Annotated in this window: 110 protein-coding genes and 2 pseudogenes (2 of these 112 running past the window's edge); 62 read left to right on the top strand and 50 right to left on the bottom strand. The window is 41.0% G+C overall.

Annotation, left to right across the window (positions count from 1 at the left end; translation table 11 throughout):
• The 4 genes from EGC82_RS19595 to metJ all read right to left on the bottom strand — a co-directional run.
• Nucleotides 1-459: the 5' end (the start) of a DUF3373 domain-containing protein gene (locus tag EGC82_RS19595; RefSeq protein ID WP_124732240.1), read on the bottom strand. The gene continues 1,254 nt to the left of window position 1, outside the view; the window shows 459 of its 1,713 coding nt (coding positions 1-459); the start codon lies at nucleotides 457-459; its stop codon lies off the left edge, out of view.
• Nucleotides 460-606: 147 nt separating this feature from the next.
• On the bottom strand, nucleotides 607-936 hold the full coding sequence (locus EGC82_RS19590; RefSeq protein ID WP_124732239.1) for a c-type cytochrome: 330 nt from the start codon (nucleotides 934-936) through the stop codon (nucleotides 607-609).
• A gap of 329 nt (nucleotides 937-1,265) precedes the next feature.
• On the bottom strand, nucleotides 1,266-2,003 hold the full coding sequence (locus EGC82_RS19585) for a sulfite exporter TauE/SafE family protein (RefSeq protein WP_124732238.1): 738 nt from the start codon (nucleotides 2,001-2,003) through the stop codon (nucleotides 1,266-1,268).
• 76 nt (nucleotides 2,004-2,079) lie between these two features.
• Nucleotides 2,080-2,394 (bottom strand): met regulon transcriptional regulator MetJ, encoded by a 315-nt coding sequence (gene metJ, locus EGC82_RS19580; protein WP_011638970.1) that lies wholly within the window; start codon nucleotides 2,392-2,394, stop codon nucleotides 2,080-2,082.
• A gap of 208 nt (nucleotides 2,395-2,602) precedes the next feature.
• Between metJ and metB the strand changes: the two genes are divergently transcribed.
• The 11 genes from metB to EGC82_RS19525 all read left to right on the top strand — a co-directional run bounded on the left by metB (nucleotide 2,603) and on the right by EGC82_RS19525 (nucleotide 15,066).
• A complete protein-coding gene (gene metB / locus EGC82_RS19575; protein WP_124732237.1) occupies nucleotides 2,603-3,772 on the top strand; it encodes a cystathionine gamma-synthase in 1,170 nt (389 codons plus the stop codon).
• Nucleotides 3,773-3,912: 140 nt separating this feature from the next.
• Nucleotides 3,913-6,306: a bifunctional aspartate kinase/homoserine dehydrogenase II gene (locus tag EGC82_RS19570; protein ID WP_124732236.1), complete on the top strand. Its 2,394-nt coding sequence runs from the start codon at nucleotides 3,913-3,915 to the stop codon at nucleotides 6,304-6,306.
• A 648-nt stretch (nucleotides 6,307-6,954) separates the two neighbouring features.
• On the top strand, nucleotides 6,955-7,542 hold the full coding sequence (locus tag EGC82_RS19565; protein ID WP_124732235.1) for a 3'-5' exonuclease: 588 nt from the start codon (nucleotides 6,955-6,957) through the stop codon (nucleotides 7,540-7,542).
• Nucleotides 7,543-7,829: 287 nt separating this feature from the next.
• Complete coding sequence (locus EGC82_RS19560; protein ID WP_124732234.1) at nucleotides 7,830-8,315, top strand: VOC family protein; 486 nt, start codon at nucleotides 7,830-7,832, stop codon at nucleotides 8,313-8,315.
• 574 nt (nucleotides 8,316-8,889) lie between these two features.
• Complete coding sequence (metF, locus tag EGC82_RS19555) at nucleotides 8,890-9,774, top strand: methylenetetrahydrofolate reductase (RefSeq protein WP_124732233.1); 885 nt, start codon at nucleotides 8,890-8,892, stop codon at nucleotides 9,772-9,774.
• 304 nt (nucleotides 9,775-10,078) lie between these two features.
• Entirely contained in the window at nucleotides 10,079-10,666 is a 588-nt protein-coding gene (locus tag EGC82_RS19550; protein WP_164839250.1) for a c-type cytochrome, read from the top strand.
• A 10-nt stretch (nucleotides 10,667-10,676) separates the two neighbouring features.
• Nucleotides 10,677-11,777 (top strand): c-type cytochrome, encoded by a 1,101-nt coding sequence (locus EGC82_RS19545; protein ID WP_124732232.1) that lies wholly within the window; start codon nucleotides 10,677-10,679, stop codon nucleotides 11,775-11,777.
• Between the two features lie 122 nt (nucleotides 11,778-11,899).
• The gene (locus EGC82_RS19540; protein ID WP_244212496.1) at nucleotides 11,900-12,244 is read left to right on the top strand and encodes a cysteine-rich CWC family protein; all 345 of its coding nucleotides are present in this window, start codon (nucleotides 11,900-11,902) and stop codon (nucleotides 12,242-12,244) included.
• A 168-nt stretch (nucleotides 12,245-12,412) separates the two neighbouring features.
• On the top strand, nucleotides 12,413-12,946 hold the full coding sequence (locus EGC82_RS19535) for an SRPBCC family protein (RefSeq protein WP_124732231.1): 534 nt from the start codon (nucleotides 12,413-12,415) through the stop codon (nucleotides 12,944-12,946).
• 231 nt (nucleotides 12,947-13,177) lie between these two features.
• Nucleotides 13,178-14,551, top strand: coding sequence for an alanine/glycine:cation symporter family protein (locus EGC82_RS19530; protein WP_124732230.1), 1,374 nt, complete (start codon nucleotides 13,178-13,180; stop codon nucleotides 14,549-14,551).
• Nucleotides 14,552-14,667: 116 nt separating this feature from the next.
• Nucleotides 14,668-15,066 (top strand): hypothetical protein, encoded by a 399-nt coding sequence (locus EGC82_RS19525; protein ID WP_244212495.1) that lies wholly within the window; start codon nucleotides 14,668-14,670, stop codon nucleotides 15,064-15,066.
• A gap of 134 nt (nucleotides 15,067-15,200) precedes the next feature.
• Here the strand turns inward: EGC82_RS19525 and EGC82_RS19520 are convergent, their stop codons facing one another.
• Nucleotides 15,201-16,553 carry a flavohemoglobin expression-modulating QEGLA motif protein gene (locus EGC82_RS19520; protein WP_124732229.1) on the bottom strand — a complete coding sequence of 451 codons (1,353 nt, stop codon included), beginning with the start codon at nucleotides 16,551-16,553 and terminating at the stop codon, nucleotides 15,201-15,203.
• Between the two features lie 235 nt (nucleotides 16,554-16,788).
• On the opposite strand from EGC82_RS19520, the gene EGC82_RS19515 reads away from it, so the two are divergent.
• Nucleotides 16,789-17,775 carry a PDC sensor domain-containing protein gene (locus EGC82_RS19515; protein ID WP_124732228.1) on the top strand — a complete coding sequence of 329 codons (987 nt, stop codon included), beginning with the start codon at nucleotides 16,789-16,791 and terminating at the stop codon, nucleotides 17,773-17,775.
• A 65-nt stretch (nucleotides 17,776-17,840) separates the two neighbouring features.
• On the opposite strand, the gene EGC82_RS21300 is transcribed toward EGC82_RS19515, so the two are convergent.
• The 5 genes from EGC82_RS21300 to EGC82_RS19495 all read right to left on the bottom strand — a co-directional run bounded on the left by EGC82_RS21300 (nucleotide 17,841) and on the right by EGC82_RS19495 (nucleotide 21,112).
• On the bottom strand, nucleotides 17,841-18,017 hold the full coding sequence (locus EGC82_RS21300) for a PA3496 family putative envelope integrity protein (RefSeq protein WP_164839171.1): 177 nt from the start codon (nucleotides 18,015-18,017) through the stop codon (nucleotides 17,841-17,843).
• Nucleotides 18,018-18,343: 326 nt separating this feature from the next.
• Nucleotides 18,344-19,030: a TorF family putative porin gene (locus EGC82_RS19510; protein WP_124732227.1), complete on the bottom strand. Its 687-nt coding sequence runs from the start codon at nucleotides 19,028-19,030 to the stop codon at nucleotides 18,344-18,346.
• Nucleotides 19,031-19,368: 338 nt separating this feature from the next.
• Nucleotides 19,369-19,641, bottom strand: coding sequence for an HU family DNA-binding protein (locus EGC82_RS19505; RefSeq protein WP_101033991.1), 273 nt, complete (start codon nucleotides 19,639-19,641; stop codon nucleotides 19,369-19,371).
• Nucleotides 19,642-19,796: 155 nt separating this feature from the next.
• Nucleotides 19,797-20,594 (bottom strand): response regulator, encoded by a 798-nt coding sequence (locus EGC82_RS19500; protein WP_124732226.1) that lies wholly within the window; start codon nucleotides 20,592-20,594, stop codon nucleotides 19,797-19,799.
• 119 nt (nucleotides 20,595-20,713) lie between these two features.
• Nucleotides 20,714-21,112, bottom strand: coding sequence for a hypothetical protein (locus EGC82_RS19495; protein ID WP_244212494.1), 399 nt, complete (start codon nucleotides 21,110-21,112; stop codon nucleotides 20,714-20,716).
• A gap of 66 nt (nucleotides 21,113-21,178) precedes the next feature.
• Here EGC82_RS19495 and EGC82_RS19490 point away from each other — a divergent pair, with 66 nt between their 5' ends.
• Both EGC82_RS19490 and EGC82_RS19485 read left to right on the top strand, forming a co-directional pair.
• The gene (locus EGC82_RS19490; protein ID WP_124732224.1) at nucleotides 21,179-21,688 is read left to right on the top strand and encodes a DUF4240 domain-containing protein; all 510 of its coding nucleotides are present in this window, start codon (nucleotides 21,179-21,181) and stop codon (nucleotides 21,686-21,688) included.
• Between the two features lie 201 nt (nucleotides 21,689-21,889).
• Complete coding sequence (locus EGC82_RS19485) at nucleotides 21,890-22,414, top strand: DUF3016 domain-containing protein (RefSeq protein ID WP_124732223.1); 525 nt, start codon at nucleotides 21,890-21,892, stop codon at nucleotides 22,412-22,414.
• Nucleotides 22,415-22,735: 321 nt separating this feature from the next.
• Here the strand turns inward: EGC82_RS19485 and EGC82_RS19480 are convergent, their stop codons facing one another.
• Entirely contained in the window at nucleotides 22,736-23,044 is a 309-nt protein-coding gene (locus EGC82_RS19480) for a prephenate dehydrogenase (protein ID WP_124732222.1), read from the bottom strand.
• A gap of 52 nt (nucleotides 23,045-23,096) precedes the next feature.
• Here EGC82_RS19480 and EGC82_RS19475 point away from each other — a divergent pair, with 52 nt between their 5' ends.
• Nucleotides 23,097-24,005, top strand: coding sequence for a TraB/GumN family protein (locus EGC82_RS19475; RefSeq protein WP_124732221.1), 909 nt, complete (start codon nucleotides 23,097-23,099; stop codon nucleotides 24,003-24,005).
• A gap of 30 nt (nucleotides 24,006-24,035) precedes the next feature.
• Here the strand turns inward: EGC82_RS19475 and EGC82_RS19470 are convergent, their stop codons facing one another.
• Nucleotides 24,036-24,809 carry a methyltransferase domain-containing protein gene (locus EGC82_RS19470; RefSeq protein WP_124732220.1) on the bottom strand — a complete coding sequence of 258 codons (774 nt, stop codon included), beginning with the start codon at nucleotides 24,807-24,809 and terminating at the stop codon, nucleotides 24,036-24,038.
• Nucleotides 24,810-25,120: 311 nt separating this feature from the next.
• Here EGC82_RS19470 and EGC82_RS19465 point away from each other — a divergent pair, with 311 nt between their 5' ends.
• A complete protein-coding gene (locus tag EGC82_RS19465; protein ID WP_124732714.1) occupies nucleotides 25,121-25,954 on the top strand; it encodes a MaoC family dehydratase in 834 nt (277 codons plus the stop codon).
• 81 nt (nucleotides 25,955-26,035) lie between these two features.
• Here the strand turns inward: EGC82_RS19465 and EGC82_RS19460 are convergent, their stop codons facing one another.
• Complete coding sequence (locus tag EGC82_RS19460; RefSeq protein ID WP_124732219.1) at nucleotides 26,036-27,679, bottom strand: mechanosensitive ion channel family protein; 1,644 nt, start codon at nucleotides 27,677-27,679, stop codon at nucleotides 26,036-26,038.
• A gap of 124 nt (nucleotides 27,680-27,803) precedes the next feature.
• On the opposite strand from EGC82_RS19460, the gene EGC82_RS19455 reads away from it, so the two are divergent.
• A complete protein-coding gene (locus EGC82_RS19455) occupies nucleotides 27,804-28,133 on the top strand; it encodes a hypothetical protein (RefSeq protein ID WP_102035808.1) in 330 nt (109 codons plus the stop codon).
• A gap of 5 nt (nucleotides 28,134-28,138) precedes the next feature.
• On the opposite strand, the gene EGC82_RS21780 is transcribed toward EGC82_RS19455, so the two are convergent.
• Nucleotides 28,139-28,264, bottom strand: a complete 126-nt coding sequence (locus tag EGC82_RS21780; protein WP_257984805.1) for a hypothetical protein — start codon at nucleotides 28,262-28,264, stop codon at nucleotides 28,139-28,141.
• Nucleotides 28,265-28,565: 301 nt separating this feature from the next.
• On the opposite strand from EGC82_RS21780, the gene EGC82_RS19450 reads away from it, so the two are divergent.
• From EGC82_RS19450 to rraB, 6 genes are all read left to right on the top strand, one after another.
• Nucleotides 28,566-28,856: an ABC-type zinc uptake system zinc chaperone gene (locus tag EGC82_RS19450; RefSeq protein WP_124732218.1), complete on the top strand. Its 291-nt coding sequence runs from the start codon at nucleotides 28,566-28,568 to the stop codon at nucleotides 28,854-28,856.
• Nucleotides 28,857-28,943: 87 nt separating this feature from the next.
• Nucleotides 28,944-30,140: a hypothetical protein gene (locus EGC82_RS19445; RefSeq protein WP_124732217.1), complete on the top strand. Its 1,197-nt coding sequence runs from the start codon at nucleotides 28,944-28,946 to the stop codon at nucleotides 30,138-30,140.
• A complete protein-coding gene (locus tag EGC82_RS19440; RefSeq protein ID WP_164839169.1) occupies nucleotides 30,124-31,029 on the top strand; it encodes a metal ABC transporter solute-binding protein, Zn/Mn family in 906 nt (301 codons plus the stop codon). Before EGC82_RS19445 ends, EGC82_RS19440 begins: the two co-directional genes overlap by 17 nt.
• 4 nt (nucleotides 31,030-31,033) lie before the next feature.
• Nucleotides 31,034-31,822, top strand: coding sequence for a metal ABC transporter permease (locus EGC82_RS19435; protein ID WP_124732216.1), 789 nt, complete (start codon nucleotides 31,034-31,036; stop codon nucleotides 31,820-31,822).
• Between the two features lie 148 nt (nucleotides 31,823-31,970).
• Nucleotides 31,971-32,705, top strand: coding sequence for a 1-acylglycerol-3-phosphate O-acyltransferase (locus EGC82_RS19430; RefSeq protein WP_124732215.1), 735 nt, complete (start codon nucleotides 31,971-31,973; stop codon nucleotides 32,703-32,705).
• 101 nt (nucleotides 32,706-32,806) lie between these two features.
• Nucleotides 32,807-33,253, top strand: a complete 447-nt coding sequence (gene rraB, locus EGC82_RS19425) for a ribonuclease E inhibitor RraB (RefSeq protein ID WP_124732214.1) — start codon at nucleotides 32,807-32,809, stop codon at nucleotides 33,251-33,253.
• Nucleotides 33,254-33,376: 123 nt separating this feature from the next.
• Here rraB and EGC82_RS19420 read toward each other — a convergent pair whose 3' ends face one another.
• Both EGC82_RS19420 and EGC82_RS19415 read right to left on the bottom strand, forming a co-directional pair.
• Nucleotides 33,377-34,333, bottom strand: coding sequence for a sensor domain-containing diguanylate cyclase (locus tag EGC82_RS19420; protein ID WP_124732213.1), 957 nt, complete (start codon nucleotides 34,331-34,333; stop codon nucleotides 33,377-33,379).
• A 16-nt stretch (nucleotides 34,334-34,349) separates the two neighbouring features.
• Nucleotides 34,350-35,345, bottom strand: a complete 996-nt coding sequence (locus tag EGC82_RS19415; RefSeq protein ID WP_124732212.1) for a response regulator — start codon at nucleotides 35,343-35,345, stop codon at nucleotides 34,350-34,352.
• A 428-nt stretch (nucleotides 35,346-35,773) separates the two neighbouring features.
• On the opposite strand from EGC82_RS19415, the gene EGC82_RS19410 reads away from it, so the two are divergent.
• Complete coding sequence (locus tag EGC82_RS19410) at nucleotides 35,774-36,580, top strand: crotonase/enoyl-CoA hydratase family protein (protein WP_124732211.1); 807 nt, start codon at nucleotides 35,774-35,776, stop codon at nucleotides 36,578-36,580.
• Between the two features lie 35 nt (nucleotides 36,581-36,615).
• Here EGC82_RS19410 and EGC82_RS19405 read toward each other — a convergent pair whose 3' ends face one another.
• Nucleotides 36,616-37,473, bottom strand: coding sequence for a DUF3530 family protein (locus EGC82_RS19405; RefSeq protein ID WP_124732210.1), 858 nt, complete (start codon nucleotides 37,471-37,473; stop codon nucleotides 36,616-36,618).
• 147 nt (nucleotides 37,474-37,620) lie between these two features.
• A complete protein-coding gene (gene rapA, locus EGC82_RS19400) occupies nucleotides 37,621-40,527 on the bottom strand; it encodes an RNA polymerase-associated protein RapA (protein WP_124732209.1) in 2,907 nt (968 codons plus the stop codon).
• 324 nt (nucleotides 40,528-40,851) lie between these two features.
• On the opposite strand from rapA, the gene EGC82_RS19395 reads away from it, so the two are divergent.
• The 3 genes from EGC82_RS19395 (at nucleotide 40,852) to EGC82_RS19385 (ending at nucleotide 48,668) form a co-directional block, all read left to right on the top strand.
• Nucleotides 40,852-42,246, top strand: a complete 1,395-nt coding sequence (locus tag EGC82_RS19395; protein ID WP_124732208.1) for a PhoH family protein — start codon at nucleotides 40,852-40,854, stop codon at nucleotides 42,244-42,246.
• 275 nt (nucleotides 42,247-42,521) lie between these two features.
• Nucleotides 42,522-46,232 carry a response regulator gene (locus tag EGC82_RS19390; RefSeq protein ID WP_124732207.1) on the top strand — a complete coding sequence of 1,237 codons (3,711 nt, stop codon included), beginning with the start codon at nucleotides 42,522-42,524 and terminating at the stop codon, nucleotides 46,230-46,232.
• Nucleotides 46,233-46,271: 39 nt separating this feature from the next.
• A complete protein-coding gene (locus tag EGC82_RS19385; RefSeq protein WP_124732206.1) occupies nucleotides 46,272-48,668 on the top strand; it encodes a zinc-dependent metalloprotease in 2,397 nt (798 codons plus the stop codon).
• Nucleotides 48,669-48,801: 133 nt separating this feature from the next.
• Here the strand turns inward: EGC82_RS19385 and EGC82_RS19380 are convergent, their stop codons facing one another.
• A complete protein-coding gene (locus EGC82_RS19380) occupies nucleotides 48,802-50,613 on the bottom strand; it encodes a protein kinase domain-containing protein (RefSeq protein WP_124732712.1) in 1,812 nt (603 codons plus the stop codon).
• A 361-nt stretch (nucleotides 50,614-50,974) separates the two neighbouring features.
• On the opposite strand from EGC82_RS19380, the gene EGC82_RS19375 reads away from it, so the two are divergent.
• The 3 genes and pseudogenes from EGC82_RS19375 to EGC82_RS19360 form a co-directional block, all read left to right on the top strand.
• Nucleotides 50,975-51,322 (top strand): hypothetical protein, encoded by a 348-nt coding sequence (locus EGC82_RS19375; protein ID WP_124732205.1) that lies wholly within the window; start codon nucleotides 50,975-50,977, stop codon nucleotides 51,320-51,322.
• A gap of 97 nt (nucleotides 51,323-51,419) precedes the next feature.
• Nucleotides 51,420-52,079: a thiopurine S-methyltransferase gene (locus EGC82_RS19370; protein WP_124732204.1), complete on the top strand. Its 660-nt coding sequence runs from the start codon at nucleotides 51,420-51,422 to the stop codon at nucleotides 52,077-52,079.
• Nucleotides 52,080-52,593: 514 nt separating this feature from the next.
• Nucleotides 52,594-53,166 (top strand): annotated as a pseudogene (locus EGC82_RS19360) (radical SAM protein); the annotation flags it as partial.
• 97 nt (nucleotides 53,167-53,263) lie between these two features.
• On the opposite strand, the gene EGC82_RS19355 reads toward EGC82_RS19360, so the two are convergent.
• Both EGC82_RS19355 and EGC82_RS19350 read right to left on the bottom strand, forming a co-directional pair.
• Nucleotides 53,264-53,458, bottom strand: a complete 195-nt coding sequence (locus EGC82_RS19355; RefSeq protein WP_011638847.1) for a helix-turn-helix transcriptional regulator — start codon at nucleotides 53,456-53,458, stop codon at nucleotides 53,264-53,266.
• Nucleotides 53,455-53,871, bottom strand: a complete 417-nt coding sequence (locus EGC82_RS19350) for a hypothetical protein (protein WP_124732203.1) — start codon at nucleotides 53,869-53,871, stop codon at nucleotides 53,455-53,457. The genes EGC82_RS19355 and EGC82_RS19350 overlap by 4 nt, the downstream gene beginning before the upstream one ends.
• 592 nt (nucleotides 53,872-54,463) lie before the next feature.
• Here EGC82_RS19350 and EGC82_RS19345 point away from each other — a divergent pair.
• Nucleotides 54,464-55,438: a nucleoside hydrolase gene (locus EGC82_RS19345; protein ID WP_124732202.1), complete on the top strand. Its 975-nt coding sequence runs from the start codon at nucleotides 54,464-54,466 to the stop codon at nucleotides 55,436-55,438.
• 271 nt (nucleotides 55,439-55,709) lie between these two features.
• Here EGC82_RS19345 and EGC82_RS19340 read toward each other — a convergent pair whose 3' ends face one another.
• Complete coding sequence (locus tag EGC82_RS19340; protein WP_124732201.1) at nucleotides 55,710-56,543, bottom strand: mechanosensitive ion channel family protein; 834 nt, start codon at nucleotides 56,541-56,543, stop codon at nucleotides 55,710-55,712.
• A 358-nt stretch (nucleotides 56,544-56,901) separates the two neighbouring features.
• Here EGC82_RS19340 and EGC82_RS19335 point away from each other — a divergent pair, with 358 nt between their 5' ends.
• The gene (locus tag EGC82_RS19335) at nucleotides 56,902-58,077 is read left to right on the top strand and encodes a type III PLP-dependent enzyme (RefSeq protein WP_124732200.1); all 1,176 of its coding nucleotides are present in this window, start codon (nucleotides 56,902-56,904) and stop codon (nucleotides 58,075-58,077) included.
• Nucleotides 58,078-58,158: 81 nt separating this feature from the next.
• On the opposite strand, the gene EGC82_RS19330 is transcribed toward EGC82_RS19335, so the two are convergent.
• Nucleotides 58,159-58,380, bottom strand: a complete 222-nt coding sequence (locus EGC82_RS19330) for an HP1242/YdcH family protein (RefSeq protein ID WP_124732199.1) — start codon at nucleotides 58,378-58,380, stop codon at nucleotides 58,159-58,161.
• 463 nt (nucleotides 58,381-58,843) lie between these two features.
• Between EGC82_RS19330 and udp the strand changes: the two genes are divergently transcribed.
• Nucleotides 58,844-59,602 (top strand): uridine phosphorylase, encoded by a 759-nt coding sequence (gene udp, locus EGC82_RS19325; RefSeq protein WP_011638840.1) that lies wholly within the window; start codon nucleotides 58,844-58,846, stop codon nucleotides 59,600-59,602.
• Between the two features lie 130 nt (nucleotides 59,603-59,732).
• Here the strand turns inward: udp and EGC82_RS19320 are convergent, their stop codons facing one another.
• Complete coding sequence (locus tag EGC82_RS19320) at nucleotides 59,733-60,485, bottom strand: outer membrane protein OmpK (protein WP_124732198.1); 753 nt, start codon at nucleotides 60,483-60,485, stop codon at nucleotides 59,733-59,735.
• A 466-nt stretch (nucleotides 60,486-60,951) separates the two neighbouring features.
• On the opposite strand from EGC82_RS19320, the gene EGC82_RS19315 reads away from it, so the two are divergent.
• The 3 genes from EGC82_RS19315 (at nucleotide 60,952) to EGC82_RS19305 (ending at nucleotide 63,449) form a co-directional block, all read left to right on the top strand.
• Nucleotides 60,952-61,413: an NfeD family protein gene (locus EGC82_RS19315; protein ID WP_124732197.1), complete on the top strand. Its 462-nt coding sequence runs from the start codon at nucleotides 60,952-60,954 to the stop codon at nucleotides 61,411-61,413.
• Nucleotides 61,414-61,581: 168 nt separating this feature from the next.
• Nucleotides 61,582-62,511, top strand: a complete 930-nt coding sequence (locus EGC82_RS19310; RefSeq protein WP_124732196.1) for an SPFH domain-containing protein — start codon at nucleotides 61,582-61,584, stop codon at nucleotides 62,509-62,511.
• Entirely contained in the window at nucleotides 62,511-63,449 is a 939-nt protein-coding gene (locus EGC82_RS19305; protein ID WP_124732195.1) for an SPFH domain-containing protein, read from the top strand. The genes EGC82_RS19310 and EGC82_RS19305 overlap by 1 nt, the downstream gene beginning before the upstream one ends.
• A 136-nt stretch (nucleotides 63,450-63,585) precedes the next feature.
• On the opposite strand, the gene EGC82_RS19300 is transcribed toward EGC82_RS19305, so the two are convergent.
• On the bottom strand, nucleotides 63,586-64,464 hold the full coding sequence (locus EGC82_RS19300; protein WP_124732194.1) for a LysR family transcriptional regulator: 879 nt from the start codon (nucleotides 64,462-64,464) through the stop codon (nucleotides 63,586-63,588).
• A 412-nt stretch (nucleotides 64,465-64,876) separates the two neighbouring features.
• Between EGC82_RS19300 and uvrD the strand changes: the two genes are divergently transcribed.
• The 4 genes from uvrD to EGC82_RS19280 all read left to right on the top strand — a co-directional run bounded on the left by uvrD (nucleotide 64,877) and on the right by EGC82_RS19280 (nucleotide 70,102).
• Nucleotides 64,877-67,066 (top strand): DNA helicase II, encoded by a 2,190-nt coding sequence (gene uvrD / locus EGC82_RS19295; protein WP_124732193.1) that lies wholly within the window; start codon nucleotides 64,877-64,879, stop codon nucleotides 67,064-67,066.
• A gap of 37 nt (nucleotides 67,067-67,103) precedes the next feature.
• Nucleotides 67,104-67,964, top strand: a complete 861-nt coding sequence (gene ubiA, locus EGC82_RS19290; protein ID WP_124732192.1) for a 4-hydroxybenzoate octaprenyltransferase — start codon at nucleotides 67,104-67,106, stop codon at nucleotides 67,962-67,964.
• Nucleotides 67,965-67,996: 32 nt separating this feature from the next.
• Nucleotides 67,997-68,914, top strand: coding sequence for an alpha/beta hydrolase (locus tag EGC82_RS19285; RefSeq protein WP_124732191.1), 918 nt, complete (start codon nucleotides 67,997-67,999; stop codon nucleotides 68,912-68,914).
• Nucleotides 68,915-69,082: 168 nt separating this feature from the next.
• On the top strand, nucleotides 69,083-70,102 hold the full coding sequence (locus EGC82_RS19280) for a hypothetical protein (protein ID WP_124732190.1): 1,020 nt from the start codon (nucleotides 69,083-69,085) through the stop codon (nucleotides 70,100-70,102).
• Nucleotides 70,103-70,195: 93 nt separating this feature from the next.
• On the opposite strand, the gene EGC82_RS19275 is transcribed toward EGC82_RS19280, so the two are convergent.
• The 3 genes from EGC82_RS19275 to ubiD all read right to left on the bottom strand — a co-directional run bounded on the left by EGC82_RS19275 (nucleotide 70,196) and on the right by ubiD (nucleotide 73,181).
• The gene (locus tag EGC82_RS19275) at nucleotides 70,196-70,774 is read right to left on the bottom strand and encodes a nucleoside triphosphate pyrophosphohydrolase family protein (RefSeq protein ID WP_124732189.1); all 579 of its coding nucleotides are present in this window, start codon (nucleotides 70,772-70,774) and stop codon (nucleotides 70,196-70,198) included.
• 146 nt (nucleotides 70,775-70,920) lie between these two features.
• A complete protein-coding gene (fre, locus tag EGC82_RS19270; protein ID WP_124732188.1) occupies nucleotides 70,921-71,619 on the bottom strand; it encodes an NAD(P)H-flavin reductase in 699 nt (232 codons plus the stop codon).
• An 80-nt stretch (nucleotides 71,620-71,699) separates the two neighbouring features.
• A complete protein-coding gene (ubiD, locus tag EGC82_RS19265) occupies nucleotides 71,700-73,181 on the bottom strand; it encodes a 4-hydroxy-3-polyprenylbenzoate decarboxylase (protein ID WP_124732187.1) in 1,482 nt (493 codons plus the stop codon).
• A gap of 153 nt (nucleotides 73,182-73,334) precedes the next feature.
• Here ubiD and EGC82_RS19260 point away from each other — a divergent pair, with 153 nt between their 5' ends.
• Nucleotides 73,335-73,934, top strand: a complete 600-nt coding sequence (locus EGC82_RS19260) for a hypothetical protein (RefSeq protein ID WP_124732186.1) — start codon at nucleotides 73,335-73,337, stop codon at nucleotides 73,932-73,934.
• On the opposite strand, the gene EGC82_RS19255 is transcribed toward EGC82_RS19260, so the two are convergent.
• From EGC82_RS19255 to EGC82_RS19245, 3 genes are all read right to left on the bottom strand, one after another.
• Complete coding sequence (locus EGC82_RS19255) at nucleotides 73,904-75,232, bottom strand: diguanylate cyclase domain-containing protein (protein WP_124732185.1); 1,329 nt, start codon at nucleotides 75,230-75,232, stop codon at nucleotides 73,904-73,906. The genes EGC82_RS19260 and EGC82_RS19255 overlap by 31 nt on opposite strands.
• Nucleotides 75,233-75,235: 3 nt before the next feature.
• Entirely contained in the window at nucleotides 75,236-76,231 is a 996-nt protein-coding gene (locus tag EGC82_RS19250; protein WP_164839168.1) for an ABC transporter substrate-binding protein, read from the bottom strand.
• 216 nt (nucleotides 76,232-76,447) lie between these two features.
• Nucleotides 76,448-77,170: a hypothetical protein gene (locus EGC82_RS19245; protein WP_124732183.1), complete on the bottom strand. Its 723-nt coding sequence runs from the start codon at nucleotides 77,168-77,170 to the stop codon at nucleotides 76,448-76,450.
• 374 nt (nucleotides 77,171-77,544) lie between these two features.
• Between EGC82_RS19245 and EGC82_RS19240 the strand changes: the two genes are divergently transcribed.
• A complete protein-coding gene (locus EGC82_RS19240; protein WP_124732182.1) occupies nucleotides 77,545-80,013 on the top strand; it encodes an EAL domain-containing protein in 2,469 nt (822 codons plus the stop codon).
• 715 nt (nucleotides 80,014-80,728) lie between these two features.
• On the opposite strand, the gene EGC82_RS19235 is transcribed toward EGC82_RS19240, so the two are convergent.
• The 14 genes from EGC82_RS19235 to EGC82_RS19175 all read right to left on the bottom strand — a co-directional run bounded on the left by EGC82_RS19235 (nucleotide 80,729) and on the right by EGC82_RS19175 (nucleotide 91,715).
• The gene (locus tag EGC82_RS19235; RefSeq protein WP_124732181.1) at nucleotides 80,729-80,980 is read right to left on the bottom strand and encodes a transposase; all 252 of its coding nucleotides are present in this window, start codon (nucleotides 80,978-80,980) and stop codon (nucleotides 80,729-80,731) included.
• Between the two features lie 18 nt (nucleotides 80,981-80,998).
• The gene (locus EGC82_RS21295; protein ID WP_164839167.1) at nucleotides 80,999-81,151 is read right to left on the bottom strand and encodes a hypothetical protein; all 153 of its coding nucleotides are present in this window, start codon (nucleotides 81,149-81,151) and stop codon (nucleotides 80,999-81,001) included.
• A gap of 763 nt (nucleotides 81,152-81,914) precedes the next feature.
• Entirely contained in the window at nucleotides 81,915-83,279 is a 1,365-nt protein-coding gene (mgtE, locus tag EGC82_RS19230) for a magnesium transporter (RefSeq protein WP_124732180.1), read from the bottom strand.
• 487 nt (nucleotides 83,280-83,766) lie between these two features.
• The gene (locus EGC82_RS19225) at nucleotides 83,767-84,042 is read right to left on the bottom strand and encodes an HPr family phosphocarrier protein (RefSeq protein WP_124732179.1); all 276 of its coding nucleotides are present in this window, start codon (nucleotides 84,040-84,042) and stop codon (nucleotides 83,767-83,769) included.
• Nucleotides 84,043-84,062: 20 nt separating this feature from the next.
• Nucleotides 84,063-84,926: an RNase adapter RapZ gene (gene rapZ / locus EGC82_RS19220; protein ID WP_124732178.1), complete on the bottom strand. Its 864-nt coding sequence runs from the start codon at nucleotides 84,924-84,926 to the stop codon at nucleotides 84,063-84,065.
• Nucleotides 84,923-85,366, bottom strand: coding sequence for a PTS IIA-like nitrogen regulatory protein PtsN (ptsN, locus tag EGC82_RS19215; protein WP_124732177.1), 444 nt, complete (start codon nucleotides 85,364-85,366; stop codon nucleotides 84,923-84,925). Before ptsN ends, rapZ begins: the two co-directional genes overlap by 4 nt.
• Nucleotides 85,367-85,368: 2 nt before the next feature.
• On the bottom strand, nucleotides 85,369-85,656 hold the full coding sequence (gene hpf, locus EGC82_RS19210; protein ID WP_124732176.1) for a ribosome hibernation promoting factor: 288 nt from the start codon (nucleotides 85,654-85,656) through the stop codon (nucleotides 85,369-85,371).
• 24 nt (nucleotides 85,657-85,680) lie between these two features.
• Nucleotides 85,681-87,165 (bottom strand): RNA polymerase factor sigma-54, encoded by a 1,485-nt coding sequence (locus tag EGC82_RS19205; RefSeq protein WP_124732175.1) that lies wholly within the window; start codon nucleotides 87,163-87,165, stop codon nucleotides 85,681-85,683.
• 143 nt (nucleotides 87,166-87,308) lie between these two features.
• Entirely contained in the window at nucleotides 87,309-88,040 is a 732-nt protein-coding gene (gene lptB, locus EGC82_RS19200; RefSeq protein WP_124732174.1) for an LPS export ABC transporter ATP-binding protein, read from the bottom strand.
• On the bottom strand, nucleotides 88,037-88,618 hold the full coding sequence (gene lptA, locus EGC82_RS19195; protein ID WP_124732173.1) for a lipopolysaccharide transport periplasmic protein LptA: 582 nt from the start codon (nucleotides 88,616-88,618) through the stop codon (nucleotides 88,037-88,039). The genes lptB and lptA overlap by 4 nt, the downstream gene beginning before the upstream one ends.
• On the bottom strand, nucleotides 88,605-89,165 hold the full coding sequence (gene lptC / locus EGC82_RS19190; protein ID WP_124732172.1) for an LPS export ABC transporter periplasmic protein LptC: 561 nt from the start codon (nucleotides 89,163-89,165) through the stop codon (nucleotides 88,605-88,607). The genes lptA and lptC overlap by 14 nt, the downstream gene beginning before the upstream one ends.
• A complete protein-coding gene (gene kdsC, locus EGC82_RS19185) occupies nucleotides 89,162-89,728 on the bottom strand; it encodes a 3-deoxy-manno-octulosonate-8-phosphatase KdsC (RefSeq protein ID WP_124732171.1) in 567 nt (188 codons plus the stop codon). Before kdsC ends, lptC begins: the two co-directional genes overlap by 4 nt.
• A gap of 2 nt (nucleotides 89,729-89,730) precedes the next feature.
• Nucleotides 89,731-90,708, bottom strand: coding sequence for a KpsF/GutQ family sugar-phosphate isomerase (locus EGC82_RS19180; protein ID WP_124732170.1), 978 nt, complete (start codon nucleotides 90,706-90,708; stop codon nucleotides 89,731-89,733).
• A 44-nt stretch (nucleotides 90,709-90,752) separates the two neighbouring features.
• Nucleotides 90,753-91,715: a calcium/sodium antiporter gene (locus tag EGC82_RS19175; protein ID WP_124732169.1), complete on the bottom strand. Its 963-nt coding sequence runs from the start codon at nucleotides 91,713-91,715 to the stop codon at nucleotides 90,753-90,755.
• 188 nt (nucleotides 91,716-91,903) lie between these two features.
• Between EGC82_RS19175 and EGC82_RS19170 the strand changes: the two genes are divergently transcribed.
• The 7 genes from EGC82_RS19170 to murA are packed head-to-tail and all read left to right on the top strand — an operon-like array spanning nucleotide 91,904 to nucleotide 96,544.
• Entirely contained in the window at nucleotides 91,904-92,728 is an 825-nt protein-coding gene (locus EGC82_RS19170) for an ATP-binding cassette domain-containing protein (protein ID WP_124732711.1), read from the top strand.
• Nucleotides 92,715-93,500 (top strand): lipid asymmetry maintenance ABC transporter permease subunit MlaE, encoded by a 786-nt coding sequence (gene mlaE / locus EGC82_RS19165; RefSeq protein WP_124732168.1) that lies wholly within the window; start codon nucleotides 92,715-92,717, stop codon nucleotides 93,498-93,500. Before EGC82_RS19170 ends, mlaE begins: the two co-directional genes overlap by 14 nt.
• A gap of 41 nt (nucleotides 93,501-93,541) precedes the next feature.
• Nucleotides 93,542-94,015 carry an outer membrane lipid asymmetry maintenance protein MlaD gene (mlaD, locus tag EGC82_RS19160; RefSeq protein ID WP_101085191.1) on the top strand — a complete coding sequence of 158 codons (474 nt, stop codon included), beginning with the start codon at nucleotides 93,542-93,544 and terminating at the stop codon, nucleotides 94,013-94,015.
• Nucleotides 94,016-94,025: 10 nt separating this feature from the next.
• The gene (locus EGC82_RS19155) at nucleotides 94,026-94,694 is read left to right on the top strand and encodes an MlaC/ttg2D family ABC transporter substrate-binding protein (protein WP_124732167.1); all 669 of its coding nucleotides are present in this window, start codon (nucleotides 94,026-94,028) and stop codon (nucleotides 94,692-94,694) included.
• Complete coding sequence (locus EGC82_RS19150) at nucleotides 94,691-94,984, top strand: STAS domain-containing protein (protein WP_124732166.1); 294 nt, start codon at nucleotides 94,691-94,693, stop codon at nucleotides 94,982-94,984. Before EGC82_RS19155 ends, EGC82_RS19150 begins: the two co-directional genes overlap by 4 nt.
• Before the next feature lie 33 nt (nucleotides 94,985-95,017).
• Nucleotides 95,018-95,269, top strand: a complete 252-nt coding sequence (locus tag EGC82_RS19145) for a BolA family protein (RefSeq protein ID WP_124732165.1) — start codon at nucleotides 95,018-95,020, stop codon at nucleotides 95,267-95,269.
• A 15-nt stretch (nucleotides 95,270-95,284) separates the two neighbouring features.
• Complete coding sequence (gene murA, locus EGC82_RS19140) at nucleotides 95,285-96,544, top strand: UDP-N-acetylglucosamine 1-carboxyvinyltransferase (protein WP_124732164.1); 1,260 nt, start codon at nucleotides 95,285-95,287, stop codon at nucleotides 96,542-96,544.
• Between the two features lie 99 nt (nucleotides 96,545-96,643).
• Here the strand turns inward: murA and degS are convergent, their stop codons facing one another.
• Nucleotides 96,644-97,723, bottom strand: a complete 1,080-nt coding sequence (gene degS / locus EGC82_RS19135) for an outer membrane-stress sensor serine endopeptidase DegS (RefSeq protein WP_124732163.1) — start codon at nucleotides 97,721-97,723, stop codon at nucleotides 96,644-96,646.
• Between the two features lie 181 nt (nucleotides 97,724-97,904).
• Nucleotides 97,905-99,254: a Do family serine endopeptidase DegQ gene (gene degQ / locus EGC82_RS19130; RefSeq protein ID WP_124732162.1), complete on the bottom strand. Its 1,350-nt coding sequence runs from the start codon at nucleotides 99,252-99,254 to the stop codon at nucleotides 97,905-97,907.
• Nucleotides 99,255-99,564: 310 nt separating this feature from the next.
• On the opposite strand from degQ, the gene zapE reads away from it, so the two are divergent.
• From zapE to rlmB, 8 genes are all read left to right on the top strand, one after another.
• Nucleotides 99,565-100,677, top strand: a complete 1,113-nt coding sequence (zapE, locus tag EGC82_RS19125) for a cell division protein ZapE (protein ID WP_124732161.1) — start codon at nucleotides 99,565-99,567, stop codon at nucleotides 100,675-100,677.
• Between the two features lie 263 nt (nucleotides 100,678-100,940).
• Complete coding sequence (rplM, locus tag EGC82_RS19120; RefSeq protein WP_011638797.1) at nucleotides 100,941-101,369, top strand: 50S ribosomal protein L13; 429 nt, start codon at nucleotides 100,941-100,943, stop codon at nucleotides 101,367-101,369.
• A gap of 17 nt (nucleotides 101,370-101,386) precedes the next feature.
• On the top strand, nucleotides 101,387-101,779 hold the full coding sequence (gene rpsI / locus EGC82_RS19115) for a 30S ribosomal protein S9 (RefSeq protein WP_124732160.1): 393 nt from the start codon (nucleotides 101,387-101,389) through the stop codon (nucleotides 101,777-101,779).
• Between the two features lie 432 nt (nucleotides 101,780-102,211).
• Nucleotides 102,212-102,400 (top strand): DUF2065 domain-containing protein, encoded by a 189-nt coding sequence (locus EGC82_RS19110; protein WP_124732159.1) that lies wholly within the window; start codon nucleotides 102,212-102,214, stop codon nucleotides 102,398-102,400.
• Between the two features lie 69 nt (nucleotides 102,401-102,469).
• Nucleotides 102,470-103,765: an adenylosuccinate synthase gene (locus EGC82_RS19105; RefSeq protein ID WP_124732158.1), complete on the top strand. Its 1,296-nt coding sequence runs from the start codon at nucleotides 102,470-102,472 to the stop codon at nucleotides 103,763-103,765.
• Nucleotides 103,766-103,887: 122 nt separating this feature from the next.
• Nucleotides 103,888-104,505 (top strand): tetratricopeptide repeat protein, encoded by a 618-nt coding sequence (locus EGC82_RS19100; protein WP_124732157.1) that lies wholly within the window; start codon nucleotides 103,888-103,890, stop codon nucleotides 104,503-104,505.
• A 37-nt stretch (nucleotides 104,506-104,542) separates the two neighbouring features.
• The gene (rnr, locus tag EGC82_RS19095; RefSeq protein ID WP_124732156.1) at nucleotides 104,543-107,065 is read left to right on the top strand and encodes a ribonuclease R; all 2,523 of its coding nucleotides are present in this window, start codon (nucleotides 104,543-104,545) and stop codon (nucleotides 107,063-107,065) included.
• A 4-nt stretch (nucleotides 107,066-107,069) separates the two neighbouring features.
• Entirely contained in the window at nucleotides 107,070-107,810 is a 741-nt protein-coding gene (gene rlmB, locus EGC82_RS19090) for a 23S rRNA (guanosine(2251)-2'-O)-methyltransferase RlmB (protein WP_124732155.1), read from the top strand.
• Between the two features lie 138 nt (nucleotides 107,811-107,948).
• Here rlmB and EGC82_RS19085 read toward each other — a convergent pair whose 3' ends face one another.
• The gene (locus EGC82_RS19085) at nucleotides 107,949-109,370 is read right to left on the bottom strand and encodes an MFS transporter (RefSeq protein WP_124732154.1); all 1,422 of its coding nucleotides are present in this window, start codon (nucleotides 109,368-109,370) and stop codon (nucleotides 107,949-107,951) included.
• A 95-nt stretch (nucleotides 109,371-109,465) separates the two neighbouring features.
• Complete coding sequence (locus EGC82_RS19080; RefSeq protein WP_164839166.1) at nucleotides 109,466-110,209, bottom strand: DUF481 domain-containing protein; 744 nt, start codon at nucleotides 110,207-110,209, stop codon at nucleotides 109,466-109,468.
• Nucleotides 110,210-110,434: 225 nt separating this feature from the next.
• On the opposite strand from EGC82_RS19080, the gene rpsF reads away from it, so the two are divergent.
• Genes rpsF through rplI form a run of 4 tightly spaced genes read left to right on the top strand, consistent with a single transcriptional unit; the run spans nucleotide 110,435 to nucleotide 111,870 of the window.
• Complete coding sequence (gene rpsF / locus EGC82_RS19075) at nucleotides 110,435-110,827, top strand: 30S ribosomal protein S6 (protein ID WP_124732152.1); 393 nt, start codon at nucleotides 110,435-110,437, stop codon at nucleotides 110,825-110,827.
• Nucleotides 110,828-110,832: 5 nt separating this feature from the next.
• On the top strand, nucleotides 110,833-111,135 hold the full coding sequence (gene priB / locus EGC82_RS19070) for a primosomal replication protein N (RefSeq protein WP_124732151.1): 303 nt from the start codon (nucleotides 110,833-110,835) through the stop codon (nucleotides 111,133-111,135).
• Nucleotides 111,136-111,147: 12 nt separating this feature from the next.
• Complete coding sequence (gene rpsR / locus EGC82_RS19065) at nucleotides 111,148-111,375, top strand: 30S ribosomal protein S18 (RefSeq protein WP_101085203.1); 228 nt, start codon at nucleotides 111,148-111,150, stop codon at nucleotides 111,373-111,375.
• 42 nt (nucleotides 111,376-111,417) lie between these two features.
• Nucleotides 111,418-111,870, top strand: a complete 453-nt coding sequence (gene rplI / locus EGC82_RS19060; protein WP_124732150.1) for a 50S ribosomal protein L9 — start codon at nucleotides 111,418-111,420, stop codon at nucleotides 111,868-111,870.
• 1,066 nt (nucleotides 111,871-112,936) lie between these two features.
• On the opposite strand, the pseudogene EGC82_RS19055 reads toward rplI, so the two are convergent.
• Nucleotides 112,937-115,126: pseudogene (locus EGC82_RS19055) on the bottom strand (S46 family peptidase); the annotation flags it as partial.
• A 130-nt stretch (nucleotides 115,127-115,256) separates the two neighbouring features.
• Here EGC82_RS19055 and dnaB point away from each other — a divergent pair.
• Nucleotides 115,257-115,343 carry the 5' end (the start) of a replicative DNA helicase gene (gene dnaB, locus EGC82_RS19050; RefSeq protein ID WP_124732148.1) on the top strand. 1,320 nt of this gene lie beyond the right edge of the window, so only the first 87 of its 1,407 coding nucleotides appear in the window; it begins with the start codon at nucleotides 115,257-115,259; the stop codon falls past the right edge of the window.

Here is a 115,343-nt window from a genome sequence, read left to right as displayed (position 1 = left end):
GTAAAATATATCGTTATCAATGTCTTGTTGGGTTTTTTGGCCTAACAACATTGGCATAACGCCTTGAAGCATACCGCTTTGAAACGCGCTGGCTAAATCAGGGTTTGCCATCATCATTTGGCCTAACGGTGAGGTAGCACTATTTGGATCGCCAAACACTCCTGACATGGCTTTAGCGCCAAAGTCAGAAAAGTTAACGTTCATGGCTGGGTTCCAAGTGACATTTTGATAATGTAATGAATGCGCTTTGGTTCTAAAATCACCCGTAATTGCCACTCTGTCTAGGGCGGTGTGACGTTCGGTTTTATCAACTCGTGAGTTTAAGTCGTCGAGATCGTCGGTAATGCTGGCAAGTTGCTGTTTAAGATCGGCAATTTTTTGTGCATCTGTGTCTGCTGCTAGGCTTGCGCCGCTCATAAAGAGCGCGTTAGCCACTAATATTGAGATGAGAGTTCTCATGGTCTTTCTCCCCAATTAGCCAAATAAATAAGTCATTTTGGCTAATTTTTGTTGTAAAAATCCCTGAGGCTAAGCCCCACTATTTTTTCAGTTTGATTATTGGCTGGTGCTTTCGCTTAAGACGAAAAGGCACTCAGCATTAATGCGTTAGCCGCAGGTTGCTGGTTGGTCTGAATCGGCGGCGTGGTCATATAAAAACTGTTGAATATCTTTTAAGTCTTTTTCTGACAACGCTTCAAAAACGGCAGGTTTAGCCTTGTGCATGTCGCGTGTAAAAAAACGATCCCACTGGCTCATGGTTTTGGTCATCGGGGTGAGTTCTTGGCCTTCACTGTTGGCACTGTGGCAGGCTTTACATTCTTTTTTGTACAGGTGTTTGCCTTTTTTAGGATTACCACCTTCAGCTGCCATAACTTGGCTACCAAAAGATAATGCAATGGCGATTGCGATACCGACCTTTATGTAAGTGTTCATCATTTTATCCTCTACAGGGCTTATTATTAGAAGTGCATTAGCAAGATGTCATTATGTCTTTGCTGTAAACAATGTTACCTAAAAGGGAGTAGTGTTAATTTGAAGTAGATCATGTTCATGAGATAAATCTAATTGAAAAAAAGTTAATTGAATAAAATCTAATGAATGAGTGTGATGCAGATCTATTGTATAGAGAACAAGATTTTGTTAGGAAGACTATATGGCGAGCGATAGGTGTTTGGCCGCCATAGCAATGTGCAGCCACGCCTAGGATGTGTTACTGGGTAAACTGCTAGTGGTGTGAGTGAGGCTAGTGAAGCTAGTGAAGTTAGTTAGATTAATGCACTGGTGGACTTTATTACCAATATTGTTGCACTAATACTGCACAAAATTAATGTTGCGGTGCGGGTTTTGTCTTTATCGACACGGCCAATTAATCGGCCAGAAACAAGATAACCAGCAACGACGGAAGGCAATAATAACAGTGATAACCATAAATGCTTTACTTCAACTAAGCCGACAATGGCTAATATAGCTAACGCAATTAATGAGCTAAACACGAAGAAGGCTGATAATGCCGCTCTAAATTGACTTGCATCTCGGCCTGCAAGCAAAATGGCCATTGGCGGGCCGCCGATGGCTGCGATATTACCAAATATGCCCGAAAATACCCCTGCGATAAATAAACTGAGGCGATTAATGGGGGCGGTAAAGCGAAAGATACTAAGAATTACAGCAATAAACACAATCGCCGCAATTACTAGCCCTAATATGGCTTGTGGGGCAAACAGCAATAGTCCAGCGCCTAAAAATCCGCCAGGAATACGCCCAAGTAAGGCATATTGCAAACCATTAAATTGCAGGTGGCCACGCTCTCGAAAAAGCGTCATTGCAGAAATGGCAAAACCCATAACAATAATGGGTACGGGAACTAATTGAGGATTAACAATATACAGCAGCGGGCTTGCAACAACGGCTAACCCAAAGCCAATTAAGCTTTGGGTTAGCGCGCCAAAAAACACGATAATTGATGCCAGAATCAAGGTCGTTGGATCGATAAATGACATCATAAGTTCTCTTTCAAAACATCACTGCTTCTTTTATAGGGCAGTTTCAAAGTCTGTGAGGTAATCACTAAGCAGTGAATTATTCGAGCTCTTCCCACTCGATACCCATGTCATCCATTAACTTTTTCGCTTCACTTGGAATGCTATCCGGCTGATCTTTTGATAAATCGCCGTCATAAGGTAATGGTTGACCTGTGTACGCATGCAAAAATGCTTCGCATAACAGTTCACTGTTAGTTGCATGGCGCAGATTATTTATCTGGCGACGCGTCCGCTCATCTGTCAGTACTTTTAATACTTTTAAAGGGATAGAAACCGTAATCTTTTTTACTTGTTCATTCTTTTTGCCGTGTTCGGCATATGGGCTGATATATTCGCCATTCCACTCAGTCATTAACTTACCCTTAACGATAAATACGCTGCAGATTTTAAACCGTTACAATCTCTAGTCAAATTATTGCTACTATTTAATCCCGATGCAAATAGATTTCTTGATGTTTAGACGTCTAAACGTCTATTTTTATTGACGGATGGGGAACTCTTCGGTAAATTTAGACGTCTAGACATCTATTTGTGTGTTTGTGATATTTTAGGAGTCAACTATGACTAAGCTTCAAAGCGCCACTTTGGCCGTTCGCCAAGGTATTGAAACAGACACACAACATGGTGCTATCGTGCCACCTATTTATTTATCGACCAATTATTCATTTGATGGCCATAACAATCCACGCGAGTTTGATTACAGTCGTTCGGGTAATCCAACACGTTGTATTTTGGGTGAGGCACTGGCAAAACTTGAGCAAGGTGCCACCGGTGTGGTGACATGCACTGGCATGGCCGCCATTACCCTAGTGACCAGTTTACTGGGGCCAGATGATTTATTGGTTGTGCCGCACGATTGTTATGGTGGTAGTTATCGCTTATTTACTAATTTGGCTAAAAAAGGCCAATTTAGGTTATTAGTTATTGATCAAACAGATCCTCAAGCACTCAGTAAAGCCATTGCCCAAAAACCTAAAATGGTGTGGTTAGAAACCCCTTCAAACCCATTACTGCGGGTGGTCGATATTAATGCGATTAGTCTTGCTTGCCATACTGTAGGCGCGTTAGTGGCGGTTGATAACACCTTTTTATCGCCAATATTACAGCAACCTTTGCTATTGGGTGCCGACATCGTTATTCACTCAACCACCAAATACATTAACGGTCACAGTGATGTGGTTGGCGGCGCAGTAGTAGCCAAAGATGCTGAAGTGGGTGAGTTATTACATTGGTGGTCAAACACGCTAGGGCTTACCGGTTCAGCATTTGACAGCTACTTAACCTTACGCGGCTTACGCACTTTAGCGGTGCGCATTCGTGAACATCAACGTAATGCCCAAAAAATTGTTGAGTTACTTAATAGCAGTGGCGTAGTGGCTAAAGTGTATTATCCCGGACTAAAAGATCATCCAGGTCACGAAATAGCCGCAAAACAACAACAAGGCTTTGGCGCTATGTTAAGTTTTGAGTTAATTGGTGGCGAAGCTGAAGTTGTGGCCTTTTTACAGGCACTCTCTTTATTTAGTGTTGCTGAAAGTTTAGGCGGAGTGGAAAGTTTAGTCGCCGTTCCGGCTACGATGACCCATCGTGCAATGGACCCACAGGCAAGGCAACAGGCTGGTATTAAAGACACTTTATTGAGACTATCTGTCGGTATTGAAGATGCAGATGACCTCTTAGCCGATATTCAAGCAGGCCTAGCAGCGGTTACTGCGATAAAATCAGCTTAATTTCGCTTAATTCGAGTTTAAGTTTGCTGTGGTTTCGGTCAAATTAAGTAAAATAGTAAAACATGCACTTGCACACTATTCATTTCAAATTAGAAGTCTAGCAGTCGCAATAAAAGTATTAGTTGTTTAAGGAGTCAGTAATGGCGCGAAGTCATTTACATAAGTTTGGTGGTTCAAGTTTAGCGGATGCAGATTGCTATCGCCGTGTTGCTCATATTTTGCTTACACATGGTCAAAGTGATGATTTAGTTGTGGTATCCGCCGCCGGAAAAACGACTAATTTCTTATATAAATTACTCAGTTTGCGTGATAGCGGTCAATTGTGGCAAGAAGAGCTACAAATTCTAATCAGTTACCAGCAGACGTTAATTGAGCAGTTACTGTCAAATGAACAAGCACGTGATTTACGCGAACGTTTGTCTACCGACAAATCTCAATTAGTCAGTTTACTGTCTTTAGAGCAACGTAATGACTACCAATTAAACCAAGTGGTGAGTTTTGGTGAGCGTTGGTCGGCGCGTTTGATGGCCGCATTGCTTCGAGAAATGGGCGTGACAGCGACTCATGTTGATGCATGTTCTATTTTAGTTGCCGACGAAGGCGCCGTGCCGAATATTCTTGTGCCACAATCGCGTGAAAAAGTGCAAGCCTTGTTAGCTTTACACCCGCAAGAGCGTTTAGTTATCACAGGTTTTATTTGTGCAAATCGTCACGGTGATACGTTACTGCTGGGCCGTAATGGTTCAGATTTTAGTGCCACCTTAATTGCCAGTTTAGCCGACATTGATCGAGTGACTATTTGGACTGATGTTGAAGGGGTATTTAACGCCGACCCGAATAAAATTAATGATGCAAAATTACTCAAGAGTATGTCATTAGCAGAAGCGGATCGCTTAGCACGTTTAGGCTCGCCGGTATTGCATTCACGCACCTTACAACCATTATTTAATACAGATGTAAGTTTAGCTGTGCGCTCTAGTTATGCCTCACACACCGACTTTACCTTAATTGCGCCACTGAGTTCATCTGCAAGTGCCCCCGTGGTCACCAGCTTAAATGAAGTAGTGTTATTTAGTTTTAAAATGATCGCAGACATTGAGCCGTTGCTGACCATTTTGGATAAAGCAGGTATTACGCCGCTAGCTTATTGGTCGCTTGCACAGCACAAGTTTGAGCTTGCCTTAACACTAGAAAGCCACAAACAAGTTCAAGCCCTGCTGACGCAACATAGCAGTGAATTTGGTATTGAAGAGTTAATTGCCCAAACAGATTTAGGCCTAGTGGCACTCGTTAGTGCCGATGCGCATCACTTTAGGCGCAGCTTTGCCCGCTTATTGAGCCGCGATGCCAAACCGGTTTATCAAGATGCGTTAAGTTTAGTGACCTTAGTGCCGCAAGCTCAAGTGAGCTTATTGACTCAAAAAGTTCATCGCCGTTGCGCCGGTCCAAGAATGCGCATTGGCGTGTTATTGCTGGGCGTGGGTAATATCGGCGAAGCGTGGATTGATTTATTTAAACGCGCTAGCCCAGCATTAGATCATGAGCTTGAAGCCACCGTTGAGTTAGTGGGGTTAGTGGGCTCGAAAAAAGCCTTAATTTCCAATGACGGAATTGACCTTGATCAATGGCAACAAGACTATCAGCAACACGGCATTGAGTGGGACTATGACAAACTGTTTGATCAGTTAGCGTTGTTATCATGCGATGAAATTGTCGCGTTGGATATCAGTGCTAGCGCCGCGTTAACTTTACAATATCCACAGCTATTTGCCCGTGGTATTCATGTTGTTAGTGCCAATAAGTTAGCGGGTTCTGGGCCATTGCCATTTTATCGCGAATTAAAGCAGCAACTGAGTAACCGCCGTTTGTTTTGGCGTTATAACGCCAGTTGTGGCGCAGGGTTACCTATTCAACATGCGCTAAATGATTTGCGTAACAGTGGCGATACCATTGAAGCTGTGGGTGGCATTTTTTCGGGCACTTTGTGTTGGTTATTTGAAAACTATAATGGCAGTAAACCGTTTTCTGAATTAGTGCTTCAGGCACGCAGTTTAGGGATTACTGAGCCCGATCCACGTGATGATTTATCGGGTCGCGATATGCAACGCAAGCTGTTAATTTTAGCGCGTGAGATTGGTTTGGCGGTGGAGTTAGACGATATTAGTCTTAACTCGTTAGTGCCTAAAGCCTTGGCCGAGTTATCACTGGAAGACTTTTTATCACGTATTAGTGAGTTAGATGAGGATTTGTTGCAGCAATATGTTGCTGCCACAGAGCAACATAAAGTTTTGCGCTATGTTGCTTCGTTAGATAAGGTTGAAGGTAAACTACAAGCCGAAGTGAGTTTACAGTGGGTGGATAATAATCATCCTTACGCTAACTTAACTCCGGGGGATAATGTGTTTGTTATTCGCAGTGCATTTTATCAAGGTAATCCTTTGATTATTCGTGGACCAGGGGCAGGGCGAGAGGTGACTGCTGCGGCAGTGCAGTCGGATCTGGTGCATATTTGTAAAGACTTACTGCAAGAGTAAGATGATTGAAAGACCATGTTAGATGGTCTTTTTTGTTGTTTATGGCCTGTGGCCACAATAGCTTAAGAGCGCATGGTTTCACTCTGCACTGGCCAAAAGGGGATCAACAGCAATCCCTTCTTTACTCTTTATAAAAGAATTGACCGCTGCCGTTCCGGCAACATTTTCGTTATTTACAAAACAACAATTGCGAAAAGGTCGCGACGGAAATAGATCCAGCTTTTGACCTCGTTTTATACTGCTTCAGCCCATCTTATTATAAAAGTGAAAACGCTTCCGATGGGAATCTGATGTTAATGGATTTACGAATTGATGTTGTAGTGGCATGGTCAATGATGTTCCTGACATCATAATGACATTTTCCATATCCATATAGGTCAGATGCCAAAGAACGACCCGGATACAAAAAGCTAACCTGACATCTTGTCAGATTGACATTTTCTGTTATAGAAAGACTTTAATGGCCTCAATATAATGAACTCTGAAAACGCTAGATAAGATGTAAGTAAAACAAACAATTAGTATCTAGGTTATACCAATGGTTACCTGATAATTTAATGTGGCATTGGACAAAGCCAATAAGCGATTTATGCTGTTATAAATATCGCCACAGATAAATACTCATTCTCTGGAAAGTAAGGATATCCAATGGAAAGGCCAACAAAAGAACAAATTCGAGATTTACCCATTTATGAAGGTATTAGTCTAGAAAATATCATCGTTGTCACTAACGAAGCAGACTCGATAAGCGCAATCGCGGAGTTAAAAACACACTCTTGTTTAGGGTTTGATACAGAGAGCAAACCTTGTTTTGTAAAAGGTGAGGTAAGTGATGGACCTCATTTAATTCAGATAGCCACAAAATCTACAGTATTCTTATTTCCAACAAAATTTTATGAAAACTTTACTGCAATCGCAGAAATATTATCTGACCCAACCATAAGAAAGGTCGGTTTTGGATTGAAAGAAGATAAAAAAATTCTTTTTAGAAAATTTGGAATTAAATTAGTTAATACAGAAGAACTCTCTTCAAAAGTGATGCGTTTTGCACATGTTAAACAACGCGTTGGCGCCAGAGTTGCGGTTGCGATGTTTTTTAATCAACGGCTATCAAAAAGCGCACAACAATCAAATTGGTCAATATTTCCGCTACATGATCATCAGAAAAGATACGCTGCAAATGATGCACATACCGCATTATTAATAGAGCTTGAAATAGAAAGACTGGGCCATTAATCTCCCTCACACTTTGTGCATTGCCTCTGTGCTTAACCACTCACTTATAAATCCCATAACTTCAATTTTACTCGATTGCTTTCAAGCTTTTTTGCTGTGTTAAATTTGTCTTATTGACTCAGATTAAGCCATTGCTCAATAAAATTAATCTATTTATTTATTTCAAATTAATAATTTTAAATTATTAATTTGATAATGTTTGATAATTTTTATTTATACCTTATTCGGCGTAAGATGACTCCATTGAAACAAATAACGAATCAATTAATAGTTTTTAGGAGTCAGTTATGAAAATGAATCACGTAGGTTTGATGGTTGGCGATATGGATAAAGCGGTTGAGTTTTATACTAAAGCGCTGGGTTTACGAGTGGTAATGGGTAACACTAAGGTGCAAGAAGAACGTAAGACTGCTATTGGTAGAATGTGTGTAGCAGTCTTTGGTGAAGGCTTTAAAGGCTTTAATATTGCACACTTAGTCACGACAGACGGCATTGGTGTTGAGATGTTTGAGATGGTCGATCGTCAAGAACGTCATGAAGTTGATTTCACCCGTCTTGGTATCTTCCACTTTTGTTTGCAAACAGATGACTTTGAAGGTGCTATTGCTCGGACTGTGCAATATGGCGGTAAAGTACGCATGGATATTATGCGTTACCACCCAGAAGACGACAGCAAGCTAGCACAAATGGTGTATTTAGAAGACCCGTTTGGTAACTTGTTTGAACTTTACTCACACAGCTATGAAGAAACTTACGCGACTGATTACGAGTAATTTGTTTACTGTTATGTTGATTACTTCAAAGCTACCTAAAGGGTAGCTTTTTTATGTATGACGATAAATTGTCTCAGCGGCGTGAGTGATTTTGGCTTAGTAACTCAGTTCACCTTAACCCATCAAACAACGGATAAAGCTTAATTAAGGTTACGTTTGGCTTCCATCGTATACAAACCCGCATACTAAATCTTGAGTTAATTTCATGTCCCATTGCTTATGGTGTGTCGGTTCGCGGCGCAGCCAATAAAGACTGTTCAATATAACGATGTGTACGTAATCCACTTAATTGGCAGTACATTAAAATGGATATTGCGACTACTAGTAGTTGGTGTACCGTAAATTTATACTGACTCAAGCAATTTGGCTGGTGAATTAGCGCCACGCTTATTGTCTGCATTTTAGCGCTAGGGTTAAATTAACCAATGGGTGGTTTTTTAGCTTGACTTAGGATGTAGTTAAACTAGTATATGGACATATAGACGTCCAAACGGCTAAATTATTCAAGTTAAATTAATCATTTTAGTTAATTGGTATTAGCTCCTAAGTGTTACAGAAGTTGAAGGAATACATTATGGCTTTTCATCATGCACAACATGCCCAGTCGTTAAATCAGAGCTTGTCTGAGCTGAATGATATTAATGTGTCTTTTGAGTTCTTCCCACCATCAACGCCTGCGATGGAAGAGATATTGTGGAATTCTATTCGTCGTTTAGAACCGTTAAATCCTAAATTTGTTTCAGTAACTTATGGTGCCAATTCGGGGGTGCGCGATCGTACTCATAGCGTGATTGAACGTATCCAGAAAGAAACTAATCTTCTAGCCGCGCCGCACTTAACCTTGGTGGATGCCAGTGATGAAGAGTTAGTTGAATTAGCAAAGCATTATTGGAATTCAGGCATAAGAGACATAGTGGCACTGCGCGGTGATTTACCCGATGGCAGTCCAAAGCCGACTCGCTTTGCTAATGATTTAGTACGTTTACTTCGTTCAGTGGCAGATTTTGATATTTCGGTTGCAGCGTATCCTGAGGTTCATCCTGATGCCCGTAACGCTCAGGCTGATTTAATTAACTTGAAGAAAAAAATTGATGCGGGTGCTAACCGTGCCATTACCCAGTTTTTCTTTAATGTTGAATCCTATTTACGTTTTCGCGATCGCTGTGTTACCGCGGGCATCGATGTTGAAATTATTCCAGGCATTCTACCGGTGACTAATTTTAAGCAAACTAAACGTTTTGCTGATATGACTAACGTTGCGATTCCGCATTGGTTACACCGTCAGTTTGAAGGGTTAGATGATGACCCTGCAACACGTCAGTTGGTGGGCGCGAACGTAGCGATTGATATGGTAAAAGTGTTGTCTCGTGAAGGGGTTAAAGATTTTCATTTTTACACTCTTAACCGCGCCGAATTAACCTATGCTATTTGCCATACTTTAGGCGTGCGTCCAAAATAAAGCCTAAATAGCTTAGGTCTGACAATTTATATTTTATACCAATATCTTCCATACCAACGTCTCCCGTTAGTATGGCTACCGAGTTGTTGCAAAAAGACAAAGTGGTTATTGCTCCCAACCCCATTAATGGTTTCATTAGCGGGGTTTTTGGTTAATCTTAATGGTTTTTTGTTTAACTATTGGACGTTTGCCGTATTCATTTTTCAGTTTTTTTAGCCTATGGTGGTATGACATAGTTAATAACTAAAGAGGTGTAATGATGAAAACATCCTTTTACGTGCTCAGTGTGTTAGCTGGCATAACGATGGTTAATGTTATGCAAGCTCAAGCAGCAGAAATATCTTCCCCACCATCCACTATGCCTGCCGTAGCTCAATTGTGTACCTCCTGCCATGGTGCTCAAGGCCAAGGCATCGATATTATCGGCCCTCGTTTAGCCGGGTTATCAGCTGAATATATTGCTAATCAACTTACCTTGTTTCACGCAGGTAAACGGCAAAATCCTACTATGTTGGCGATGGCTGCCACCGTGCAGGGAGACAATATTGCGGTGGTATCACAATATTTTAGCCAGCAAGCCGTGGCAGATATTCCGTTACAATTTCGTGGCGACAAGGTTGTGATTAGTCATCCCTTTGAAGCATTAGCATTTCAAGGTGATTGGTCGCGCACTATTCCGGCTTGTACCAGTTGCCATGGTCCATCCGGAGTCGGTGGTGGGCAATTTCCTCGATTAGCGGGGCAACAAGCTAGTTACCTTAAAACCCAGTTATTAGCCTGGCAAAATGGCACTCGCAGTGGTGATGTTGACAATATGATGGGCAATATTGCGTTGAAATTAACTGCGGCCGAAATTGATGGTTTATCGCAATATTTTGCCAATTTAAAATAAGGACATGGCTATGAAATTATTATCGCTATTGACCGTTGGCGTCCTGTTTAGCTTGCCTTTGCAGGCCAATGAACTATCCATTGATGTTGCGCCTGGACTGGCTCCCGTTAACGCTGCAACGACACTACCCGATCGACAAGCTGCGTTACCTTCAATGGATAAAAAAGCTGATGATATTTATCTGCAACCAGCGCCATTAGCCGCTATTCCGCAGGGGGCGTTTGGCGACAAAGTTCGCTTAGGTTATCAATTGTTTGTGAATACTCAGCAACTGCGCGATAAGTACGTTGGTAATCAACTTAATTGTGTTAATTGTCATATGAATGCAGGGCAACAAGCTAATTCATCGCCTTTATGGGCGGCATATTTTGCCTATCCTGCTTATCGTAAGAAAAATGATAAAGTAAACTCTTTTCAAGAGCGCATACAAGGTTGTTTTACCTATTCGATGAACGGTAAAGCACCGGCGGAAAACTCTCCTGAGCTAGTGGCAATATCGGCCTATTCTTACTGGTTAGGTATGAGCGGATTAATGGACCAATACAAGGTTACTGGCCCAGTGCCTGAATTGTCTGATGTGGAGTTGGTTAAAGGTGGTAAACGGGATGATTTTTCTATGCCTGCGGCCATTGCCAAAAACTTAGATATCACCGCGCTAAGCCAATTGCCTGGACGTGGTTTCCCTAAAGCGCCTCAACCTGAGTTAGCTTATTCTCCTGAGCGCGGCTTGGTTGTGTATCAAGCACATTGCCAGGCATGTCATGGTGAAAATGGCCAAGGACAAATTATTGCTGGTGTTGCCGCATTACCACCATTATGGGGGCCTCAAAGTTTTAATTGGGGCGCTGGCATGCACAGGGTTAATACGGCGGCTGACTTTATTTATGAAAATATGCCCTTAGGTAAAAGTGTGCAACTCACACCTCAACAAGCTTGGGATGTAGCGGCTTACCTTAATTCGTTTGATCGCCCACAAGATCCTCGCTTTAACGGTGATGTAAGCAAAACTCAAGCAGCCTATCATCAGCATCAAGGATATTACGGTCAATCTGTTGCAGGTAAACCTGTTTTGGGGGCTGAGTCACATCCAGTTTTTCCGCTTAAAAACTAGCCTTTAACGCTAGTTTTAAGTGAGGTTATTTAACGGTATATGACATTATCTGTAGTCATCATGCCCATTAAGCGAGTGTTTAGTGGGCATTTTTGTGAGTATAACCTACGGACATGAATGTTATGACCGTAGCGCTTATTGAGCATAGTGATGATAAATGGCAGTATGTTAAGTCTCGCTTCTTCTTTATCATCACTATCATAGGTTGGGCAATGACATCATTCATCTCTGCGGCACAATCGTGTCCACTCTGCCAACAAGCCAATACTTGTGCTATGGAGCAAGGATTAGCCATAGATGCATGTTGGTGTGCTAAGCAAGCACTGGATATGCCTTCGGTTATTGCGCAGTATAAAGCAAACTCTTCTTTGGTTGATTTAGCTGATAACCAATGTATTTGTCAGTCTTGTATGGCTAAGTTAGTCCAGCAATCCGCTATTGAACCGGTCGATATTTACTTTCCCTAATCGTAATAATAACCACCGCAAGAATAACAACAAAAATTAACCAATTGTTAACCCAATGTTAATTTCTTATTGTTAGCCCGTCGTTAGTCGGTATACTGAGAATATTGGTTTTTAGCCTGTAATCCTAACATGCTGACAGATAAGCCTGTGTGCCAGAGGATAATAATAATGTTTAGAAAAATTATCGTTGCGGTCGCGGTTATTATCGCTATGCCTTTTGTGGTGGCGCTATTTATTCAACAAGACTATTCAGTCACTCGCACTATCACGATAGACAAACCGGTTGCTGAGGTTTTTGATTACGTGAAACATCTAAAAAACCAAGATAACTTTAGTCAATGGGCGCAAATTGATCCCGATATGGTGAAAATCTACCACGGTACTGATGCGACAGTGGGCTTTGTATCTGCATGGGCAAGTGAACATCCTGATGTGGGTGTTGGTGAGCAACAGATTATTGCCATAGAGGAAGGCAAACGCATCGATTTTGAATTACGGTTTATTTCCCCCTTCGAAGCGACAGCACCTGCTTATATGACGACCGAAGCGGTGAACGCGAATCAAACAAAAGTTAATTGGGGTTTTAGCGGTCACTTTGCGTATCCAACGAACTTAATGCTGTTGTTTGTCGACTTCAAAACCATGATAGGTGCTGACTTACAGCAAGGTTTGGACACGTTAAAAGTCGTTCTCGAACAATAGACTACTAATGCTTTGGTCCGTTTGTTATTGCTGTAGGATTATCATTTTGAAGATGATTGAGGTCCGCATATGTATGGTTGCTATGGTTAACTAAACCGAGGTAATCTAAAAAATATTCTGTTTCAACGGAATTGGGCCGTTGAAAAATAATAACAGTACGTTTAATAACAGTACGTTGAATAATAATTATAACTTTAGACATAAGTCATTACTCATTACGAGGTTTTTTACATGGAAGCAGTCACGCAATTTGTCAGTATGATTAACGGTATAGTATGGGGCGTTCCCATGCTAATTATGATTTTAGGTGTCGGGCTGTTTCTGTCGATTGGTTTAAAGTTCATGCCTATTTTAAAGCTAAATCGAGGTTTTAAATTATTATGGGCGGGTCGTCAGGTTACCGACGAAAGTGAAAAAGGCGATGTCAGTCCCTTTAATGCCCTCATGACTTCATTATCGGCCACCATAGGTACCGGTAACATTGCGGGTGTCGCTACGGCCATTTTTATTGGTGGCCCTGGTGCACTATTTTGGATGTGGTGTACTGCGCTGGTGGGTATGGCAACCAAGTTTTCAGAAGCGGTTTTGGCGGTTAAGTTTCGAGAAACAGATGCTAATGGTAATCATGTTGGCGGGCCGATGTACTACATCAAAAATGGCTTAGGTAGCAAGTGGGCTTGGTTAGGTACAGCTTTTGCTATTTTTGGCTCTATTGCCGGTTTTGGTATTGGTAATACTGTACAAGCTAACTCAGTTGCTGATGCGATGAGCAGTAATTTTGGCGTACCCAATTGGGTGACCGGTGTGGTGTTGATGGTGTTGGTGGGCGCCGTACTTATGGGCGGGATTAAGCGTATTGCTGAAGTGGCAGGTAAGTTGGTGCCATTGATGACAGTGTTTTATATTACCGCGGGTTTAGCAGTATTGATTGTTAATGCGGAGCAAGTACCTGCAGCCTTTATGTTAATTATTGAAAGTGCCTTTAATCCCGTAGCGGCCCAAGGTGGTTTTGCGGGCGCAGCGGTATGGGCCGCCATTCGGTTTGGTGTGGCCCGTGGAGTGTTTTCAAATGAGGCAGGTTTGGGTAGTGCACCGATTGCTCATGCTGCAGCGCAAACTAATAACCCAGTGAAGCAAGGTTTAGTGGCCATGCTAGGTACGTTTATTGACACTCTTATTGTGTGTTCAATTACTGGTTTAGCGATTATTGTTTCTGGTGCCTGGACCTCTGGTGAAAACGGCGCGGCATTAACCTCTTTGGCATTTTCTGATGCCTTGCCTATGGGTAATTACATTGTCGCCATAGCATTGGCGATATTTGCCTTTACCACCATCTTAGGTTGGAGCTTTTACAGCGAGAAGTGTGTTCAATACTTACTCGGTGATAAAGCGGTAAAACCGTTTCGTTTACTTTGGACTTTGGTCGTGCCGTTAGGAGCTGTCAGTTCGTTAGAGTTTATTTGGTTATTAGCCGATACATTAAATGCGATGATGGCGATTCCCAACTTAATCGCCTTAGTGTTATTAAGTCCAGTGGTGTTTGGCTTAACCCGTGAGTATTTTATTAAGCAACGCGCACTTAACGCAAAATCCAAAGCCAACTAATATTGTCGTCAATAGTTGGCTAAGTGTGGTTATTTTAGGATAACTTTAGCCAAATAATGATTTTTAGGCATGTTTATCAGCAGATTGATGAACATGCTTTTTTAAAAGGATTTTTTATGAAACATGTCGTCTTTATTGTCTCTGTTGCAGCCATCTTGAGTATGGTATTTGTGTCGGGATGTTCTAACCTGTCACTGCGAACCAATGCGGGTACAATTGCGCTCGGTAACGCCACAATAGCAGGGGTTGATACCTACACCTCAGCAGAAATGTCTAGGTTTAAAGCGCAGTTTTTGGGTGAGGTTACGACATCATATTGTGAAAATTCATCGGATCCTGAAAAGTTAGATGATCTTCCAAGTTTATCTTCAATGACTAAGTCACTCAAATTACAAGTGACCCAACGAGGCGGTAATGCCATTGTGATGAAGCAATGCGGCAAAGTTAATTATTTATCATGCGCTGTGTATTTAGAGTGTAATGGTGAGGCATATTTTATTGATCGTGGTTTTTAGCTTTAGGCGTTTTTAACGTTTATGACAGCCATGTAATAGGCGTTAATTTACGCTGTATTAAGCGGTCTTGCTGTGTTTTTTAACAGGCTAAGAGCGACGATATCACACTTAGCCTGTTAGATTATCTGTGTGGTTTATTCAAAGTTGTTATCAAACTCTGAATCCTCAAACAAGTCGACTGCTGAGGTAGGGGTTACATTTTTAAATTGGCGGGCAAAATGACGTTGCACCCCTTTTAGGTCGATGTTGCCTATGCCTGAGGCAAAACCAAACCAAGCATAAAGACCGCTAATGTCTTCAAACATAGGTGGTAGGTATTTCGGATGGGCAATAATACCTTCTTGATAGGCTTGATAAAGTACCGGAATATCTTCGATGGCTAATTTACCTAGAAATAGCATAGGGATTAACTCTGGCAATCCAGTGCTAATGGCACTTCGAATGAAGTTAATGTTTTCAACATAACCGCGCACGTAAGAAATATCTTTGGTAAAAAAGCTACCACCGCCGACCATGCCGCCACGAAATACCCGTTGAGTCACACGATAGCTGTCTTGTGAACTTAGGTTAAGATTTCTAAAGTAGCGATACACTTCAATAAAATCGGCTCCTTGTTCTGCCATGTCTACCGCTGATACGCGGTCACTAATACGTCGAGCTCGGCCTGGGTTTGAGCTTAATGTAAGCATTTCCATTAATACCGCTAAGCCTTCTTGTGAGGCTGTCACTCGTGGAGAACCGACACTGAGCCAAGTCGCATGTGGTTGGGCGCGTCCGTTGAGTGTAGTGCCCACATGAACCCAGCCTTCATGGACTTCATATACATTGAGATCCGATTCGCTGAACATGGCGCGGGTATTGAGCTTAACCGTATCGCCACCTACAGCGGCATCAGAGACAATACCATCGCTCAATTTAACGTGAATTTCATCGTTATGAAAATACTTCACTAAGCGTTCGCTAAGAATATTTACCGCTTCTGGGGCGGTAACTATTTTAGGGTGACGGCTACTCATGTGGCGCGCTGCTGGCAGCGAAAATATATGGCTTAAGCGATCGCCCAATTGGCGTACTGTATGACGATCGCCATGTAATTTGTGGCTGGCACTGCCGTATAATTCTTGGCTAAGTTTACCAAACATTGGCTTGCCGCGGTTATGCAGCATATCTATTACTATTCGATATTGGTCAATGTTCGCCAGTAAAATTTTGCCTAATTTATCGCGTTTACCTAATCCTCGCTCAACGGCACTCTTTAAACCTTGTAAGTCCGTTTGAGTTTGCTCTGCGTTAAATGACAGCGGAATTGACTGATAGAAATCATTGCTGATATTAGGCAACTCTTTACTTTTTTTAGCTAAAAAATCCTCTTCAACTTGTCGAGGCCATTTTATCGAGTCTAAAATTTTAATCGGTGCTTGGATACGAATTAATTCATCAGAAAAACGACGAATATCTTGTTGATAACGCAATAAAGAGTCAGACATTGTCTTTTCCTAATCTGGATAATGTTGTAAGCAATACTAATGTGCATATTAGCAGATGTTGATCACAAAGCCGCAATGAAAAAATGACCAGGTAATCAGCACTGTTTTAGTGCAATTTAGCATGATATATCGCAACGCTTTAGTATTAATTTTCTTAAGTAACTAAAAGTAATAGTTTATTTTTTTGGCATTAAAACTGCTTTATTTATAGTAGTCATTATCAAAAGGAAATTTTATGGCAGCGATGAGCTATTTAAGTGTGATTGAGCGCTATCATGAATATGAGCACTTAGTACACGAACTATTAGAGTCTATTTTGATTGGTGTGGGTGATATTAACTTATTTGAACAACCCATATCGGCTAAAATTTTTGACGACATGGCAATGAGCTATCCGTTTGTGGAGCTAATTTATTTACTTGATCAACAAGGGGTACAGATTTGCCCTAATATCAGCGTCATCAATCGGCAAGTTAAATTAATGGCTTGTGGTCATCATGCTGATCGAAGCCAGCGTCCTTACTTTACAAAATTGGCTGCTATCGACACTGTCCATATTACACGGCCTTATTTATCTAATGCCGGTGGTGGATTGTGCTTGTCGGCATCACAAATGATCAAATCAGCTTCTGGCCAAGTGGTGATAGTGGTTATTGATGTCAACCTAACACGATTAATTGAGTTTATGATGGGCGACAGTGCTAGGCGTAAAATGTCACCCTTTTTTAAAAGTATTTATGCTGCGATTGTACTGGGTCTTTTTGTGTTAGTCAGTGTACTTATGTGGACTGTGATCCGTGATATCTACACCTTGTTTAACCAAATATCGACGACTCATGATCCGTTACAGCCCTTTGGTATCATTATTTTTCTCACCTTAGCATTAGCGATTTTTGATTTGGGTAAAACCATTTTAGAAGAGGAAGTGCTGATGCACAAAGATATCTTTCGTCACAGCTCTACTCGACGAACCATTACTCGGTTTATTTCGACTATTTTGATTGCGATTTCCATTGAAGCCTTGTTAACCATGTTTAAAGCGTCGCTAGGGGAAAAGCAATATATTGAGCCAGCCATTTTAATGATGTTGGCGGTAGTGGGATTATTGGTGGGCTTGGGGATATATGTTTATTTAGGCGCCAAGGCAGAGTTGTTGCTTACGCAAACGCAAGCTGGTAAGCATACGCGGCGCGTATCAACTAATGCATCGATTAGCGCGTAATATTCGCTATGCTAGCTAATGTAAAAAAGACAGGGATAAACAACATAAGTGTTTATCCCTATTGCTTAGAAAAAGTCGTCATCACCAATTGCTTTACGTAATTGAGCTTGTTCGAGGAAATCTTCTAATCTTCGCTTTACTTGGCGTTTATGTTGTAATGTTTCGGCGGATTTAACGTTTCTAGGCGTTGTCATCCCGTCCATTTCTGTGTCATCAGGCACTCTTTCACTAAGATTAGCCATAACAAAACCCTCATGTTGAATAAAAGCGTGGTATTAATTCAATGAGCATTTTCTAACTAAAAAAACCTAAATAGGGAAGTAAAATATTTTTACTCAATTGGACAGCTATTTTTACCTTTCACTCTGAGCTTAGCAGTAAACGTATTTCTTGCGAGTAAAACCTTACGAGTAAAATATAGTGCCCACAGCGGAGAGTGTGTTTGTGATTAAATTTATTGATGTTGTGATGTCACCAGATAAGCGGACATATAATAGCGATAAAAAAACGCCACCTGTTAAGGTTGCGTTAATATACTTATAAAGCGAGTGTGTGATAGCGTAACTCGTTATAGCGTAAACCCGTATGAGTAACCTAAAACAACTTTTGCATCATTGTCTGGTAAGTCGGTATCAGATGCCATAAACGATACCGTGCCTATGTCTGTTTCTGCACTTAATGTCACGTTGTAGTCTGCATAAGTGTCACCGAATAAATCTTCAACCACATCGCCTTGTGAATAACCGTAGTGGAATGCGATGCTAAGTTTTTCTGTTAGCGGAAAACTGGCATTGGCTTGAATATAGTTCCAGTCAGTTTCGTCATTTGCACCTGATACATCCGAGTCAGCATTGATCACTTGAGAATAACCAACATCTAACCATTTCCAGCCAAGTACTAATGCGACTTCACCAAAATCAATGCTGCCACCTGCATCGGGATAGGCATAATAAAGATAGCTTATGTCGTAAGTTAGGTCTTCGGTAAAGTTACCGCCATAACCGCCGTAAAGATCTAACTCGTAACTTGTTTCATCACCAAAATCGACATTAGATACCCAGGTTCCCGCATAGAAACCTGATTCATGTGCATAGTCAATACCGCCCTGAATAGCGGCTTCATTATTAGTTTGCGTGGTACCACGCCATAAATAATTTGATGTTGCGCCAATATTGCCAGTGACTTCAGCAAGGGCAGAGCCACTGAGTAATAAGCCTGTTGATAATGCAATTGCTTGATATAGTGATTTCTTCATCTTCATCCCTTAACGTTTTATTATCACTGAGGCATTTATTTTTTGATTAAATGGACTCAATGTAGGTTTGTCTAAAGGTTAATTAGCGAATCGCATGCCAACTCTATTTATGTAATAAAGTCAGTTGCTTATATGTTTATGGATTATCTTGTTGCATCTTTGTTGCGGCTTAATGATGCAACCGCGCACTTTTTTTGTGCAATGGCATTGTTACATCTAGGTCTGTGTTGATATTAAATGAAGGGATGGTATCGCGAGCAGTGAATAAATGCTGATTGATAAACAATAAAAAACCTCCACAGAGGAGGTTTCTATCAAAAAAAGGCTAAGCGTAATAATTAATTAACGCTATCTTTTAGTGTTTTTCCGGCTTTAAATTTAGGCACTGTAGCTGCTGCAATTTGAATTTCTTTGCCAGTTTGTGGGTTACGGCCAGTACGAGCGGCACGTTGCGTGGTTTCAAAAGAACCAAAACCAACAATAGAAATTTTATCACCATTTTTCATGGCTTCAGTTACCGCTTGTTCGAAAGATTTTAGAGCGCGGCCAGCTTCAGCTTTAGTTAGTTCCGCATTTTCAGCGATTTTTGCAATTAATTCACTTTTGTTCATATTGATATTCTCTGCTTTCCATAGAAGTGTTTTTTAAAACATGAATAACATGCCACAAGCCATGCTGGTTTAAAAGCACTTTATCCCATAAATTCAGTATCTGTAATGGTTTTAAGGCAAAATCAGTACAAATAATGTCTTTATTCGCTTTGTTGTTACTCTTCTAGCAGTTGGTAAAGAATTTTCTTTACTAACTGCGGCTCGAAAGGCTTATCACATAGGGCGTTAACGCCAGCACTAAATACATTACTTAGGTGAGTGTCATTAGCTTCTGACGATACCATTAGGATTGGAATATGTGATTGCTGGCTGTGGTTACGGATATATTGAGTTAATGCCAGGCCATCTACTGAAGGCATGTTGTAGTCGGTTATCACTAAATCATACATGTTGTCTTTCATTAGGTTGATAGCTTGTTCACCATCAACAGCCTCGGTAATAAGTTGCATGCCTAAGTTACCAATAGTGCGCTTAATAACATTACGCGCCATACGGCTGTCGTCAACAACGAGCACTCTAATATTATGGACATCAAAGTGGCTTAAATCTAGCTCATCGTTGCTCAGTAAATCAATGGTTGAATTAAGTGCCGTGGCTAAATGTTCAGCATTAAACGGCTTTGGTAAAATAGCCACAACGCCCGACTGCCTAAATATTTCCAGTTGCTCTCGACGACACTCACTGGAAACCAGCATAAATTGAATATCATTTAATGCCGGGGTCGTTTTGATGTACTGCAATAGCTCGGTTGCTTCACCATCGATAAAATGCAGTGCACTGGCGATTAAATCCGGTTTGTGGCGTTGGATAATCTCTTTAGCTTCAGCAATCGTTGCGGCAGTTTGAATGCTGATGACCCCTTCTTGCTGGAGGCGAGTCATAATAATTTTACGTTGAGTCTCTGAAGGCTCAAGTAATAGGATGGATAATTCACTTGGGGATAAACTAGTCATAATTCACATTCCACAGATATTTATTATTATTGTGTTATTTTAATGTTGCATACATGAGAAAATTATACACTAAAAAAACGCTAGAGATGATAGTCCGCCCGAGCAATAGCGATGAACACTTATTTTTCTGTAAGGTAATTACAGGTAGCGTTAGACAGTCCTACCCACCATTGAAACACCATCACACTCAACAGAAAGAACCACAGTGGTATCAAAGGAATATCGTAACCTTGGAAAACCAGTTTTACATCTTCTGGGGTAATTTGATAGGCAATAACTGCGGTTGTGGTTATCGCGGCAAGTCCGAGGGTTTGTAAGCCTACATAGCTGAGTAACAACACTTTTGCCCATGCTGCACGTTTGATAAAACCAATAAAAATAGGTATTCCCCCTAGGGTTAATAAATCATATGCTTCAAAGGATACCGCACGCCAAAGCGCAATAATGGTGAGCAGAACATACAATGATATAAGCAATACCACTCGAATAGGCATACGTGGGGCTGTGTTTAGGTTCATATTGGTCATCGAGCTGGAGAATTTGAGGTAGAATATCGCACAAAATAGAGCGATGGGTACATTTTGATGACAGAAACACATTTTTGGGCGCTAGTCACCCGCGAGCAACCTGAGCAGTCTTCTGCTGATCTTGCGCTGAGTTTACGCCAGCAATTAGAAAACTTGGATGATGAAGCGCTTACAGCATTTGATAAAATGTTAGGCCAACAATTACGCCGTAGCTATTTATGGTCAGTTTGGGGCGCGGCATATATTGTCACTGGTTGTGACTCTGATGATGGTTTTACTGAGTTTAGATGTTTTTTATTGTCGTTAGGACAACAATGGTACGACAAGGTGATAACTAACCCAGACTGCTTAGGCGATCTTGAACATTGGCCATTAGTGGATGATTATGCTTATCCGTTTGTTGAAGACTATGATTTGATCGCTGGGCAAGTTTATGAGGATCGCCGCGGTACTGAACTGCCATTTTTGCCTTCAGGACAAAGTACGCCACAGGGTAAAAAATTTAGTACTAAGCCAAAAGTAATGCGTCAAACCTATCCTTTGCTGAGTGCACGATTTCCTTTTTAGGTTACCAAGTCTCATTATCGGGCTGTTAAGCATTGGTTCAGCTAATTAGGACTACAGTCAGTACATCACAATGTGATCCAGTGGTTCACATTTAATTAAATGACCAATATCCGTATTTTAACACGGTTAAAATGGCTTAAACAGATGTTAGCTGTGCTCATTGTTTGTATTACAAGTGTCTAAGTACTTTGGAGATATATTATGAATGTAAAATATTTATTGTTAGCTTCGGCATTGGCATCCCAAGTAGTAATGGCTGAAGATGCGCCAAAACCTAATCCTGTAACTGAAGTGGGGTTGGTTAAGATAGAATGGCAAAATCCAAAAGATTTTCGTGATATCAAAACCTCAAATGAGCTTCAGTCGAGATTTGAAAATCGTTTATTTGAAACCTTAACTAAGAATATCAATAAACAAGCCGAAAAAATCCTCAAGCCAGGGCAGACGCTGCAAATGACAGTGACTAATCTTGATTTAGCTGGCGACATGCGACCAACATTTGGTGCTACCCCTGGTGATTTACGGATAGTAAAAGATTTATATCCACCAAGAGCCACTTTTAGTTACAGTATTTCTGAGGCTGATAAAGTGATCGTTGCGGGAGATGAAAAAATTACGGATATGAGCTTTATGTATAACTCACATCGCTTTAATGACAGGCCGTTTCAGTATGAAACCACTTTATTTACCGATTGGTTGCAAAAGAGTATCGCGCCAAAGTTATAATTATTAGGCATTAGGCATTAGGCATTAGGCATTAAGCATTAGGCATTAGGCATTAAGCATTAGGCATTATGACTAGGTATTCGGCAAAACAGCTACCGTTAGTTTAGTATGAGTCAGGTTTGTTTTTTTGCGGACTAAAAAACTGAGTTTTATCTTCAGTTTTTTGATAAATTATTGCTAATCACAACATCTATTAACGACTGATTTGTAGTGACTCTATTGTGGCGACCGGTTTAGTTAATGACTGCAGCCAAAGCATAGCAAGATAATATCAAGCGAAGAAGATGGCTCCTGCATGTTGACGCAGCAGGAGCAATGAGATTATTTAGACTGTTTAAACACTTGCAGCGTTTGCAACAGGGCCGCAAGCTTTTTGACAAAGGATTCGAGGGTTTCTGGTGCTACATGAGTGCTACTCTGCATGGCATCAAATTCGGCTACCAATTCTTGTACGTAAGGTAAGAAGCGGTTACTGCTTTCTGTAAAACCTTGATCTTCTGTAAAAATCGCCACAAACTTACCGTGACCCGCTTTACGTAACTCGTCTAGGCGAGTATCTGAATCAATCGCTTGTCTATAGGCTATTTGCAGATTTTCTTTTATCTGTAGAAAAACATTGGTGTACGGCATAATTGCCTCATAGTGCATGTGCAAAGAATAAAGCTAATTATAAGGAGCTGCTATGCCGGCAACAAGGAAAAGTCCGCTTATTTTTAATATCGGTTTGATTTATCGTCGCTTACTACGAAATTGCTACAGTTTAGTCGCACTTTTGCTGTGTTTCGGATCTGCATCGGCTGTGGCATTGGACTCACCGGTATTCTATAAAATTGAATATCAACAGCAGCAAGCATATTTATTGGGTTCAATTCACATTGGTCGCCAAGACTTTTACCCATTAGGACAGCATATTGAGTCGGCATTTAAACAATCTAACACACTCGTCGTAGAGGCTGATATTAGCCAAGGCGATACCGGCGCGTTATTACAACAGTATGGTGGCTTGTCTAATGATATTGCAGCAGAAGTTAATGCGACTCGTAATATTTATTGCCAAAGTCATCAGAGGCTATGCCAAGCATTATCTCCGTATGCTCCTTGGTTACAGTCTGCGCAAATTAGCATGAACCGTTTTACGCAACTAGGTTATAGCGCTGACCAAGGTGTAGATGCTTATTTTATGGCAAATCGCAGTGATAAAGACTTAGTTGAACTTGAAAGTATTCAATTTCAATTTGAATTAATCTCCTCATTTTCAACGGCGACTCAGTTACAAATGCTCGACGATTCGATTAATGCTAGCGATGCTGAAATGCTTGATTTAATTGACGCATGGCGCCAGGGTAATGGCAACGCACTGGCGACTATTATGGAATCGCAAGCGGGCGATGCTGATGAACTACTTGAAAAGTTGTTGTGGCAACGTAATCACACCATGACGCAAAAAATCATTCAGTTGTTACAGAGTAAAAGCCACAAGCAATTATTTATCGTGGTCGGCGCCGGACATATCGTCGGCCAGCAAGCTATCCCAGACTTGCTGAGACAACAAGGTGCAACCATCACTCGTTGTACCTTCTTACAATGTTAATGTAGACAATAAAGGCGGCAGTAAATGAGCTTATTGTGATGCTGGTTGGCCAATAAAGTGAATATAACGTCCAAGTGATAAATAAGGTTCACGTTGTGAGTAGGCCAATTCCATCTCAATAAGTTGATTTTTATCAATGTCGGCTGGCAAATTAGTTTTCAAATAATCATTGATGACTCTTACACCCGATTGGCTCACCAGCGACAGTTGCCATTGGGCAAACCAAGCGCGAACCTCAGCGATATAAAGTGGATGAGTGGGTGTTAATCCAACTTTCTTTTTAACGTTAAAATCACGTTTAACATAGTCAAAGTTACCTGATATTAAGCTATGAAAGCGTAAGGCTTCCTTGTTAAAAAACATCAGTGAAAATAAACCATTAGGTTTTAATAAACTTAATAGTCCATGCAAAGTCGATTTAGCATCAATAAGCCATTCGGCTACTGCGTGACATAAGATGACATCAAACTGACCATGTTGTTCTACCGTTAATGACTGAATAGCACTGTGCACTAACTCGATTGATAATGTAGCATTAGATGCTTCAATCTGTTGCTGTGCAAGGGTTAGCATTTGTTGTGAAATATCACATAGCACTACATCATGGCCCAAGGCTGCCAGTTTTTGACTCAAAAACCCAAACCCTCCTCCGGCATCTAGAATACGTAATCTTGACATACCAAGGCTAGCTAAGGCGGGTGCTAAATCTCGCCATAGGGTGGCAGCACGGATTTCACCTTTGGTAGTACCGTAAATGTTTTGGCTAAACTTTTGACTGAGTTTATCGAAATTTTTATCTTGCACAGTATTGGTTACATCACATTATTGAGCCAATATGGAGAAAGGTAATTGTCGCACTGTGGGCTGAAAAAGGTAAAGACAAATCAGCAATTGTGTATCAATGACACACAGAGAATGGTGTTATATCACGGTGTGAAGTAAATCAATATAAGCCGTAACGATAAGCCGTTTTAAACGGATTTAGCAATTAGCAGTTTAGCAACACCAAGACTCTAAGGTATAATGATCCACTATCCGTTTTGCAGCGCATGTTTTTTGCTGCCTCTTTAAGGTACAACATTGTGAGTCACGACTACTCTATAGAATTAAAAGCGATGCCTTCGCTTTTGTCTTTGTATCGCAAAATCCTGTTTGGCCGTAAACCGGGATGGGATCAACAACCACTGCCGAATATTTATGTACAAGCACCTAATGTAGTGTTGTCTAAAGAGAAAATTCGCCAATATGCTGCAGTGTGTGGTTTCGAATATGATGGTGTGGTGTTGCCGCCCACGTATTTATATGTATGGGCATTTCGCTTACATGCGATGATCTTTACCCATAAAGCGGTGACATTTCCGTTACTTGGAATGCTGCATTTAAAAAACAGTATTAGTGTATTTCGCCCGGTGCGAGCAGATGAAATATTGACAATACAGTGTGAATTATCGACAAGCCGTACCACAGATGCAGGGCTTGAGTTTGAGCTAGTATCAAAGGTCTTGGTTGGTGAAGAGTTAGTATGGCAAGCGTTATCTACTTACTTATATCGTATTGGGTCTACAGGGCGTCGTGCTCGTCCGCCAAAAGCCTCAGAGATGGCATGGGAAAATGTACAGCAATGGCGTTTAACCGACGACTTAGGCCGCCGTTATGCTAAAGCTTCTGGCGATTATAACTTGATTCATTTACATCCTTTATTGTCAAAACGCTTTGGTTTTGAGCGAGTATTAGCCCATGGTATGTGGTCTAAAGCACGCGCTTTATCTCAATTAATGATTTTTATAGGTGAACGACCTTTTCAGGTTGATGTAGAGTTTAAATTGCCGGTGTTTATGCCGTCTGAAGTGACGTTTGCATTTGAAAGTATTGAAAATGGTAAGCGTTTTGAAATGCGTGATGTAAAAGGTCGTCGGCCGCATTTACAGGGCAGCATCACTTATTTATAAGCCCTTTGGTTAGCTAACATTATCTAGTAAGAAAAAGGCTCAAGTCGATGACTTGAGCCTTTTTCTTACTAAGTGCAAAGCTTACTTTTGATATATGTGCACATCGCGTTGCGGGAACGGAATACTAATACCTTCGGCATCAAAGCGTATTTTTACTGCACGAGTAATATCCCAATAAACTTCCCAATAATCATCAGGTTTAACCCAAGGTCTCACAATAAAGTCGACAGACGATTCGCCCAATGTATGTAGTTTCACTATCGGTTCTGGATGCGCTTGTACCTTAGGGTGTTGTTCTACAATACTTTTTAATATGGTTTCTGCATGTTCAACATTGTCGCTGTAGCTAATGCCAAAGGTCATGTCTACCCGGCGCTGATGCTCTGCGGTGATGTTGTTAATGGTATCGCCCCAGATTTTATTGTTTGGCACAATCAAGCGTTGATTATCGAGGGTTTTAATGGTGGTTGACACTAAGCTCATATGGCTAACGCGACCGGTAACATTAGCGGCATTGATGAGGTCACCGACATCAAATGGACGATAGATTAAGATCATCATGCCAGAGGCGAAGTTTGATAATGTGTCTTGCAGTGCAAAACCAATAATCACACCAGCAATACCAAAACCGGCAAGTAATGGCCCAAGCTCAAACCCCAGTTGTGACAAGGCAATTAATAATCCTAATGCAAATACCACTTTACTGGACAAAGAGATGAAGAAGTCTTGCAGTAATTGGCTAAATTGTAATTTTGATGCGCGTACGGTTTTAGAGATAATTTGGGTGACAATTTTAGCGACTAAACTGGCGACAAATAAGATAAACACAAACACTAGAATTTTGAAGGTTAAACTAGGACCATTATTAATCGTTTGATCTTTGATCACTTTAGCCCAACCTTGCAGCAGGTTAGATGCCACACTAAAGTTCAATACATCTTGAGTGATATCCCCCGACACACTAAACAATGTTTGTGTAAATGGTGTGACATCTTGGCCTAGTGTTTCGAGCATGGCAGCTGAAACCGCTAAACTAGAGCTGCTTTGCTCTAAGCGTTCTTTTAACGCCGCTACGTCAGCTTTTTGCTGGGCAGTGATATCGGCGCCAGCACTTGCTGCTTCGGTAACCGCTTTTTGTAATTCATCTTGAGTATAATGCACTAAACTGTCGAAATGATCGGCTCGTTTTAGCATGATCTCAGTCAGTTTCTGCTTTTTAACTACGACATCTATATTCAACGTTTCAGCCCATCGCAGAGTCGTTAATTGTGCCTTGAGATAATGGTCGCGTTCAAATTCACGTTGTGAGATGGCTAAGATGATTTTACTGTCATCATCTTTGCTCATTCCAAGCCGCATAGCCATAACTTGGGCGTCTAAGTACGCACTGACATTCTCTAAAAAGGCCAATTGGCTTTGCACTAAGGTGACTAAATATTGTTGGTCTGCGTCCGGTGTGGCAATAAGTTGACCAATTTGGTCGCGTAATTCAGACGACTTGTTTTTAATGCGATATTCAGTAAATGTACGCAGTTCACCTTTTGCCTTAAATAGTAACTTGGTATCTTGCTCGATCGTTTGTTGTAAACGGCTGATTTGATTTTGAGTATCAGTTAGCTGACTAGTGGCAACAATCGGTACCACAGCGTCTTGTTCTGCACGAAGAGATTGTGTCGTAAACACTGCCGAGGTGAATAATAATAACGTTAGTAAAATCCGTAGCATGTAAAGTTGTCCTAGGGCTCTGAGTTGCGCCTATGATAATGGAAAAATCCTATAGGAGCCAAATACAGTAATTGGTAGGTTAATTTGTTACACTTGCCGACATTATTGAACTGAGGAAATTATCATGTCGCTGCAATGTGCTCATTGCTATAAATCTTTTTCAATTGCGAAGGTGAATGACAGTCGCGGGAAAGGTTTGTCAGTAGAAGTTCAATGCCCTCATTGTGCTGCATGGCTTGGGCATAATAAATATTTGTCAGTGGTTAAAATAGTCGGTTTCTATGGTGGGGTTATTGCTGCTGCAGTAGGCTATTTTGTTGAGGGTGTAACCGTTATCACTACACCATTGATTATTTTGGCTGTTATTATGGTGGGTTTATCTCATATTATGGACCACTTACAGCTGATTGAAGCGCCTGAAAATGATCCTAATGCAGAGACGCACGCGAAATAAATTTGTTATTTAACTTCAATAACTTGGCTTTCTAGCGATTCTTCAACATAGTAAATCCCGCCTAGCACGACAACCCCAACAATGATCATGACTAAAATGATGCCAATATTTTCTTTAATAAATTGTGCCATGGTGTTTGTCCTGTAATGATGATGTTTTACACATGCATTATGGTATGAGTAGTAGCTTAAGACTATCTTAAAAATAACGGCTTAGTCACCTATTAGTGACTATAGTAGCTAATGTTATTGGTTTATATTATTTGCTTATATTATTTGCTTATATTATTTGCTTATATTATTTGCTTATATTATGAGCCCGTGATTGCGGTTGTGAATACGTCGTCATGATTTGTCACAATCTAAGTGTTGCTTTTCTGTGGCGGTCTTTTACACTTATGCTCACTTTTATTAACCTGATGGAGTTTTGCTGGTGAGTTCCCGCATCAAAATAAGACAAACTATCGCAATCTGGCTTAGTGCCATCTTGATTGTGTTGTCTATTGCTGCGTCCGCACACTCAGTCAGGCATCTTGATGACGGAGTACAAAATCATTGTACCTTGTGTTTTCATCAACATCAGCTTAATAAAACGCTTCACTCTTCAGGTTTGGTGTTTGCCGTTACTAAGCAAACGTTCGAACGCCAACAATATACGCTGCCTTTTTTATTCAGTGTATTCCAAGCTTACTATCACAGCCGTGCACCTCCCGCATCTCGTTAGTCCAACATTGTAATTAATTATTTTCCGTTATCTGCTGGTTTATTTTAAACCTAGATAGGCGGCTACTTGTTGTATTTTGGAGATATTATGTCTGCGTTAAACACACGTGTTTCGTTATTGGCACTGGCTTGTGCTGTGAGTTCGTATTCTGTAATGGCAGAAGATTCTAGTTTAACTAATCCTAGTATTAGTGCGGTGCTCGATGGTTATTATCAAACGGGCGACCGACCATTAGCTGAGCGTGCTGAAGGTTTTGGTTTAGGCGAAACTGAGTTGGCATTAAGTGCCAATATTGATGAGATGTTTTACGGTAAAGTAACCGCAGTTGTTGAGTCTCATGACGGTGAAACAGAGCTTAATTTAGAAGAAGCCTTTATCCAAACGTTAGCGATGCCCTACGGTTTATCGGTTCGTGCGGGTCGATTTTTATCGGATATTGGTTATTTAAATAATCAACATTTACATACCGATGCATTTACGGAGCGTCCTGCGGCTTATCGTGCATTTTTAGGCGGCCATTATTTTGATGACGGTATTCGGTTGAACTATGTTGCCCCGACAGATCTCTACTGGACTATGGGTATAGAGGCGTTTAAAGGTGAAAGTTTACGTGCTGCTGATGAACACGGTGAGCGTGATTTTGATGATGTTGGCGTGTATACCGCATTAACCAAAATTGGTGGTGACATTGGTATCGAGAGTTCTTGGCAACTAGGATTGAGCTATTTGCGTAATCAGAATGGCCAAGCTTATGCCGAAGATGAGCACGAAGACGAAGCGGCTGATGAAGAAGGACATGCTGAGCATAGTCATAGTGCATCTTACACTGGCGAAAATACCTACATTGCAGACTTTGTTTATAAGTGGGCACCCAATGGTAATTATAAATATCAAAACTTAACCGTGAGTGGCGAATATTTTAGAGTCACTGACATTTTTGGTATGGAACCTGGACATATTGTTGAAGCAGGTCATGAGGACGTAAGTACCGATGACTATCATCAAGGTTGGTACGTGAGTAGTGTGTATCAATTTTCGCCTAGTTGGTCTGCCGGGGTTCGTTATGGACAAATTGATACTAATGAAATCCATGAAGATCACCTCGACCCACAGAAATTAAAAGAGTCAGAAGTCAGCCTTGCTTGGCATAGCAGTCATTTTTCGACTGTGCGTTTGCAATACACTCATCAGACTGGCACTAATTTCGATGGTTTTGAAGATGATAATATCTTTACTTTACAATATGTCATGTCATTAGGAGCTCACGGTGCGCATCAATTCTAAATTGCTTTTAGCAGTGACTTCAATGTCGCTGCTGTTTACCGCGACAGCTAAAGCGGAACTCAACGTGTTTGCATGTGAACCTGAATATGCCGCATTAGCGCAAACTTTAGCGCCCGATGCTAGGGTGTATTCGGCCACCACAGCGATGCAAGACCCGCATCAAGTGCAAGCAAGACCAAGCTTGATAGCTAAAATGCGCCAAGCTGATTTGGTGGTGTGCGCAGGGGCCGATTTAGAAATTGGTTGGCTGCCAATGTTACAAATGAAGTCTGCTAATCGTCAGGTTAATTCAACTGACAAAGGCTTGTTTTTTGCTGCAGATCAAATTGATACCTTAGACAAGTTAACTCATGTCGACCGCTCAATGGGTGATGTGCATGCAAAGGGAAATCCTCATTTGCATTTAGATCCCACGCGGATGCTAACCGTTGCACAAGCCTTGAGCGCTAAGCTTACTGAAGTTGATCCAGAAAATGCCAGTCGTTATACCCAGTCGTTGAGCGACTTTAGTCAACGTTGGTCGGCTAAAATACCGCAGTGGCAAGAGCAAGCTAAAAACTTAGCCGGCAAAAAGGTCATCGCTTATCATTCGAGCTTCCGTTATTTATTTAATTGGACTGGAATAGAGCAAGTGGCAGATCTTGAGCCTAAACCAGGCTTAGCTCCTACCAGCAGCCATCTAGCCTCATTACTTACTCGTGCTGAAAAAGGTGATGTAATGGCGGTAATTGTGGCTTCATACCAAGATGAACGTGGTGCTAAATGGTTAGGCGAACGCGCAAATCTACCGGTATTGGTTTTGCCTATGTCGGTGGGTGGTAATGAACAAAGTACAGACTTAATTAGTTTGTATGATAGCTTACTGACGTTATTGAATGGAGTGAAATAACACTATGTTTGATGTCGAGTTACTGTCTATCTTGTTGCCTGCGTTAGCAGCAGGATTATTAGTGTTATCAACCCATGTGTTGTTAGGTCAGCAAGTACTTAAGCGTGGCATTATCTTTATTGATTTGGCCATTGCGCAAGTTGCAGCATTAGGCGCGATAGTATCGCACATTGATCATCGGGTAGAAGACTTGCCGTTTGCTCATGTGTGGATGCCGGCATTGTTTGCTTTAGCTGGTGCTGGCGTTATTGCTTGGATGGCGAAACGACTAGTGGGTGAACTCGAAGCATTTATTGGTTGTTTTTATGTGCTCAGTGCAGTGGCCGCAATGCTATTGCTCGCCAATGATCCTCATGGGGCTGAGCTATTAAAACAGTTGATGTCGGGCCAAATATTGTGGGTAAGTTGGTCTCAGTTGGCATTGCCAGCAGTAGTTTCTGCAGTAATTATTGGAATTATTATTGCCAAACCGCGAGTATTAGATGGCGCAGGTTTTTACTTTTTATTTGCATTAGTAATTACCTTGTCGGTAGAGTTAGTGGGCGTTTATTTAGTCTTTAGCACCCTAATTTTACCTGCGTTGGCATTAAACAAATATCAAGGTAAAACTAAGCTTGTATGGGCTTATGGAGTGGGTGTTGTTGGGTATATTGCCGGGCTAGTGTTGTCTGCTAGCTATGATTTACCCAGTGGTGCAGCAATTGTAGCAACATTAGCATTAAGTGCATTGTTGTTTAGAACGCTATTAAAACTTCGTTCGTCTGTATTCGTTCGCCAAGGGAGCAATAACTAACCCACTAATAACTAACCTGTCATATAAACGATGTTACTCTGCCCTAGATCACAGGGGCAGAGTATTTCAGCGTACATATGTAAACAAAACGTTGAGTCCCTTGACTAGCATCGTTATACTGACGCCAATTTTATTGTAGGAGTATGCTGTGCTGCTTATCGCTCGTTCAATCATTCTCGCCGTACTTTTATTTTTACTCTTTGTATTTTCGATTGTTTTTTGCCTTGTGCGGCCAATGCATCGTAATAATGTACATGTGATTGCCAGTATCTTTGGTTCTGTTGCACCAATATTAGGCATTAAGGTCATTAAACGTGTTCATCCAGTAAGTGATACTTCTGAACCTTGCATTTATCTTGCGAATCATCAGAATAACTTTGATTTGTTTACTCATACGTCAGTGGTACCAAAAGCGACAGTTAGCTTAGGTAAAAAGAGCCTGGCGTGGATGCCACTATTTGGTCAAATTTATTGGTTATCAGGTAATATTCTTATTGATCGTAAAAATCGTCACAGTGCCTTTGATACTATGGCTAAAACCGTAGAAAAAATGAAGAATAGAGGACTGTCGGTATGGATATTTCCAGAAGGAACTCGTTCTCGCGGTCGCGGATTATTACCTTTCAAAGTAGGTGCATTTCACACAGCAGTAGCCGCTCAAGCGCCGATAGTGCCGGTATTAACTTCGAGTCAGAGTCACATTAACCTTAATCGTTGGAACAACGGTGTGGTGATTGTAGAAATGCTGGAGCCGATTGCAACGGCAGGCTTAGACAAAAATGATGTTAAAGCCTTAAACACTAAGGTACATCAAGTTATGTCAGCGCGTTTAGTTGAATTAAACAAAGAAGCAGAAGAATTAATGCAGCAAGCGCAAGCATAACACGGTTATCGGTCGTCAAACATCCGTCATAAGCTCGCAACTTGTGTCAGTTTGGGTATAATTGACTAAATTTTTTGTGAGTCCTATTTACGGAGTAATCCATGTCTGTTGAGCGTCAATTAAAAGAACAATTTGCTGAGAATCTCGAAATTGTTGATGCCTTGCTTGCTGACGGTTCTGAGCCTGATGCGGAGTATACGATTGAACATCATTTTTCAGCGACTAATTTTGATCGTTTAGAAAAAGCTGCTGTTGATGCATTTAAGCTCGGCTTTGAAGTGAACGATGCAGAAGAGATGGAGCTTGAAGATGGCTCGGTTATTTTTTGCTTTGACGCCATTGCTCAACATAAGCTAGAGGTCTCTTTACTGGATAAAGCCTGTGAGCAACTGATCCAGGTTGCGGGCAAACAAAAAGTAGACTACGACGGTTGGGGCACTTATTTTGTCGGCGATGAAGTCGAAGGCGAAGAAGGCGAAGAAGGCGATGAAGAAGATGATGAATTTGAAGACGACGATGAAAATGAGTCTGATGATAAATTTCACTAATAAATCATTGACCTAATATTATAAAAAAATGCTCATCAATGATGAGCATTTACCATCATCGATAAAAAATGCTCATCAATGATGAGCATTTTTTATCGATGATGGTAAATGGCTGATAACCAACTATTTATGAATAATGCTTTTATTACGACCTTCTTGTTTAGCCACATATAGTGCTTTATCTGCACCTGATAACCATGTTGAGCTATTATCTATTTCTGAGTCTAAATCGTTAATCCCTAAACTGACAGTCACTTTTATCAGGCGATTTTCGAATGCCACTTCCGATGCTTCAATACGTTTTCGTAAACGTTCGGTAAAGTTCAGTGCTTCTTCTGCTGTGGTTTTAGACAGCACGACTCCAAACTCTTCACCACCATAACGGCCCGCACAGTCGGTATCACGCAGCGCTTGCTTTAATAAATAGGCTATATGTTGGATGACTTTATCACCGGCAGGGTGGCCATATTCATCATTAATTCGTTTAAAGTTATCAATATCAATCATTATCAGTGATGCGGTATCACCGTAGCGAGAATAGCGATCGAATTCTTGTTCCATGCAACTTTGCCAATGTCGACGATTATGTAGTTGGGTTAATCCATCAGTTTGGCTGAGTTGTTCAAGTTGTTCATTAGCCGATTTTAGTTGCAGCTTATTCACCGCAATATCGGTCACATCATAAACAATAATACTGATATGAGTGATTTGACCGGTTAATGAAGCGAGTGGTAATAAGGTGATATTTTGAAACATAAAATCAGCTCGACCAGTTACCGGACGATAGTTTTTAAATTTGAATACGTATGGACGTTGTTCCCAACTAATAAAAGTACGATTTTTTAATAGAAATACCGACTCCATTTTCTTCTTTAGCCAATCAGCTTGTAAATCTGGAAACTTATCAAACAGATTACTGCCTTTAATAGAGTTAGGTGACACGCCGCTATGGTTTTCCATGAAACCGTTCCAAAGCTGGATATTATAGTCGCGATCGAGTACTACTAAGCCAACTTCAATGGTTTGCACCATATCGATTAGCCAGTGAAGTTCATTCATCGCACTTTGGTCATTTGACATAATAGATTATCCAGCGTTAGTCGAGTAAGTAGCCAAGCTTGTAGTTAAGCGTAGGGATTGAGTCTTCAGTAAATAGCAGCAAGAGATCACATTGAATATTATAATCTTCTATTCGATAGTTGATTTCCATCGCCAGTGTTCGTTGCCATTTATCTGAGTTGTCGTGGATGAGCTCATTAACACTGCAGTGTCTGCCGAGCACGACCGGATGTGCCTGACTAAATTTCATATCCAGTTGTTCTGAAATACCATTTAAAAATGCCCCAATGAGCACATTACCTGTGTCCATCATCACTTCTATTTCAGTATTAATGTCTTCTGGATTTTCTAATCCCATTAGCTTTGCCATATCTTCAAAGCTAGAGTCGTGGAAAAGAAGTAATGCTTCGCCTGCAATTCCAGCACCAATAAAGCCCTGGCAAAGCCCTGATACGGTTGAATTTCGCTCGGTGGCTTTTAACGCCATCGTGAGTTCGCTGACTTCAAGCACATTAACGTTAGGGATAGGTAATAGTACAAATACATCAAGAAGTTTAGCGAGTAAGTCTGCTGCTCTGCCCATTGCAACGTTGGCTATTTCTTGACATGCGTCACGCATATCAACTTTCATCATCGGAGTTTGGTCGGCTTTATTACCCTGGGTAAGGGTTAAAATACCGTACTCTTGAAGAATGTGACTGATAGCCTCTGCGCTAACGGGCTTTTGAATAAAGTCTAGGGCACCTAAAGCTTTGACCCGCTCGTGAGCTTTAATTTGAATATCACCAGACACCACAATAATTAATGCTGGTAAGTCTTGTTGCTGTACCGCTTGCAATACTTCATAACCATCCATAACTGGCATGTTGAGATCAAGAAACACAATCTCACCTTTACCTGCGCGAATGACTTCAAGGCCTTCTGCGCCGTTAGTGGCGTAGCTGATTTCAACGTCCCAATCTTTTGGGAGCGTTCTCGCCATTTGTTTTCTAGCTAGTGCAGAATCGTCGCATATTAATATTGGAATGGTCATTGTTGCTGGTCTTCCTTATTTCGCCATTAGGAAAAAACACTCATTAATGAAGCCGCGAGTGATACAAGGCGGATAGTTATTATTATAAGACTTTTTACAGCGATTTATGCTTGTTAGTTCATTATACGTATTTGCTTACAATATTGGTAACTTAGTTTTAACATTTAAGCGAGTGCTTAATATTTCATCGCCATTGCATTATCTAACCAAAGCCATATTAATCTGGGATCACATTGGTTGCCTAAAGTTCAATATAAGATAGACATGTATAAACCAATAAATATGAAGCTGCCATCCAATAGTATTACGTTTAGAAATAATATGACAATATTTTGACCAGCGCCGAACATTTGTCATGTTATTACTATTCGCCAGATAGTCCAGATATGTTAGTCTAAAAACTGGACTGACCAGTAACAGGGTGTTTCATGGAAAGAGAGTTAATTAAGTTCACGGTAGAACATGGTATAGCACATGTTTGTTTAAATCGACCGAGTAAAATAAACGCGCTTAATGTTGAAATGTTTATGGCGATTGATAACGTCATTAAAAAAATCAAGGCTAATAAACAGATCAATGCGGTCATTTTATCCGGAGCCGAAGGTAACTTTTGTTCTGGTTTAGATGTGAAGAGTGTTGCGAGTTCACCCACAAGTGCATTAAAGCTTTTATTCAAGTGGTTACCTGGCAATGCAAATTTAGCCCAACGTGTGTCTTTGGGATGGCAGCGTTTGCCTGTTCCTGTTATTGCGGTTTTAGAAGGTTGTTGCTATGGCGGTGGGACTCAAATTGCCCTCGGTGCTGATATTCGTATTGCGACGCCAAACTGTAAGTTGTCGATAATGGAAGCTAAGTGGGGATTAGTGCCCGATATGGCGGGTTTGGTAGCATTGCGTCAAATTATGCCTAAAGACAAAGCATTAATGTTGACCTATACCGCAGATATTTTAACTGCAGAGCAAGCGCTTGAACTCGGTTTAGTAACCCAAATAAGTGATAACGCTTATGAGTGTGCAATCTTGTTAGCACAAAAAATCATGCTAACTTCACCCGATGCTAATGCGGCGATTAAGCTGAGTATTAACCAGAGTTGGAGCGCTTCAGTGCGCCGTTTATTAGCTCGAGAATCACTGAGCCAAATTAGATTACTGTTGGGTAAAAATAGAGTGATAGCAGCAATAAGGCAAACTAAAAATCCTGATAAAGCTTATCGTCCCCGTCAATCTTGGTGGTAAGCAAAAGCGTTTCAGCCATGGCATCAGAGTCATGGCTACCTACCGATAACTGTTCTGGAAAAGCCTTCTATTTGATCGAGGGCTTCTTCCCAGCCACTAGGGCTGCTTAAGTCCAAGCTCATTTGGTATTGGCGATAATACTTAGCAGGTTTCACTTGATTGTAGTTGAGGCGGGTAGGCGCTTGTTCAATGGCATTAGGATGTGCATCAGCGGATTGAATGTCGAGAATGGGGATCGACATGCTAACCAGTTGTTCAGCAATCGATTTACGCTGACTTTGCGGATCAATTAAGTACTCAAACTCGCGATAAGCATTGACGATGACAAGCACATCAGGGGTAGGGGTTTTTTTGTCATAAAGTAAATTAGTGACCATGCCGGCGGTGTCATCAATAACAATCAGTATTTTGCCTCCAGGAAATAAGTCTGTGGTTGAAGTTAACTGGTTTAAGGCTTCATTTAGACTGGCTTGTTGAAAGTTTCGTAGTTCAAGTAACTGAGATGACTCATATTTTGGCGTACTTTTGTTACTGGTTAATTGCAGCTGGTCGGTGCCTGCTTTAGTTATTTCTTCAGGTGTGGTGGCATAGTTAGGGCGGTATAACCCTTTTGCTGGCGTTAAGCTAATACTAGCCCAACCTCGTGCATTGATATTAGTCCGCAGGTAGCTGGCTAAGCCAGCGGCATCTGCATCGGTATCAGAAGCAGCAATAATCACAGCGGAACCATAGTGATTTTTACTTTCCCAAGACCGCACCAATACTTCACTTTGCTTACCATCGATAGTGACAAATTTAATTTCATCAGCAGACAGGTGTGCATAGGGTTGCTGCGCCATTGCATTAGGCATGGTCGCTAATATGCTTATCGTTACGATCAAAAACTGACTCATTCGCCCTAGTTGCACGATAACCCCAAGTGAAAAACATCATAATGTGAATAGCTTAATGTATAACCCTAACTAAAAACAATGCCCTGATATACAGGGCATTGTTTACACGACATGAGCAATACAAGATTATATTATCTGTATTAGCCGTTATACATGGCTAACCAGCACCATGCGTATTGCATCAAGTTGTAATTGACTGTTGTCCATGTAGCCCGTTAACTCGACCATTTGATTACGAATATGTTCTAGTTCATCTTCGCGAATGTTCGGGTTTACTGCCTTTAGGGCTTCAAGTCGTTCTAACTCGCTGGTCAATTGCTGTGTCATTTTAGCGCGCCCATCGATAACCAATTGCGTTAGCGATTGTTTGGCAAATTCTTCACCTTTAGCTAATAACGGGTGCAAAATCGGCTGTGATGCATTAACAAGCTTGCTAGCAATATGACGATTAACCGCACTTAACTGCTTATCGAAGCTAGCATAATCAACTTTATCAGCCATATTCAAGCCATTTTTATCCAACAACACTCGAATGGGTGTCGGCGGTAAATAACGGTATAACTGACTTGCTTTTGGTGCAGAGGCATCGGCCATGTATATTAATTCTAAAAATAGCGTACCAGCGGGTAGTGCCTTATTTTTTAGAATCGCTACACTGGTGGTGCCGGTTTCTGAACCGGTGATTAAGTCTAAACCTGTTTGTACTAAAGGATGCTCTTGCGAGATAAACGCAATGTCATCACGAGCCAACGCTGTTGCACGATCGAAGGTGACGGTGAGGCCATCTTCATGTAATCCAGGATAAGTTGGGAACATCATATGCTCGCTAGGGCGCAAGATAATTGAGTTTTCACCACGATCTTCTTGGTCGACACCAATAATGTCCCATAAACGGATGACTGAGCCGATGAGATGGGTATCGTTATCGCTGTCTGATAAGCGTTTGACCAATGCATTAGCCCGCTCACCGCCATGAGAATTGATCTCTAGCAGTTTGTCGCGGCCTTGCTCCATTACCTGTTTAAGCTCTTTGTAGCGATGCTGAGTGTGGTTGAGTAATTGAGTCATTACCTCTTCATCAGCGTCGCAAAGCACATTGATAAGCTCATCGGCAAATTCATTGAACAATACGTGGCCGCTTGGACAAGTTAGTTCAAACGCGTTCAATCCTTGATGATACCAACGCATCAATCGTTCTTGTGCGGTATCGCGCAAGTAAGGTAAATGAATTTGAATATCATTTTGTTGACCAATACGATCTAAACGGCCAATACGCTGCTCTAATAAGTCAGGATTTAGGGGTAAATCAAACAGAATTAAATGGCTCGCAAACTGGAAATTACGTCCTTCAGATCCAATTTCAGAACAAATTAATGCTTGAGCACCACCTTCTTCTTGAGCAAAATAAGCACCTGCTTTGTCGCGTTCAATAATTGACATTTCTTCATGGAAAACCGTTGCCTGAATACCTTCGCGGGTACGTAGTGCTTCTTCAAGGCTTAACGCCGTTTCTGCTTGGCTGGCAATAATGAGCACTTTTTTACTGCGATGAGACTTTAAAAATTCAATTAACCAATCTACTCGTGGATCAAATTTCCACCAACTGGCGCTATCACTTTCAAAGGCTTGATACAATTTTTCTGGGCTTAGTGCTTGCGCTGCTTTGTCTTTTGGTTGTTTGGCGCTACCCATCATGGCATTAACACGTTCTGCAGTAACATACTGCGTAGGCATGTCATATGGATATGCATTAAAGAAACGCTTCGGAAAGCCTTTTACCGAGGCGCGACTGTTACGATACAGCACGCGACCTGTACCATGACGGTCGAGTAAGTCTTGAAGTAATTCTTGACGTGTAGCTTGTTGCGTTTCAGCATTAACATCTTTTGATTGGATCAAGCGGATACTTGGTTCTATGTCTTTTTCGCTGAGCAATTCGGTTAAGCTATTAATTGCACTATCAGGTAATTTGGTGTCTTTACTTAATGCTTCCGCGGCTTCTGCTACATCTTTATAGCCAGCTTCTTCAGCGAGGAAAGCATCGTAGTCGTAAAAACGATCTGGATCGAGTAGACGTAAACGAGCAAAGTGACTCTGATGGCCAAGTTGGTCTGGGGTTGCCGTTAATAGCAATACACCTGGCACCACTTCACTTAATGCTTCAACAATTTTATAGGCGCGACTTGGGGCATCTTCTGACCATTCTAAATGGTGAGCTTCATCAACAACCATTAAGTCCCAATCGGCATCTACAGCTTGTTCAAGACGCTTTTTCTTACGCAATAAATCAAGTGAGCAAATGATTAACTGTTCGGTGTAAAACGGATTGTCATTGTCGGCGTAAGCTTCAACGCAACGGTCTTCATCAAACACTGAAAAGCGTAAATTAAAACGGCGCAACATTTCAACTAACCACTGGTGGCGAAGCGTGTCGGGCACGATCACTAGAATCCGTTCAGCACGGCCGGTGAGTAATTGCTGATGAATAATTAAGCCCGCTTCAATGGTCTTACCTAAACCAACTTCATCGGCTAGTAATACTCGTGGCGCATAACGACGACCGACTTCATGTGCGATCCATTGTTGATGTGCAATTAAGCCTACGCGTGGGCCTTGCTGACCAAGTAAATCTGAGGTGGCTAACTTGTGGCGTAATAACTGACATTGGTAACGCACACCAAAGCGTTCTAAGCGATCAATTTGCCCTGCAAATAAACGGTCTTGAGGTTTATTGAAGCGAATGTTGTGGCTCAACATTGTCTCACGAAGACTGACTTTTTCTTGGGTTTCGCTATGAATCCCATGATAAATCACCAATTGGTTTTTTTCTTCAAGCTCTTCAATAGTGATACTCCAACCGTCACCGCTTTCGACAGTGTCTCCAGGGTTAAAAATAACCCGGGTTAAGGGAGCTTCACTGCGAGAAAACATCCGGTTTTCTCCAGTGGCAGGGAATAGCAGCGTAACCATGCGGCCTTCAACTTGAACGACTGTTCCTAATCCGAGTTCTGACTCGGTATCACTTATCCAGCGTTGACCTAAGGCAAACGGCATCTTCTACTCTCATTTATTGCGTGAAACAAAAAAGGGGGCGTATGTTAAACCAAACCCATCCAGATTGAAATTCTAGCATTGATTTATCGTTTAGATGTTCATTTTTACGCCATATTGACATGTTAACGTCACATTGACGTCATAGTGTGAAACAAAGGCGATGATGACATTGAGTTATGACTCAAGCAGTGCCACATTTTATTGAGGTCAGTATAGCCTATGGCTATGACCTGTTTTCAATCGAGACTTTGATTATCCCTTTAAGATTAAAAATTTAGCTGAGAGATACTGATATTTATTCATTGAGAGCACTCTGGAGGCACCATGCAACAAAACGACAGAAAGTTGTTTGTACTGGATACCAATGTGTTACTGCATGAACCTTTAGCGATATATTCGTTTAAAGAACATGACGTAATTATTCCTATGACGGTGTTAGAAGAGCTCGACAGTATTAAGGATAGGAAGCGAGATGTGAGCCGTGATGCTCGGGTTGCCATACGTGCATTAGAAGATATTTTGGGTGGCTCCACCACACCGGAGCAAATTTTACAGGGTGTTGCATTACCTACTCGTGAAGAACACGCTGAAGTTTCTGGGCATTTATCGATTTTCCCAGATCATAAAATAGAATTTATTATCGGTTCACTCCCCAGCGATAATAACGATAACCGTATTATTAACACAGCGCTGCATTTACAAAAACGCCATTTTCCCCGCACCGTGGTGTTAGTCACCAAAGACATTAACATGCGTTTAAAAGCCAAAGGTGCAGGTATTGAGCGCGTAGAAGATTACCGCAGCGATCAGTTAATTGATGATGTGCGTTTTCTGGCTAAAGGTTTCTATCAATTCCCAGGTGACTTTTGGCAAAGTATCGATAAAGTCTCCACCGATCGCAAAGATCGCCATACGGTTCATCAAGTGCCACTAGAGGATCTTGGTAATGAAAACTTTTATCTTAACCAGTATTTAATTGATGACAGTTCAGATTTCTGTGGCCGTGTTGCCAACAAAACCGATCAGTATTTAGACATTATTGATCGCGGTCGAGATCGCTTATTGCATCATGAGGCTTGGGGGGTTAAACCGAAGAATATTTATCAAGCCATGGCACTTGATGCCTTGCTCGATCCTGACATCGAATTAATTATTTTGACCGGTCCTGCGGGCTGCGGTAAAACGCTACTAGCGATGGCGGCGGCATTAGAGTTAGTGGTTGAACGTAAGCTGTATGACAAAATCATCGTGACCCGTAACACCCCTGAAATTGCGGAGTCGATAGGTTTTTTACCTGGCAGTGAAGAAGAGAAAATGACCCCTTGGCTAGCTGCTATTACCGATACCTTAGAAGTGCTGCACAAAAATGATGTTAACCCTAGCGGCAGTGTTAATTACATTATGGAAAAGGCCAACATTCAATTTAAGTCGATTAACTTTATGCGCGGGCGCTCAATTCAAAACTCAGTGGTCATTTTAGACGAATGTCAAAACCTAACCGCATCACAAATAAAAACCATGATCACTCGAATGGGCGAGGGCACTAAGTTAATTTGTAGCGGTAACTTAGCCCAAATTGATTCGACCTATTTGACCGCGGTTACCTCAGGCCTAACCTACATCGTCGAGCGTTTTAAAAACTTTGAAGGCAGCGCTAATATTTACCTTAATGGCGTGGTACGGTCACGGTTAGCTGAATTTGCAGAAGAGCACCTATAGCAACTAATTTAACGAAGGTATTGCCTCCTGTAATCAAAAACTGTCACTTGAATGCATAAGGTTACTTTTTGTATCCTTATGCATTATTAATAACACATTAACCCCTAATCAGTGTCGTTAGGCTTATTAGCAGGTTGGACGAGTGCCTAATGAGCCATTAATACATGTGCTTGAGACTGTCTTCCTGATATCATAATCATTATTGTTATTACTACCGATTTTTGGTGTTATTCGTTCGACAGCGAGTGTTTTTTACGCTGTATCAAGGGTGGTTAATGAAACTGACTGAGCCAGATTTGCAACTCAAATCTCCCATTCAACGCAATTATAACCGTGCGGTGTTTTACACCTACATCGGCGTGATAGTGATGGCTTTACTGACGGCAGGCATTATGTTTGAACGTCAAAAAGAGCAGCAAATTCAACAGCGTGAAGAACAAGTCGCTCGCCATGTGATGCAAATCGACTTATTACTTGAGTCGAGTATTCGTGCCGTAAAAAGTTTGCGTGATGTAGCGGTAGATCATCTACGCTTGGGTGAGTTCGTGCGAAAAGAGCGATTACCCCAATATGAAAAGTTTAATGAAGATGGTCAATATTTTACCTTAGAACCCAATTACGCCAACAGTGGCGTGCCGTTTACCAACATGGGTCGCATTACTGGTGCGGGGTCGTTAGATAATCGCAGCGAGAGTTTTTATCAAGAACTCGAAATGCTGTTTGAACTGTCATTATCCTTTCCTGTAGCCAAAGAAGCGGCTCCTAAAGCCTCATCGATTTATTATATTTCTAAGCGCAGAATGATGTCATTTTACCCATGGGAAAGTAATGACTTACGCTTTAGAGATGAGCTGCTTAATAAGAAACAATTTCAATTAGCAACGCCTTCAATGAACCCGCAACGGAGTGTTTTTTGGAGCGAGGCGTACATTGATTCGGCTCACCAAGGGCTGATTACGACGCTAGGCTTACCGGTATATTTAGAAGATGAGTTTATTGGTTCGATTAATTTAGACATGACCTTGTCGTCATTAGATAAACAAATTCGTACCTATTTTAAAATGCCCGGTACGGTGATCTTACTCGATCAACAAAACAATATTTTATCTCACAGTGACTTTGACTCTAATGAGATGAATAAGGTTTACCACATTAGCCAGCGAATTCCTGCGGAGTTACATTCGTTATCTGAATCTGAACTGTTTGATGCCCATGAGGGTATTTTGCGTAATGGTTATTATATTCATAGTGTTGCGCTACATAATGCCCCATGGCGCTTGTTGTATTTACAAGATGAAGATGATTTATTTAAAGACTCGTGGGACAAACTGCAACTGAGCTTTTTGTTAGTCGTTTTGGCCCTGTCATTGCTGGTAACTATTGTGCATTGGCAAACGCGTCGTGCATTCGTGAGCCCAGCTTCACGCTTGTTAACGCACTTAGAAGCCTGTTCACAAACGCCTATCCGTCCGCCAGAGAAAATAACTCGTGGTTGGGAGCCGTGGTTTGCATTAGTCAGTCGTATTTTTGAAGAAAACCGCCAGTATACTCATCATCTCGCCGAACAAAATAAACGTTTTGATAACTTAGTTGCTAGGCGCACTCAGCGTTTACGTGAAACAACTGAGCGCCGCGAGCGCGAGTTTGCATTACTGCGGTCATTAATTGATTCAATCCCTGAAGCTATTGTATTTAAAGATAAAGAAGGTAAATACTTAGGTTGTAATAAGTCTGCTGAAAGAATGCTGGGCTATAGCGAAAATGAAATTATTGGCCTGACATCATCTGAAGTTGTTAGCCCAGAGCAAGGCTTACGCATTGGTGAAGAAGACAAGAAAGTACTGACTCAACAGCACTCATTACGTTACCAAGAACGGGTCAATATTGAAGGAAAACCAGTATTACTCGATACCTTCAAACTGCCGTTTTACAATCGTCGCGGCGATTTGTTAGGACTCATTTCTATTTGGCGTGATATTACCCGTGAATTCGAGGCTGCTGAACAATTGCGCTTGTCTGAACAGCGTTATCACCTAGCAATGGATGCGGTAGAAGATGGTTTATGGGATTGGTATATCGATTCTGAACAAATTATCTGTAATCCGGCTTTTTATTCAATGTTGGGTTACCAAGCGAATGAATTTCCGCCATTACTGGAATCGATCGATGAATTATATCATCCTGACGATCGCGATCGGGTTCAAGAATATCGCGCTCAGTATGTACGTGATCCGGTTGGCACCTATGAAATAGAATTTAGAATGCGCGGTAAAGACGACCATTATTACTGGGTGTTGTCTCGTGGTCGAGCGGTTGAGTTTTCTGAAGATGGTTGCAGTAAGCGGATGCTAGGTACCCATAAAGATATTACTCGCCAAAAGAGTAACGAAGTGGCGTTACTTGAGGCAAAACAAGATGCTGAATTGGCCAATATGTACAAGAGTGAGTTTTTGGCCAATATGAGTCATGAAATTCGTACACCAATGAACGCGATTATTGGTATGTTGCAGTTAGCACAACGCACCAGTTTAACCGTGCAGCAGCAAGATTATCTTAATAAAGCTGGTTTTTCTGCTCAATCATTACTGCGAATCATTAATGATATTTTGGATTTTTCTAAAATTGAGGCTGGTAAGTTAGAGTTAGAAAGAGTCGCGTTTCCACTGGATAAAGTGCTTGATCATGTTATTGATATCAATGCTATTAAAGCGCAAGAAAAAGGCGTTGAATTACTGCTGTATGCCCCAGTCACTGCTGGTTTAATCTTAAATGGCGATCCGCTGCGTTTAGGCCAAGTACTCGTTAATTTATTATCTAATGCGGTTAAGTTTACCCAAATTGGTGAAGTTGAGCTTGGTTGTGAAGATGTGGGTGAGCGCGACGACCGCATTACGCTTAAATTCTGGGTGCGAGATACCGGTATTGGTATTAATAAAGATCACCAAGCAATGTTGTTTGATGCCTTTTCGCAAGCCGATGGTTCAACTACGCGTAAATATGGTGGCACAGGTTTGGGCTTGTCTATCAGTAAACATTTAGTGTCGATGATGGGCGGTACTATGGAAGTGGAGTCCGAATTGGGCGCTGGCAGTACTTTCAGTTTTACCATCAGTTTTGAAATTGCCGAAGAACAAGTGGTTGAGCCGCTTGTGGTACCAGAACAATTAAATAATCTTACAACACTGGTGGTTGATGATAACCCCAGTGCATTACAAATTTATTCAACCTTGATGAGCGATTTTAGCTTTGGTGTGAATACCGCTGACAGCGGCCAGAAAGCCCTGGATATATTACGTAAAAAGCCGGTAGATTTATTGCTGTTAGATTGGATGATGCCAGAAATGAACGGCTGTGACGTTATCAGAGCTATTGATCTGATGATTGAAGATGGCAGTTTAGAAAAACGGCCAATTATTATCTTGATGACAGCTTATGCTGCTGAGCCGTTAGACCATGAGCTGCAAAAAAATTCGGTTTATGCGGTGTTGCAAAAACCGTTTAAAGCTTCAGCGTTATTTGATGAAATTATTAATGCCTTTGCCAAAGAGCCTAAACTGAATTCGATGCCGGTCATTATTGAGGCTGAACCGACAAAGGTATCAGGTTTGATCCTGTTGGTAGAAGATAACTTTATTAACCAGCAAGTGGCATCTGAATTGCTCAAAAGTGCTGGTTATGAAGTGGTTATTGCTGACAATGGTCAAGTGGCGTTAGATGTGATTGATTCTCAGCCGTTTGATGCTGTCTTAATGGATATTCAAATGCCTATAATGGATGGATTAACCGCAACAGCTGAATTACGCAAACGTTTTAGCAAACAACAAATGCCCATTATTGCCATGACTGCGCACGCAATGTCGGGTGATAAAGAAAAAAGTTTAGCTGCAGGCATGAATGCACATATCACCAAACCAATAGTGCTTACTGAATTATTTGAAACCTTATCTCATTGGATTACATATAAAAATAATCATACAGACGATTAGTATTTCGACGATAGGATATTACCGACAGGGAGATTAATTATGGTCCGCCGTAGTATTTCATTGGCAATGTTGTTGGCGATTACGCCAGTAACATTACTTTCTACCGCTACGATAGCTGCTAGCGACTCAGCCCAAACAATAATCAACAATACTGAAGCTGCAAAAGGCTTTATCAATCTTTTCTACGATGCCAAATCTGCTCAATTATACCTGCAAGCGGATAAACTCAATCAACCTTTTCTATTGCTGACAAGCTTACCTCATGGTGTGGGTTCAAATGACATTGGTTTAGACCGTGGCCAGTTAGGTCAAATTCGGATGGTGCAATTTGAACAGCATGGTCCTTATATCGTATTAAAGCAGCTTAATACTGATTTTCGTGCTTCCAGTGATAATGTCGCCGAGCGTCAGACTGTAACACAAGCCTTTGCTGAGTCGATTTTATGGCGCGGTAAAGTGGTTGAAGGTAAAACGGCGATCGTCGCCATTAATGACCTCGTTATTAATGATTTACATGGCGTGTCTGATGTATTAACGGCAACAAAACAAGGCGCTTATAGCCTAGACAGCAGCCGTTCAGTGATTTTGCCGCAAGGAATTAAATCGTTTCAACGTAATGCCGATATTGATGTGAATTTAACCTTTAAGGCTAATAAAGCGGGTAAGCAAGTGGAGCAAGTTACCCCAGATGGTAAATTGTTGTCTGTTCGGGTGCGCTATTCATTTGTACAACTTCCCGAGATAGGCTATCAACCCCGCAATTATCATCCTATGAGTGGTTATTTATCTGATCAATATGCCGATTATTCTGCCGCAGTTGATCAGCCGCTAATACAACGGCATTTATTACGTCACCGATTAGAGAAGGTTACGCCTGGAGATGCGCCTAGTAAGGTGGTTAAGCCTATTGTGTATTACCTTGATCTCGGCGTACCAGAGCCCATTAGAGGAGCCTTATTAGCCGGCGCCCGTTGGTGGGAAAGCGCATTTACTGAGGCCGGTTTTATTGATGGCTTTAAAGTTGAATTATTACCAGAGGACGCAGACCCTCAAGACATTCGCTATAACATGATCCAGTGGGTGCACCGTGCCACAAGAGGCTGGTCATACGGTGCAGCAGTAACCGACCCTCGTACCGGCGAAATCATTAAGGGCAATGTTACGCTTGGCAGCTTAAGAGTGCGCCAAGACCATCTCATTGCTCGGGGGCTTACTGCTGGTTGGCCAGATCGTAAAGCCGCTGCTGATGCTGCAATGGCATTGTCGCTTGCTCGTATTCGTCAGTTAGCGGCGCATGAGGTAGGACATACCTTGGGGCTTGATCATAATTTTGCAGCATCAACAAACGATAATGCGTCGGTAATGGATTACCCGCACCCATATGCGAGTATCCAAGGCGATAAAATCGATATTGCTAACCCATACAATGAAGGTATTGGTGAGTGGGACAAATACACCATAGCGTATGGTTATGGTGACTTAAAGCAGACCGATGCTCTGTTAGCATCGACCTTAAGGAAAGGCTTTCGTTATATTGGTGAAGCAGACTCTCGTAGTGCCAGCGCTAGTAACGCTTATGCCAGTTTATGGGATCGTGGTAACGATGCGGTTGCTGAGTTAGTTCGCTTAGAAACCGTGCGCCGTAAAGCGATTGACGATTTTAATTCCGATGCGTTATTAGCCAGTGAACCTCATGGTGAATTAGCCGATGTGTTTGTGCCTATTTACTTGCTCACTCGTTATCAAATAGAAGCCGCCGCAAAGTGGATTGGCGGCGCTGATTATAGTTATCAACAAGTTGGTGCGGGTGTTCGTTGGAATTATATTCGTCCTGAAATGCAACTGGCGGCACTCGATGCACTATTATCCAGCTTACAAACCCAAAGCTTATTAGTGCCAAGTAATGTGTTGCAAACATTGGTGCCTAAAGCTGGGAATTATGCCAAAACTCGCGAAAGTTTCGGATCCAACTTAGGTGTGATAACCGATCCCGCGGCGATGGCTGAAGTGATGAGTCGTCATATTGTGTCGCAACTATTAACTTCTGAGCGTTTAAATCGAGTGAGTCAGGCTTATATGGGCGATAGTCAACAGCTGTCGGTAGTTAAGTTAATCGATAAACTTGTTGGTGCAACCTTGTACCAAGACTTACCCAGCGGACAAGGCTTAGCGATGCAAATGCGGGTGAACACTGTGGTGATTGATGGTTTATTAGCCGCTTACCATAATCCTAACACCGCCCCTGAAGTAAAAGCGCAGTTGGCGGCAAGAGTCGATTATATTATCAAGCAGCTTAAACGCCGCAGTAATCGAGGTAGTGATTATCAGTCTGCACATTATGATTGGTTATTTGAAGGTATTACCAAAGGCTTGGAGGATGCAAGTTATCGACTCATCGCTAAGCCTGTAGACATGCCACCTGGCTCACCGATATAGAATAAGCCTTCTTTGAGTGTTCAATACGCGACCTTATTAGGGCGCGTATTACGTTGTGCTGAGGTGACAATGTGATGGGCTTATAAGATAGTGAAGCTGACTCTGACGATATCACTTCATTACTTATCACTCGTTATTCATGGCTGATGACTTTAGGGTTTCTAGGGTAGAAGTTATCTGCTTTACGGTCGATATGGCTAAATTGACGGGTATTTTTATAGGGCAGTTTCATAAAACCCGAAATTCCATGGCCTTGAATTTTATTTGCGTGAGCGATAATGCGATCTAAACAGGCGCGAAATGAAGCTTGTTTACGGGGATTGAGTAGACGTAAATAGCTGTGAATTTTTAAATGATTAGGCAATGCTTCAAAAATAATGCAACCGGTGTGATGAATTTGGTTTAACCAGCCAAGTTCAGTCATTATTTCTGCAGGCAATTCTAAGTTTTCTTCTGGATCTTTACCGTCTTCAAAATATGAGTGCAGCCGAGATTTATCTTCTAAAGTGGGCACATCGCCTACTTCAAAGGGCATTTGCAGTTCACCGGTAATTTTATATTGGTGTTCAGTACTTTTACGCTCAAGGTGTAAGGTATCTTTAGCATTAAAGAAACAAGCCTTAAACACCCCAATTCGTTTAATTCCTCGCGCCATGGTGACCATATTATTCACCGCGAGTATTAATGGTGCTTTACTGTCGGGATCGTAAATCGCTAAGTTGGAGTCAATAAACACCCCAGATTCTTGCCAATGTATCACCAGCCCACCAACAATCGGATACTGCGCTAGACGACCCACTGCGGCAATAAAGCCTTTTTCGGTATCGGCCATGCCCACCATAAAGTTACGATAATATTTGTCTAATTGCACATCATCCATTTTGGCAATAGGATCTTGAGTATTATGCTCTTTTAGAAATGATTTCCGTGAACTGTAACTCACGGTTTCAACTGTTTTTGAGCGCGGTTGAGCCCACACTGGAATGTCGGAAGCTAACGGCGGTGTAGATAATATGGGTAAATGCATTCTATGACTGTGGCGCAGGCTTTTGAGAAAATAATCACCGGCAAGGTTACGTCGTTCAACATCGTCGCTGAGCATTGCATCGAGTGTTTTTGCCAGTTCTATGGGTAATCCGATGCTGGTGGCCGGAATAACTTTTTTACCGAAACGGCTAATTTGTCCTGATGCGAGTGCATATAAGGTTGCAGCAGCACCTTGCTCGTCAAATCTTGGGGTTGATAAAGCACCACCCAGTTGTTCGTCACCAATAAAATATACATCACCCATGCGCGCATTAGTATGTTGTTGATCGTTTGATAGTAAGGACATCACATTGTCATCAACGGCGCGATTGTGTTCATCTCGTTGTGCAAATACCGCAGAGCCCCAATCGATTAACGATAACTTATCAGTTTCAATATCATAAACTAAGTTTGATGGTTTAATATCGCCATGTACTAAAGGTTTGCCTTTACGCAGGTAATATAAAATATTGGCCAATTGCCTAGCAATACTGACAACCATGACTGGTGGTAAGGCGCCTAATCGCTGGCAAATTTTATCAAGATCTTCGCCTTGGGCCCGCTCCATCACTAAAATCCCCTGCTTACCGACGCGTTCAAATTTAATCGCAGCTGGTATGTTAGGGTGTTTTACTTGGCTGAGCATGTAGGCTTCTTCTTCTAACCTATCTTGAACACTTTGGGGTAAATTAACCCTAGAAAATTTAAACACATGTGACTGGTTAAACTCATTTATCCCCGCAAATACAAAGCCGTAGGCTCCTTTACCAATAAACTCAATTTGCTGATAGCCAAGCTTGCTTAACTGTTGCTTACACAGGCGAACCCAAGCTTTATGCTTGCGGGCATCATTGGCGCTTAGCAGGTAAATAGACTGCTCTTCATTGATATAAAAGTGTTGCAGTTGCGGTGTTTGCAAAGGTAAGCCTCCGTTGGCGGTTAAGTTCATTAAACCTTGATTAACCTTACTGCGGCAAGTGCTTGTTATGTAAAACAGGCTATTTCATTTATATATCAGCACAGTCTAGTGGGAAAGTGACTGCAGTTCAGCTGAAAAGCATCATAATATTATTTAACCTGAACTCGGGACAAAGGGCTGTTTGAAAGGCGTTTATTATCCCGAGCTCAGGTTATTTATTTATCAATGGATTTCATTGACCAATAAGGGCTTCCTATCTAAAAAAATACGATATGTAAACCTTGACCTATATCAAATCAAAATGAATCAACACTCGGTACTATGGTGGTAGTAATTCATTAGTGTTTTTGTGAGAGGTTTTATGCAAAATATAAATAAAGCTGATTTAATTCAGTTGTTTAATTTCCCTCGCCAGCGGATTTTACAATCAATGGAAGTAACCCATTGTCCCCATGCGGTGTTTTTTAATCAAAGTGATGAGCAATGTATAACCTGCCATCAGGGGGAAGAGTGTTTGTGGATTAATCATAACGATGAAATGGTCGCGCTTGAGCTAAAGTCAATTGACCAATTGAAGCAACAATTATTAATCGCGGTTGATTACATCGACTCTAACTTAAGCCCACATCATATGTCGCGCAGAAAGTGTCAATGTGAAAACTGTCGTTGGTTACGACAAGTACAAATGACCCTAGACGGAAAAGCCTAGTCCGCATACTGCTAAATGATCGGTGGAAGTTGCATCCATTTTTTTTAGTCTTTAAAGTAGCTTGTATATCATTAGCAACTTGACTGAAGAATACATTATGGAACCCAGCTTTTGGCATGAAAAATGGCAATTACAACAAATCGGTTTTCATCAATACCAAGTGAATCCGTTTTTAGTAAAATATTGGTCGCATATTGGCTTAACTGAAAATACGCAAGTGTTTGTTCCTCTATGTGGTAAATCGTTGGATATGTTTTATTTGGCCGAGCAGCGTCATGCGGTGCTGGGGTGTGAACTCAATATTTTAGCAGTGGAACAATTTTTTACTGATAATGATCTTAGTTATCAAGTGTCTAATATCGATGACCACGCGGTATTCTCTACCGATCAAGTGACCCTATATCAAGGTGATATTTTTACTTTACCTCCAAGTACAACAGTCTCTATTGGTGGCTTCTACGATCGTGCGGCGTTAATTGCGTGGCCAGAAGAAATGCGCCAACAATATGTTAAAGCACTCGCTGCGCTTATACCGGCGAATGTCAGTGGCTTATTAATCACCCTAGATTATCCACAAGAAACCCTAAAAGGGCCACCTTTTGCTGTGAGCCCAAGTTGGGTTGAAAGCTATTTAACGCCATATTTTGATGTTGAATTATTGGAGTGCGTTGATGTACTGGCTGACAATCAGAGGTTTATGAATAAACACGTGCCTTGGCTTAATGAAGCCGTTTATAAGTTAACTCGAAAATCATAAATAGACGCTAAAACCTACCATAACATTGGTAGGTTTTTTTATAGCGCGAAATCATTTTTTAAGGCGTTAGCGAGATTCGCTAAGGGTAATTAAGGGCTTTAAATCGGCGTAAATCGCTGCAATATCATCTTGCTGACTAGGGCCTGTTGATCTTTGCTGGTTGAATTTTGTTCGAGTTAAAAACGTTTTAATCGAGGCGAATGGATTGATGCCTAGTCATCTAAGCAAAATGCATTCAACAAAGAGTAAAACGTTTTTAGCCGAACCCTTCGGGCAGCGTTTGTTGGCCATTTTTACTGTGTTATCGACTTTTTATGTAGAATAACTACACCTCAAAGTCTCTGCCTTGTACAAATGGCCAACAATTCGCTGCAAAAATAACCTTGAAAGATCAACAGGCCCTAATGACTGCCACTGGCCCTTTAAGCATATGACGAACGAACAATAATCGATAACCATAACGATGCAAGTCATACAGTGCCAGTTTTTGATCTGCTGTGGGTATTAATTTAACCGTGTTTTTTTAGCCGATGCTGATGCAATGACGTTACCGTTTAATCGTTTAATCGTTTAAAAGCGATTTGTGAATTGATTAATACTCATCTGCCTCATGTCATTCGGGTTAGCAGTTATTGCTTACTACGTAACCTTAGCAATAAAACGGTTGAGCAATTAGCACAATTACGACAAATGGGTTTATCTATTTTGTGTATTGGCTGTAAAAGTGGTGATGATTTTAATGGGATTAGATGGTGTACAGTTATCTCGTCAACATGCCATAACCTCTGCTGAATTAATGAATGCGGCTCAGTCCGATTATTTATCCACACTGGTGGTAAGATTACCGCTGGGAACAGAGTGAATGGATAATGTTTTTGATGGTAAGTTTGTATTACCCGACCAAAGCGGTTTATTGACAGAAATGGACACGCTATTGAGCTATCTTGAGTTGGATAAAACTATTTTTGGTTCAGATCACGCTTCGAACTATTTAGTGCTTAAAGGTATTTTAGACAAAGATAAGTCTGCATTAATCACTCAAATTGAGCAGGCATTACACGGAATGATCCCGTTGCGACAAGAATGACAACGGGGTTTGTAGCGGCATTTACAATGATACTAACCAGTTCATTGAATGGGTTAATTAACTAGCCTGTATTTTCTGCTTAGTGACAGGCTTAGCTTTATTGCTCGTCTTCAAAGATACTTTCAATCGGTAACTTGAATAAACGTGCCGCTTTAAAGGCCAATGGCAAACTCGGATCAAACTTACCGGTTTCGATCGCGTTGACGGTTTGCCGGGACACATCAAGTAAGTCTGCTAGTTGTGCTTGGGTCAAGTCTTGTTCTGCCCTGAGCACTTTTAGGCGATTTTTCATTGATACTTCCTATGGCCTAGAATAATACCGACTAAATAGGTTAGCCCCATAATGATCACCAAATGAGAAATTTCAGCGTGACCTGCTATTAAGTTTGTCGAGTCTAAATTTGAGTAGCTCAAGCCAACAATTAGCCCCACCCCCAGACTGAGGCCCATCGCATTTAATTGAATCTTTTGCTGCAATTCATCTAAGCCTAGTAGTTGGCGTCTATTGGCTAAAATCATCCCAATACCCATCATGAAATTAGTGCCTATGGCCATTATGGTGATTAAATCTTGTTGCCAAATAAATTGTGGTCCAAAGTTAGCGACGGCCATACTTAACACCCACGCTAGGGTCCATGTAGCTAAACGAGTTGTATTATGTTTGTTGGTATTTTTCCAGTCTTTATTGTGTGTTAGTGGCAACATTATCAACATTCCTTTGGTCGTGCTTAGTTGTCATTATGTCAACTAAGCTTGACTTTAAGCTATAGCAATATATTCGTGGCTGTCAAGTAAGCTTTACTTTTTGATGTGTTGTAAATTAACCTCAACTCGGATTAAGAGGTTACATTAATGACTGAGTCAAAAGTGCACTGCATTGCAGCTAAAAACTAACTTATTGAGCCAGATTAAGTTAATGAATGTATTGATGGCAAAACTAAGCTGTTGAGTGGATTTACTCATCTACGCCTGAAATGAATATCTGTAGGCGTTTAGTAAAGTGATGTTATCGCTGATGCATTTGTCATAGTTAGTTGCACACGTGTAAGTGAACCATTATGTTCATTTACAGATAAAAGTTTGACGAGCAATCACACTTCTTCATGCACTATTTTTGTATAGTGCCAAGAGCTTTAATGACTCTCAGGACCCTATAACAGTTCGTTTGTCGCAGTCGTTAATCATCTTCGAATATCTTGTTGGTATGCATTGAAAGGTCTGTGAGTCTCATCGCAGGATATTTAGTAAAACCTTATAGTGTATCGATTCACTTAATAAAAGTAGGACAGTGATCCCCATGAAAACTAAAATAATATTAGACACAGATCCCGGTATTGATGATGTATTTGCTATTCTGTTTGCCGAAGCACACCCCGATATTGAACTTAAGGCAATTACGACTATTTATGGCAATGTGACCATTGAAAATGCGACCCGTAACGCGCTTTATTTAAAACAAAAATTTCAGTTGCAAGCCGATATTGTCACTGGTGCGAGTCAGCCTATCGTGCGTCCTCCAGTTGGTCCTACTGTCGTTGTTCACGGTGAAGGTGGTTTTGGTGACGTTATCGTCCCAGCTGAAGTAGAGGGTCAAGCCGATCCGCGGCCTGCGTATCAATACATCATTGACGCTGTAAAGGCTGAACCAGGTGAAATTACCTTAGTGGCTATCGGTCCGTTAACTAACCTTGCATTAGCACTGCAGGCTGACCCTACAATTGTTGATTTAGTTAAACAAGTGGTCATTATGGGCGGTGCCTTTGGTGAGAATAATCATTACGGTAATGTAACCCCATTTGCCGAAGCGAATGTTCATGATGATCCTCATGCTGCCGATATGGTGTTGACTGCCTCATGGCCGGTGGTGGTGATAGGGTTAGATGTGACTGAGCAAAGCTTTTTTACCCGCGAGTATCTTGATCAATTGTGTGATGATGCTGGCGAAGTCGGCCAGTTTATTTGGAATGTAAGCCGTTTCTACTTGAGATTTTATAGTGAGAAAGTGGGCCTAGAGGCTTGTCATGTACATGACCCATCGGCGATTGCCTATGTCATTAATCCACAGCTTTTTACCCTTAGAGAAGGTCCAATACGGGTTGTAACCGATGGTGTTGCTGAAGGGATGACTATTCAGAAATTTGATAGCCGTGTGTATTTGCATGATGAATGGATGGATAAAACACCACAAAAGGTAGGTGTCGCTGTGAAAAATACCGAGTTATTGGAGCTTTATCGCAGCAGTATTATCGATTATGCTGCCCGTTTGAAATAATTTAATTAGCGGTGTAAAGTCAAAGCGCAGTCACTCAAATTTAGAGAATAACTGCGCTTTTGTATAGCCCTTTTGTGGTGGTGTCATTTGTGTGAAGCAACGAGTTAGGTGTGGAGTATTATGCGCTGATTACCCTGTTAGCCAGCGTGATGATGATCTAAATCGTTAGTGCTCTGAATATTCACTATCTCAACTCCAGGGCTCTAAATGTTAATGCTGTAAATGCTAATCTTTTAAATCTAAATATTAATATTTAGATTTAATTCGAGTACTAGCGCTGTAAATGAATTTCTTTAACTGGGCAAGGTATCTGTATTTTTGCTTGGTTCAGTGCTTTGATAATGGCTAAATTAGTGTGGTACTTTTCTTCGAAATAGCGTGTTGTTGGTACCCAATAACGCACGCCGACTTCAATGCCGATGGCATTAAATCCATTGATACCCACTAACGGTTTCTTATCCTGATAAATAGCAGGGGCAGCAGCAAGTACATCATTAATTAATTGGATAACATGATCGGCATCCGCTTGATAATCGATGTTAAATTTATTCTCAACCAACTTATAAGCGAATGAATTATGTAAAATCTCGCCGACAATATGTTTGTTCGGGATGCTGATCTGCTCGCCTTCTTCATTGATCAAAATGGTTTGCCCCAATTTAATGGTGTCGACTACACCGCTGACATCTTTAATTTCAATGGTGTTTCCTACTATAAAAGGACGAGTGACAATAATGGTAATACCAGCAGCATAATTAGCCAGCATGCCTTGCAATGCCAAGCCGGCACCGAGAGAGGCTGCGCCGATTGCCGCGACCATAGGTGTGACGCTAATTCCCAATTTACCCAAACAGATTATCGTAACCATCACAATAATGATGATTCTGACTAGATTGGAGGCAAAGTTACTTAGGGTGATATCAATGTTATGCTTTTGGAGCTGAACGGCGACAACATTAGCTGTTTTGCTTGCTAGCCAAAGTCCTAATAAAAAAATAATAATTGCCCCAGCAATTTGAAAGCTGTACTCAATAACAAACTCAGTAATGACGCTATAAACATTTTGCAGTTGTTGTAGCTCTTGATCTAAACTGGGTTCGTTCATTTTATGTTCCTTATTGAAGCGTATTATGTTGTTATCGACTTGGATGATAACAATTTTTCACTCTCAAGGCTAAATCATAGCCCACAGTAAATTGCCATTTTGGTGAAAATATTTTCATCAACTTATTGTGCATTTTCCTCGCTAATGTCTATACTTTCTAGGCGCAGAAACGAATCAATAAGGCGGGTTATTCAGTGAGTGATATGAAGCGTGTTATTGATATTTAATAAAGAATAAAAAATTATACTTTTTGCATAAAAACTCGTTGCGTATTGATTAAAAATATCGTTTACTGCGCATGTTTTTACAAATCCGTAATGACACTCTTATTGCCCAACTAACAGGAGGCACTGGCCTAATGAGCCAATTTCAATCGATTGATGTTGCAGATTATTATGACAAGGACACGTTTGACCGCATTAAGGCATTTGCTAAAGATAAGCCAACGCCATTTGTCGTTATTGACACCCAAATCGTTGCGAAACAATACGATGATATGGTTAACAATTTTCCTTTCGCAAATATTTATTATGCAGTTAAGGCAAATCCGGCCAAAGAGATTTTAACCTTGTTGCGAGATAAAGGTTCGAACTTTGATATCGCATCTATTTACGAGCTTGAAATGGTCACGTCGATAGGCGTTTCTACAGACCGTGTTAGCTACGGTAACACCATTAAGAAACGCGTTGATGTTCGATCTTTCTTTGAGCAGGGCGTACGTATGTTCGCTTCAGATTCTGAAGCCGATTTACGCATGATTGCTGAAGAAGCCCCAGGTTCAAAAGTGTACTTGCGTATTTTAACCGAAGGTACACATACCGCTGACTGGCCTTTGTCACGTAAGTTTGGTTGCCAAAATGAAATGGCATACGACTTATTAGTCTTGGCAAAAGAGCTAGGCTTACAACCACATGGTATTTCTTTCCATGTAGGTTCACAGCAGCGTGATATCGGTGCGTGGGATTCTGCAATTGGTAAAGTGAAAAGCATCTACGACCGTTTGAAAGAAGAACACGGTATCGTGCTGAAGATGATCAATCTAGGTGGCGGTTTTCCTGCCAACTATATGGATAAAACGAATGAACTAGGGGTTTATGCGCAACAGATTAAGCATTTCCTAGAAGAAGATTTTGGTGATGAAATGCCTGAAATTATTCTAGAACCTGGTCGTTCATTACTTTCAAATGCTGGTGTACTAGTATCAGAAGTGGTATTGATTTCACGTAAGTCACACACCGCTTTAGAGCGCTGGGTATTTACTGATGTGGGTAAATTCTCTGGTTTAATTGAAACCATGGATGAAGCGATTAAATTCCCTATTTACACTGACCGCAGAGGTGAGCTCGATAAGTGTGTTATTGCTGGCCCAACGTGTGACAGTGCTGATATTATGTATGAGCATTACAGTTATGGTTTACCGGTTGATCTTGCTATTGGTGATCGTATGTATTGGCTAACAGCCGGTGCTTATACCACCACATACTCAGCAGTATGCTTTAACGGTTTTCCACCACTTAAAGATTATTACCTTTAATTGACGGTTTAGTTTTACGCTGTAATTATTTACAAACTCAAAGGACGCGCAAGCGTCCTTTCTTTTTATATTAGCCTAACATTAGGTGTCTTGTTGATGGCTTTTTAAAATCTCAAATATTTGCTCTTTAAGATGTAATCTATTGGTTTTCATTAGCTTTAACTCAGGCGTTGTATCACTGCTACTGTGTTTTTCAAGCTCAGTAATTTGCTCATCGAGTTGATTATGGTCATTAAATTTTTTTATAAAGTGATTATCAGTTGTTTTAAGTTTAGTAATCAAATCTCGGTACTCTGGAAACATAAGTTACTCCTTGTAAGTTAGCTAGAGGATATAGACCTCATATAGAACAGATTATCGCATTATTTCAATTTGCATTTACGTCATGCCACTGCTGTAGGAGTACGTCCTACTTCTGCGTCACTTCATCTTGAAAAAATGAGAGGTATTGAATCGAAAACTTGTTACCTTTATGCTCTGTGCTTAGGCTTACCTTCAGCCTAGAACCATTTTTATGAGGTTAACTTGATGTTAATCACATTAATGATTGTTGGGTAAGATAAATTATTTGTTGTTTTTATCGACCTTAAACTATGCTAAAGCCTATATATTTGGCGGGATTTGGACATATATTAGTAATAATTTAACGAAAGAATATTAACTATTATGAATTTATATGTGATCAAGTTAACCTTATCCCCCTAAAGACTAGGTTAAAGTCTGGGTTATAAGAATTTAATATTCAAAACTGAAAGGGGTTTTCACAATGTCCGATGTATTTCACTTAGGATTAACTAAAAAAATGTTAGATGGCGCTACCTTAGCAATCGTTCCTGGTGATCCAGAGCGTGTTAAGCGTATTGCTGAGCTAATGGACAACGCAACGTTCTTAGCGAGCCATCGTGAATATACCAGCTATTTAGCTTATATCGATGGTAAGGCTGTCGTTGTTTGTTCAACGGGTATCGGTGGACCATCAACATCTATCGCAGTTGAAGAATTAGCACAATTAGGTGTGAGAACTTTCTTACGCGTTGGCACCACAGGCGCAATTCAGCCGCACGTAAACGTGGGTGATGTGATTGTGACTCAAGCTTCTGTACGTTTAGATGGCGCAAGCTTACACTTTGCACCGCTTGAGTTCCCAGCAGCAGCAGACTTTGAATGTACTACTGCTATGGTTGCAGCATGTCGTGACGCTGGTCTAGAGCCACACATTGGTATTACTGCATCTTCTGACACCTTTTATCCAGGTCAAGAGCGTTACGATACTGTTTCTGGTCGCATTACTCAGCGTTATGTTGGCTCTATGAAAGAGTGGCAGTCAATGGGTGTGCTGAACTACGAAATGGAATCAGCGACGCTATTTACAATGTGTGCAACTCAAGGTTGGCGCGCAGCGTGTGTTGCGGGTGTTATTGTAAACCGCACACAGCAAGAGATCCCTGATGAAGCAACAATGAAGAAAACTGAAGTCAGTGCTGTTTCTATTGTTGTTGCAGCAGCGAAAAAATTGCTAGCGTAAGTTAACGCTTTTAACCACGGTGTTATAACCAGCTATTGTGTTAAAACAGCTAGCGTTAAAAAAATAACAAACGAAAAAAGGTGCCTAGGCACCTTTTTTGTTCGTTATTTTTAATCAATTGTCGTGCTGATTAGAAATGATACTGCGCAATGATTGAGTAAGTATTTTGGTCGATACCAGCAACCCCATATTTACTCTGCCAGTAATCATATTCAAAACCGACTAACAGCTTGTTTTGCTTGTGGTCGCCAAACAATGTTTTACCCAGGTCGTATTTTATTTGTGGATTAATATGTAGGTTTTCGTCATAGCCATTATTGTCTGCAGAAAATACCCAATCAATAAAACCATCAATAATGATATTGGCATTACCGATAGGCATGTCGATTCTAAACACCGGAGTGAACTGCCAACCATCGCTGATGTTACCACTGCTTATTGCATCACGACTGTAAGTATTTAGTTGTAAGTAGCTAAAAAAAGGCACATCAAAGTCTAAGCCGATACCATAAAGCATGCTGTTAACTGGGCCTTCACCTTCTTCGTAAGTTAATGCTAAAGAGACATCTTTTATCGCGCCAAAGCTAACAGGTTGGCCGAGTATTTTACTCGCACTAAAACGAGGCGAAATCTCACCATAAGTTGTGCTATCGACACCGTTATTGTGACCATTAAAATGAATAAAATCTTGAAACACAAACCAATCGCCATACTTCCAACCACCAGCCGTTTCTAGGGTGATGGTCGTTTGTCTTTCTGATGGTGCTAAGTCATAGTTTTCGCCGTGCAAGACAGTTGCATTAACATCCCACCATTGAATTAAATCATCAGCAAAAACATTCTGTGATAGAACAAGGGTGGCTAAAAGGCAGATATTTTTCATTTTTCTTCCGGTTAGTTAAATGGCCAGATAGGTCAATTTGGGCAGATTAAGGTTAAATTTTCGTTCAGACGATCGTAAGGCTGTGAACCATTATTCCCGACCGTGCACAATGGGGCGCAATATATTCAATATTTTGATAGAGCACAATTAAAACAGCTGAGAATGTAAAGATTTCAGTGTTTTCATCGTTGATATAATCATGGAGTGAGTAATAACCTGTCAATGTGTTGTTACGCTTAGTCACCAATAGTTTGTACTGTTATGTTATATCAAGCGTATAAATCGTTATCATGAAGAAGGTATCACTCAGTATGCTTGCTTCGTTAGACGCAGTTAAATGATTGCAATGGTGAGTCAATGAATTGCTTATCATCACTGTTAATGGTTTAGTTTGACATAATATGTCGCAATGCCAAATAAAGCTGTTATAGTGAATCTAATGGCATTCTCATTTATGGGGGAGAATATGGAGCTTTCAAATCCGATTGCAGTCTGGCTAGTGCTTGGGCTGTTATTGATGCTCTCGGAAATTATCATTCCGGGCGGTATTGTTATCTTATTAGGTGCTGCTTGCGTTATCGTCGCATCGGCATTAGCTGTTGGTGTTATTGATGGTTTAGTGCAAAGCCTAACATTATGGTTTATGGCCTCAATGGTATTATTACTGAGCTTTCGTCATGTGACTCAACGTTTGGTTGGGGGAGATTCTCATGTGGATAATACCGATGAAGAAATTGATTTGTACAATCAAGTTGCTATCGTAAAGCAAGCTATCGGACCTGGTCAAAAGACCGGTCGTATTAGTTGTTTAGGTTCGAATTGGACCGCTTTAGGTGATGGCACCTTGATAAAAAAAGGCACTAAAGTAAGAATTATTTGTCGGGATAATATTGCTTTTGTTGTTGAACCTATTATTGATTCGGTATAACTGTTACTAAATTGATGTTATTTATTAGGCTGGTTTTAGTTTGTTAAGTCGGTTTTAGTTATACAGATTTTAGTTCGTTATACCCGTCTTAGATTATTAAATTAATAATGTTGTACCGTAAATGCCGTTAAGTGTTATCTAGGAAAGTCAGATTAAAAGGGAGTAGATATGTTTGTGTTAACAATCGTTTTTTTATTTATAATGTTTATTTTATTCAAATTAATGTTAATTGTGCCAATGCGTGAAGTGCATGTGATTGAGCGTTTGGGTAAGTTTCGTACAGTGCTCCAGCCAGGGTTTCATTTTCTTGTCCCTTTTGTTGATCGCGTTGCTTATCGACACGACACTCGTGAAGAAGTGCTTGATGTGCCACCGCAAAGTTGTATTTCAAAAGATAACACCCAATTAGAAGTTGACGGTTTAGTCTACCTTAAAGTGATGGACGGCAAGCTTGCCAGTTATGGTATTGAAAATTATCGCCGTGCCGCAGTTAATTTAGCCCAAACAACGATGCGTTCTGAAATTGGTAAGCTGACCTTGTCGCAAACGTTTTCTGAGCGTGACAGTTTAAATGAATCTATTGTGCGCGAAATTGATAAAGCCTCCGATCCTTGGGGAATCAAAGTGTTACGTTATGAAATTAAGAACATTTCACCATCAAATAATGTTATCCATACCCTTGAAAAACAAATGGAAGCTGAACGTCGAAAGCGTGCTGAAATCACTTTAGCCAATGCAGAAAAAGCAGCAATGATCAATATGTCACAAGGCGAACGTCAAGAAGCGATTAATTTATCTGAAGGTCAAAAACAAAAGCGTATTAATGAGGCGTTAGGAACAGGACAAGAAATTTCTATTGTTGCCAGTGCAAAAGCCGAAGGCATGGAAATGATCTGTAAAGCCTTAACGGTGAATGGCGGTAATGATGCAATGAACATGTTGCTTAAAGAGCAGTTTATTGGCCAAGTGGGCAAAATTCTATCTGAAGCTCAAGTATCTGTTGTGCCAGCAGAAATGGCCAAGTTAGAAGGCTTTTTTGAAGGTATGGAGCAGGTAACTCATGCCGTATCAAACTCACCCGCAAAAGGAGCTCGCTAATGATCATTAATGGAATTGATACTGACTTTATTGTGATGGCTATTTGGGGGGTTATTTTTGCTATTTTTGTGCTTAAATTATTCCAATCTATTTGCCTTGTACCAACAAAGTCGGCTTATATAGTTGAGCGATTAGGTAAATATCACAATACCTTAGATGCTGGTTTTCATGCATTGATCCCTTTTGTTGATAAAGTGGCTTACATCCATGACTTAAAAGAAGAAACCATTGATGTACCGCCGCAAGAGTGTTTCTCTAGTGATGAAGTGAATGTGGAAGTCGATGGGGTAATTTATATTTCGGTTACCGACCCCGTTAAGGCCAGTTATGGTATTACTGATTACCGTTATGCTGCCATTCAGCTAGCGCAAACCACGACTCGTTCTGTTATAGGAACCTTAGATTTAGATCGCACTTTTGAAGAACGTGATTTAATTTCGGCCAAAGTGGTTGAGGTGCTTGATGAGGCGGGATCAATGTGGGGGATTAGGGTACATCGTTATGAGATTAAAAATATAACCCCACCAGAAACCGTTAAAAATGCTATGGAAATGCAGGTGAATGCCGAGCGTGAACGCCGGGCATTATTGGCTAAAAGTGAAGGTGATAAGCAAAGTAAAATTAATCGTTCAGAAGGTGTAATGGCTGAAACCATTAACCGCTCTGAAGGTGAAATGCAGCGCCGTATCAATGAAGCGGAAGGTAAAGCGCAAGAAATTCTGACGTTAGCTAAAGCGACATCAGAATCAATTGAACGATTAGCGGTAGTTATTTCATCTGAAGGTGGCCAAAGTGCCTTGCGGATGCAGCTTGGTGAGCAATACATGAGACAGTTAGATGGTTTAAGTAAACCCGATAGCCGTATTGTGTTACCGGGTAATTTAGTTAATTTTGAATACTGGATGGACAGTATCGGCCTGAAAGATGATAAGAAATAATTAATCTCAATGCGGATTAATCATTATTGTGATGTGTTGGTCACAGGGTAGTGAGAATTAACAAAAAAGGTTAGCGATTTCGCTAACCTTTTTTTATGGCTAACTACAGCCGCATATTGGCAATAGGTGCAACCGATTAATTGGCTACCATCTCTTGAAGCAAATGTTCGCAAAATACCTTTGCCACAGATGATTGAGGACTCTTAGTGGAATAGGCCAGGCTGATATCTGCAAAACCGATGCTGTGTTGCGGTAAAATATTGATCAATTGCCCTTGATCAACTGCCTCATGAGCAATAACGTGAGGTAATAAAGCGATACCTGCACCCGCTAAACAGAAATGATAGAGCGAGTTAAAATCACTACAGATAACTTTGTAATGGGTTGGTACATTTGCGTGCTGAAAATGCCAGGTCTGCTCGAGTTGGCCATGAGCATCTCTAAAGCCTAATAACGAATGGTATTGTAAGTCATCGGTATTTTCGATCAGTGACGATTTCTCTAAATAACTGGGACTAGCATAAATTTTACGTTCAAAAGTCGTTAATTTATGTACGGCAAGGTTGGCGCCATTAACTTCACCAGCATCAATAATGAGATCGAGCCCTAAGCGATTGAGTTCTTTACTGCCATCCGAGACGATTAACACCTCTAATTGGACTTGAGGATAGGCATGGATGAAATGAGCTATATATTTATCCATAAGCTTGTCAACAAAAGGCAGCAAACCTATGCGTAACTTACCTTGAACTTCATCATGACGATGTTTGAATACATAACCAGCATGATTCAGTTGACTCACTAAAGGTTCTATTTGAGCAAGATATTGGCGACCCGCAGTGGTTAATACCATGACTCTTGTCGTACGGGTAAATAACGGTGCCCCGAGCTGTTTTTCTATTTCACCTATTCGGCGACTCACTAATGCTCTGCGAGTATCAAAAGATTTTGCAGCTTTAGAAAAACTACCTAATTTTGCAACAGCAATGAATAGCTCTAAATCTTTGATATTCAATATGACAACCTATACAGCTAATGCTGTGGGTAATAAATACATTTCAAATGGGCTTTGAGTATTAATGGCATTGAACAACTTGCTCATAAATAGATCTGTTTACTGGCCTTACGCGCTTAGCTTTATTGAGTAACGAATTTGAATGGTTAAGTGTCGGTGATATCTCTTACCTAATATTAAAGTTAATTAAGCCCTTTATTTTGTATAGTAATTTTCGCTTGTGCCTTTGTCAATTTCGGCTTAATTATCGCAGTTATAACATCATAATAAGTGATTTTAGTACCTTTGTATTATCTTAGTGGGTTGATTCTCTTTTTCGTCCTGGAATGGATGGGCATAAAATAGCTAAAGTATTGCACGCCATTATCACGCTATTTAAGATATAATGTCTCGCAGATTTCTGGGAGGAAGAATGGACGTATCATCATTATTAGACGGCCTAAACGATAAGCAGCGTGAGGCAGTCGGCGCGCCACTTTCAAATATGTTGGTGTTAGCGGGTGCCGGCAGTGGTAAAACCCGTGTATTAACTCATCGTATTGCGTGGTTAATGCAAGTTGAACAACAAAGTCCATATTCTATTTTGGCAGTTACTTTCACCAATAAAGCCGCAGCAGAAATGCGCGAGCGGGTGGAAAAAGTCGTGGGCACTAACATGGGGCGGATGTGGATAGGCACTTTCCACGGTTTAGCTCATCGCTTATTACGTACCCACTATCAAGATGCCAATTTACCGCAAAGCTTCCAGATTATCGATTCTGACGATCAGTTGCGTTTGTTAAAACGTATTCTTAAAAGCCTTAACCTAGATGAGAAACAGTATCCTCCTCGTCAAGCTCAGGGTTATATCAACGGTAAAAAAGACCAAGGCTTACGCCCTAAGCATATTGATGCGGGCAGTTTCCCGATTGAGCAAAACTTACTCAATATTTACAAAATTTACCAAGAGTCTTGCGATCGTGCAGGGTTGGTCGATTTTGCTGAAATTCTCTTACGTGCACATGAGTTATGGTTAAATAAACCGCATTTACTGGCGCATTATCAAGAGCGTTTTCGTCATATTTTAGTCGATGAGTTTCAAGATACTAACGCAATTCAATATGCTTGGATCCGTGTGTTAGCCGGCAAGACAGCTAATGTGATGATTGTGGGCGATGACGACCAATCAATTTATGGTTGGCGTGGCGCGCAAATTGAAAACCTCCATCGTTTCTTAAAAGACTTTGATGGTGCTAAGACCATTCGTTTAGAGCAGAATTACCGTTCAACGGCGAATATTTTGAATGCCTCTAATGCTGTGATTTCTAATAACCCAGATCGCTTGGGCAAAGAATTATGGACTGAAGACAAAGATGGCGAACCTATCTCTGTCTATTGCGCCTTTAATGAGACGGACGAGGCCAAGTTTATTGTGGGTCGCATTAGCGATTGGCAAGAAAAAGGCGGTAGTTTGAGCGAGTGCGCGATTTTATATCGTTCAAATGCGCAATCGCGAGTATTAGAAGAAGCCTTTTTACACAAAGGGTTGGCGTACCGTATTTACGGTGGTTTGCGCTTCTTTGAACGTCAAGAAATTAAAGATGCTATGGGTTATATGCGTCTTATCAATAACAAAGACGACGATGCCGCCTTTGAGCGAGTGGTCAACACTCCCGCTCGTGGTATTGGTGATCGGACTTTAGACATTGTCCGCACCACGGCCAGACAGCATCAGCTAACGTTATGGCAAGCTTGTGTGCATTTAATTGAAGAAAAAGTACTTGCTGGACGTGCGGCAAATGCCATTAATGGCTTTATGGAGCTAATTATCTCAATGCGCACAGATACGGCAGATATGTTGCTGTATCGGATGGCTGATAGTGTGATTGACCGTTCAGGTTTACGCACCATGTACGAGGCCGAGAAAGGCGAGAAAGCCCAAGCGCGAATTGAAAACTTAAATGAGTTAGTCACTGCTGCGCGCAGTTTCGAAATGCCAGAAGAGCTTGAAGATATGGGCGAGCTTAATGCCTTTTTGTCTCATGCAGCATTAGAAGCAGGCGAGGGACAGGCTGATGCCTTTACTGATGCAGTGCAATTGATGACGTTGCATTCAGCCAAAGGGCTTGAGTTCCCAATGGTATTTATGGCTGGCGTTGAGGAAGGACTATTCCCAAGCAAGATGGCATTGGATGAAGGCGATCGTTTAGATGAAGAGCGCCGTTTGTGTTATGTCGGTATGACCCGTGCAATGCAAAAACTGTATATCAGTTATGCTGAATCTCGTCGTATTTATGGTCGTGAAGATTATGCTAGCCCATCACGTTTTATTAACGAAATCCCTGAAAAATTCGTTGAGCAAATTCGTATACGTGCTCAAGTTACTCCATCGGTTAGCAAGCGTTTTCCTGCTCGTGCAGCGGCGGTTGTGGTGACCAAGAAACCTCATGGCTTTAATGACACGGGCCATAAAGTGGGTTCTAAAGTGAAACACTTTAAGTTTGGTGAAGGGGTTGTGACTAGCTTTGAAGGTTCTGGAGAAAAAGGCCGTGTGCAAGTTAATTTTGTCGATTTTGGCAGTAAATGGCTGTTAGTGTCGTTAGCAAAGTTAGAGCGTTGTTAATCTACTTCGCATGCTAAATCATGGAGAGATGGCACCAATGTCATTGCAAGACAAGCTGCGTGCTTATGCACGATTAATGCGCATTGATAGACCTATTGGCACTTTACTGTTGCTATGGCCGTGTTTAATGGCACTGGTGTTAGCGGCTCAAGGGTTGCCGGATATTAAGGTGCTGCTGATTTTTATTGTTGGCGTGGTGATTATGCGCGCCAATGGCTGCATTATTAATGACTTTGCCGATCGTAAACTAGATGCTCATGTAGAGCGTACGAGTATGCGACCGTTGGTGTCGGGGGAAGTGTCTGTTAAAGAGGCTCTTATCCTATTTACTCTCTTAGGTTTGGCTGCATTTAGCTTAGTATTATGGCTCAACCCACTGGTGGTACAGCTATCTGTTGTTGGGATTGTGTTGACTGTGATGTACCCGTTTATGAAGCGGGTGACCAACATGCCACAAATGTTTTTGGGCATTGTGTGGAGTTGGTCAATTCCGATGGCCTATGCAGCCCAGCTGGGTGAAGTCCCTGCAGAAGCTTGGTGGCTATTTATGGCAAATTGGTGTTGGACGGTGGCGTACGACACTATGTATGCCATAGTCGATCGTGACGATGATTTAAAAGTAGGTATTAAATCAACGGCTATCTTATTTGGTCGCTTTGATCGGCAAATCATCGGTTTATTTCAACTAGCTGCGCTCGGGTGTTTTATCATGGCCGGACTGGTTGCTGAGCGTGGGGTTATTTATGGCTTAGGCATTATCAGCTTCATTGGTTTTGCCGTTTATCAGCAACAATTAATTTACCGCCATGAACGTGCTCCCTGTTTTAAGGCATTTTTAAATAATAACTGGGCAGGGATGATATTGTTTATCGCGCTTGCACTTGATTATATGATTTAACGTTTGTCGGTTATAAAATCAGGCTGGGATGGATGAAGCAAACTTATTGGTTAATCGGTTTGATGATAAGTTGCTGGTCGTCCCTAGCTTGTGCGTTAGCGAATAATGATGTTGTACAACCTCGTTCACCTATCCACAAGGTTGATGTGTATTCAACCGCGACAACCGTCACTATTCCCCGTACCCATCAATTTATACTTAAAGATGGCGATCGTCGTTATCCTGTGTTGATAAAGCTACCTAAAAATTATCAACAGAACAGCGTGCATCAATATCCTGTTATTTACATGACCGATGGTTTGTATAGTTTACAAGTGGTGTCTGGCGCGACTCGATTCCCAATGAATAGCAATATGATGCAGCAAGCTATTTTGGTGGCAATCAATTATCAAAAACCAAGTAAAGGCCCTACGAGCCGAATTCGAGATTATACTCCAAGTCATGATCCTAGCTGGAAATTACTAACGGGTGAGGCTAAACGGCATGTTAGCTTTATCAGCGATGTTGTGATGCCCTTTGTTGAAGCGAATTTTCGGGTTGATAAGCAGCACGACACCTTTATGGGTAATTCGTTAGGTGGCTTATTGGGTGCCTATATTCTTTTAGAACGACCAAGACTATTTGATTATTATGTGTTGGGTAGCCCATCTCTGTGGTTCGATAATAAGCAATTGTTGCAGCAGTTTACTCGGCGTTTTAGTCAAACATCTGCAATATCAGCGAAAGTCTTTGTTGGTATTGGTGAATTAGAAAAGCCGCCTTATACTCATGAGAATCACCATATGGTGGCGGATGCTCAGGCTTTTTATCAAATACTTCAATCTCATCCCTCGGCACAATCTGGCGATTTAACACTTAAGCTGCTGGTGATCCCTGAGGCCGATCATTCGATGGCTTTCCCTACAACCGCAATTCATGGTCTATCTTGGTTATTTAAACGCGTTGAGTAACATTTAAATTATTTAAGGTAACCGTTCTGTTTAATCAGTCATTTCCAGTAACAATTTTTTATTAATCTATCTCCACCAAAGTGTTTATTGTTGATATGTTAACAACTTGCTTTATTTCTTAACGTCCCCATATGTATAAAATATGACGAATCACAAGGATGAGTATCAATGAGAGCGACGGTTAAGTATCGGTTAATCTTTTTAGTGTTAATGCTGTGTTGTTTTGCCTTAGGAGTTCAGTTAACCCCAGAGTCATTAATGAGCGATGCTGATAAGTTGTCGCTAAGTATTATTTCAGCGCTTTATTTTGTGTTATTGCCACTGTGTTATTGGTATTGCATCATTAAAATAGGCGGCCAGAAGTTATGGAAAATGTTAGTTATTTTAAGTTTAAGCAGCTTAGTGGCTCGATTAAGTTTTCCTGCAGAAATTGCCCATTATTTTGAATTTATTGCGTGGATACGTTACCCGATTATCGCTGTGTTATTAGTGATTCAACTGTACTTAATTGTCAGCGTCGCTCGTGGATTGTTGAAGGTGAGAAAACTTAAAGGTGATCCTAGAGTGGGTGCCGTTGAGACTTATCGAGATGGTGATGATAAAAGCTTAACACTCGCGCTTATTATGGCTAGTGAAGCCACTAACTGGTTTTATTCTATCCCATGGTTCTCACGTAATCACCCACCCGCAATTGCCAATATCAATCTTGTTAGCGCGACACGCTGGCATGTCTGGTTAATGCTTATTGGTTATATTAGTGCGTCGAGTCTGAGTTACGTATTACTGGCATCATGGAGTGAGTGGGTGGCGATTATTGTCTCGAGCATTATTGCCTATACCTTGATGTCTATGGTGGCTAATCATCGACTAGCGCGTTATTACTCTTTGTATTTAATCAGAGATAACTTAGTGATCAATAATTCATTGTGGGGATTTATGGTCATCAACATTGCGGATATTGCCAGTGTTGATATTCAAGAATCAACTGAATTAAATAAAGATGAGCTAGAAACCATTATTATTGGTCGTGGGCTGAGTAATATCACTATTACCCTAAGCCGTCCGGTTATTTATCATGGTGGTATGGGCCAGCTACCTGAACCAATGAAAAAGGTGCATTTGAGTGTGGATGAGCCGCAACGATTCATTAAGGCGTTGAACAAAAGCAACATTTCGGTGGCCGCATAACTGAAAAAAGTCATAAAAAATGCGCTAATGAAAGCGCATTTTTTATGAGTAAACCAGTACGACTAAGTGAAAATCCTGTAGCTGATTTACCGATTAATCTCGTACTAATGTGGTTAAGTCTGCCGGGCGATAGTAAACCGACTTTAACACTTTGCCTTGGCGTACCACTTTACCTGCCATATCAACATCTTTAGCGCACTTGGCAATAATAAACTCACCTTTAGTGCTACCGACTATTTCAACACCTTGTTTAGCGTAAAAGGCGATGGTTTCGTCTAACTCTTGCTGGTTGCGGCATACTTTGCTCATATTACTTGAGTGCACCTCATCCCAGCATTGGATAAAGTCTATTTGACGGTTTTTAGCCACGTTTAGCATTAAATCGATAAGGTAGCTGATCTCAATACGATCGCTTACCTGAGAGGCTCCTAAGTGTACTAAGCGGCCCATTAGCACGTAAACTGAGTCAACAATGGCATCAGCTTGTTCCATGCGCGAGTCGGCTTCTGCAAGCTCAGTCATTTCTTCAATAATTAATGATGTATGTAGAGTGTCTGCTTTATCGTCTAGGCTAGCACTATCATTAACAGGTAGGTCAAAGGTGTTGCGAAACTCAAAAATGTCGCGGTATAAATGATCGTAAATGGGTTGGGTTAATTGACTGAGTTTCATTGGATGACCTTAATAATAAATGTGGACTAATGTTAAAGAAATGAGTTTTAGAATACAAAACTATCTTGCAATAAAGATGGGTATTAACATGAGCGAAATAAAAAACCGGCAAATTTGCCGGTTTAAATAATGGTTAATCAGAACGCCTATTTGATAAAAGCAAATGCATCGCCATATAAGTGGGCTTCTTCAACCCCAAGCTCACGAAATAGTTCTCGTGCTGCGCCAACCATGTCAAAACGGCCGGCAATGTAAATGTCGTAGCCATTTAAGCTGACAAAGTCCTGCTTAATTTGCTCAAGTAAATTAGCTTGTTTGCCTTGCCATGTGCTGTCTGCCAGTTCAACTACCGGAATAAACTCTAACCATGAATGGTCAGCATGCCATTGACGAGCAATATCTTGATAGTACATTGCTTCTTCGTTACGACAACCCCAATACAATTTAGTATTAATGGTTTCACCGTTAGCAATCTGTGCCTCAACGATACTTTTTATGTATGAGAAACCGGTGCCGCCAGCAATTAAGATGCGCGGTCTGTGGCTCTCACTACGTAAAAAAGCTTCGCCAGCAGGGGCTTCAATATCAATATGACTTGCAGTTTGTAACCGTTCAACCACTTGCATGGGATAACTTTCACTAACGGCAGCACCAATATGCAACTCAATTAAGGCAGCATTAGGGGCAGAAGCTATAGAAAAAGGACGTTTGTCTTTTTCACCCATGACTACAGATAAGTATTGGCCAGCCTTAAAATCAAAGGCTGTTTCAGGTTTAAGGAACACTTGATATACAGCGTCATTAAACGGGGTGACTTTTTCAATCTGACAACGAATGGTTTTCATCTAACGTCCTTTAAACCCTTTTATAATTTTTTATCAATGAGTTAATTATAGCTATTTATGCCCTAATCGGATCACTGTGGTTACAATGTTGGTACATCTTCAATACCGAGATCATCCCAAATTTGGTCAATTCTCTGTTTTGTCTTGTCATCCATCACAATGGGAGTACCCCACTCTCGAGTCGTTTCGCCTGGCCATTTGTTGGTGGCATCTAAGCCCATTTTCGATCCTAAACCAGCAACAGGAGATGCAAAGTCAAGGTAATCGATAGGAGTATTATCTACCATCATGGTATCGCGAGTGGGATCCATTCTTGTGGTAATGGCCCAAATAACATCTTGCCAATCGCGGCAGTTGACATCTTCATCAACAACCACAATAAATTTAGTGTACATAAATTGGCGAAGGAATGACCAAGCGCCCATCATTACACGCTTAGCATGCCCTGGATATTGTTTACGGATTGAAATGATTGCCATGCGGTAAGAGCAACCTTCAGGGGGCAAATAAAAATCAATAATTTCTGGGTATTGCTTACGTAAAATAGGTACAAATACTTCATTTAACGCCACCCCTAACATTGCTGGTTCATCGGGTGGACGGCCAGTGTAGGTACTATGATAAATAGCATCTTTACGGTGAGTAATATGGGTAACGGTAAATACTGGAAAGGAATCAGTTTCGTTATAATAACCGGTGTGATCGCCGTATGGGCCTTCTTCTGCGGTTTCATCAGGGTCGATATAACCTTCAAGAATAATTTCGCTGGTGGCAGGTACTTCAAGATCGCAGCTAATGGCTTTGCATACTTCAGTACGTTCGCCGCGCAGTAAACCTGCAAAAGCATATTCACTCATGGAATCTGGCACTGGGGTCACGGCACCCAAAATGGTCACAGGATCGCTACCTAATGCCACCACAACAGGATAACGTTCACCTGGATGGAGCTGTTTAAAGTCTTTAAAGTCTAAGGCGCCGCCGCGGTGATCTAACCAGCGCATGATCAGTTTATTTTTACTCAATAACTGTTGGCGATAAATACCTAAATTTTGTCTTTTTTGACGCGGTCCTTTGGTGATGGTGAGTCCCCAAGTAACTAATGGGGCCACATCTCCTGGCCAGCAATGTTGAATGGGTAATGCAGTTAAGTCGACTTCATCACCGGTTTTAACCACTTGCTGACAAGGCGGATTACGGACTGTTTTTGGCGGCATATTTAATGCCTGCTTATACATAGGAATTTTCGCGATGGCATCTTTAAAGCCACTTGGTGGCTCGGGCTCTTTTAAGAATGCTAATAATTCTCCAACTTCGCGCAAAGCCAGAGGGTCATTTTTACCTAATGCCATTGCCACGCGCTTAGGCGTGCCAAATAAGTTAACCAATACTGGCATGGTGTGATTAGTAGGATTTTCAAATAACAGTGCGGGGCCACCCGATCGTAAAACACGGTCGGCGATCTCCGTCATTTCTAAATGAGGGTCAACAGGATAGCTAATGCGCTTTAACTCACCATTTGCTTCCAAATGATCGATGAAGCTGCGTAAATCTTTAAAACTCATGTTTACCGCCTGTAAATCAAATCCAATATGGCGCGCACTATAGCATTTTTCTAATATAGGGTTAACCCATTTGATAGACCTATATTACTGATATCGACTTTAACGAGACTTAGCGTAAAATGGTTGCAGTAAACAATGTTGTGGAGGTGACTTATGCAGACGAGTAAGCAGTGGGCTTTGATGCCATTACTAGGGCTCAGTTATGGTTTTATATTAATAATGACGAGCTCAGTTAGTGCTCAGCCTTCGTTAGCTAATGAGTATTCTAATCGGGTTTCGCATTCTGTTGGGTCTCAACATAACCGTCATCGTCAACATAATAACCATGGTCAGTATAATAATCATTATCGAAATCCTTGGCGTTGGGGGCTTGGCTGGGATCAAGGTTGGGGGATTAATCAAGGTTGGGGTCCTAGTATTGGATTTAGTTGGAGCAATGGCAATAACTTGCGATATGGCTCTGCTTGGGGAAATGATGATTATCGCAGAAGTCGTTATGGTTTTTCACCCTATTCAAACCTGTCCAATTCTGGTTATCAATCACAACACATTGAGGTTGTCGATACGGTGGTAGTTGCGCCGCCATCACGAACCACAACTAGTATTGAGTATGCTTCAGGTCTAAGCCAATTACCTGAAAATGCTAAAGTAATTCAGCGAGCCAATGGTACTGTTTATGAATGGCAAGGCGTGGAATATTATTTTGATTGGAGCACTCAAACTTATGAGGTCGCTAAAGCCGATACTCCATGATTGTCAGTATAGAAACAAAATTCAATAGTGTGATCAGCTTTAGCTTGGTACATCGCGGTATCTGCCGCACAGATGAGTTCTCGGCTATTTAAACCATGTTTAGGCAGCACACTAACACCGATACTCGCACCGACTTGTAAAGTGTGTTGGCCAACTATAATAGGTTGCTTAATACTGACCAAAAATTGATTTATTTTATATTCAATATCAATCGGATCGGGGATCATATCGAGCCAAATGATAAATTCATCGCCTCCCAATCGTCCGACAATATCAGTAGCGCGTAAATTATTGACCAAACGTTTTGCTATGGTCATGATCACTTCATCGCCAATACTGTGGCCAAGGGTATCGTTAATATCTTTAAATTTATTAAGATCAATGAACAATAATGCCGCTTGATTATCTCCACGCAAATCCCTTGCAATGGCAGTATCAATTTGTTTTATAAATGCGCGGCGGTTATAAATACCAGTTAATTCATCGTGTTCAGCTAAAAAAATCAATCGATCTTGTTGTTCAATCAGCTTGCGGGTTTGACTATCTACTTCTTGTTTTAATTCATCTTTTTTGATAGTTATTTGCGCCAGCGATTGTTTCATTTTATTAAAATTATCAGACAAAGCAGATAACTCATCGGTATCGCTAACGTTAATTTGGCTGGTTAGGTCGCCTGCGGCAAGAGCATCCATACCCTGGTTGAGTGAGGCTAATCCTTTTTTAAATCGAATTAGGGTCATAAAAGACCATGCGGTAACCAGAATCGCTAATATCAATAGCACGACTCCCACCAGGTATAATAATGTTTGTTGTTTTTGGCTTGCTTGTTTAATCGACAATTGATGAAGGCGGAACATTTCTTCAGTCATTTCTTCAATCACCATGCTGTATTTAGCTTTAAATAATCGTTCCGCTGTGAGTATTGATGACACATTGACTTGTTTGCTGTGGTAACTATTTTGAGTATTAATGAGTGTTCTAATATTAGTATTCAATCTATTAATATTCCCGATAATGAGCTTTTGCTGTATCGCCCATTGAATGTCTTCTGACAAATCTTTAGCTAATTCTGCCTGGCGCATATTCAGCTCGGAAAGCCCTCGGTCATCGGTATACTCTTGATATAGCCATAGCTGACTGCGCAAACTATCAATGCTGATTTGTAACTTCATTGAGTAATTAAGTTGACGATATATTTGTTGTTGATAATGGTGAACTTGGACTAGCGATAAGCCGACAATCAATGTAAGCAGTGAGCACAGTGCCGCGGTTAGTTTTAGACGCTTGGATAACATCATAAATTACCACCCCGCCTCTAAACCCATGAATGTTTCTAATAATTTTCGATCGAAAATCTGCCTGAAATCGGCTCTGCTTTCCTCCGAGACTAACTGATTATCAATTGCCCACTGGCTTTGAGTTTGAACATTAGAAAATAACGCATTACTGAGTGACAATCTAAAAGTATAGTCATTCCAAGAATAATTAAGTTGGGATAGATCGATATTCAACACGCTACTAATTTTTGCCTGAGCAAGATCTGGCTGCACATGAATATAATCTGTTGCATCATTAATTGATTTAAGTAGGGCTAACTTTTCGCTGGTTGATAGCGTAGTTTCTGTTAGCTCGATTAAGTTAAAGGATAAATGATATAGACCACGGCTATTAATAACTTTTGTATTTAAAGCGATTTGTTGGGTTAATAAATAACTTAATGGCTCCCAAGCTGAAATAATATCAACTTCATTATTTAATAATGCAGGAATAAGCTGGTCAGAATGTAAATATATTCGCTCTATAGGCTGCTGAGTTTTATTATACATAATGAGCAGGCTGTCGAAAAAAAACTCACTGGCACTGCCCTTTACAATACCCACTCGGGCATGGGCTAAATTATCTAACTGTTGATATTTTTGTGGTGTTAAGCTCAGGAGCTTAAGATCATTATCTGATTCTACAAAGCTGGCTAATACCGAAAAATTTGTCTGTTTAAAACTATTAAACATTACTACTGTTTCAGAGGCAGTTGCTAGATCTACTTGTTTACTTTTCAGGGCTTCGAAGCATTTAACCCCACTGTCGAATCTCACCAGTTCTACATTTAAACCGTTAGCTTTAAAGTAACCTTGCTGTTGTGCAATAAAAAAAGGTGCTGAAAGAGGAGTGTTAGAAACCGCTATTTTGATAGGATCTTTTAAGGCTGACACCGAAAGAGCTTGGCTTGTTCCAAGGTCACAACTGACAATGCCGGTGACCATTAAAGCCCACAGCAAAAGATTAAACACTTTGATCATAAACATACTTCAATAAGGAATAGGTAACATTAAGTGTAGCTAATGTATATTTTTTTGGTGAAAAATATAAGTAAATGAATAGATTTTTTTTAATATTATCAATCGATAGCATTAATATTAAGTTATAAATAATGACATTATAGGATTCATTATAATCATTAAGTCGAATGCTGATTAGTTATTTGATTTTTTTCAATAACTTAGGGTAGTTAATTTCTATTTGCATTCACGTTGAGTTTTCATTAAAAAGGGATGCATTTCTGCTAATATATGTTCTGCTTGTTTAAACTTTAGCTCAGTTATTGATTTTGTCAATAATTCAATGTGTTGCGGTGCAATGATCTTGAGTGTTTTGGCTACTTTCATAAAGGTTTTCATCGCATTCATATTATAGTGACTAACCTCTTCCATTAGAGTGGCATAAAGCATCATAAATTCATCGTTTACCGCTAATGTTGGTATTAGATCTTGCTCATGTGTGACTTGTAAATTCGTTTCTATCATCTCACTGAATGTTGTCGTGAGTAACTGATTAGTCATTAACTTATCTAATAATGTTTCAATAAATTGGTTAAATTCAACAGGAGTATAATGTGTTAGTTTGGTGTCATGATATTTAGCATAGAGCGCTAAATCGGTGAAACCGAATGTTGCAGCAGAGCTTTTAAGTGTGTGCAGCATAAGAGAGATTTCTGCCGGAATTAATGTAGGCGTCATGGTTTGTTTGATGTAAAGCGATAAGTCCTGAGTGAACAGTTTCATTGCATTATAATAAAGAGATTCATTGCCACCAAACCGAGCTAGTGCATCTTGGTATGCAAGCTGATGTTGCGTACAAAAGAGGGCTAATTTTTCGTTACTGGTGCTAATGTCTATGTCATCATCATTATGTACATATTCGATGGCGCGGCCTTTTCTAAGCTTATTTATTAGGGTCATATCATCATTTCCATCTGTTAGAAAGTCATTTAGTCTAGGCGGTTTTATATTGAATGTGTGGCGGTTAATCTTTTTTATAAGAACATATATTCCAGTATTTCCACTTACTATCACTTTTATCTTGTTAGCTTTTAATCATTATGAGGAGGTATATTCTTTATTCAGTATAGGCTGTTTTATGGAGTATCTAATATACTCACTTGATGTTAAGTTGAATGAGATAAAACTTATCAAGAATACGCATTAGCAGTTGTTGTTACATACTCATAAAAAGTAAGCTACTATAAAATGAGTCTTGGAGCGATTCCCCTGCATTCTGGCTAACGTTAAAACTAAATGGATGTTACATAATTAAAATAAAGGAGTTATTTTCTATGTTGTTATCTGGCCCAGTCAATATTGTTTATAACATCCTGATCATTGACGATAATCTCCAAAATGTACTTATACTTGAAAACATTTTATCTCCACTTGGTAATATCTTTTTTGCAGAGTCTGGCAGTAATGCACTCGCGTTGGTCGATAAAATTAAGCCAGATGTCATCTTACTCGACATTGAAATGCCAGACATGGATGGCTGGGAAGTGTGCCGATCACTTAAAGCTAATTCACTATATAGTGATATTCCGATTATTTTTATTACAGGTCACACAGAACCAGAGTTTGAGCGCTTGGCATTAGAAAGTGGTGGTGTCGACTTTATTACTAAGCCCTTTAATGCGCCTATTTGCTGTTTGCGGGTCCATACACAACTCAAGCTTAGGCAACAGAATCGGTTAATGGTTAAAGCTAAAGAAGAGCTGCAACAATTAGTCAATCAAGTCCCCATGCTTGTTACCTATTGGGATAATCAAGGCCATAATTTATTTAGCAATGATTATTCTGGTTTGTGGTTTGAGAGCTTGAACAGCAATATTAAAGGTAAGCATATTTCGACTATTTTTCCTGATGAACTCAGTAATGCGATTTTAAAGCATCACCGCCATATATCTTCTGATGCGTTAAAGTATGTTGTTACTGTTCCTCAAAAAGGGATGATGAGTTTTTACGAAGTTTTTCAGTCAGAAATGAAATCAAGTGCTGGAGTTGATGGTTACTTAGTGACTGTCGTTGACGTTTCTGAAGTAAAACATGCTAAGCAAGCATTGTACTCAGAAAAAGAGCGTCTTCGAGTGACACTTAATTCTATTGGTGATGCGGTTATTGCCACAGATATTAAAGGATTGATTACTTTTATGAACCCGATTGCGGAGCGCATGACGGGTTGGAGGTTGAAAGAAGCATTGCATCAAAAAATTGAAAATGTAATGCATTTGAAAGATTCTGATACCCAGCAAACATTATTAAATCCTTTATATATCGCGTTGCGTGAACAGCGAATCGTGGCGATGGCCCTAAACAGCCAGTTAACATCACTTGGCGGACATGTGTTTGCTGTGGAAGATTCTGCTGCCCCTATCCGTAATGAAAATGGTGAAGTAATAGGTGCCATTATGGTCTTTCATGATGTTGGCGAAGCGATGGCTATGGCAATAAAAATGAGCCATTTAGCCAATCATGATCAGTTAACTGATTTACCTAATCGGATATTACTTCAAGACCGATTAAGCGTCGCATGTTCAACGGCAAAATCCTATGGCACCAAAGCGGCTGCATTATTAGTAGATATTGATCATTTTAAGTATCTTAATGATTCGTTAGGACATCGATACGGTGATGAACTTATTTGTTTAATGGCAAAGCGAATACGGACCTTAATACCCGCATCGTATACATTAGCCAGATTAGGCGGTGACGAATTTGTGATTCTAATGAGCGATACTAATTCAGTTGATGCTTGTTCGCAATTAGCATCGACATTAGTTGAAGCAATGCATGAACCTTTTATTCTAGACAATCAAAAGTTTAATGTCTCCGTTAGCATTGGCATTAGCGTGTTCCCTAATGACGCTGCAGATGCTGAAGAATTAATGAGACATGCTGACGTTGCCATGTATCGCGCCAAGCAGGAAGGGCGTAATCGTTTTTGCTTTTTCTCGCATGATTTAGAAAATGCCATGATGGAGCGCCATCATTTAGAGACGTGCTTAAGAAAGGCATTAATCAACAACCAGCTTTTTGTGCATTATCAGCCTAAATTTGATTTACAGACTAACGCTATTGTTGGTGCTGAAGCATTGGCAAGATTAGTTAATGATGAGGGAGTGTGTATTTCTCCTACAGAGTTTATTCCATTAGCAGAAGAGTCTGGTTTAATTATTCTGTTAGGCAAACAGGTGCTTAATAAGGCCTGTGCAGAAGCTAAGCGCTGGTTGGATATGGGTCATGCTATCCCTATTTCGGTGAATGTTGCTGCGGCACAGTTTACCGACTCTAGCTTGCCCTGTGTGATCAAAGATGCATTATTGAGTCATGGTCTACCAGCACATTTACTTGAATTAGAAATCACCGAAACGGCATTAATGGTTGATGCTGCTGAAATGCAAAATAGGTTGAGTGAGTTAACTTCATTGGGTATCAAAATTTCGATTGATGACTTCGGCACAGGCTATTCCAGCCTGGCCTATTTGAAAAAATTCAATGTCGATGTGATGAAGATTGATATGTCTTTTATTAAAGATATGCTCAACAATAAGCACGATTATGAAATTGTTAAGACTATTATTTCATTAGGTAAATCGATGGGGTTAGTCTTAATCGCTGAGGGTGTTGAAACTGAAGCACAACGCTACGCATTAATTGAGTTAGGATGCTTTATGGGCCAAGGGTATTTGTTTAGTCGTCCTTTAATGACCATTGATTTTGAAACCTTGCTATTACAAAACCAATTACTGGAAGTGTAAATATTATTGAGGGTAAACGGTAGTTTACTTGGTTAAGTATGAGCTAGTTTGAGTCAATAGCGATAAAAAAGCCCCATTGCATCCTTTGCTTTGGGGCTTTTGTTTGCATTGTATTTTTTGTTGTCGTGGTATTCAACACCTTCCGCATCAATCGGTATTAACGATGCTGTAAAGTGTTACTAAGCTCGCTATTATTATTTTGAGCTTATCAGCCAAGGGCAGGAATAAAAATGACGTTATTGGATAATAAATCCTGGGGACCCAATAACGCCTTAACTGTAATGTTAGCTGCCTTCCTAACGGCTAACGGTGGGACAATAAAGTGGCAAGGATGCAAGTATTTTGCGCTTATTATTAGAATGTTATTGCTGTGTATTATCAACTTGCTGGGGAACGAGTTGTTATTACGGTCAAACATCCTTGCCAAAACGGTTTTGATACTTAGCTCCACTAATGGTGACAGTAGCTCCATCAATAACGAACGCTAAAATAGCTCAATAAAAATGACGTTATTGGATAATAGATCCTGGGGACCCAATAACGCCTTAACTGTTATGCTAGCTGCTTTTTTAACGGCTAACGGTGGGACAATAAAGTGGCAAGGATGCAAGATTTTTTGCGCTTATTATTAGAATGTTGTTGCTGTGTATTATCAACTTGCTGGGGAACGAGTTGTTATTACGGCCAAACATCCTTGCCAAAACGGTTTATCTTACTAACTTGCCATTGTTTGTAATTGCTGGCTTAACAGGGCAATTTTTTGTTGTAAATAAGCTATTTCTGATACGATAGCTCCTTTACTTTCTGTTTGACGAGCATCGCTATTTCTTATCCATTGGTAAACTGTTTTAGCTGAGACACCGTATTGTTTAGCCACATCAGACAATAAGCGCTTGTGGTTTTTGACTTCATTAATCACTTGTGTCTGTAAGTCCACTGAATACTGTTTTGTACTAGATATATACATCAAATAATTCCTGTAAATTTATCTGTGTTTACCTGAGCGAGTTTCTACTTCATCCCATTGGCTGTAACCGATATGTGCGAAGAAAAAAATATTGTGGCGACCTTGTGCAATCGCATTACTGACCATGGTATTTATCGACTGAATGCGATTCTTTATGGTTACTTTATTCATTGCCATCTCCTACAACAGCCACAGACTGCTCAAAAATAAAACTACTACTTAGTGGGTATACATTACTATATGGAAAGCTTGTGCCAACTTTAATATATATTTTTAATGTATATTTATCAGTGTGTTAATTTTTTATGCGGTTTATATATTTTCTATCTATTAACTAATTTGGTGCAGTTGCACTAATTTGGTGATAAATAATAGTCTAATCAAAGCCATTTGATCCGTTGTTGTTGTTGCGCAGTATCGATGATAAATATGGCAATAAAAGGTCAGGTTAATGACAACATGAGGACAGAGTTATAATTAAATGGCTAGAACTTATGGTTTGAAAATAATGTAAGTCATTTGAATTCGGTTGAAGACGCGCTGCTTAATATCGCTATTTTTAGCTTTTTCGATGTAGATTTTTTAGTTCTAGGTAATTATTATGTCCTGAAACCGTCTAGATATGAGTAATAAAATCGACCTAAGCAGAGGTTGAACTCATAAAATAACTAATGAATTAATACATTGATTATCTGTAATTCAAGTTAAATAATCTCATCACGAGTTAAGAGGTGGGATAAGTAAGATAAACAACATTTGACCTATTTATATCAAGGCCTGTCATTTTGCGGCTCACAAGGCGCAGGCTTTGATTAGCTGCTTCGTTTATAGCAAGTTTATTGCGAATCAATGCAACACCGTGAGCGAGACAAAGGACGGTATGATAACGATTACCTGCCCCGATCTGCGGTGGTTTAACTATTAGATCAATACGCTAGTGCACGAGATACAGTGTCGCCAAACCTAAAAATGCAAATAAGCCAACCACATCTGTCACTGTGGTAAGTACCATGCCTCCAGCAAGTGCAGGGTCGATATTGAGCTTTTTGAGCATGATTGGAATGGTAGCGCCAGCAAAGCCTGCCACTGTCATATTAATCAGCATAGCACTGCCAATTAATCCGCCTAACGCGATGTCGTCTTTCCACAGCCATACTGCAAAAAAAACCAACACAGACCACATTATGCCGTTGAGCAATCCGATACCGAGCTCTTTGCCTATCAACCAACGTGAATTACTTTGGCCAATATGTCCAAGTGCAATACCACGGATCACCAGTGCTAAAGTTTGATTGCCGGCAACGCCGCCCATACTTGGAACGATAGTCATTAAAATCGCGATAGTAGCAAACTGCTCCAAGGTGCCCTCAAACATATTACTGACAGATGAGGCAAGTAAGGCAGCAAATAAGTTAATCGTTAACCATAGAGAGCGTCTTAGGGTGCTTTTTAGCACTGGACCAAAGGTATCCTCATCATCATCCATCCCTGCCATACCCATCATTGAATGTTCGGCATCTTCACGGATCACATCGATAATATCATCGATAGTGATCCGTCCAAGTAATTTTGCTTGGCTATCGACGACAGGAGCGGATATCCAATCGAGTCGTTCAAATTTTTGTGCGACATCTTTATCAGACATCTCAACCGGAATACTTTCTAACTCTGTGTCCATAATACTGCGAACTGTGACGCTAGGATCGCATGTTAGTAAATCGACTAACCTGACTCCGCCTAAAACATGATCTTGACGGTCGACAACATATAAGGTGTCGGTAGTGTCGGGCAAATTTCCTCGTTGACGTAAATAGCGCAATACCACTTCGATATTCACATCGGGCCTAAGGGTGACAGTATCGGTGTTCATGATACTGCCAGCGGTATCATCAGGGTAACGCAGTGCCTGTTCTACTCTGTCCCGGTCTTGGCTTCGCATTGATTTGAGTACTTTCTTGTAAACAGTATCGGGTAAGCTTCGGAGAATATAAGCAAGGTCATCGGTGTCCATTCCGATTGTGGCTTGAGCAAGTTTTTCTGGTGTCATGCTGCTAATGAGTGAATCTTTGAGTTCTTCACCTAATTCGTCAAGAATTTCACCCGCATATTGTTGATCAATGAGTTGCCATAATACCTGTCGATTTTTGGGCGGTGATGATTCGAGAATGAGCGCGACATCGTTAGGCGACATGGTATGTAACATATTACGAGCATGGACAAACAAACCACTGTCTAGCGCTTGAGCAAGTTGATTGAGTCGTTGTTCTGTTATCTCATTGTCTAGGTACTCTTTACCCATATATCTACTTCCTATTTATCATACCAATATCATTAAGTATGTCATCATGTTGGGCTGCTCAGGCTTGTTTGTTCAAGACGTATTAGAACCATAATAGTTGTTGCTTACGTAAGACAATGTAACGCATAAATGGAATACAGGGGTTGTTTCCGCTGGACGAAATTATGCATTGTTTAGGCTGCTTTATATAATATAGACAAACGACTGCACGGATGCAGAGTCATACTGGATCCGTTGCTGAAAGCAGTTAAATTAGTATCATGTTAAACGCTAAACTCTCGCAGATTGAACTGATACTTAATCAGATTGGTATCTGCGCCGTGAGATAAACCTAAGGGCTAATATTGTCGGGGAATTGATGCCCACTGTTGAGCAATCAATGTCGTGACAGTGTGGTTATTATGGGCATTGTCTTCAGTGGCCATAATAACTAGATATGATGGTAGATTAAAAAATTAATGATTTGCCAATCGTACTATTCACAAATTTAGCAAGACTCATCAAATTTTGCATTGATGAGATCACACACTGCGTTTAATGCTACTTCGGCATCTGGACCTTGTGCCGTTACCGTGATAATTTTTCCTATGCCACTTTCAAGCATTAACAACCCCAGTACGCTCGCTGCACTGGCATTTTTATCGCCTTGAGTTAAGGTAATATTGGCATCAAAATCATAGGCTAAAACCGCTAATTTTGTTGCTGCTCGGGCATGTAGTCCTAATTTATTTGAAATGGTAACTTGGCGTTCAAGTTTGATCATCCGTTCGATCCTATGCTCACTTAGCTATTGGTACCACTTATCTTTAATTCTCTGTGGCGAGCATTAACAGTATGTTTACTGCCTTGTCTAAATCGTTTTGCTAATTGGTCTGCAATATATACCGAACGATGCTGGCCACCAGTACATCCAATAGCGATGGTAAGGTAGCTGCGATTGTTGCGTTCTAAATGCGGCATCCAGGTTTCAAATAGATTTTCAATTTGCCAGATAAACTTATTAACCAATGGTTGTCGACCTAAGAATTCTTGTACTGGTTCATCTAAACCTGTAAAGGGACGCAGCTCTATTTCCCAGTGTGGATTAGGCAGGAAGCGCACATCAAACATAAAGTCAGCTTCAGTTGGCATGCCGTGCTTAAAGCCAAAAGATTCAAAGTTAATCACTAACTCTTTATCGACACTGCCTAATAATATTTGCCTAACCTGATCGCTTAATTCGTAGATGTTCAGTGCAGAAGTATCTATGTAATGGTCAACAATTTTTGCGATTGGCTCAAGTAAATGGCCTTCTAGTTTTATCGCTTCTTGCAGTGAAATATGATTTTTAGATAACGGGTGTAATCGACGTGTTTCGCTGTAGCGCTTAAGTAATACTTTATCATTAGAATTTAAAAAGAAGCTGATAATTTCAGTGTCATCTTCAAGTAGGGCTAATTGGTCTTGCAGCACTTTGCCTTGTTCAGCAATGTTACGCACATCAACACTAATCGCCACTAAATCATTACTGCCCTTTAGCTGGGCTAGTAATGTGCCAATAAGTGGTAAAGGCAAATTATCAACACAATAATATCCTAGGTCTTCTAATACTCTCAGGGCAACGGACTTTCCTGAGCCTGAACGTCCCGATACTATGACAAGTTTCATGCAGTTATAACCTGATAAAGTTCTGTTGAGTCGTGAGTTTTACGAAGCTGTTTCAATATTTGCTTATCGCTTAGCTTTTTAGCCATACTCGATAATGTGCCTAAATGTTGCTGGCACTGATCTGCTGGTACTAACAAAGCAAATAAAATATCCACGGGCTGCTTATCTATTGCATCAAAGGCAATGGCTTCTTCACATTTAACAAATATCGCAATAGGGTGATCAATGGTCGTCAACCGACCATGAGGTATCGCAATGCCATTTCCTATACCTGTGCTACCCATTTTCTCTCTCGCTAATAGGCTTTCAAAAACCTCTTGCGAAGACAGGGTTGGGTACTGGGCAGCGACTAAATTGCTGATGAGTTCCAGTACTTTTTTCTTACTGCCCGGTGTGGCACAGGTAGTGCATTCCGGCTGCAGAATGGTACAAAGTTCCATCGTTAGTGTTTTGTATACTTCTCTTTGTGTTTAATTACCTGACGGTCGAGTTTATCGATCAGGGCGTCTATAGCAGCATACATATCATTACTTTCTGACATGGCAAAAATCTCTGCACCATTAAGGTTGATTTTAGCTTCTGCTTTTTGTTGTAATTTTTCTACATTGAGCACAACGTGTACATTATGGATCTGATCGAAGTGCCGTTCAAGCTTTGAAAATTTACCTTGCACGTATTCACGTAAAGATTCGGTTATGTCGACATGACGCCCAGTTAAATTTATTTGCATAAAAATTCCTCCATTACCTGTAGATTATAAACTCTTACGTTGGTTTGAGGGCGGGATCATCATTGCTTCACGGTATTTTGCAATCGTACGACGAGCAACGTTTATGCCCTGTTCTGCCAGAAGTTGAGCCATTTTACTGTCACTTAACGGTTTTTTCTGGTTTTCTGCAGCAACCAGCTTTTTGATAAAAGCACGAATGGCTGTTGATGAGCATTCCCCGCCATCATCTGTGCTGACATGACTAGAGAAGAAGTATTTTAGTTCAAATAGCCCACGAGGAGTGTGCATATATTTCTGTGTGGTGACACGCGAAATAGTTGATTCATGCATTTCTACCGCTTCAGCTATGTCATTAAGTACCATAGGCTTCATAGCTTCTTCACCATATTCAAAGAAGCCTTGCTGAAATTTCACAATGCAGTTGGCTACCTTGAGTAAGGTATCATTGCGGCTTTCGATACTTTTAATAAACCATTTAGCCTCTTGCAAGTGACCGCGAATAAATTGACTGTCAGATGAGCTTTTACTATTTCTGGCCATCGCGGCATATTGCTGATTAACGCCAATCTTAGGCATATTGTCTGGATTTAACTCTACAACCCAACGGCCATTTTTCTTTAGTACTGTGACATCTGGGATGACGTATTCGTCATCAATGGCGGTAATTAATAAGCCCGGACGGGGATTGAGTGACTGGATTAGGGTGATGGCATCACGCAATTCATTTTCTTTTAGCTTAGTTTTACGCATTAATAATCTGAAATCACGGCCAGCAATTAAATCTAAATAGTTTTTAATTAGCAGTCGAGCATTATCAATATGTGGTGTTGTATTGGCATATTGGGCTAATTGAATGATCAAACATTCACTTAAATCACGTGCAGCAACGCCAACGGGGTCAAAGTGTTGAATGCGTTTTAATACTGCTTCAACTTCATCGAGCTCAACATTTTCATCGCCCATGGCTTCGAGAATGTCTTCAGTGCTTTGGGTTAAATAGCCGCGTTCATCTATGGCATCAATAATGGCTGTAGCAATCGCCAAATCGGTCTCTGAAAATGGCGTAAGATTTTTTTGCCATTCTAAATGTTCATACAAACCTTCGGTAGTTTCACCTTGGAAAGGCATGTCATCATCGCGCATGCTCGCACTGCCTGAACCCGACATCGGTGAGGCGGTATAGACCTCATCCCATGTGGTATCCATGGCTAAATCATCCATGGTTTCTTTGGTCATGGATTCTGCTGTGTCGACTGTGGAGGTGTCTTTTTCAACATTGACTATGCTGTTGTCACTAAAGTCGGTATCAGCTTGGTCACGATGTTCTTTTATGGGATCTTTTGCTTCAGGAAACTCATCTTCTATTTCAAGTAATGGATTTGAATCCAATGCTTGTTGGATTTCTTGCTGTAGCTCCAATGACGATAATTGCAGTAAGCGAATGGCTTGCTGCAATTGTGGGGTCATGGTTAAGTGTTGACCCATTTTAAGTTGGAGTGACGCTTTCATTTACCGCTTATCCCTAGATGATTTCCATAAAAATGACAATCTCAAAAAATGTAATGGATTGCCACATACATCAATGACATTTAACCCTGTTTAGATATCGTTCAATGAAATGAGTTAGATAGACTAAAAGGCCAGTAAAGTAACTATAGCTTGAATTGTTCACCTAAGTACACAGCACGAACTTGTTGATTGCTCAATATCTCTTCAGGTGTACCTTCGGCAATTAAATTGCCTTGGCTAACAATATAAGCTCGCTCACAAACGTCTAAGGTTTCACGGACGTTATGGTCGGTAATTAATACCCCTAAACCGCGATTTTTAAGTTGTTGAATAATTTTTTTTATGTCGATGACCGAAATAGGGTCAACACCCGCAAAGGGCTCATCGAGTAAAATAAATTTGGGATTAGCCGCTAAAGCGCGTGCAATTTCAACTCGGCGACGCTCTCCACCCGACAAGGACATGCCTTGGCTGTCGCGAATGTGGGTGATATGAAATTCTTCTAACAAATGTTCTACTTGCTCAATACGTTGGTCGGTACTGAGCTCTTTGCGAGTTTGCAACACGGCCATAATATTGTCGTATACGGTGAGCTTGCGGAAAATACTGGCTTCTTGTGGTAAGTAACCTATACCTTTGCGGGCGCGCAAATGCATTGGGTCGGCTGTAAGGTCGTCATCATCAATGAGGATCCGACCTTTATCGCTTTTTACTAAGCCCACCACCATATAAAAAGTGGTTGTTTTACCTGCACCATTTGGGCCTAAAAGACCAACAATTTGGCCGGTTTTAACCGTTAAACTCACATCTTTGACAACTTGACGAGCTTTATAGCTTTTAGCTAGATTTTCAGCAGTTAACGTTATTTGGGTCATGGTTTGATCTGCTTGTTAACCGGAATTTCAGGGAGTTGTTGTTTAGGTGCAGTCTCGTCTTGGAAGTTCTCAGGTTGAATGATGGTAATCACTCGATCTGGTCCTTTACCAGTGCTTTCAGCAATCAACTCTTGCGCATTGATATTGTACTTAATTCGATTACCAGTAACTTGGCTGCCTGATTGATCCAGTTTAGCATTACCTGTCAATGTGAGTGTGGTCGTAGCTAGGTCATAACTAATTTCGTCAGCACTGGCAGTACCAATTTGGCCGTCATCTAATTCTTGCGAAAACGTTGCTGGTGAGCCTGTAGCGATAAGCCGTTTACTGGTACTGTTTTCGGGGGTAAACGCTCGTAGTTCATCGGCATTGATATTAATGGTGCCTTGGACAATAGTAACCGGACCATTAAAGACAATTTGGTTGTTTTTAATGTCGGCAGATTGACTGACCGAAGCGATTTTTAATTCTTGTTTAAGATCACCTTGTTTCGCCGCAGCAGGCAAACTCAGTATACAAAGTATGCTGCTTAACAACATAACATTGGCGCGAGTGTGGAGACGATTAATGTGGCTCATATGTTCCTTCTACCTGGCTAAGTAGCGATAATTTTTGCGAATTCAAGTCGGCATGCAAGCCTAAACCTTGAATAATAAACCCTTTGCCTTTGATGTACACCATCTCTTGCGAAGTACCTATCATGGTGGTTAAGTCCACGGCAATAGCTTGGGTACTCAATGACTGTAGAGGTTCTTCTATATCAATGGCATCAATAATAACATTTTTTTCTAATATGACTTTGCTGGTATTTTTATTCAGCTGTCCTTTGTCTGCCGTTAATTTCCATTGTGCTTTACCATTTTCAGGGTAAATAAGGTAGACAGGTTTAGTAAAGTGAGTGATGTCACTTGAAGCGTAATGCTCCATATGTTCTGCACTGACTCGACTTTCGACAAAACCGAATTGATTGAATTCAGTGGTGCGGAGATTATCCGCAATAAAGTCTGGGCGCTCAATACCGCGCACTTTCACCGCGTCCAGTTCACTACGCTTTATTTGTGCTTGCCAGTACAATAAAAAAGCAAGCCCAAAAAAAACCACAATACCTAGGGTGATTCTATTCATATACTCATGCCATGAGCGCTATCAAATTTGTCTTGGCTTAATAATAATAAATCGGTGAGTTCACGAAGCGCGCCATGTCCGCCATTAAGGGTCGTTGTCATATGACAGTGTTGTTTCACAAACGGATGACCATCACCGACACAAACCGCTAATCCTACGGCTTTCATTACCGGAAGGTCTACCATGTCATCGCCAATGTAAGCTACTTCATCTGCACTAACATTATACAGCGACATAAGCTGCTCAAACGGCTCAAACTTATTATCAATACCTTGATAAATATGTTGGATACCTAATGCCGTCATACGGGTGTCGACAATTTTTGATTTACGACCGGTAATAACGGCAACATGAATGTTGCTAGTAAGCAGTGAGCGAACACCATAACCGTCTCGTGTGTGAAAGGCTTTGAGTTCTTCACCGGCGTTACTGAGGTAAATTCGTCCATCTGAAAATACCCCATCGACATCACAGATTAACAATTTGATTTTCTGTGCTCGTTGCCAAATATCATTGCTGATAGGGCCGTAAAATCCTTGCTGACACTCGGTTGATTCTGACATGATTAAATGACTCCTGCTTTAACCATATCGAGCATGTTTAATGCCCCGATCGGTTGATGTTTTTCATTGACGACAATCAGTCCATTGATGCTTTTTTCATCCATGATTTGTAGTGCTTGTGCCGCTAAAATACCGCTAGGGCAAGTTACACAGTTTTTAGTCATAACCTGGGCTATCGGCGTGGTTCGAAGGTTTACTTCGGCATCGATAACTCGGCGTAAATCACCATCGGTAAAAATACCTACAAGTTTAGTAGCACAGTCAACGATAGCGGTCATACCAAGGCCTTTTTTAGATATTTCATAAAGCGCATCAGTGATGCAAATATCATTATGGACTATAGGTAAATCATCGCCTTTGTGCATAACATCATCGACTTTTAACAATAATTTTCGCCCAAGAGATCCTCCCGGGTGTGACAAGGCAAAGTCATCTCGAGTAAAGCCTTTTGCTTGCAATAGGGCAATGGCTAATGCATCACCCATTGCTAAGGTTGCAGTAGTGCTAGAGGTTGGAGCTAATCCTAATGGGCAAGCTTCTTCTTGAACGGCAATGCATAAATGAATTTTAGATAAACGCGCCATATTAGAGTCTGGTTTACCTGTGACGGCAATAACAGGTACGCCCATACGTTGTATTACTGGCATTAATGTGAGTATTTCGCTCGACTCACCAGAGTTAGAAATAGCGAGTACAATATCGTTCTTAGCCAATGCACCTAAATCACCATGACTGGCTTCACCAGGATGTACAAAAAATGCTGGTGTACCGGTACTGGCAAAGGTCGCCGAAATTTTATTGCCAATATGACCTGATTTGCCCATGCCCATGACAATCACTTTGCCTTTGCACTGCATGATTAATTGACATGCTTGGTCAAACTCAACAGAGTCAACATATTGATATAAATTATCTAAGGCAGCTTTTTCAATATCAATGACTTTACGGCCCCACTGACGAAATTGAGTTTGATTTACCATACAGCTCTCTCTTTTAGCTTAATACTTTATCTTTATGCTCCAATCTAATGTGATTGAAATACAACAATTTGGTACGCAATAAAGGTGATTAATAATAGTGCGCCATGCCAACGAGTCAGTTGTTGCTTGGCTCCACTGGATAACACTAAAATGGCTAATGCCGCACTGGTGCCTAAGACCATATAGAAGTCTCTGCCACTGGCTGAAGCATCTATTTCACCAGGTGAAATTAACCCTGGTAATGCCAGTACGGCAAGAATATTAAATAAGTTCGAACCAACAATATTACCAATGACCAAGTCATGCTCTTTTTTTAACACACCAGCAATACAAGCAGCTAATTCCGGTAGGCTTGTGCCCACAGCGATGATGGTTAAGCCAATAACAAGGTCCGATAGGCCATAAAATTTTGCAATACCCACGGCACCATCTACCATCCAACTTGCCGATAGGGGCAGTAATATAATACCAATAACTAGCCAAATGATAGCATGAAAGGTTGGCACATCTTTAGGGATCTCAGATTCAAGTTCAGTATCTAAGCTATCGGGAGTTTTATCATGAGTCGCTTGCCAAATAAAATATCCCATTAACAGCAAAAGTATCACGATGAGCATGATACCTTCTGCCTGTGTTAACACATTATCATGCAAGGTGTAGCCCGCAAATATTGTCGCGGCTAGCATGATAGGGATCTCGCGTTTTAAAGTCCTTGATCCCACGCTAATGGCGCCAAGTAAGGCGGTTAATCCTAAAATTAGAGTAATGTTAGCAATATTTGAACCCAATACGTTGCCAATGGCAGTATCACGCATACCATCCATTGAGGCTGTGGCTGCAACAAACATTTCGGGTGCAGAGCTACCCATAGCAACAATGGTCAGTCCAATTAGCATTGGTGGCAAACCTAAATTACGCGCAAACGCCGCCGCGCCATAAACAAATCTATCCGCACTCCAAACTAAAACAGCAAGGCCAACAATTAACATTAAGATATTAACTAGCATGTGATTCCGATAGTAATAATTTATTAACGAGCATTTTCGCTGGATTTTTATCAAATTGAAAGCATTGCACAGTAATTGTACCCATAATGATATGAGGTTATATGGATATAGTTGTCGCTTAATAGACAATTACAGTACAATTTGTGCCTCAACTTAATGCAAGGAAGGCTGTTATCTCCTCAATGCCAATGTCTGATAAGAGTAAATCAAATAATAAACCTTTGGTCGAAGTTAACCATTTGGCCTTTAGCCATGGTTCGCGGGTGATCTACAGCGATATTTCTTTATCGATCCCCAAGGGTAAAGTAACAGCAATCATGGGTCCCAGTGGTATTGGTAAAACCACCTTGTTAAAATTAATTGGCGGGCAGTTAACTCCTGACAGTGGCCAAGTCTTATTCGATGGTCATGATATACATCAGCTTAAGCGCAAAGATCTTTTTGAACTGCGCAAGCGCATGAGCATGCTGTTTCAAAGCGGCGCGTTATTTACCGACCTTAATGTATTCGATAATGTGGCATTTGCATTGAGAGAACATTCGGGATTACCAGAAGATATTATCAGGTCTATTGTGCTGATGAAGCTGCAAGCTGTTGGACTTCGCGGTGCAGCGTATATGATGCCTAACGAGTTATCCGGTGGTATGCAGCGCCGAGCTGCATTGGCTAGAGCGATTGCGCTTGAACCTGAGATGGTAATGTACGATGAGCCTTTTGCGGGTCAAGACCCTATTTCCATGGGGATGTTAGTCAAACTGATCCGTGAATTGTCGGACTCATTAAAACTGACTTCTGTGGTGGTTTCTCACGACGTAGATGAAGTGCTAGGTATTGCGGATTATGTTTATGTAATAGCAGACAAAAAAGTTATTGCGCATGGTACGCCAGAGCAATTACGTCAATCTGACAATCCACAATTGATCCAGTTTATCAAAGGCGCGCCTGATGGCCCTGTGCCATTCCATTATCCTGCAGAGGATTATAAAGAGGAGCTACTTCGTGGGCGTAATTGATTATATTGCCGACACCGGCAAATATGCACTGAGATTAGTGCAGGGTTATGGTCGAGCGGGCATCATGTTATGGCGCGCGATTGCGCATTTCCCTAACATCAAAAAAGGCACTCCATTACTCATTAAGCAAATTTATGTGCTTGGTGTTCGTTCAATGGTCATCATTTTAGTGTCAGGTTTGTTTATTGGCATGGTATTGGCCCTACAGGGATATAATATTTTAGTTGGGTTTGGCACTGAAGAAAGCTTAGGCCCAATGGTAGCGTTAAGCTTATTACGTGAACTTGGGCCTGTCGTTGCAGCATTACTATTTGCCGGACGAGCAGGTTCTGCGTTAACCGCCGAAATAGGCTTAATGAAATCGACAGAGCAATTGTCGAGTTTAGAAATGATGGCGATAGACCCATTAAGGCAAATTATTGCGCCGCGTTTTTGGGCTGGTGTCATTAGCATGCCATTACTAGCGTTAATGTTTAGTCTAGTGGGTATTTTAGGTGGGCACTTAGTCGGTGTTGAATGGAAGGGCATTGATAGTGGTGCGTTTTGGTCTATTCTTCAAGCATCGGTTGAGTGGCGACAAGATATTGTTAACTGTTTGATAAAAAGTGCTATTTTTGGTGTGGTGGTGACATGGATAGCCTTGTATCGAGGTTATGAAGTTCAACCCAATCCAGAAGGCATCAGCCGTGCGACAACCTCAACGGTTGTGCAGGCAAGCTTAGCTGTTTTAGCGCTGGACTTTTTGCTTACGGCAATCATGTTTGGAAATTAAGATTTTTTCATTGTTTAGATTAATTTAAGTGGTTTAATAGTATGTTGACACGGAAAATAGAGTTATTAGTAGGCGTATTTTTATTGTCAGGTTTATTGGCATTTTGCGTATTAGTATTCAACGTTGCTAATGTTAAAGTAAAATCCAATGCCCAGACTTATACTTTGGTGGCTGAGTTTAATAATATCGGTGGCCTAAAAGTACGTTCACCAGTGAAGGTCGGTGGAGTGGTGGTTGGGCGGGTGACAGATGTTACCCTTGATAGCCATAAATTAGTGCCTGTCGTGACGTTAACAATGGATAAGCGTTTTGATAAATTTCCTGAAACCAGCAGTTTAGCCATTTTGACTTCAGGCTTGCTTGGCGAGCAGTTTATTGGCTTAACGCCTGGGTTTATGGACGATGATATTTCGATGCTTGCCGATGGCGATAAAGTACATGACACCCGTGGTGCATTGATTTTAGAAGATTTAATTGGTCAGCTTTTATACAGCATGTCATCTAAAGATAAATAGGATCCCTATTATGAAAACGTTTTTTAGTCGTGTTATTGCTTTATGCCTAGTTGGTAGTGCAGTTATTAGCCAAGGTGCTATAGCGGCCAATGAAGAGGTTAATACTCATGATCCTTATGAGATGATCAAACAAGTATCCAGTATGACTTTTGATCGGTTTAAATCAGATAAAGCATTAATTAATGATGATTTAAGTCACTTGAAAGTGATTGTGCGTGAAGAGCTTATGCCTTACGTCGATTATAAATATGCTGCATATAAAGTGATGGGACAGTATTTAAGCGATACGACTGTTGATCAACGTAATCGTTTTGTTGAGGCTTTTGAAGGCTATTTAGTGGCCACTTATGCACAAGCATTAACAGAATATACGGATCAAAAAGTAGCCTTTGATCCACCAAGTGATTTTAGTGATGAAAAAATAGTGGAAGTGAACGTGCAAATCCTTGAGCAAGGTCGTCCACCGATTAAAATTCAATTCAAAGCACGTCGTTTGAAAGACAATACTTGGAAAGCATTTGATTTAGTGGCGGAAGGTGTGAGCTTATTAGCCTCTAAACAGTCTGAAATTTCTAATTTAATCCGCCAGCAAGGTATTGAAGCAGTCATAACAATGTTGAATGATAAAACTCAACAGAGAATAGATCGCCAACCAGTAAAAGAAGCTGCAGCTGCGTGATTACCTTTAATCAACAAGACCAACGCTGCATTGTCAGTGGTCGGTTAACTCAAGATGAAGTAAAACAATTGTGGCCTAAACGCCATGAATTGTTTACTGCATCTACTCAAGTGGTAGACTTATCAGCATTGGAATACGTTGACAGTGCAGGTGTTGCATTGTTATTAGCGTTAATCAAACTACATGCTTCAAACAGTCAGGAAGCAAGCGTAATACGTCAATTGGTTAACCCCAGTGAGCAGCTCAAAAAAATGATTGAGCTTTATGATTTAGACGCTTTTTTTAGCTAAATATAGAATCGAATAGTAAAGGTAATTGATTTCATGGAATGCAATGTTATTGAACAAATTTTAACCGAGGCGTTGTCGCTTACAGAAGCGCATGTGACCTCGGATGGCAGCCACTATAAAGTGGTTGCTGTGGGCGAATGTTTTGACGGCATGAGCCGCGTAAAACAACAGCAGGCGATTTATACCCCTTTAGCTGAGCAGATTGCCAGTGGTGAGTTGCACGCGTTAACAATTAAAACTTTTACGCCTACCCAGTGGAAGCGTGAAAAACTTTTCAATATGTAACAACTGAGACTCACAGTGGATAAATTAACTATTAAAGCCAGTAAACCTTTAACTGGCGAAGTCGTGATCTCTGGTGCAAAAAATGCAGCATTGCCTATTTTAATGGCTGGCGTATTAGCCGAAACAGATTTTATTGTCTCAAATGTACCGAATTTACGTGACGTGATCACTAGCTGTGAACTGTTACGTTGTTTAGGCGCTGAAGTTGAAGACTTAGGCGGCAGTCGCATTCGCATTTCAACCACTAATTTAAATGAATATTGCGCCCCTTATGACTTAGTCAAAACAATGCGTGCCTCTATTCTTATTTTAGGACCATTGCTTGCCCGTTATGGTACAGCAGATGTTTCATTGCCTGGTGGTTGTGCTATTGGCGCTCGTCCAGTGAATTTACATTTGCATGGTTTAGAACTCATGGGCGCTAAGATTGAAGTCAAAGAAGGCTACATCAAAGCGCGTGTAGATGGCCGTTTAAAAGGCGCGCATATCTTTATGGATATGGTCAGTGTAGGCGCTACAGAAAACTTGCTTATGGCTGCTGCGTTAGCAGATGGCACGACTGTAATTGAAAATGCCGCGCGCGAACCAGAAGTCACTGATTTAGCTCATTGCTTAATCGCTATGGGTGCCAAAATTACAGGTGTAGGTTCAGCCACATTGACGATTGAAGGCGTTGAGCGTTTATCGGGTTGTGAATATCGCGTTATGCCTGATCGTATCGAAACAGGTTCATTCTTGGTCGCCGCGGCAGTGACTCGCGGTAAAATTCGTTGTGTATCAGCCGATCCTAAAACCTTAGAGTCAGTATTATCTAAGCTTGAAGATGCAGGTGCAGCTATCACTACCGGTGAAGATTGGATTGAGCTTGATATGAAAGGCCAACGTCCAAAGTCTGTTAATATTAAAACCGCACCGTATCCTGCGTTTCCAACCGATATGCAAGCGCAATTTTGTGTGTTAAATGCTCTTGCTGAAGGTACTGGTCGTGTTACTGAAACGATTTTCGAGAACCGTTTTATGCACGTACCTGAAATGAGTCGTATGGGTGCAAACATAGAGCTCGAAGGCAATACTTGCATTATTCATGGTATTGAACGTTTAAATGGCGCCCAAGTGATGGCGACAGATTTACGTGCTTCTGCTAGTTTGGTGATTGCTGGCTTAATGGCTGAGGGAACTACAACAGTAGATCGTATCTACCATTTAGACCGTGGTTACGAGCATATTGAAGCTAAGTTTCAAGGTTTAGGTGCTGAAGTCGTTCGGGTTAAATAGTTCGAGTGAAGTCATCATCGGCATTACTGATGCGCCAACAAAAAAGCCATTCATTTGAATGGCTTTTTTGTTGCTATCTTTTATCACTATTTTAGTGAGTTACTCAGCTTCCGTTATTTTTTCTGCAATAATGACTGGTAATGTTTGCTGCTTGCCCTCACGGATAATGGTCATGTTGACCTTAGTGCCAGGTGTCGTTTCTGCGATTCTGTCCATGAGCATTTCAACACCAGGAACATCTTCGTCATTATATTGAGTAATCACATCCCTAGGCGTTAAGCGTGCCCGCGCCGCAGGTCCATCAGGATCAATTCCTGTCACTAACACCCCTTTTAAATCAGGTAGGTTGAGTATTTGCGCCATTACTGGATTGAGTGGTTCGCCTGAAATACCTAATGCACCGCGGATAACTCGGCCATGTTTAATCAATTTGTCCATAATACTGTGGGCGAGTTTTATCGGAATTGCAAAGCTAATGCCGTTACCACCGTTATCACCACCGACTTGGAATGCAGCAGTATTAATACCAATTAATTCGCCTCCAGTATCGATTAGTGCACCGCCTGAATTGCCTGCATTAATGGCTGCATCAGTCTGTAAAAAGTCTAAATAGCCTGAACTTAAGCCGCTACGTCCTGTTGCACTGATAATCCCTTGGGTAATGGTTTGGCCAATATTATAAGGATTACCAATAGCCAATACCACATCGCCTACTTGAGCTGGTTTTTCAAGGTTAACGGGCACTATAGGTAAATTATCACCTTCAATTTTTAATACCGCTAAATCTGTTTCTGGATCAGACCCCACCACTTCAGCCGTAAATTTACGCCCATCTTGCAGTGCAATAACAATTTCATCGGCTTTTTTTATGACATGATAATTGGTTAGTACATAACCTTCTTTACTCATTATCACACCAGAACCTAAGCCTTGAAGCGAACTTGAATTAAGTGGATTACGTTGATCGATACTAAGGCTATAAATATTAGCAACGGCAGGGGCGGCTCGACGAACTGCTTTAGCGAAAGATAATTCTGAGCCATTGTTGCTCACATTCGTTAAGCTATGGTTTAGCGAGGAATTTTGCGTCAAAGAGGTTATGGCTAAAAAAACAGCTGCCATGATTAGACCAAATACCACAGCTTTAATTATATAGATGCAAGTGTCTTTTAGATTCATGGCTTGAATAATTGTTAAAAAAAATGGCTGTTATATTAACATAGCTCAAATAAATAAGCACCGACCAAGGTTGGTCGATGCTTATTTATTTAACTGATATCACACACTATAATTCGATGTTTGTTATATCAGTGTACAGCAGCGTATAGACAACTATTATGAAAACCTAGCATACAATATACTAACGTAAAACAAGGTAGAGTAAGTGGTTATCACGTAATATTTTAAGTGCTACTGAGCTTTGATTCTCTTTCAACATTTCTTTTAATGCTTTAAGGCTAGTGATTTTACTGCGATTGAGTCCCACAATTAAATCCCCCTTAACCAGTCCACTCATTGCCGCTGGTGAACCTTGAGCAATGTCAGTTATCTGAATACCTTTTTTGCTATCTTCCAACGTAGCGCCCTGCAACATAGGATGCACGTTACCTGCTTCAGCCTCAACTTTGTCTGCTTCACCTAGTGTTGCTTTAATGTTCTTAGTATCGCCATCACGGATAATGCCAAATTCAACTTCAGCACCTGCACCCATGGTTGCAACTTTTGCGCGCAACTCTTGGAACGTTTTAATACTACGGCCATTAAGGCTAACAATAATATCACCAGCTTTTAGTCCGGCTTTGTCAGCAGCACTTTTCGGGGTCACTTCATTAACAAAACCACCGTGTTGGGTATCTAAACCAAACGCTTTAGCAAGTTCATTGTCAAGGTCACGTCCAGAGACACCTAATACACCTCGTCTTACTTCACCATGTTCAATAATTTGATCTACAAGGTTATTAACCATATTGGCTGGGATTGCGAAGCCTATACCAACGTTACCGCCATTCGGGGCCACAATCGCGGTATTGATGCCAATCAGTTCGCCTTTTAAGTTAACCAATGCGCCGCCCGAATTACCACTATTAATAGCAGCATCGGTTTGGATAAAGTTTTCTAGCATTTCAATGCCTAAACCACTGCGACCTAGTGCGCTGACTATTCCCGATGTGACTGTTTGTCCAAGACCAAATGGGTTACCAATGGCAACAGCAAAATCACCCACACGAATTTCATCAGAATCAGTTTGCTTAATCGCGACTAAGTTTTTTGCGTCAATTTGCAATAATGCAATATCAGATTCTTTATCTGCACCAATTAATTTCGCGGTGACTTCGCGGCCATCATACAAACCAATTTGAATATCATCGGCGCCATTTATGACATGGTTATTAGTAATGATGTAGCCTTTATCGGCATCAATAATAACCCCAGAGCCTAAACCTCTAAAAGGACGCTCTTGTACTTGTTCTTGTGGAGCATTAGGGCCAAAGAAATAGCGAAATACATCGGGTGTACGCTGTTTGGACACTTGGGTGCCTGTTACTGCAACAGATACAACTGCTGGTGTGGTTCGTTCTAACATTGGCGCTAAACTAGGCATTGCTTGACCGTCTACTGCTTGTGGAATAGCAGCGAACGAAAGCGTTGGTGCCATGGCTAACGATGCCGTTAATAAAGCCGCAGAAAGTAAGCTTAATTTGGTTTTCATCTATGGATAGCTCCTGTAAATATTCAAGGTTGATGATATAAAATATCAGCCTTGATAGTATGATTTCAAAGTTAAATATCGTTAATCGTTTTTATTGTTGTTGTCGTGAACCCATTTTACAATGGCGAGTTAACCAGTACGATTACAAGTAAGAAATAAGCAAATTTATGTTAATTAATCAGAGTAGTGGTATTCACGTTAGTTCCATTTTTATTAACAAAGGTTAATTTGATCCTTTGAAGCCATTACTCGTATTCGTTGTTTAATGTTATTATTGACAGCAATTATTTGATGTAAGAGAGTCATATTCGTGTCGCAGTTAACCCCTTGGCAGCATTATCAGCAAGACCTTACCCGAGAAGATTTTTCACATGATGCCGCTCAAGAACAAGCGGTTAAGTCATTGCAACGAGTTTATGATGAATTGATTGTAGCGGCGAAACCCACATCAGGTATCAGTAAGTTATTTGCTGCTGTGGGTATGAAATCGACAGCGACACCGGTAAAAGGTTTATATTTATGGGGTGGGGTTGGTCGGGGTAAAACCTATCTGATGGACACCTTTTTTGATGCATTACCCATGGAACGAAAATTACGAGCTCACTTCCATCGTTTTATGCATCAAATTCATCATGACTTAGGTGAACTTAAAGGTGTACAAGATCCTCTTTTAACCATTGCGAAAAAGATGGCGTCACAATATCAAATTATCTGCTTTGATGAATTTTTTGTTTCTGACATTACAGATGCTATGTTGCTAGGCACCTTATTCCAAGCACTGTTTAAAGAAGGGGTGGCACTGGTTGCTACCTCAAACATCATTCCTGATGAACTATACAAAAATGGTCTACAACGGGCGCGTTTTTTGCCTGCTATTGCCTTGATTAATCATCATTGCGAGATCCTTAATGTCGACTCCGGGATTGATTATCGTTTGCGTACCTTAGAGCAGGCTGAGATTTATCATTATCCACTCGATGAACAAGCTGATACCAATCTATTACGATATTTTGACCAACTGGCGCCAGAATCTGAAAAGTTGACTGCTGCGATAGCTGTCGATGGACGTGCAATTCATATCCGTCAACAGTCGCAAGGTGTGTTGCTCATTAACTTCCGTGATTTGTGTGATGGGCCTCGTTCGCAACGCGATTACATGGAGATGGCTTGTCTTTATCATACTGTGCTGTTAAGTGGCCTAGAACAAATGGGCTCACAGCAAACAGGTGATGATATTGCTAGGCGATTCTTGGCAATGGTTGATGAATTTTATGAGCGAAATGTAAAATTAATTATTTCAGCGCAAGTGGAATTGGGACACATTTATACTGATGGCCAGTTAAGTTTTGAGTTCAGACGTTGTCGTTCAAGACTGATTGAAATGCAATCGAGAGAATATCTTGCGCTAGAACATTTACCTTAAGTTAGTGGTGTTATTTCGTAAACCAGCCGAGCACTTTTTATTACGCATAAATAGAACAGTTTATTTAAAATATTATCAGAAATCAGGTGATCTTTGCTGCGGCTTTGCGTATAATCTGCGACCTGCCCGCGTTAATCCGCCAATTTGGGCGGAAGTTGTAAGCCAATATTCATGTTCGAAGGGGCAAGAATCGGTAATTTTGTGTTGATTGCAACCTGCAGTCAGCATGTGAGACAGAAAATTAACTTTGGGTTTTTGTAATAATGAAGACTTTTACTGCTACACCAGAAACTGTAACTCGTGACTGGTTTGTTGTTGACGCTGAAGGCAAAACTTTAGGTCGTATCGCAACTGAAATCGCAACTCGCTTACGTGGCAAGCATAAGCCAGAGTACACTCCACACGTTGACACTGGTGATTATATCATCGTTATCAATGCTGAAAAAGTGACTGTAACTGGTAATAAAGCAGCTGGTAAGATCTACTACTCTCATTCAGGCTTCATTGGTGGCATTAAGCAAATCAGCTTTGAGAAGCTTCAAGCTCATAAGCCTGAAATGATCATCGAGAAAGCAGTTAAGGGTATGTTACCAAAAGGTCCTTTGGGCCGTGCCATGTTCCGTAAACTTAAAGTTTACGCTGGCACAGAACATAACCACGCTGCACAACAACCACAAGTTCTTGATATCTAAACGGGAGGAGTAAGCAAATGTCTGCAACTCAGTACTACGGCACTGGCCGTCGCAAAACATCTACAGCTCGCGTTTTCGCTAAAGCAGGTAGTGGCAATATCGTTGTTAACCAACGTCCTTTGGATGTATATTTTGGTCGTGAAACTGCTCGTATGGTTGTTCGTCAACCGTTAGAGTTAGTAGAAATGACTGATAAATTAGACATCTATGTAACTGTAAAGGGCGGTGGTACTACTGGCCAAGCTGGTGCAATTCGTCACGGTATTACCCGTGCATTATTGCAACTAGATGAAACTTTACGTCCTACTCTACGTACCGCTGGTTTTGTTACCCGTGATGCTCGTAAAGTTGAGCGTAAGAAAGTTGGTCTACGTAAAGCACGTCGTAAGCCACAGTTCTCTAAGCGTTAATTCGTTTTTTGGATTCAAAAAACCCAGCTCTTGCTGGGTTTTTTATTGCCTAAAATTTATCAGGTTCGACTATTTTTGTGCAGATTAATGAGGTCTCTAGCACTGTGGCCGATAGGAGCGAGTAACATTAGCTAAAAGCGTTATAGCAATCATTTCACTTAAGGTTAACGCTTTTATATCAGATAGCAGCCATAATGAGGTTGATAGCGTAATGTAGTTGTCGCGGCCAACCATCGCATAATCTGTTGTGTGGCTTACACAATAAGGCGTGCTCTTCTCTTATACCTTCTTAACTAAATAGGTATAGCAACGAATAAGAAGTTGCCAAACACCATTATAGTTTTATGTCGTCGCCTTGAATAACGCAATTAGAATTCCAGCTTAATGATTAGATAATGAATACTATGGGTATCAATTAAAGAAGTTAACAACATGAATATACAACTCTTAATCAGTGCATTTGGCTTAGTTTTAATCCTCGAAGGGCTTGGTCCATTACTTTTTCCTAACAAGTGGCAAAAATATTTATTTGAGCTTTCAACGCAAAAGCAAAATGTTCTCAGACGCTTAGGTGGCTGCTTAGTAACTGCTGGAGCTGTTTTATTGATCATGTTTCAATAAAATACTTGCCTATAACCCCCTAAAACCTGTTAAAATTCTATTTTATACCACAAGACGTTGCAGCTAATAATGGGCAAAAATGTAGTCGTACTCGGAACCCAATGGGGTGACGAAGGCAAAGGTAAGATTGTCGACCTTTTAACAGAACAGGCAAAATACGTAGTTCGTTACCAAGGCGGCCATAATGCCGGTCATACTTTGGTAATTGATGGTGAAAAAACCGTTCTTCATCTTATTCCGTCAGGTATTTTACGTGATAACGTAAAATGCATTATCGGTAATGGTGTGGTGGTTGCTCCTGATGCGTTGATGAAAGAGATCAACATGTTAAAAGGACGCGGCGTACCTGTCGAAGAACGTTTATTAATTTCTGAAGCGTGTCCGCTTATCCTTCCATTCCATTGTGCATTGGATGTTGCTCGCGAGAAAGCTCGCGGTAATAAAGCCATTGGTACAACTGGGCGTGGTATTGGTCCTGCATATGAAGACAAAGTCTCTCGCCGCGGTTTACGCATTGGTGATTTGTTTAATGCAGAGCTTTTTGCGACTAAGTTACAAGAAGTGATGAAATATCATAACTTCATGCTAACTGAGTACTACCATGTTGAAGCAGTTGATTATCAACAAACACTTGATGATGCATTAGCCATTGCTGATTATCTGAAGAGTATGTGTACTGATGTCAGTGAAATGCTTGATGTTGCCCGTAAAGCGGGTGAGCCAATTCTATTTGAAGGTGCTCAGGGTACATTATTGGATATAGACCACGGTACTTATCCATTTGTTACTTCATCAAACACAACGGCAGGTGGTGTTGCGACCGGTTCTGGTTTTGGTCCTCGTCATTTAGACTATGTGTTAGGCATCATGAAAGCGTACACGACTCGCGTCGGTGCGGGTCCATTCCCAACAGAATTAGCCAACGAAATTGGTGATTATATTGGTGAAAAAGGCCAAGAGTTTGGTGCTACGACTGGTCGTAAACGTCGTCCAGGTTGGTTAGATGCTGTGGCCATGCGCCGCGCCGTTCAAATCAATAGTGTTAGCGGTTTTTGCTTAACTAAATTAGATGTTTTAGACGGTCTAAAAGAAGTTAAGATTTGTGTTGGCTATCAATACGCTGATGGAACAGTTTCAAAGGTGACTCCTTTGGCTGCAGAAGGCTATGATTTAGTTACCCCAGTATATGAAACCATGCCTGGTTGGAGTGAAACCACTTTTGGTGCCACAACAATTGAGCAATTGCCCGCTGCGGCAATTAACTATATCAAGCGAATCGAAGAGTTATTAGAAACGCCTATTGATATCATCTCTACCGGTCCGGATAGAAATGAAACCATGATTTTGGTTAGTCCGTTCAAGTAAGATAAAAGGCCGCGATAAGCGGCCTTTTTAATGAATGCTATTTAATGTTTGTAACAGTTTATCCTCAAGAAATACGCTATACTGCCGATGGATAAGCCATCAAAGTGTCATCGAGAATTCCTATGTTGCGTATCTCTTTATTGTTGTTGAGTGTTATTTCAGCCAATGTTTTCGCGGTTACCGAAGCCGTCGATATTTATGGCGATCAACAATTGATTTCGCTCATCCGCTCAAATCAATACTTGCAACGCGTAAAAGCAGATGACTGCCAGCTGGTTCAAGACATTGAAGCCCGTGCTGAAGTATTACAACAACCCATGTATCAGTTTTTATGGGGTGAAATGCTTAATAATGGTGTATGCGTAAAAGCGCATCCTTCACGTGGCATGGCATTACTGCAAACTTCTGCAGAGCAAGGCAGTGCCGAAGCTATGGTAAAATTGGCAGATTATTATTATCGCGGTAAACTAGTGGTTAAAGATCCCAATCGTGCGGTGCAATATGTGTTACCTGCAGCTGCTAATGGAGATTTAAGTGCAAAAATGACATTGGTTCGTTTGTTTGGTGAAGGCTACGGAAGTCCTGCCGATTACGAACTAGGCTATCATTGGTTATATAACAGTATATTTGATGACGATGCTCAACAGAAAAAAGCCTCGTCTTTATTACAGATGCTCGCTGCAAAAATGCCTGCCAGTATAGTGGCCAGGGCACAGCAGCCACAGCTGTACACACGTTAAAGGCTCCACAATATGGAGCGAATTATTTGGAAATTGAATGATCAACGATCCTCATTTTGAGAGAGAACAAGACAAGTACGACAATCCTATTCCTAGCCGCGAGTATATTTTAGAATACTTGCGTGCGCAAAAGTCTCCGGTTACCCGCGATAAAATAGCTGAAGCCCTATCCATAACTGATGAAGTGCCATTAGAAGCACTTCGTCGTCGTTTACGTGCAATGGAACGTGATGGACAGTTAGTCTTTACTCGTGGACAAAGCTATGGTTTACCTGAACGTATGGATTTATTGTCTGGTACCGTTTTAGGCCATCGCGATGGATTTGGCTTCTTTAAGCCAGATGAAGGCGGTGATGACTTATTTATTAATAATCGCGATATGCTGATGTATTTCCATGGTGATAAAGTATTGGCTCAAAAAGCCGGTACAGATCGTCGTGGTCGCCGTGAAGCGCGAATTGTCCGTTTAGTGCATGAACGAACCGCAGCCTTAGTTGGACGTTATCACGTCGACGGTGGCATGGGTTTTGTTATGGCAGATGATAGACGTATTACCCAAGAAATTCTTATCGCCAGCGAAGACACGCTTGGTGCGAGAGCCGGTGATGTAGTTGTGGTTGAGTTAACCCGTCGTCCTGGCCGTTTTGTTAAAGCAGCAGCAAAAGTGACTGAAGTTTTGGGTAAGACCATGGCTCCGGGTATGGAAATTGAAATTGCATTACGTAATTACGATTTACCGCATACTTGGTCTGCGATTATTGAGAAAAAACTAAAACGTATTCCCGACGAAGTTACCGAAGAAGATAAGTTAGGCCGTGTTGATTTACGTCACTTACCACTAGTCACTATTGATGGTGAAGATGCTCGCGACTTTGATGATGCTGTTTATGCTGAAGCAAAACCAAGTGGTGGCTGGCGTTTATGGGTCGCGATTGCTGATGTGAGCCATTATGTACGTACGGATTCTGCATTAGATACTGAAGCGCGTGCTCGTGGTAACTCGGTATATTTTCCGTCGCAAGTTATTCCAATGTTGCCTGAGAAGATCTCTAACGGCTTGTGTTCATTAAAGCCTAAAGTCGATCGTTTGTGTATGGTTGCTGAGATGACTATTTCTGCTGCAGGTAAGTTATCGGGTACCAAGTTTTATCCTGCGGTAATGCACTCTCATGCACGTTTTACTTATACCCAAGTCGCCGCGATGCTAGAAGGTGGGCCTATTGAGCCTGATCATGAAGCACTCTTCCCACATTTATTATGTTTGCAGTCGTTATATCTTACCTTAGATGAACGTCGTGCTGAACGTGGCGCAATTGCATTTGAAACGTTAGAAACGCAGTTTATTTTTAATGAACAGCGTAAAATTGACAAAATAGTCCCAAGAGGCCGTAACCAAGCGCATAAAATCATCGAAGAATGTATGATTTTAGCTAACGTTGCTTCAGCCAAATTTGTTAAAAAACACAAAGGTGAAGTGCTGTATCGTGTACATGAAGCTCCATCTGAGCAAAAACTCGCTAACTTTAAAGAGTTTCTTGCTGAACGTGGCTTAAGCATGGATGGCGGATTAGAGCCGACGCCGACTGACTATCAAAATCTAATGTTAAAAATTGCTGACCGTCCTGACTTTGAGTTAATTCAGGTGATGTTATTGCGCTCAATGCGCCAAGCTGTTTATAGCCCTGATAACGAAGGTCACTTTGGTTTGGCATTAGAAGCTTATTCGCATTTCACTTCGCCAATTCGTCGTTATCCTGACTTGGTTTTACATCGAGTGATCAAATACTTACTCGCAAAAGAGCTGGGTAATGCTAACGATAAATGGACTCAAGATGGTGGTTATCTCTATCAGATTGAAGAGTTAGATGCATTAGGTGAAGAATGTTCTACCACTGAGCGTCGTGCAGACGAAGCAACCCGTGATGTGAGTGATTGGCTGAAATGTGAATATATGCAAGATCATGTTGGCGATACCTTTGACGCGGTTATTGCTTCAGTGACTAGCTTTGGTTTGTTTGTCAGATTAAACGAATTATTTATTGATGGCTTGGTACATATTTCAAGTCTTGCAAGTGACTACTATCAATTTGATCCTATGCGCCAACGATTAATAGGTGAAAATACTCGCCAAGTATATCAAGTAGGTGATGCTGTGACGGTTAAAGTCGCAGCGGTGAATCTGGACGATCGTCAAATTGATTTATTGATGGTAGGCGATAATAGTAAAAGCGCAGGCAAACCTGTGCGTAAAGGTAGCAAACCTTCAACTGCACGTGAACGAGTTAATGCCGAAGGCGCTAAATCGCCACGAAGAGGCAAGTCGACTGATAAGTCGGATAAGACTAAATCTGATAAAGCTAAGTCTGACAAAACAAAGCCGGACAAATCTACCTCAGATAAGCCTAAGGCCAGTAAGCGTCGCTCAAGTGGCAAAGCCTCATCGCCCGCAGCCAAACCTGCGGCTGTAAAGAAGCCTTCTGCAGTGGAACAAAAAGCAGATGCCACGAAACCAAATTCTAGCGTTAAGAAAACCCCTGCCAAGCGCAGCAAGAGAAAGTAATTAAATGAAAAAACAAGATACCATTTTTGGCATTCATGCCGTTGAAGCATTATTAAATAATAGCCCTGAGCGTGTTATTGAGCTATGGCTATTACAAGGTCGTGATGACGACCGTTTAACGCCACTCATTAATATAGCATCAACCTTTGGCACAACACTTCAACGTGCAGCACGTAAAGTACTTGATGACAAAGCCGGTAGCTCGCAACACCAGGGAATTGTTGCTCGGGTAAAAGCGGTTAAGCCTTTGACTGAAAGCGATTTAGATGCATTACTTGATAAAACAGAAGTGCCTTTTCTATTGATTTTAGATGGTGTAACTGATCCGCATAACTTAGGTGCTTGCTTACGTAATGCTGATGCTGCGGGTGTACATGCGGTTATCGTACCAAAAGATAATTCAGTCGGGTTAACCTCAACCGTTAGCAAAGTTGCTTGTGGCGCCGCAGAAATTATACCGTTATTTCAAGTGACTAACCTTGCTCGTACTATGCGTCACCTACAAGATAAAGGTGTTTGGATTGTAGGCACAGCAGGCGAAGCAGAAGGCAATGTATACCAAGCAGATCTTAAAGGGCCTTTAGCGATTGCTATGGGTGCTGAAGATAAAGGCTTACGCAGATTATCACGCGAAGGCTGCGACTCATTGGTATCGATCCCAATGGCTGGCAGTGTATCGAGTCTTAATGTGTCTGTTGCCACTGGTGTTTGCTTATTTGAAGCAGTCAGACAACGATTAGCTTAACCAGTTATCTATTAGCGTTTCTGTTATAGAACGCGATCAAAAAACGGCGATGGTTATCGCCGTTTTTTATTGTTGCAGGTTATGGGTTTAGTGGTAACTAGCTGTTAATCTACAAACCACCATTCAATGGCATCAGAGTTAGCGTCTACCAATTTCGTTATCGACATCCTCATCATCCAACTCATCTTGTTCCAACATCTCATCGCTCACGCTAGCATAAGCAGTATTATAATCTGCTTGCTCACCGACATCATCAAATTCATCTACGGTCGATTCTGGAATAACGTCAAATGCATCTTCAGCTGGGTTAATCATTTGTTCGTTGACCATTTCAATATCTACACGCGGATCGAATGATGCTGCTAGCGGCGAACTGACTAAATCACCCCCAGCCATAATGTAATCGCCAGTGCTTGTCTGTTCAGCTTTTTGACGGACATTAATCCATAGCAGTCTTATAAGTAAGGTAAACGAACAAATAGCCATAAATCCATATAGCATTTGATCGCCCAATGCCTGCATTAAACCTGAAGCAACTAAGGGGCCAATACTCGCCCCAATACCGAAGGTGACTAATATGGTGGCCGATAGTCCAACTCGTTCATGTTGCTCTACCCGTGAGTTAGCTAATGCAGTGGCTAATGGGTATAAGGTAAACGCTAAAATACCAAATAAGCTGGTTAATATTAATGAAGACACAGTTTGGAATGGGATAATCGTAATAATTAACACTATAACGCCCAATAAAACGCAGTTAATTCGAATTAATAAGCTGCGAGAGATAATGTCAGATAATTTACCCATCGGCCACTGGGCTAGTAATCCTGCAAAAATAGTACACGACATGTATAACGCTACGTGTTCAGGATCAATACCTTTAGCTGTGGCGTAAGATGGAGCCAAACCATAGAAACAGCCAACAATCATACTTCCCAAGGCTATTGTTGTCAGCGCTTGAGGCGCCCGTTTCCAATATAGCCCCATCTGTAACGGTGCTGGTGTTAATGGTTCAGGGTGAATTCTGCGGGTGATTGAGATAGGTACAATACATAATGCGAAACAGATGGCAATTAACAGTAGCGGCTCTATTCCTAGATCTGGATATAAGCTAATGGCTCCTTGACCCGCCATTAACGCTAGGTAAGATACAATCATATAGCTCGCAAACACAGTACCCCGTTGATTGTTTTCAGCCTGTTCATTGAGCCAGCTTTCTAACACCATATACTGACACATCATTCCCATGCCGACAGCAAAGCGCAATATTAGCCATATAGTTAAGTTGTCAATTAAAGCATGGCCAAGCGCTGACGCTGTCACTATTCCAGCACAAGCAACAAAAGCACGGATATGACCCACCTGAGCAATGAGTTTATGGCCAACTTTGGAACCGCAAACAAGGCCAATATAGTAAGCAGACATCATGCCACCAATCCATATTTGTGGTACTTGCATGGTCGTTAGGCTTAAGCCTAAGTAAGTAGTTAGTAGGCCAGCAGCAAGCACCATTAAAAAAGTGGTGCTATATAGGGATGCAAAACTGCGTAGCGGGCTGTCCATAACTTGGCCTTTATTGATTGAATAGGTATTAGTTCAATAAGGCAATGTTGCCTTATTGACTGATTGTCTTGTTGCGGTTCATTACATGTCAGTAATTATTGAAACGTATACAACAAGTTAAATGTGGTGACGGTATCAGTATTTTGACTTTCATCAGGTACCACTTCAGTGTACTTGATGTTCATACCGATTTTAAATGCCCAATCTTGAATAAAGGTATTTTTATAACTCATATCAAGGGTCAACGTATTGTTATCTAAGCCAGTTTCGGCTGTCACATCTGCGTTGAAGCTAGTGTACTCTTGTAATTTTACGGTATATTTAGCCGCAGAACGAATAATGATGTCACGGTTTTCATCCGGATTTGGCTCTGCAATACTGGATTGTGGTTGGTCGTAACGATAACCCGGGCCAGCTTCAAGACTCAATTTAGTTCGATTGTTTTTAATTAAATCAAAACCATAACCAGTTGAAATAATGGATATTTTAGTATAAGAACCAAACTGGTTCCAAGTGAATTCGCCACGGCCAAATACATACCCCCGATCTAACTTGTAGTTAGACTGTAAGTATAATTCATAACGCTCGGCGGTAGATTCAGTGCCATCAGCGGCATAATATGCTTTTAATGTGGCTTCTTGTTTGGTGCTCGGAGAGTCGTAAGTTAAATAAGTACGACCGTTGAAGTTTTTAGTTTCATTGTTACCACTGTTTAACTGAAGCCCTGCTTCAACCTCAGCATTGAAATTGCTTGGTGGCTCTTGGTAATCTGGTGGGACCAACGCCCATGCTGGCGTAGATAACAGAAAGAAGCAGCATGTGGTTATTATTTTTTTCATAGACATCATTTGTGTGTTTTATTCTGTTAAGGCGTAAACGCGATATTTTGACTGTTGATATCATACCTGTAATCAAGATTGCTGAAAAGAGTGAGTTAATGCTTGAGTTTACGACACGCTTTATGTATCATCGCGCGCTCAAATCAGTCACTTTAATTCGTTCCTTGCCTCCACATTGGTCTGACTGAGCCTGAAAAGAGGCTACTTAACCGTAAGGAGCAATAAATGCGTCATTATGAAATCGTATTTATGGTTCACCCAGATCAAAGTGAACAAGTCCCAGGTATGATTGAGCGTTACACCGGTGTTATCACCGCTGCTAATGGTACAGTCCACCGTTTAGAAGATTGGGGCCGTCGTCAATTGGCTTACCCGATCCAAGACCTACATAAAGCTCACTATGTTCTTATGAACGTAGAAGCATCTGCAGAGTCTATTGAAGAACTAGAAACAGCTTTCCGTTTCAACGACGCTGTTCTGCGTAACATGGTAATGCGCACTAAAGTTGCCGTTACTGAAGCTTCTCCTATGGCAAAAGCAAGAGACGAACGTGATTCACGTCGTTCACCTTCTGATGACCGTAATGTAGAAGAAAGCGCTGAAGAAAACGCTGAATAATTTTTTTGAATAATCACTTAGTGTTGTCTGGCACGATTACTCGTACAAGACGATTAGATAGCCCTAGCGGTATTGCCCATGTGGTCATAACAGTAGAGCATAAATCACAACGACAAGAAGTAGAAATGTTGAGAAACGTCTACTGTTTGATTCAAGTGATATTAAGTGGTCCGCGCTTTAATAGCGTAGCAAATAAATTACAAGCAGGTGTGCAAGTTGATGTTGAAGGGTTTCTTTCACTACAACAAGGGCGAAATGGACAAAACCGTTTAGTCTTGCATGCTGAAAATGTCGAATTGAAAACTTAGGAGACTGTCAAAATGGCACGTTATTTCCGTCGTCGCAAGTTCTGTCGCTTCACCGCTGAAGGTGTTGTAGAGATAGATTATAAAGATATCGTTACTTTAAAGAATTATATCACTGAAAGCGGCAAGATTGTTCCTAGCCGTATCACTGGTACAAGTGCTAGATATCAACGCCAACTAGCTCGCGCTATCAAGCGTGCTCGTTATCTTTCTCTACTGCCATATACTGATTTACATCAGTAATATTGCAGTATTAATTCCTAATCGAATATAGAGGACTTGATAATGAACGTTATTCTGCTAGATAAAGTTGCAAACTTAGGTAGCTTAGGCGACCAGGTTTCTGTTAAAGCTGGTTATGCTCGTAACTTCCTTTTACCTTACGGTAAAGCTGTTGTAGCAAACGTAGCAAACATTGAAGTATTTGAAGCCCGTCGTGCTGAATTAGAAGCTAAATTAGCTGCTGAATTAGCTACTGCGACAGCTCGTGCTGATAAATTAACTGCATTAGAAGCTGTTGTTATTGCTTCTAAAGCGGGTGATGAAGGTAAGTTGTTCGGCTCAATTGGTAACCGTGATATCGCTGATGCAGTTACTGCAGCTGGCGTAGCACTTGCCAAATCTGAAGTTCGTTTACCTTTAGGTGCTTTGCGCACTACTGGTTACTTCGAAGTTGAAGTTCAAGTACACGCTGAAGTTAAAGCAATAGTTAAAATTTCTGTAGTTGCAGAAGCTTAATTACCTTTAGCTCCATAAAAAACACCGCCCTTGGGCGGTGTTTTTTTATGTCTGCGATTTAACATCAATCATATTACATAGCTGTTCTACTGTGGAAAATAAAATGGGGTTAATTGAAGCGACGTGTTGAATGCATAGTGTTATACAACAATTACTCTTGTGCGCTACCTTCAGCCTGACTTCTACAGGAGGATAGGACTTATGTTGTATGGTTCAAATCGACTATTCAGTTGTTCATCAATGCGTTAGCACAACTTGTATCGGTTCATTTGCTACGGTTTAAGCCTGCTATTTTGCATTGTACTCACCCACAACATGAAGCGCTCTACACTGCAAATATACTGAATGTCATTGATATCATCCCCATGCTTGTAGAAATGCTGTTAACTAGAAAGTACTACTATCGACAGAAGATATTTTAAACCAGTGAACATCTATTGATGAACACTGGAGTATTGTTTACTTAAGGTTAGTCTGCTATTGACGGTTTCTTTGTCTCTTTTTCAGTGACTGTTTTGGTCGTTACCGCGGCTTTTTCTGTGGCAGTGACTTGGGTCGTTACTACAACCTTGGCTTTAGCTGCGACTGGTACCTTAGGCAGGTCTTTGGTCGCGACAGTCGTCTCTACCTCAGTTGCTCGTTCGGGTACTATCTTAATTGCTAGTTCAGGAGTTGTCTCAGGAGCTAGTTCAGAAGCTATCTCAGGTACAGATATATCGACGTTTACTTTTGGTACTGCTGCTTTTGCTGCTGGAACTTGAGCTACAGCTTTGGTCACTACAGTCGTCTCTACCTCTGATGTTAGTTCGGGTGCTATTTCAGAAGCTAGTTCAGGTACTAGCTCAGTAGATACATCTGCGTTTACTTTTGGCGCTACCACGGCTTTTGTTGTAACTGGCAATTGAGGTATAGCTTTGGCCGCGACAGTCGTTTCTATCTCAGTTGTAAGTTCTGTAGCTAGTTCGGGTGTTACTTCAGATGCCAGCTCGGCGGATGCTGTAGCTTTTGTTTCGGTGGTGACTACTGTCGCCGCTTTGACTGGCACAGCCTCAGTTACTGCAACAGTATTTGTCACTAATGCTAATTCTTTGATCAAGCTATCAGCATGATCAACCTTATCCATCATCCACAATATATAGCGAATATCGACGTGCACTGCACGGGTGATCGTTGGGTTAAAGAACCAATCTTTAGTAATGGCTTCATAAGTTGAGTCGAAGTTAAGACCAACTAATTCGCCCTTACCATTAAATACCGGCGATCCTGAGTTACCACCAGTAGTGTCAGCGCTTGATAAAAAGTTAACCGGCACAGAGTTAAAATCAGCTGGCTTGTCTAAGCAAGACATAAACTGACAACTACTTTGTTGTTTATATACTGATGTAACACGATGCTTGCCTAAGTCATCAGCTTTAATGGCAGCTAGTAGCTTGGCTGGAACATAGTAAGGTTCTTCGCCAGTGTTTTTAGCTAAGATGCCGGCTAAGCGAGTAAAGGGTTGCTTATATAACGCATCTTTGGATTGGTAGCCATCAACCATGCCGTAAGTAATGCGTAAGGTGCGGTTAGCATCGGGATATACCGGCCAATTATTTGATTTATAATAGTCAATAATCGCTTTCATGTACTCTGGACGAACAGATGACAGCTTACCTGAAAGTAACTTTTCGCTCTTTTCAACAGCCATATTCGTATTGTAAATAGCCACGGCTAAACGTATAAATGGGTCTCCACTGTTTTCAAAATCTGCAGCGGATTTAGCCATCCATGCAAGGCGTTTAGTTTGATTAGTTAACTCTGTTAACGCATATAAACCTTCTACTTTGGACTCTAGCTGTTCAAAGTTATCTGAGATGCTTAAGGCATGATCAAACACTTCGTTTTTTAAAGGTTGACGTACATAAGCTTGTAAGTCTTGTAACCATAAGATTTTATCGACTACAGGATCAAAGCTGCTATCTATACGTTTTAGTGCAGCTTTAAACATTTTCATATCACGAAGCTGAAATCCAGATTCACGTTGGTCATTGGGTTTCTTTCTTTCTTTCGCTAAACGATAAAGCTTACTCGCAGCCTGGAGCATTTCGCTTGATTGGGCATTTTTAAAGAAATAATTGGTTTGCATTTGTTGATGTTTTTCAGCCAGTAGCGCTTCAAGGTCGTTGATTAGATTTTGGTTAGCATTAGGGTCTTTTTTAAGCCAAGCTAAAAAATCATTTTCGCGTTGCTGCTTAATACCGACAATATCGGTGGCGTTAAAGCCATCTAACAAGCCATTAATTTTTTTCATTCGATTAGCCATAGAGGCCATAGTACCGGCATATTTAAGCGCAATATCTTTATCTACATCGCCCATAAAGGTAATGGTATCAATTTGCAACTGGTAACGCTTTGCATAGGTTGGATATATCCAATCACTGGCAAACTGTAACTCACTGGTTAAGTTGTAACGACTGGTAGAGCCAGGGTAACCGGCTACAAAAATACCATCACCAGCCTTTACACCATCAGCGTTCACTTTTAAGTAGCTTTTAGGCTGATATGGCACATTGCCTTTCTTAAATGTTGCTGGCTTACCGTCTTTACCGACATAAGCTCGTAAAAAAGTAAAGTCGCCAGAATGTCGTGGATATTCATAGTTATCTATGTCGCCACCAAATCCGCCAACACTTTCTGGTGGCGCATACACCAAGCGAACATCGCGAATGATTAACTGTTTAGTCAGATAATATTCTAAACCGTGATGAAAGCTGTTAACCGAACAGCGGTAGTTGTCATCTGCTTCGCAGGTTTTAATTAATGCTTTCCTATTAGCTTGGATATCTTCAAAGCGGGCTAATGGCTCGTTGCTTAAGTTAGCCATTACTTGTTCGGTCACGTTAGTGACTTGTTCAGTAATGTATAAGCGTTCGTTTGGTCCTGCCGAAGGCTCCTCTGCTTGGGTGTGCGCTAAAAAGCCATCGGTGAGGTAATTATGCTCTTTTTTACTGTTATATTGGATGCCGCGATAAGCACAATGATGGTTTGTGACAACTAGGCCTTGGGGGGAGACAAAACTGGCGGTACAATAGCCCAAACTGACGACAGCATTCATTGGGTATTGACCCAAGTCGGCCAGTTGTGATGCGGGAATATCAATACCGCGTTGCTGGAGTTTGTCTGCAATGGATGGCATTTGGTATGGTTGCCATTGGCCTTCATCGGCAAAAGCTAAACCAGATGTCAGCACCAGAGCTGCAACGAGTACGATACGCATGTATTTTCCTTAAATTATTTTGTTATTTTCGTTTGACGGAGCTGTCATTTTGATTCGTAATGACTGCAAATTAAGCTTGACCACGGTGTTATACCATATTTTATAAAGTCGTTGTAAATTGGGAGTGTTAATGTCACAGCAAGGTGCCTTTAAAGCAAGAAACAGGCAGAGAGATGTAGAAGTTAATGCATTAAAATTGCCTCCTCACTCTATTGAA

This window comes from Shewanella livingstonensis (assembly GCF_003855395.1).
In the GTDB taxonomy this organism is placed as follows: domain Bacteria; phylum Pseudomonadota; class Gammaproteobacteria; order Enterobacterales; family Shewanellaceae; genus Shewanella; species Shewanella livingstonensis.
Note: the sequence above shows the minus strand (reverse complement) of the source record. Positions and strands in the feature narration are given on the sequence as shown.

Coding starts and splice junctions, on each gene's coding strand:
- EGC82_RS19590 (WP_124732239.1), bottom strand. CDS start 936: ATGATGAACACTTACATAAAGGTCGGTATCGCAATCGCCATTGCATTA.
- EGC82_RS19585 (WP_124732238.1), bottom strand. CDS start 2,003: ATGATGTCATTTATCGATCCAACGACCTTGATTCTGGCATCAATTATC.
- metJ (WP_011638970.1), bottom strand. CDS start 2,394: ATGACTGAGTGGAATGGCGAATATATCAGCCCATATGCCGAACACGGC.
- metB (WP_124732237.1), top strand. CDS start 2,603: ATGACTAAGCTTCAAAGCGCCACTTTGGCCGTTCGCCAAGGTATTGAA.
- EGC82_RS19570 (WP_124732236.1), top strand. CDS start 3,913: ATGGCGCGAAGTCATTTACATAAGTTTGGTGGTTCAAGTTTAGCGGAT.
- EGC82_RS19565 (WP_124732235.1), top strand. CDS start 6,955: ATGGAAAGGCCAACAAAAGAACAAATTCGAGATTTACCCATTTATGAA.
- EGC82_RS19560 (WP_124732234.1), top strand. CDS start 7,830: ATGAAAATGAATCACGTAGGTTTGATGGTTGGCGATATGGATAAAGCG.
- metF (WP_124732233.1), top strand. CDS start 8,890: ATGGCTTTTCATCATGCACAACATGCCCAGTCGTTAAATCAGAGCTTG.
- EGC82_RS19550 (WP_164839250.1), top strand. CDS start 10,079: ATGGTTAATGTTATGCAAGCTCAAGCAGCAGAAATATCTTCCCCACCA.
- EGC82_RS19545 (WP_124732232.1), top strand. CDS start 10,677: ATGAAATTATTATCGCTATTGACCGTTGGCGTCCTGTTTAGCTTGCCT.
- EGC82_RS19540 (WP_244212496.1), top strand. CDS start 11,900: ATGACCGTAGCGCTTATTGAGCATAGTGATGATAAATGGCAGTATGTT.
- EGC82_RS19535 (WP_124732231.1), top strand. CDS start 12,413: ATGTTTAGAAAAATTATCGTTGCGGTCGCGGTTATTATCGCTATGCCT.
- EGC82_RS19530 (WP_124732230.1), top strand. CDS start 13,178: ATGGAAGCAGTCACGCAATTTGTCAGTATGATTAACGGTATAGTATGG.
- EGC82_RS19525 (WP_244212495.1), top strand. CDS start 14,668: ATGAAACATGTCGTCTTTATTGTCTCTGTTGCAGCCATCTTGAGTATG.
- EGC82_RS19520 (WP_124732229.1), bottom strand. CDS start 16,553: ATGTCTGACTCTTTATTGCGTTATCAACAAGATATTCGTCGTTTTTCT.
- EGC82_RS19515 (WP_124732228.1), top strand. CDS start 16,789: ATGGCAGCGATGAGCTATTTAAGTGTGATTGAGCGCTATCATGAATAT.
- EGC82_RS21300 (WP_164839171.1), bottom strand. CDS start 18,017: ATGGCTAATCTTAGTGAAAGAGTGCCTGATGACACAGAAATGGACGGG.
- EGC82_RS19510 (WP_124732227.1), bottom strand. CDS start 19,030: ATGAAGAAATCACTATATCAAGCAATTGCATTATCAACAGGCTTATTA.
- EGC82_RS19505 (WP_101033991.1), bottom strand. CDS start 19,641: ATGAACAAAAGTGAATTAATTGCAAAAATCGCTGAAAATGCGGAACTA.
- EGC82_RS19500 (WP_124732226.1), bottom strand. CDS start 20,594: ATGACTAGTTTATCCCCAAGTGAATTATCCATCCTATTACTTGAGCCT.
- EGC82_RS19495 (WP_244212494.1), bottom strand. CDS start 21,112: ATGAACCTAAACACAGCCCCACGTATGCCTATTCGAGTGGTATTGCTT.
- EGC82_RS19490 (WP_124732224.1), top strand. CDS start 21,179: ATGACAGAAACACATTTTTGGGCGCTAGTCACCCGCGAGCAACCTGAG.
- EGC82_RS19485 (WP_124732223.1), top strand. CDS start 21,890: ATGAATGTAAAATATTTATTGTTAGCTTCGGCATTGGCATCCCAAGTA.
- EGC82_RS19480 (WP_124732222.1), bottom strand. CDS start 23,044: ATGCCGTACACCAATGTTTTTCTACAGATAAAAGAAAATCTGCAAATA.
- EGC82_RS19475 (WP_124732221.1), top strand. CDS start 23,097: ATGCCGGCAACAAGGAAAAGTCCGCTTATTTTTAATATCGGTTTGATT.
- EGC82_RS19465 (WP_124732714.1), top strand. CDS start 25,121: ATGCCTTCGCTTTTGTCTTTGTATCGCAAAATCCTGTTTGGCCGTAAA.
- EGC82_RS19460 (WP_124732219.1), bottom strand. CDS start 27,679: ATGCTACGGATTTTACTAACGTTATTATTATTCACCTCGGCAGTGTTT.
- EGC82_RS19455 (WP_102035808.1), top strand. CDS start 27,804: ATGTCGCTGCAATGTGCTCATTGCTATAAATCTTTTTCAATTGCGAAG.
- EGC82_RS21780 (WP_257984805.1), bottom strand. CDS start 28,264: ATGGCACAATTTATTAAAGAAAATATTGGCATCATTTTAGTCATGATC.
- EGC82_RS19445 (WP_124732217.1), top strand. CDS start 28,944: ATGTCTGCGTTAAACACACGTGTTTCGTTATTGGCACTGGCTTGTGCT.
- EGC82_RS19435 (WP_124732216.1), top strand. CDS start 31,034: ATGTTTGATGTCGAGTTACTGTCTATCTTGTTGCCTGCGTTAGCAGCA.
- rraB (WP_124732214.1), top strand. CDS start 32,807: ATGTCTGTTGAGCGTCAATTAAAAGAACAATTTGCTGAGAATCTCGAA.
- EGC82_RS19420 (WP_124732213.1), bottom strand. CDS start 34,333: ATGTCAAATGACCAAAGTGCGATGAATGAACTTCACTGGCTAATCGAT.
- EGC82_RS19415 (WP_124732212.1), bottom strand. CDS start 35,345: ATGACCATTCCAATATTAATATGCGACGATTCTGCACTAGCTAGAAAA.
- EGC82_RS19410 (WP_124732211.1), top strand. CDS start 35,774: ATGGAAAGAGAGTTAATTAAGTTCACGGTAGAACATGGTATAGCACAT.
- EGC82_RS19405 (WP_124732210.1), bottom strand. CDS start 37,473: ATGAGTCAGTTTTTGATCGTAACGATAAGCATATTAGCGACCATGCCT.
- rapA (WP_124732209.1), bottom strand. CDS start 40,527: ATGCCGTTTGCCTTAGGTCAACGCTGGATAAGTGATACCGAGTCAGAA.
- EGC82_RS19395 (WP_124732208.1), top strand. CDS start 40,852: ATGCAACAAAACGACAGAAAGTTGTTTGTACTGGATACCAATGTGTTA.
- EGC82_RS19390 (WP_124732207.1), top strand. CDS start 42,522: ATGAAACTGACTGAGCCAGATTTGCAACTCAAATCTCCCATTCAACGC.
- EGC82_RS19385 (WP_124732206.1), top strand. CDS start 46,272: ATGGTCCGCCGTAGTATTTCATTGGCAATGTTGTTGGCGATTACGCCA.
- EGC82_RS19375 (WP_124732205.1), top strand. CDS start 50,975: ATGCAAAATATAAATAAAGCTGATTTAATTCAGTTGTTTAATTTCCCT.
- EGC82_RS19370 (WP_124732204.1), top strand. CDS start 51,420: ATGGAACCCAGCTTTTGGCATGAAAAATGGCAATTACAACAAATCGGT.
- EGC82_RS19355 (WP_011638847.1), bottom strand. CDS start 53,458: ATGAAAAATCGCCTAAAAGTGCTCAGGGCAGAACAAGACTTGACCCAA.
- EGC82_RS19350 (WP_124732203.1), bottom strand. CDS start 53,871: ATGTTGCCACTAACACACAATAAAGACTGGAAAAATACCAACAAACAT.
- EGC82_RS19345 (WP_124732202.1), top strand. CDS start 54,464: ATGAAAACTAAAATAATATTAGACACAGATCCCGGTATTGATGATGTA.
- EGC82_RS19340 (WP_124732201.1), bottom strand. CDS start 56,543: ATGAACGAACCCAGTTTAGATCAAGAGCTACAACAACTGCAAAATGTT.
- EGC82_RS19335 (WP_124732200.1), top strand. CDS start 56,902: ATGAGCCAATTTCAATCGATTGATGTTGCAGATTATTATGACAAGGAC.
- EGC82_RS19330 (WP_124732199.1), bottom strand. CDS start 58,380: ATGTTTCCAGAGTACCGAGATTTGATTACTAAACTTAAAACAACTGAT.
- udp (WP_011638840.1), top strand. CDS start 58,844: ATGTCCGATGTATTTCACTTAGGATTAACTAAAAAAATGTTAGATGGC.
- EGC82_RS19320 (WP_124732198.1), bottom strand. CDS start 60,485: ATGAAAAATATCTGCCTTTTAGCCACCCTTGTTCTATCACAGAATGTT.
- EGC82_RS19315 (WP_124732197.1), top strand. CDS start 60,952: ATGGAGCTTTCAAATCCGATTGCAGTCTGGCTAGTGCTTGGGCTGTTA.
- EGC82_RS19310 (WP_124732196.1), top strand. CDS start 61,582: ATGTTTGTGTTAACAATCGTTTTTTTATTTATAATGTTTATTTTATTC.
- EGC82_RS19305 (WP_124732195.1), top strand. CDS start 62,511: ATGATCATTAATGGAATTGATACTGACTTTATTGTGATGGCTATTTGG.
- uvrD (WP_124732193.1), top strand. CDS start 64,877: ATGGACGTATCATCATTATTAGACGGCCTAAACGATAAGCAGCGTGAG.
- ubiA (WP_124732192.1), top strand. CDS start 67,104: ATGTCATTGCAAGACAAGCTGCGTGCTTATGCACGATTAATGCGCATT.
- EGC82_RS19285 (WP_124732191.1), top strand. CDS start 67,997: ATGAAGCAAACTTATTGGTTAATCGGTTTGATGATAAGTTGCTGGTCG.
- EGC82_RS19280 (WP_124732190.1), top strand. CDS start 69,083: ATGAGAGCGACGGTTAAGTATCGGTTAATCTTTTTAGTGTTAATGCTG.
- EGC82_RS19275 (WP_124732189.1), bottom strand. CDS start 70,774: ATGAAACTCAGTCAATTAACCCAACCCATTTACGATCATTTATACCGC.
- fre (WP_124732188.1), bottom strand. CDS start 71,619: ATGAAAACCATTCGTTGTCAGATTGAAAAAGTCACCCCGTTTAATGAC.
- ubiD (WP_124732187.1), bottom strand. CDS start 73,181: ATGAGTTTTAAAGATTTACGCAGCTTCATCGATCATTTGGAAGCAAAT.
- EGC82_RS19260 (WP_124732186.1), top strand. CDS start 73,335: ATGCAGACGAGTAAGCAGTGGGCTTTGATGCCATTACTAGGGCTCAGT.
- EGC82_RS19255 (WP_124732185.1), bottom strand. CDS start 75,232: ATGATGTTATCCAAGCGTCTAAAACTAACCGCGGCACTGTGCTCACTG.
- EGC82_RS19250 (WP_164839168.1), bottom strand. CDS start 76,231: ATGATCAAAGTGTTTAATCTTTTGCTGTGGGCTTTAATGGTCACCGGC.
- EGC82_RS19245 (WP_124732183.1), bottom strand. CDS start 77,170: ATGACCCTAATAAATAAGCTTAGAAAAGGCCGCGCCATCGAATATGTA.
- EGC82_RS19240 (WP_124732182.1), top strand. CDS start 77,545: ATGTTGTTATCTGGCCCAGTCAATATTGTTTATAACATCCTGATCATT.
- EGC82_RS19235 (WP_124732181.1), bottom strand. CDS start 80,980: ATGTATATATCTAGTACAAAACAGTATTCAGTGGACTTACAGACACAA.
- EGC82_RS21295 (WP_164839167.1), bottom strand. CDS start 81,151: ATGAATAAAGTAACCATAAAGAATCGCATTCAGTCGATAAATACCATG.
- mgtE (WP_124732180.1), bottom strand. CDS start 83,279: ATGGGTAAAGAGTACCTAGACAATGAGATAACAGAACAACGACTCAAT.
- EGC82_RS19225 (WP_124732179.1), bottom strand. CDS start 84,042: ATGATCAAACTTGAACGCCAAGTTACCATTTCAAATAAATTAGGACTA.
- rapZ (WP_124732178.1), bottom strand. CDS start 84,926: ATGAAACTTGTCATAGTATCGGGACGTTCAGGCTCAGGAAAGTCCGTT.
- ptsN (WP_124732177.1), bottom strand. CDS start 85,366: ATGGAACTTTGTACCATTCTGCAGCCGGAATGCACTACCTGTGCCACA.
- hpf (WP_124732176.1), bottom strand. CDS start 85,656: ATGCAAATAAATTTAACTGGGCGTCATGTCGACATAACCGAATCTTTA.
- EGC82_RS19205 (WP_124732175.1), bottom strand. CDS start 87,165: ATGAAAGCGTCACTCCAACTTAAAATGGGTCAACACTTAACCATGACC.
- lptB (WP_124732174.1), bottom strand. CDS start 88,040: ATGACCCAAATAACGTTAACTGCTGAAAATCTAGCTAAAAGCTATAAA.
- lptA (WP_124732173.1), bottom strand. CDS start 88,618: ATGAGCCACATTAATCGTCTCCACACTCGCGCCAATGTTATGTTGTTA.
- lptC (WP_124732172.1), bottom strand. CDS start 89,165: ATGAATAGAATCACCCTAGGTATTGTGGTTTTTTTTGGGCTTGCTTTT.
- kdsC (WP_124732171.1), bottom strand. CDS start 89,728: ATGTCAGAATCAACCGAGTGTCAGCAAGGATTTTACGGCCCTATCAGC.
- EGC82_RS19180 (WP_124732170.1), bottom strand. CDS start 90,708: ATGGTAAATCAAACTCAATTTCGTCAGTGGGGCCGTAAAGTCATTGAT.
- EGC82_RS19175 (WP_124732169.1), bottom strand. CDS start 91,715: ATGCTAGTTAATATCTTAATGTTAATTGTTGGCCTTGCTGTTTTAGTT.
- EGC82_RS19170 (WP_124732711.1), top strand. CDS start 91,904: ATGTCTGATAAGAGTAAATCAAATAATAAACCTTTGGTCGAAGTTAAC.
- mlaD (WP_101085191.1), top strand. CDS start 93,542: ATGTTGACACGGAAAATAGAGTTATTAGTAGGCGTATTTTTATTGTCA.
- EGC82_RS19155 (WP_124732167.1), top strand. CDS start 94,026: ATGAAAACGTTTTTTAGTCGTGTTATTGCTTTATGCCTAGTTGGTAGT.
- EGC82_RS19145 (WP_124732165.1), top strand. CDS start 95,018: ATGGAATGCAATGTTATTGAACAAATTTTAACCGAGGCGTTGTCGCTT.
- degS (WP_124732163.1), bottom strand. CDS start 97,723: ATGAATCTAAAAGACACTTGCATCTATATAATTAAAGCTGTGGTATTT.
- degQ (WP_124732162.1), bottom strand. CDS start 99,254: ATGAAAACCAAATTAAGCTTACTTTCTGCGGCTTTATTAACGGCATCG.
- rplM (WP_011638797.1), top strand. CDS start 100,941: ATGAAGACTTTTACTGCTACACCAGAAACTGTAACTCGTGACTGGTTT.
- rpsI (WP_124732160.1), top strand. CDS start 101,387: ATGTCTGCAACTCAGTACTACGGCACTGGCCGTCGCAAAACATCTACA.
- EGC82_RS19110 (WP_124732159.1), top strand. CDS start 102,212: ATGAATATACAACTCTTAATCAGTGCATTTGGCTTAGTTTTAATCCTC.
- EGC82_RS19105 (WP_124732158.1), top strand. CDS start 102,470: ATGGGCAAAAATGTAGTCGTACTCGGAACCCAATGGGGTGACGAAGGC.
- EGC82_RS19100 (WP_124732157.1), top strand. CDS start 103,888: ATGTTGCGTATCTCTTTATTGTTGTTGAGTGTTATTTCAGCCAATGTT.
- rnr (WP_124732156.1), top strand. CDS start 104,543: ATGATCAACGATCCTCATTTTGAGAGAGAACAAGACAAGTACGACAAT.
- rlmB (WP_124732155.1), top strand. CDS start 107,070: ATGAAAAAACAAGATACCATTTTTGGCATTCATGCCGTTGAAGCATTA.
- EGC82_RS19085 (WP_124732154.1), bottom strand. CDS start 109,370: ATGGACAGCCCGCTACGCAGTTTTGCATCCCTATATAGCACCACTTTT.
- EGC82_RS19080 (WP_164839166.1), bottom strand. CDS start 110,209: ATGAAAAAAATAATAACCACATGCTGCTTCTTTCTGTTATCTACGCCA.
- rpsF (WP_124732152.1), top strand. CDS start 110,435: ATGCGTCATTATGAAATCGTATTTATGGTTCACCCAGATCAAAGTGAA.
- rpsR (WP_101085203.1), top strand. CDS start 111,148: ATGGCACGTTATTTCCGTCGTCGCAAGTTCTGTCGCTTCACCGCTGAA.
- rplI (WP_124732150.1), top strand. CDS start 111,418: ATGAACGTTATTCTGCTAGATAAAGTTGCAAACTTAGGTAGCTTAGGC.